Annotated in this window: 93 protein-coding genes, 1 tRNA gene and 4 pseudogenes (2 of these 98 cut by a window edge); 44 read left to right on the top strand and 54 right to left on the bottom strand. The window is 72.7% G+C overall.

Going from position 1 to position 114,676, the window contains the following annotated elements; genetic code table 11:
* Positions 1-218, bottom strand: partial view of a zinc-dependent alcohol dehydrogenase gene (locus tag ACZ3ZD_RS11420; RefSeq protein ID WP_467395540.1) — the 5' end (the start) only. It extends 973 nt beyond the left edge of the window; only the first 218 of its 1,191 coding nucleotides appear in the window; its start codon is at positions 216-218; the stop codon falls past the left edge of the window.
* 182 nt (positions 219-400) lie between these two features.
* Positions 401-3,085 carry an ATP-binding protein gene (locus tag ACZ3ZD_RS11415; RefSeq protein ID WP_467395539.1) on the bottom strand — a complete coding sequence of 895 codons (2,685 nt, stop codon included), beginning with the start codon at positions 3,083-3,085 and terminating at the stop codon, positions 401-403.
* A gap of 300 nt (positions 3,086-3,385) precedes the next feature.
* Between ACZ3ZD_RS11415 and ACZ3ZD_RS11410 the strand changes: the two genes are divergently transcribed.
* Positions 3,386-4,498: a DUF2510 domain-containing protein gene (locus ACZ3ZD_RS11410; protein ID WP_467395538.1), complete on the top strand. Its 1,113-nt coding sequence runs from the start codon at positions 3,386-3,388 to the stop codon at positions 4,496-4,498.
* Between the two features lie 149 nt (positions 4,499-4,647).
* Here ACZ3ZD_RS11410 and ACZ3ZD_RS11405 read toward each other — a convergent pair whose 3' ends face one another.
* Entirely contained in the window at positions 4,648-5,262 is a 615-nt protein-coding gene (locus ACZ3ZD_RS11405) for a TetR/AcrR family transcriptional regulator (protein ID WP_467395537.1), read from the bottom strand.
* Positions 5,263-5,481: 219 nt separating this feature from the next.
* Between ACZ3ZD_RS11405 and ACZ3ZD_RS11400 the strand changes: the two genes are divergently transcribed.
* On the top strand, positions 5,482-6,282 hold the full coding sequence (locus tag ACZ3ZD_RS11400; protein WP_467395536.1) for a phosphatase PAP2 family protein: 801 nt from the start codon (positions 5,482-5,484) through the stop codon (positions 6,280-6,282).
* Entirely contained in the window at positions 6,279-7,262 is a 984-nt protein-coding gene (locus ACZ3ZD_RS11395; RefSeq protein ID WP_467395535.1) for a DMT family protein, read from the top strand. The genes ACZ3ZD_RS11400 and ACZ3ZD_RS11395 overlap by 4 nt, the downstream gene beginning before the upstream one ends.
* Positions 7,263-7,357: 95 nt before the next feature.
* Here the strand turns inward: ACZ3ZD_RS11395 and ACZ3ZD_RS11390 are convergent.
* The 9 genes and pseudogenes from ACZ3ZD_RS11390 to ACZ3ZD_RS11350 form a co-directional block, all read right to left on the bottom strand.
* Positions 7,358-7,514, bottom strand: a pseudogene (locus ACZ3ZD_RS11390) (DUF2510 domain-containing protein); the annotation flags it as partial.
* Positions 7,515-7,570: 56 nt separating this feature from the next.
* A complete protein-coding gene (locus ACZ3ZD_RS11385; RefSeq protein ID WP_467395534.1) occupies positions 7,571-9,619 on the bottom strand; it encodes a phosphocholine-specific phospholipase C in 2,049 nt (682 codons plus the stop codon).
* Between the two features lie 226 nt (positions 9,620-9,845).
* A complete protein-coding gene (locus ACZ3ZD_RS11380; RefSeq protein ID WP_467395533.1) occupies positions 9,846-12,023 on the bottom strand; it encodes a discoidin domain-containing protein in 2,178 nt (725 codons plus the stop codon).
* Between the two features lie 57 nt (positions 12,024-12,080).
* On the bottom strand, positions 12,081-13,688 hold the full coding sequence (locus tag ACZ3ZD_RS11375; protein WP_467395532.1) for a glycoside hydrolase family 13 protein: 1,608 nt from the start codon (positions 13,686-13,688) through the stop codon (positions 12,081-12,083).
* 32 nt (positions 13,689-13,720) lie between these two features.
* Positions 13,721-14,599 carry a carbohydrate ABC transporter permease gene (locus ACZ3ZD_RS11370; protein ID WP_467395531.1) on the bottom strand — a complete coding sequence of 293 codons (879 nt, stop codon included), beginning with the start codon at positions 14,597-14,599 and terminating at the stop codon, positions 13,721-13,723.
* Complete coding sequence (locus ACZ3ZD_RS11365) at positions 14,596-15,585, bottom strand: carbohydrate ABC transporter permease (protein ID WP_467395530.1); 990 nt, start codon at positions 15,583-15,585, stop codon at positions 14,596-14,598. Before ACZ3ZD_RS11365 ends, ACZ3ZD_RS11370 begins: the two co-directional genes overlap by 4 nt.
* A 5-nt stretch (positions 15,586-15,590) precedes the next feature.
* On the bottom strand, positions 15,591-16,943 hold the full coding sequence (locus ACZ3ZD_RS11360; protein WP_467395529.1) for an ABC transporter substrate-binding protein: 1,353 nt from the start codon (positions 16,941-16,943) through the stop codon (positions 15,591-15,593).
* Between the two features lie 129 nt (positions 16,944-17,072).
* Positions 17,073-18,071 (bottom strand): LacI family DNA-binding transcriptional regulator, encoded by a 999-nt coding sequence (locus tag ACZ3ZD_RS11355; protein ID WP_467395528.1) that lies wholly within the window; start codon positions 18,069-18,071, stop codon positions 17,073-17,075.
* Positions 18,072-18,176: 105 nt separating this feature from the next.
* Positions 18,177-18,848, bottom strand: a complete 672-nt coding sequence (locus ACZ3ZD_RS11350) for an MmyB family transcriptional regulator (protein WP_467395527.1) — start codon at positions 18,846-18,848, stop codon at positions 18,177-18,179.
* A gap of 241 nt (positions 18,849-19,089) precedes the next feature.
* On the opposite strand from ACZ3ZD_RS11350, the gene ACZ3ZD_RS11345 reads away from it, so the two are divergent.
* The 3 genes from ACZ3ZD_RS11345 to ACZ3ZD_RS11335 all read left to right on the top strand — a co-directional run bounded on the left by ACZ3ZD_RS11345 (position 19,090) and on the right by ACZ3ZD_RS11335 (position 20,977).
* Positions 19,090-19,746, top strand: a complete 657-nt coding sequence (locus ACZ3ZD_RS11345; RefSeq protein ID WP_358637012.1) for a helix-turn-helix domain-containing protein — start codon at positions 19,090-19,092, stop codon at positions 19,744-19,746.
* A gap of 14 nt (positions 19,747-19,760) precedes the next feature.
* Complete coding sequence (locus ACZ3ZD_RS11340; protein WP_467395526.1) at positions 19,761-20,318, top strand: toxin-antitoxin system, toxin component; 558 nt, start codon at positions 19,761-19,763, stop codon at positions 20,316-20,318.
* Between the two features lie 428 nt (positions 20,319-20,746).
* Positions 20,747-20,977 (top strand): hypothetical protein, encoded by a 231-nt coding sequence (locus tag ACZ3ZD_RS11335; RefSeq protein WP_467395525.1) that lies wholly within the window; start codon positions 20,747-20,749, stop codon positions 20,975-20,977.
* A 61-nt stretch (positions 20,978-21,038) separates the two neighbouring features.
* Here the strand turns inward: ACZ3ZD_RS11335 and ACZ3ZD_RS11330 are convergent, their stop codons facing one another.
* Together ACZ3ZD_RS11330 and ACZ3ZD_RS11325 are read right to left on the bottom strand one after the other, a co-directional pair.
* The gene (locus tag ACZ3ZD_RS11330) at positions 21,039-21,743 is read right to left on the bottom strand and encodes a 4'-phosphopantetheinyl transferase family protein (RefSeq protein ID WP_467395524.1); all 705 of its coding nucleotides are present in this window, start codon (positions 21,741-21,743) and stop codon (positions 21,039-21,041) included.
* The gene (locus ACZ3ZD_RS11325; protein ID WP_467395815.1) at positions 21,691-22,596 is read right to left on the bottom strand and encodes a metallophosphoesterase family protein; all 906 of its coding nucleotides are present in this window, start codon (positions 22,594-22,596) and stop codon (positions 21,691-21,693) included. The genes ACZ3ZD_RS11330 and ACZ3ZD_RS11325 overlap by 53 nt, the downstream gene beginning before the upstream one ends.
* A 303-nt stretch (positions 22,597-22,899) precedes the next feature.
* On the opposite strand from ACZ3ZD_RS11325, the gene ACZ3ZD_RS11320 reads away from it, so the two are divergent.
* Positions 22,900-24,018, top strand: a complete 1,119-nt coding sequence (locus ACZ3ZD_RS11320; protein WP_467395523.1) for an ATP-grasp domain-containing protein — start codon at positions 22,900-22,902, stop codon at positions 24,016-24,018.
* Positions 24,019-24,184: 166 nt separating this feature from the next.
* Positions 24,185-25,873, top strand: a complete 1,689-nt coding sequence (locus ACZ3ZD_RS11315; protein ID WP_467395522.1) for a carbohydrate binding domain-containing protein — start codon at positions 24,185-24,187, stop codon at positions 25,871-25,873.
* 75 nt (positions 25,874-25,948) lie between these two features.
* On the opposite strand, the gene ACZ3ZD_RS11310 is transcribed toward ACZ3ZD_RS11315, so the two are convergent.
* Entirely contained in the window at positions 25,949-27,286 is a 1,338-nt protein-coding gene (locus ACZ3ZD_RS11310) for a 6-phospho-beta-glucosidase (RefSeq protein WP_467395521.1), read from the bottom strand.
* Positions 27,287-27,564: 278 nt separating this feature from the next.
* On the opposite strand from ACZ3ZD_RS11310, the gene ACZ3ZD_RS11305 reads away from it, so the two are divergent.
* Entirely contained in the window at positions 27,565-28,959 is a 1,395-nt protein-coding gene (locus ACZ3ZD_RS11305; protein ID WP_467395520.1) for a glycoside hydrolase family 16 protein, read from the top strand.
* 248 nt (positions 28,960-29,207) lie between these two features.
* Entirely contained in the window at positions 29,208-29,696 is a 489-nt protein-coding gene (locus ACZ3ZD_RS11300) for a hypothetical protein (protein WP_467395519.1), read from the top strand.
* Positions 29,697-29,706: 10 nt separating this feature from the next.
* On the opposite strand, the gene ACZ3ZD_RS11295 is transcribed toward ACZ3ZD_RS11300, so the two are convergent.
* Positions 29,707-30,597 carry a helix-turn-helix domain-containing protein gene (locus tag ACZ3ZD_RS11295; protein ID WP_467395518.1) on the bottom strand — a complete coding sequence of 297 codons (891 nt, stop codon included), beginning with the start codon at positions 30,595-30,597 and terminating at the stop codon, positions 29,707-29,709.
* A 146-nt stretch (positions 30,598-30,743) separates the two neighbouring features.
* Here ACZ3ZD_RS11295 and tkt point away from each other — a divergent pair, with 146 nt between their 5' ends.
* The 8 genes from tkt (at position 30,744) to ACZ3ZD_RS11255 (ending at position 40,650) form a co-directional block, all read left to right on the top strand.
* Positions 30,744-32,819 carry a transketolase gene (gene tkt, locus ACZ3ZD_RS11290; protein WP_467395517.1) on the top strand — a complete coding sequence of 692 codons (2,076 nt, stop codon included), beginning with the start codon at positions 30,744-30,746 and terminating at the stop codon, positions 32,817-32,819.
* A gap of 30 nt (positions 32,820-32,849) precedes the next feature.
* Complete coding sequence (gene tal / locus ACZ3ZD_RS11285) at positions 32,850-33,995, top strand: transaldolase (protein ID WP_467395516.1); 1,146 nt, start codon at positions 32,850-32,852, stop codon at positions 33,993-33,995.
* Positions 33,992-35,587 carry a glucose-6-phosphate dehydrogenase gene (zwf, locus tag ACZ3ZD_RS11280; protein ID WP_467395515.1) on the top strand — a complete coding sequence of 532 codons (1,596 nt, stop codon included), beginning with the start codon at positions 33,992-33,994 and terminating at the stop codon, positions 35,585-35,587. The genes tal and zwf overlap by 4 nt, the downstream gene beginning before the upstream one ends.
* A complete protein-coding gene (gene opcA / locus ACZ3ZD_RS11275) occupies positions 35,584-36,510 on the top strand; it encodes a glucose-6-phosphate dehydrogenase assembly protein OpcA (RefSeq protein ID WP_467395514.1) in 927 nt (308 codons plus the stop codon). Before zwf ends, opcA begins: the two co-directional genes overlap by 4 nt.
* 1 nt (position 36,511) lies before the next feature.
* Positions 36,512-38,164, top strand: coding sequence for a glucose-6-phosphate isomerase (pgi, locus tag ACZ3ZD_RS11270; RefSeq protein ID WP_467395513.1), 1,653 nt, complete (start codon positions 36,512-36,514; stop codon positions 38,162-38,164).
* 2 nt (positions 38,165-38,166) lie between these two features.
* Positions 38,167-39,045, top strand: coding sequence for a phosphogluconate dehydrogenase (NAD(+)-dependent, decarboxylating) (gnd, locus tag ACZ3ZD_RS11265; protein ID WP_467395512.1), 879 nt, complete (start codon positions 38,167-38,169; stop codon positions 39,043-39,045).
* Between the two features lie 6 nt (positions 39,046-39,051).
* Positions 39,052-39,639, top strand: coding sequence for a histidine phosphatase family protein (locus tag ACZ3ZD_RS11260; protein ID WP_467395511.1), 588 nt, complete (start codon positions 39,052-39,054; stop codon positions 39,637-39,639).
* A gap of 345 nt (positions 39,640-39,984) precedes the next feature.
* The gene (locus ACZ3ZD_RS11255) at positions 39,985-40,650 is read left to right on the top strand and encodes a TetR/AcrR family transcriptional regulator (protein ID WP_467395510.1); all 666 of its coding nucleotides are present in this window, start codon (positions 39,985-39,987) and stop codon (positions 40,648-40,650) included.
* A gap of 7 nt (positions 40,651-40,657) precedes the next feature.
* Here ACZ3ZD_RS11255 and ACZ3ZD_RS11250 read toward each other — a convergent pair whose 3' ends face one another.
* The gene (locus tag ACZ3ZD_RS11250) at positions 40,658-41,248 is read right to left on the bottom strand and encodes a TetR/AcrR family transcriptional regulator (protein ID WP_467395509.1); all 591 of its coding nucleotides are present in this window, start codon (positions 41,246-41,248) and stop codon (positions 40,658-40,660) included.
* Between the two features lie 121 nt (positions 41,249-41,369).
* On the opposite strand from ACZ3ZD_RS11250, the gene ACZ3ZD_RS11245 reads away from it, so the two are divergent.
* The gene (locus ACZ3ZD_RS11245) at positions 41,370-42,248 is read left to right on the top strand and encodes an NAD(P)-dependent oxidoreductase (protein ID WP_467395508.1); all 879 of its coding nucleotides are present in this window, start codon (positions 41,370-41,372) and stop codon (positions 42,246-42,248) included.
* Positions 42,249-42,267: 19 nt separating this feature from the next.
* Here ACZ3ZD_RS11245 and ACZ3ZD_RS11240 read toward each other — a convergent pair whose 3' ends face one another.
* The gene (locus ACZ3ZD_RS11240) at positions 42,268-42,723 is read right to left on the bottom strand and encodes a PPOX class F420-dependent oxidoreductase (protein ID WP_467395507.1); all 456 of its coding nucleotides are present in this window, start codon (positions 42,721-42,723) and stop codon (positions 42,268-42,270) included.
* Between the two features lie 331 nt (positions 42,724-43,054).
* On the opposite strand from ACZ3ZD_RS11240, the gene ACZ3ZD_RS11235 reads away from it, so the two are divergent.
* On the top strand, positions 43,055-44,278 hold the full coding sequence (locus ACZ3ZD_RS11235; protein WP_467395506.1) for a serine hydrolase domain-containing protein: 1,224 nt from the start codon (positions 43,055-43,057) through the stop codon (positions 44,276-44,278).
* 33 nt (positions 44,279-44,311) lie between these two features.
* Here the strand turns inward: ACZ3ZD_RS11235 and ribA are convergent, their stop codons facing one another.
* Positions 44,312-44,983: a GTP cyclohydrolase II gene (gene ribA / locus ACZ3ZD_RS11230; RefSeq protein ID WP_467395505.1), complete on the bottom strand. Its 672-nt coding sequence runs from the start codon at positions 44,981-44,983 to the stop codon at positions 44,312-44,314.
* Positions 44,984-45,022: 39 nt separating this feature from the next.
* Here ribA and ACZ3ZD_RS11225 point away from each other — a divergent pair, with 39 nt between their 5' ends.
* On the top strand, positions 45,023-45,796 hold the full coding sequence (locus ACZ3ZD_RS11225; RefSeq protein ID WP_467395504.1) for a creatininase family protein: 774 nt from the start codon (positions 45,023-45,025) through the stop codon (positions 45,794-45,796).
* A 155-nt stretch (positions 45,797-45,951) separates the two neighbouring features.
* Here ACZ3ZD_RS11225 and ACZ3ZD_RS11220 read toward each other — a convergent pair.
* From ACZ3ZD_RS11220 to ACZ3ZD_RS11200, 5 genes and pseudogenes are all read right to left on the bottom strand, one after another.
* Positions 45,952-46,917: pseudogene (locus ACZ3ZD_RS11220) on the bottom strand (lysylphosphatidylglycerol synthase transmembrane domain-containing protein); the annotation flags it as partial.
* Positions 46,914-47,984, bottom strand: a complete 1,071-nt coding sequence (locus ACZ3ZD_RS11215) for a class I SAM-dependent methyltransferase (protein WP_467395503.1) — start codon at positions 47,982-47,984, stop codon at positions 46,914-46,916. The gene ACZ3ZD_RS11215 and the pseudogene ACZ3ZD_RS11220, both read right to left, overlap by 4 nt.
* A complete protein-coding gene (locus ACZ3ZD_RS11210) occupies positions 47,981-49,162 on the bottom strand; it encodes a glycosyltransferase family 4 protein (RefSeq protein ID WP_467395502.1) in 1,182 nt (393 codons plus the stop codon). The genes ACZ3ZD_RS11215 and ACZ3ZD_RS11210 overlap by 4 nt, the downstream gene beginning before the upstream one ends.
* Positions 49,159-49,557: a 6-pyruvoyl trahydropterin synthase family protein gene (locus ACZ3ZD_RS11205; RefSeq protein ID WP_467395501.1), complete on the bottom strand. Its 399-nt coding sequence runs from the start codon at positions 49,555-49,557 to the stop codon at positions 49,159-49,161. Before ACZ3ZD_RS11205 ends, ACZ3ZD_RS11210 begins: the two co-directional genes overlap by 4 nt.
* A 115-nt stretch (positions 49,558-49,672) precedes the next feature.
* Positions 49,673-50,656, bottom strand: a complete 984-nt coding sequence (locus tag ACZ3ZD_RS11200; protein ID WP_467395500.1) for a zinc-dependent alcohol dehydrogenase — start codon at positions 50,654-50,656, stop codon at positions 49,673-49,675.
* A 107-nt stretch (positions 50,657-50,763) separates the two neighbouring features.
* On the opposite strand from ACZ3ZD_RS11200, the gene ACZ3ZD_RS11195 reads away from it, so the two are divergent.
* On the top strand, positions 50,764-51,537 hold the full coding sequence (locus ACZ3ZD_RS11195) for a CDP-alcohol phosphatidyltransferase family protein (RefSeq protein ID WP_467395499.1): 774 nt from the start codon (positions 50,764-50,766) through the stop codon (positions 51,535-51,537).
* 67 nt (positions 51,538-51,604) lie between these two features.
* Here ACZ3ZD_RS11195 and ACZ3ZD_RS11190 read toward each other — a convergent pair whose 3' ends face one another.
* The 13 genes and pseudogenes from ACZ3ZD_RS11190 to ACZ3ZD_RS11130 all read right to left on the bottom strand — a co-directional run bounded on the left by ACZ3ZD_RS11190 (position 51,605) and on the right by ACZ3ZD_RS11130 (position 68,108).
* Positions 51,605-53,227 (bottom strand): alpha/beta fold hydrolase, encoded by a 1,623-nt coding sequence (locus ACZ3ZD_RS11190; protein WP_467395813.1) that lies wholly within the window; start codon positions 53,225-53,227, stop codon positions 51,605-51,607.
* Positions 53,228-53,330: 103 nt separating this feature from the next.
* Positions 53,331-54,050 (bottom strand): YcnI family copper-binding membrane protein, encoded by a 720-nt coding sequence (locus ACZ3ZD_RS11185; protein ID WP_467395811.1) that lies wholly within the window; start codon positions 54,048-54,050, stop codon positions 53,331-53,333.
* A 716-nt stretch (positions 54,051-54,766) separates the two neighbouring features.
* Positions 54,767-55,003: pseudogene (locus ACZ3ZD_RS11180) on the bottom strand (hypothetical protein); the annotation flags it as partial.
* A 124-nt stretch (positions 55,004-55,127) separates the two neighbouring features.
* Positions 55,128-56,381 (bottom strand): MFS transporter, encoded by a 1,254-nt coding sequence (locus ACZ3ZD_RS11175; protein ID WP_467395498.1) that lies wholly within the window; start codon positions 56,379-56,381, stop codon positions 55,128-55,130.
* Positions 56,378-58,123 (bottom strand): ABC transporter permease subunit, encoded by a 1,746-nt coding sequence (locus tag ACZ3ZD_RS11170; protein ID WP_467395497.1) that lies wholly within the window; start codon positions 58,121-58,123, stop codon positions 56,378-56,380. Before ACZ3ZD_RS11170 ends, ACZ3ZD_RS11175 begins: the two co-directional genes overlap by 4 nt.
* Positions 58,124-58,126: 3 nt before the next feature.
* On the bottom strand, positions 58,127-59,623 hold the full coding sequence (locus ACZ3ZD_RS11165) for an ABC transporter substrate-binding protein (RefSeq protein ID WP_467395809.1): 1,497 nt from the start codon (positions 59,621-59,623) through the stop codon (positions 58,127-58,129).
* Between the two features lie 63 nt (positions 59,624-59,686).
* A complete protein-coding gene (locus tag ACZ3ZD_RS11160; RefSeq protein WP_467395496.1) occupies positions 59,687-60,262 on the bottom strand; it encodes a GNAT family N-acetyltransferase in 576 nt (191 codons plus the stop codon).
* Positions 60,263-60,608: 346 nt separating this feature from the next.
* On the bottom strand, positions 60,609-61,247 hold the full coding sequence (locus ACZ3ZD_RS11155; protein ID WP_467395495.1) for a DUF998 domain-containing protein: 639 nt from the start codon (positions 61,245-61,247) through the stop codon (positions 60,609-60,611).
* 204 nt (positions 61,248-61,451) lie between these two features.
* Entirely contained in the window at positions 61,452-63,344 is a 1,893-nt protein-coding gene (locus tag ACZ3ZD_RS11150) for a discoidin domain-containing protein (RefSeq protein WP_467395494.1), read from the bottom strand.
* Positions 63,345-63,546: 202 nt separating this feature from the next.
* Positions 63,547-64,911 (bottom strand): GH1 family beta-glucosidase, encoded by a 1,365-nt coding sequence (locus ACZ3ZD_RS11145; RefSeq protein ID WP_467395493.1) that lies wholly within the window; start codon positions 64,909-64,911, stop codon positions 63,547-63,549.
* A gap of 32 nt (positions 64,912-64,943) precedes the next feature.
* Positions 64,944-65,804, bottom strand: coding sequence for a carbohydrate ABC transporter permease (locus ACZ3ZD_RS11140; protein ID WP_467395492.1), 861 nt, complete (start codon positions 65,802-65,804; stop codon positions 64,944-64,946).
* Positions 65,797-66,786 carry a carbohydrate ABC transporter permease gene (locus tag ACZ3ZD_RS11135; protein ID WP_467395807.1) on the bottom strand — a complete coding sequence of 330 codons (990 nt, stop codon included), beginning with the start codon at positions 66,784-66,786 and terminating at the stop codon, positions 65,797-65,799. Before ACZ3ZD_RS11135 ends, ACZ3ZD_RS11140 begins: the two co-directional genes overlap by 8 nt.
* A 5-nt stretch (positions 66,787-66,791) precedes the next feature.
* The gene (locus ACZ3ZD_RS11130; protein ID WP_467395491.1) at positions 66,792-68,108 is read right to left on the bottom strand and encodes an ABC transporter substrate-binding protein; all 1,317 of its coding nucleotides are present in this window, start codon (positions 68,106-68,108) and stop codon (positions 66,792-66,794) included.
* Between the two features lie 241 nt (positions 68,109-68,349).
* Here ACZ3ZD_RS11130 and ACZ3ZD_RS11125 point away from each other — a divergent pair, with 241 nt between their 5' ends.
* The 6 genes from ACZ3ZD_RS11125 to ACZ3ZD_RS11100 all read left to right on the top strand — a co-directional run bounded on the left by ACZ3ZD_RS11125 (position 68,350) and on the right by ACZ3ZD_RS11100 (position 79,030).
* Positions 68,350-70,605, top strand: coding sequence for an N-6 DNA methylase (locus ACZ3ZD_RS11125; protein WP_467395490.1), 2,256 nt, complete (start codon positions 68,350-68,352; stop codon positions 70,603-70,605).
* Between the two features lie 78 nt (positions 70,606-70,683).
* A complete protein-coding gene (locus ACZ3ZD_RS11120) occupies positions 70,684-72,675 on the top strand; it encodes a type I restriction-modification system subunit M (protein ID WP_467395489.1) in 1,992 nt (663 codons plus the stop codon).
* Positions 72,672-73,910, top strand: a complete 1,239-nt coding sequence (locus ACZ3ZD_RS11115) for a restriction endonuclease subunit S (RefSeq protein WP_467395488.1) — start codon at positions 72,672-72,674, stop codon at positions 73,908-73,910. Before ACZ3ZD_RS11120 ends, ACZ3ZD_RS11115 begins: the two co-directional genes overlap by 4 nt.
* Positions 73,907-77,089 carry a type I restriction endonuclease subunit R gene (locus tag ACZ3ZD_RS11110; RefSeq protein ID WP_467395487.1) on the top strand — a complete coding sequence of 1,061 codons (3,183 nt, stop codon included), beginning with the start codon at positions 73,907-73,909 and terminating at the stop codon, positions 77,087-77,089. Before ACZ3ZD_RS11115 ends, ACZ3ZD_RS11110 begins: the two co-directional genes overlap by 4 nt.
* A 199-nt stretch (positions 77,090-77,288) precedes the next feature.
* Positions 77,289-78,821: a protein kinase domain-containing protein gene (locus ACZ3ZD_RS11105; RefSeq protein WP_467395805.1), complete on the top strand. Its 1,533-nt coding sequence runs from the start codon at positions 77,289-77,291 to the stop codon at positions 78,819-78,821.
* Positions 78,818-79,030, top strand: coding sequence for a hypothetical protein (locus ACZ3ZD_RS11100; protein WP_467395486.1), 213 nt, complete (start codon positions 78,818-78,820; stop codon positions 79,028-79,030). Before ACZ3ZD_RS11105 ends, ACZ3ZD_RS11100 begins: the two co-directional genes overlap by 4 nt.
* 35 nt (positions 79,031-79,065) lie before the next feature.
* Here the strand turns inward: ACZ3ZD_RS11100 and ACZ3ZD_RS11095 are convergent.
* Both ACZ3ZD_RS11095 and ACZ3ZD_RS11090 read right to left on the bottom strand, forming a co-directional pair.
* Positions 79,066-79,150, bottom strand: a tRNA-Leu gene (locus tag ACZ3ZD_RS11095).
* Positions 79,151-79,352: 202 nt separating this feature from the next.
* Positions 79,353-80,300 carry a beta-ketoacyl-ACP synthase III gene (locus ACZ3ZD_RS11090; RefSeq protein ID WP_467395485.1) on the bottom strand — a complete coding sequence of 316 codons (948 nt, stop codon included), beginning with the start codon at positions 80,298-80,300 and terminating at the stop codon, positions 79,353-79,355.
* 258 nt (positions 80,301-80,558) lie between these two features.
* On the opposite strand from ACZ3ZD_RS11090, the gene fdhD reads away from it, so the two are divergent.
* Complete coding sequence (fdhD, locus tag ACZ3ZD_RS11085) at positions 80,559-81,407, top strand: formate dehydrogenase accessory sulfurtransferase FdhD (RefSeq protein WP_467395484.1); 849 nt, start codon at positions 80,559-80,561, stop codon at positions 81,405-81,407.
* 246 nt (positions 81,408-81,653) lie between these two features.
* Positions 81,654-82,596 (top strand): annotated as a pseudogene (locus ACZ3ZD_RS11080) (LamG domain-containing protein); the annotation flags it as partial.
* Here ACZ3ZD_RS11080 and ACZ3ZD_RS11075 read toward each other — a convergent pair.
* Positions 82,546-83,589 carry a bile acid:sodium symporter family protein gene (locus tag ACZ3ZD_RS11075; protein ID WP_467395483.1) on the bottom strand — a complete coding sequence of 348 codons (1,044 nt, stop codon included), beginning with the start codon at positions 83,587-83,589 and terminating at the stop codon, positions 82,546-82,548. The pseudogene ACZ3ZD_RS11080 and the gene ACZ3ZD_RS11075 overlap by 51 nt on opposite strands.
* 143 nt (positions 83,590-83,732) lie before the next feature.
* Between ACZ3ZD_RS11075 and ACZ3ZD_RS11070 the strand changes: the two genes are divergently transcribed.
* The 3 genes from ACZ3ZD_RS11070 (at position 83,733) to ACZ3ZD_RS11060 (ending at position 87,697) form a co-directional block, all read left to right on the top strand.
* Positions 83,733-84,602, top strand: coding sequence for a LysR substrate-binding domain-containing protein (locus ACZ3ZD_RS11070; RefSeq protein ID WP_467395482.1), 870 nt, complete (start codon positions 83,733-83,735; stop codon positions 84,600-84,602).
* 326 nt (positions 84,603-84,928) lie between these two features.
* Complete coding sequence (locus ACZ3ZD_RS11065) at positions 84,929-86,755, top strand: AMP-dependent synthetase/ligase (RefSeq protein WP_467395481.1); 1,827 nt, start codon at positions 84,929-84,931, stop codon at positions 86,753-86,755.
* Between the two features lie 105 nt (positions 86,756-86,860).
* Positions 86,861-87,697, top strand: coding sequence for an aldo/keto reductase (locus ACZ3ZD_RS11060; protein WP_467395480.1), 837 nt, complete (start codon positions 86,861-86,863; stop codon positions 87,695-87,697).
* A gap of 128 nt (positions 87,698-87,825) precedes the next feature.
* On the opposite strand, the gene ACZ3ZD_RS11055 is transcribed toward ACZ3ZD_RS11060, so the two are convergent.
* Positions 87,826-88,437 carry a hypothetical protein gene (locus ACZ3ZD_RS11055; RefSeq protein ID WP_467395479.1) on the bottom strand — a complete coding sequence of 204 codons (612 nt, stop codon included), beginning with the start codon at positions 88,435-88,437 and terminating at the stop codon, positions 87,826-87,828.
* Between the two features lie 205 nt (positions 88,438-88,642).
* Between ACZ3ZD_RS11055 and ACZ3ZD_RS11050 the strand changes: the two genes are divergently transcribed.
* On the top strand, positions 88,643-89,332 hold the full coding sequence (locus tag ACZ3ZD_RS11050; RefSeq protein WP_467395478.1) for a glycoside hydrolase family 75 protein: 690 nt from the start codon (positions 88,643-88,645) through the stop codon (positions 89,330-89,332).
* A 72-nt stretch (positions 89,333-89,404) separates the two neighbouring features.
* Here ACZ3ZD_RS11050 and ACZ3ZD_RS11045 read toward each other — a convergent pair whose 3' ends face one another.
* Both ACZ3ZD_RS11045 and ACZ3ZD_RS11040 read right to left on the bottom strand, forming a co-directional pair.
* Positions 89,405-90,322 (bottom strand): class I SAM-dependent methyltransferase, encoded by a 918-nt coding sequence (locus ACZ3ZD_RS11045; RefSeq protein WP_467395477.1) that lies wholly within the window; start codon positions 90,320-90,322, stop codon positions 89,405-89,407.
* 239 nt (positions 90,323-90,561) lie between these two features.
* The gene (locus tag ACZ3ZD_RS11040; RefSeq protein WP_467395476.1) at positions 90,562-92,037 is read right to left on the bottom strand and encodes a cellulase family glycosylhydrolase; all 1,476 of its coding nucleotides are present in this window, start codon (positions 92,035-92,037) and stop codon (positions 90,562-90,564) included.
* Positions 92,038-92,277: 240 nt separating this feature from the next.
* On the opposite strand from ACZ3ZD_RS11040, the gene ACZ3ZD_RS11035 reads away from it, so the two are divergent.
* Positions 92,278-94,971 (top strand): cellulose binding domain-containing protein, encoded by a 2,694-nt coding sequence (locus tag ACZ3ZD_RS11035; RefSeq protein WP_467395475.1) that lies wholly within the window; start codon positions 92,278-92,280, stop codon positions 94,969-94,971.
* 22 nt (positions 94,972-94,993) lie between these two features.
* Here the strand turns inward: ACZ3ZD_RS11035 and ACZ3ZD_RS11030 are convergent, their stop codons facing one another.
* Together ACZ3ZD_RS11030 and ACZ3ZD_RS11025 are read right to left on the bottom strand one after the other, a co-directional pair.
* The gene (locus ACZ3ZD_RS11030) at positions 94,994-95,770 is read right to left on the bottom strand and encodes a class I SAM-dependent methyltransferase (protein ID WP_467395474.1); all 777 of its coding nucleotides are present in this window, start codon (positions 95,768-95,770) and stop codon (positions 94,994-94,996) included.
* A gap of 5 nt (positions 95,771-95,775) precedes the next feature.
* Positions 95,776-96,081, bottom strand: a complete 306-nt coding sequence (locus ACZ3ZD_RS11025) for a 4a-hydroxytetrahydrobiopterin dehydratase (protein ID WP_467395473.1) — start codon at positions 96,079-96,081, stop codon at positions 95,776-95,778.
* 332 nt (positions 96,082-96,413) lie between these two features.
* Between ACZ3ZD_RS11025 and ACZ3ZD_RS11020 the strand changes: the two genes are divergently transcribed.
* Both ACZ3ZD_RS11020 and ACZ3ZD_RS11015 read left to right on the top strand, forming a co-directional pair.
* Positions 96,414-97,277 (top strand): helix-turn-helix domain-containing protein, encoded by an 864-nt coding sequence (locus tag ACZ3ZD_RS11020; RefSeq protein WP_467395472.1) that lies wholly within the window; start codon positions 96,414-96,416, stop codon positions 97,275-97,277.
* A 158-nt stretch (positions 97,278-97,435) separates the two neighbouring features.
* The gene (locus tag ACZ3ZD_RS11015) at positions 97,436-97,930 is read left to right on the top strand and encodes a nitrate reductase molybdenum cofactor assembly chaperone (protein ID WP_467395471.1); all 495 of its coding nucleotides are present in this window, start codon (positions 97,436-97,438) and stop codon (positions 97,928-97,930) included.
* 91 nt (positions 97,931-98,021) lie between these two features.
* Here the strand turns inward: ACZ3ZD_RS11015 and ACZ3ZD_RS11010 are convergent, their stop codons facing one another.
* The 3 genes from ACZ3ZD_RS11010 to ACZ3ZD_RS11000 form a co-directional block, all read right to left on the bottom strand.
* Positions 98,022-98,447: an OsmC family protein gene (locus ACZ3ZD_RS11010; protein ID WP_467395470.1), complete on the bottom strand. Its 426-nt coding sequence runs from the start codon at positions 98,445-98,447 to the stop codon at positions 98,022-98,024.
* Positions 98,448-98,632: 185 nt separating this feature from the next.
* A complete protein-coding gene (locus ACZ3ZD_RS11005; RefSeq protein ID WP_467395469.1) occupies positions 98,633-100,777 on the bottom strand; it encodes a phage holin family protein in 2,145 nt (714 codons plus the stop codon).
* 118 nt (positions 100,778-100,895) lie between these two features.
* Entirely contained in the window at positions 100,896-101,327 is a 432-nt protein-coding gene (locus tag ACZ3ZD_RS11000) for a hypothetical protein (RefSeq protein ID WP_467395468.1), read from the bottom strand.
* An 84-nt stretch (positions 101,328-101,411) separates the two neighbouring features.
* Here ACZ3ZD_RS11000 and ACZ3ZD_RS10995 point away from each other — a divergent pair, with 84 nt between their 5' ends.
* A complete protein-coding gene (locus ACZ3ZD_RS10995; RefSeq protein WP_467395803.1) occupies positions 101,412-102,185 on the top strand; it encodes an MBL fold metallo-hydrolase in 774 nt (257 codons plus the stop codon).
* Positions 102,182-102,802 carry a DedA family protein gene (locus ACZ3ZD_RS10990; RefSeq protein WP_467395467.1) on the top strand — a complete coding sequence of 207 codons (621 nt, stop codon included), beginning with the start codon at positions 102,182-102,184 and terminating at the stop codon, positions 102,800-102,802. Before ACZ3ZD_RS10995 ends, ACZ3ZD_RS10990 begins: the two co-directional genes overlap by 4 nt.
* 116 nt (positions 102,803-102,918) lie before the next feature.
* Here the strand turns inward: ACZ3ZD_RS10990 and ACZ3ZD_RS10985 are convergent, their stop codons facing one another.
* The 3 genes from ACZ3ZD_RS10985 to ACZ3ZD_RS10975 form a co-directional block, all read right to left on the bottom strand.
* Positions 102,919-104,058, bottom strand: coding sequence for an MBL fold metallo-hydrolase (locus ACZ3ZD_RS10985; RefSeq protein ID WP_467395466.1), 1,140 nt, complete (start codon positions 104,056-104,058; stop codon positions 102,919-102,921).
* A complete protein-coding gene (locus tag ACZ3ZD_RS10980) occupies positions 104,055-105,314 on the bottom strand; it encodes an aminotransferase class I/II-fold pyridoxal phosphate-dependent enzyme (protein ID WP_467395465.1) in 1,260 nt (419 codons plus the stop codon). The genes ACZ3ZD_RS10985 and ACZ3ZD_RS10980 overlap by 4 nt, the downstream gene beginning before the upstream one ends.
* 322 nt (positions 105,315-105,636) lie before the next feature.
* On the bottom strand, positions 105,637-106,497 hold the full coding sequence (locus ACZ3ZD_RS10975) for a hypothetical protein (protein ID WP_467395464.1): 861 nt from the start codon (positions 106,495-106,497) through the stop codon (positions 105,637-105,639).
* Between the two features lie 318 nt (positions 106,498-106,815).
* Between ACZ3ZD_RS10975 and ACZ3ZD_RS10970 the strand changes: the two genes are divergently transcribed.
* The 3 genes from ACZ3ZD_RS10970 to ACZ3ZD_RS10960 all read left to right on the top strand — a co-directional run bounded on the left by ACZ3ZD_RS10970 (position 106,816) and on the right by ACZ3ZD_RS10960 (position 109,771).
* A complete protein-coding gene (locus tag ACZ3ZD_RS10970) occupies positions 106,816-108,612 on the top strand; it encodes a thiamine pyrophosphate-requiring protein (protein WP_467395463.1) in 1,797 nt (598 codons plus the stop codon).
* 124 nt (positions 108,613-108,736) lie between these two features.
* Positions 108,737-109,114: a DUF2795 domain-containing protein gene (locus tag ACZ3ZD_RS10965; protein ID WP_467395462.1), complete on the top strand. Its 378-nt coding sequence runs from the start codon at positions 108,737-108,739 to the stop codon at positions 109,112-109,114.
* Positions 109,115-109,228: 114 nt separating this feature from the next.
* On the top strand, positions 109,229-109,771 hold the full coding sequence (locus ACZ3ZD_RS10960) for a type 1 glutamine amidotransferase domain-containing protein (RefSeq protein WP_467395461.1): 543 nt from the start codon (positions 109,229-109,231) through the stop codon (positions 109,769-109,771).
* Positions 109,772-109,860: 89 nt separating this feature from the next.
* Here ACZ3ZD_RS10960 and ACZ3ZD_RS10955 read toward each other — a convergent pair whose 3' ends face one another.
* Positions 109,861-110,148: a DUF6158 family protein gene (locus ACZ3ZD_RS10955; protein WP_467395460.1), complete on the bottom strand. Its 288-nt coding sequence runs from the start codon at positions 110,146-110,148 to the stop codon at positions 109,861-109,863.
* 130 nt (positions 110,149-110,278) lie between these two features.
* On the bottom strand, positions 110,279-111,898 hold the full coding sequence (locus ACZ3ZD_RS10950) for an ABC-F family ATP-binding cassette domain-containing protein (RefSeq protein ID WP_467395459.1): 1,620 nt from the start codon (positions 111,896-111,898) through the stop codon (positions 110,279-110,281).
* A 128-nt stretch (positions 111,899-112,026) separates the two neighbouring features.
* Between ACZ3ZD_RS10950 and ACZ3ZD_RS10945 the strand changes: the two genes are divergently transcribed.
* Together ACZ3ZD_RS10945 and ACZ3ZD_RS10940 are read left to right on the top strand one after the other, a co-directional pair.
* The gene (locus ACZ3ZD_RS10945; RefSeq protein ID WP_467395458.1) at positions 112,027-113,523 is read left to right on the top strand and encodes a phosphatase PAP2 family protein; all 1,497 of its coding nucleotides are present in this window, start codon (positions 112,027-112,029) and stop codon (positions 113,521-113,523) included.
* Between the two features lie 227 nt (positions 113,524-113,750).
* A complete protein-coding gene (locus ACZ3ZD_RS10940) occupies positions 113,751-114,572 on the top strand; it encodes a class I SAM-dependent methyltransferase (RefSeq protein ID WP_467395457.1) in 822 nt (273 codons plus the stop codon).
* Between the two features lie 73 nt (positions 114,573-114,645).
* On the opposite strand, the gene ACZ3ZD_RS10935 is transcribed toward ACZ3ZD_RS10940, so the two are convergent.
* On the bottom strand, positions 114,646-114,676 hold the 3' end of the coding sequence (locus tag ACZ3ZD_RS10935) for a gas vesicle protein K (protein ID WP_467395456.1). Its footprint extends 260 nt past the window's final position; only the last 31 of its 291 coding nucleotides appear in the window; the start codon falls outside the window, past its right edge; it ends in the stop codon at positions 114,646-114,648.

Genomic DNA, 114,676 nt, shown 5'->3' with positions numbered 1-114,676 from the left:
ACTCCCGGGCCGACCTCCTCCACGATGCCCATGGGTTCGTGACCGAGGACGTCCCCCGGGGTCATGAACGGGGTGAGCACCTCGTACAGGTGCAGGTCGGAGCCGCACAGTCCGGTGGACGTGATGCGGATGACGGCGTCGGTGGGTTCCTCGATCCGCGGGTCGGGCACCTCCTCGACCCGGACGTCCCGTTTGCCCTGCCAGGTGACTGCCTTCATGGGCTCGCACTCCCTTGGTCGCGTACGGCCGCCTCCGGTCGCATACGGCCGTGCGTGGTCGCGTGTCGTCGCGCGCACGTACGGCCGCGTCCCGCGTCCCGGTGCGGTGGCCGCCGGGTACCCGCCCGCCTCTCCGCCGAACCCACGGCCCGCGTCCCGGGGGCGCACAAGGGAGACGCCCTCTACCGCAGCCCCCGTCCCGTCTCCAGTACCTCCCGTGCCCGGGTCACGAGACCCTCCGCGCCGCACGCCCGGGCGAGGTCCAGGCCCCGGCGCAGTTCCGTTGCCGAGCGGGCGGCGATGCCGTACTCGACGCGGGCCGCCGCGTGCTCGTACTGGCAGGGCGAGGCCTCCAGGTAGGTGACGGCGCGAGCGGCGAGCTGAACCGCGCGCCGGCCCGTTTCCAGGGCGGCCGCGCACCGCAGGGCCTCGCCGATGGCGGTGTCCGTGCCGAACCGCTCGGCCTGCCGGCGGGCGTCGGCCGCGAGCCGGGCGGCCCGGGCCGGATCCTGCCCGGCGAGCGCCTTCGCGAGCTCGACGGACCAGGGGGCGAGGACCGGGTTGTGACCGCCGCGGGAGACGGCCGTCTTCTCGGCGGCCTCCAGTTCGTTGATGCCCTCCTCGGTGCGGCCGACGGCAAGGAGCAGCCGGCCGCGCACGGAGCGGATGTCGGGCAGCACGATGGTGGACGGGTACGGCGGCACGAAGCCGTACTGTTCGGCGACCGACCAGGCCTCCTCCACCCGGCCCCGGGCCAGCAGGGTGTCGACCAGTCCGCAGCTGGCCGACCAGTACAGAGGCAGCCGGCGGCCGACGCGTTCGGCGAGGGCCAGGGCCTCGCGGAGGGTGGACTCGGCGTCGCGGAGTCGGCCCTGTCTGCGGTAGGCGAGCCCGAGGAAGGCGTTGGCCAGGGAGAGGTGGCCGCCGCGCCAGCCGGCCGTGGTGTAGACGCGGCGGGCCTCGGCGAACAGGCTCTCGGCGCGGTCGAGCCGGTCGGCGTAGGCGTACGCGCTGCCGAGCATCATCAGCAGCTCCATGCCCCACTCGGGGTCGGTCCAGCCGAGCCCGGGCGCGAGCCGGCCGTTGACCAGGGCGCGGTCGCACAGTTCGATGACCATGTCGGCGCTCTCGCCGTGGGTCATCGCGTCGAAGCCGCGCAGGATCAGCAGGGCGCGTTCGGCGTTGTCCCGGCCGGTGCAGGTGCCGGCCAGTTCGGCGAGGCGCCGGGAGCGGGCCGGGGAGACGGTCTCGCCGTGGATGCCCTCCCACATGAACTGGAACGCCTGCAGCCGCATCCGCACCGGCCCCGCCTCGTGCCGGGCGGCTTCGGCCTCGACCGTGCGGACGGCCTCGTCCAGCTGGTCGTTGTGGAGCAGCGCCTGCGACAGTCGCACGACGGCGTCGACCCGGTCGTCGCCGTCCAGGCCGGGCATGCCGAGCGCGCTCTGCAGCTGGTCGATGGTGACGGCGGGGTTGGTCAGCAGGGTGGCGCAGCCCAGCTCGTAGAGGACGCGCGCGTGCACCTCGGGGCGGGGCGGCTCCTGAAGCGCGCGTTCCAGGCAGCGGCGGGCCGCGTCGGGCGCGCCGACGGCGAGGTGTTCGCGGGCGGCCTCGCGCAGCTGCTCCACGAGTTCCTCGTCGTCGTCCGGGTGCACCTTGAGCAGGTGCCGGGCGGCCTCGGCGGCGCCCCGGTCCAGCTCGGTGATGATCTGCGCGGCGACGCCGTGCATGGCCGTGCACACACCGGGCGGGATCGAGTCGTAGACGGCGGTGGCGATGAGCGGGTGGACGAACTCCAGCTCGCCGACGGCCGGTTCGGCGCCCGCGGCCGGCTCGGGCTGGGTGAGGATGCGGGCGTTGCACAGCAGTTCGGCGCAGTGCTGGGCGAGTTCGTCGCTCATGGTGGCGAGGCGGGCGACCATGTCGACGCTGATGCCGGTGCCGAGGATGGCGGCGGCCCATGCGAACCGGGTGGCCTCCAGGCCGAGCCCCTTGATCCGGTCGACCAACCCGCCGCCGCGGGCCGCCCGATTGAGGGCGCGCAGCTCGGCGGCCCGCGCCTCGACCGGCTGGAGTTCGCTGTCCTGGACCTTGGCGAGGAGTTCGACGGTGTCGTAGGGGTTGCCGCCGGTGACGGCCCAGACCTCGCGGCAGAACGGGTCGTCGGCGTGCCGGCCGAGGGTGGCGCGGGTGAGCCCGGCGGTGGCGTCCGGGGTGAGGGCGCTCAGGTTGTGGACGGGGCGGCCCGCCGCGGCGGCCACGCCGTCCAGCAGGCGGGCGCTGTCGCCGCTGACCTCGCCGGGACGGCGGGCGACCACCACGAGCACGGACACGTCGTCCAGGCGTTCGGCGAACGCGGCGAGCCAGCGCAGGGTCTCCTGGTCGGCCCAGTGCGCGTCGTCGAGGAGGAGGACCAGCGGCCATTCGCGGCGGGCCAGCCGGCGCACCGCGGCGACGAGACCGTCACAGACGTACTGCGGGTCGGCGTTGTCCCCTCGCGGTTCGGCTATGCCGAGGGCGGGGCCGGCGATGTCGTACCAGTCGCCGAGGTACTCGCGGGCCTCCTCGGGGAGTAAGGACAGCAGCGCCGGCTGGAGCAGCTGCCGTACGACGTGGAACGGGACCGATCTGAGCGTCTCGGCGCCGCGGGCGGACCAGACGGCGCAGCCGCGGCGCTCGGCGATGCGGCGGATCTGGGCCAGCAGCGCGGTCTTGCCGAGTCCGGCCTCGCCCCGCAGGACCAGCAGGCTGCCCGCGGACGACTGGTCCGCGCACAGGACGTCGATGGCCTGCGCGACGGTGGCGATCTCGGCGTCCCGCTCCCACAGGGGAGCCGAGCCGGCCGCCGACGGCCGTCCCTCCGTCATTCCGTTACCTCCCCGGGCCCCGTCATCCCGTTACCTCCCCAGGTCGCCCGAATGACGTACAGGGACCGAGCGTAGCCGTCCGGCGGTGCCGGTGGTGGCCGGTCGGGGCAGCTGTTGCCCGGCCGGGTGAAAGAGGGTGCGGGCGGTCGACGCGCGGGCCCGCCCGACCAGCGGGCCGGGTGTCAACAGGGCGGCCGGTGCGACGCGGCCGGGCAGCGAACCGGGCGGAACACCGCGGTCCGCGCACCGGGTCGCCGATCCTCTCATCCCACTTTCACGGTCACCTCATACGGTGGGGGCATGACGCAGGTGACTCCTCCCGGGTGGTACCCCGACCCCGGTCAGACGCACGACGGCCCGCCCACCGAGCGGTGGTGGGACGGCAAGGCCTGGACGGACCAGACCCGCCCCGCCGGCACGGCCGCGGCCTGGGGTCCCCCGGGCCTGCCGGCGGCGGACGGCCCGCAGCCGGTGAACGGCCCGCAGCCGGCCGGCTCGGTGCCCTCGGCGTCCGCGGGGTACGGCGCCCACCCGGGATACCCGCAGTATCCGGGGTATCCCGGATTCCCCGCGCAGCCGCCGGCCGGGCCCCGGCGGGGGCTGCGCACGGGCATAGCCGTCGCGGTGACGGCCGCGGTCCTGGCGTGCGTCGGGGTGGGCGTGTACGTCCTCGCCAAGGACGACGGCACCGGCGGCGACCGGGCCGGCTCGCAGCAGGCGCCGGGCGGCGGGCAGAACGGCGGACCGGGCGGCTCGGGCGGTTCCGGGGGCTCGGGTGGCTCCGGCGGTTCCGGTGGCTCTGGCGGTTCCGGTGGTCCCGGCGGTTCCGGGGGCCCGGGCGGGACCGCGCCGTCCCCGGGGCGGTCCGAGGCGCCGAAGGTGCCGGGCGGCGGCTCGGTACCGGACCGGGTCAACGGGATCAGCCTGCCCGTACCGAAGGGCTGGACGGGACAGGCGATCGACGTCGGCGCGCAGGTGACCTCCGGCGACTCCTACAAGTGCCCGGGCGACACCAGCCAGACCTGCACCGCGGGCGGCGCCTACACGGCTCCGGCGCTGGTGCTGGGCACCAAGGGCGACACGGCCGAGGAGGTCGCCAGGGCGGACATCGCGGCCAACGCCAAGGAGTCGTACGGCGGCACCACCTACGGCAGCATCACCTCGCACCGGCAACTGGCCTCCGAGGCGGTGACGGTGGCCGGGCAGAAGGGCTACCTGGTGCGCTGGAAGGCGGTCACCAGCAAGGGCGCCGACGGCTACGTCGAGTCGGTCGCCTTCCCCTCGCCCAACGACACCCGGCAGATCGTGGTGGTCCGCTTCGGCGTGGACGCCGGGCAGAACCTGTCGGTCATCGACGACGTCCTCAAGGGAATCAAGGTCTCGTCCGGCGGCGGGAACGGCCAGAACGTCTGAGCCCGGCCCCCGGGACACGGATCGGCCGGATGGGGTTCCCCTCCGCTCAAGAGGAACCCCACCCGGCCGGGGGTGCGCGCCGCCCCCGTCCCCACGGTGCGGCGCGGGCAGGTCACCGTCCAGTCATCCCGTGGACGGCGGCCTGGGTCTCACGTCAGTCCGAGCGCGGGCAGCACGGCGGCCTCCACGAACCGGAGCAGGTAGTCGGCGTCGGCGTACTGACCGTTGAGCACCGGCCGCACGCGCAGCACGCCGAACATCATGGCGGGGATGTACTCCAGGGCCGGGTGGCCCGCCCGGACCTCACCCCGGGCGACGCCCCGGGCGAGGATCTCCTCCAGGGCGGCGATCTCCGGGTTCACCAGCGCCTCGCGCAGCGCCTGCGCCAGCTCCTGGTCGGTCGTCCACGCGTGCCCCAGCGCCTGCAGCAGCCGGGTGTCCTTGCCGGACCAGTCGCCCGCGGCCAGCGCGGCCTGACGCAGGTCCTCGGCGAGTGAGCCGGTGTCGATGCCGTCGAACCGCACCCGGCGGTTGGCGCGCAGCGCCGCGGCGACGAACTGCGGCTTGGTCTTCCACTGCCGGTAGAGCGTGGACTTGCTGCACCGGGTGCTGGCGGCGATGCCCTCCATGGTGACGGAGTCGTAGCCGCACTCACGGATCTGTTCCAGCACGGCGTCGAAGAACTCCCGCTCACGCTCCGGCGTGATCTTGGAGCGGCGCGAGGCGACGACCGTGTCCGGTCCCTCCGCGGCCTGCGACGTCATGCGGTGCTTCCCCTCACTCGAGCCCGATACCAGTGTGTCGCACTTCAATCGATACGCCAGTGTACCGGTACTCGATCGTATCGGTACACTGACGTATCGGTACACTGTCGTATCGGTACGTCAACGTATCGATGAAAGCCGGTGCCGACCGGGGCGCACGCGCACCACATGCACCACACGCACGCACCACACGCACCACCGTCAGCGAAGGGGCCGGGGATGAACGCGCGATCCGAGCCTGCGGAGGCGGACACCGAGCCGGAAGCCCCGGCCCGGCCCCCTCTGATACGTGAGTTCCTGCTGGTCGCCGGGCTCTTCCTCGTCTACAAACTCGGCCGGCGACTGGCCATCGGCCACACCGGCGAGGCGTACCGCAACGCCCACCGCGTATGGCACCTGGAACGGGCCGTGCACCTCCCCCACGAGACCGCCGTGCAGTCCGCACTGCTGCACGGCGACACCCTCGTCCGCGTGGCGAACACCTACTACGCCACCGTCCACTTCCCGGCCACCGTCGCCTTCCTCGTCTGGCTCTACCTGCGACGCCCCGCCCACTACGTCTGGGCCCGCCGCGTCCTCGCGGTGGTCACCGGCGCCGCCCTCGTCCTGCCGTTCACCTTCCCCCTGGCCCCGCCCCGGATGCTGACCGGCACCGGCCTCGTCGACACGGCCCGCGTCTACGGCCCCTCCGTGTACGGCCCCCCGGCCGGCGACCACCTCTCCAACCAGTTCGCGGCCATGCCCTCACTGCACTTCGGCTGGGCACTGATGCTCGCGATCGGCCTGATCGCCGCCACCCGCTCCCGGTGGCGCGTGCTCTGGCTGCTGCACCCCCTGATCACCCTCCTGGTGATCGTGGGCACGGCCAACCACTACTGGCTCGACACGATCGTCGCCACGGCCATGCTCGGCGTCGCCCTCGCCGTCATCCACCCGCCGCGGCACACCGCCACCACGGCGGGCCGCGACACCGGCCGGCTGCGCACCCCCGAGCCCGCCCTGGCGGGAGCGAGCCGGTGAACCCCGCCACCCTGGCCGCCCTCGGCCTGTCACTCGTATCGGCCGTCGCCTACGCGCTGGCCGCCGTCGCCCAGGAACGCCTCGCCTCCCACAGCGCCGACACCGGCCTGGTACGGCTGCTGGGCACCGGCGCCTGGTGGTCGGCGGTCGGCCTGAACGCAGCGGCCGCACTGCTGCACGTCATCGCCCTGAAGTACGGCCCGCTGACCGTCGTACAGCCCCTCGGCGCCCTCACCCTCGTCGCCGCCGTGCCGCTGGGCGCACGCGCGGCCGGCCGGCGGGTCAGCACCGCCGAGTGGCGTGGGACCGCACTCACCCTGCTCGGCCTGGCCGCCCTCCTGGTCACCGCCTCCGGCCCGGCGCCCGCCCGGGTGCTGTCCCTGACCGAGGCCCTGGCCGTCGCGGGTACGACGGCCACCACCATCGGCCTGCTGAGCTGGCCCGGCACCCGCCCGGGCCTCCGGCACGCCACCGCGTCCGGCTTCGCCTCCGGTGTCGCCTCCGCCCTCACCCAGACGGTCACCGTGGCGGCCACCGACCGCTCCGGCCCGGTCCTCGGCACCGAGGTGATCGTCGTCGCGGTGCTCGTCGCCGCCTTCGCCGTCGGCGGACTCCTGCTGTCCCAGACCGCCTACCGCGGCGGCCTCGGCGCACCCCTGGCCGTCGTCACCCTCACCAACCCGGTCACCGCCGCGGTCATCGGCCTCACCCTGCTGGGCCAGGGACTGCAGGGCGGCCCCACGGGGATACTGCTGGCCCTGGCGGGTGCGGGACTGGCGGCGTGGGGGGTCGTGCTGCTCACCCGGGCGGCCCCCGCAGGAGACGGCGACTCCGGCGGTGCCGGGCGGCCCGGGGGGTACGGCGGGCAGGATGAGCATCCGGTGGCGGCGGTGCTGGCCCTGGAGCCGGGGTCGGCCACGAGCGAGCCTTCACTGGTGCCGCGTCAGCCGGAGCAGCCGGAGCACCTCACGGCGCTGTGACCGCGCGCGGACGGGACACGGGATACCGCATACGGGTTACGGCACCTTGCATACGGCATACGGCATACGGCATACGGCGGCGGCCGGTGTGCGAGGCCGCCGGAGGCGACGCCGGCCTGCTGCTGCACCTGGCGCTGCACCCTGGCGTCACCGGCCGGCTGCGGCGGTCCACTGCGAGCCGTCCCAGGAGCGGAGCGTCCGCGCCGCCCCGTGCGGATCCGGGTACCAGCCTGCGTGGTCACCGGGGCCCATTGCCCTGATGTGACCGGTACCTGACCAGACCGCACGGAGCGGTGTTCGTCGCCCGTTCAGCCCGTGACGATCGCCGGGTCGCTGACGCCGGGCAGGCCGTTCTCCACGTGTCCGGCGAAGCCGCGCAGGAAGGCGGGGTCGGCGTCGGTGGTGACGGTCAGGTCGTACCAGCGCTTGCTCTGCGCGAGCGCGACGGTGTGCCGCACGGTCGCGCCGGGACGCACGGTCGCGGTGACCTGGCTGCCGCCGTAGCCGTTGGCCAGCTTCAGCTTCACGGTGCCGGAGCCCTTGTTGGTGAAGGCCAGTTCGATGTCGTCCCCGGCCTGCCGGGCGGTGACCTCGGTCCCGGCGACCTTGTTGCGGCCCTTGAAGACGCGCAGGAACCCGTTGGGGCCGTGCACGGCGAGGTCGTAGTCACCGCCGGAGTAGACCGAGTTCCAGGTGTCCGACAGTGTCCTGCCGGCCTGCGTGGTGTACGTCCAGGGGCCGTCGGTACGGCTGTTGGACGTGACGAGGAAGACCGCGCCCGCCTGCGCGCCCGAGGCGAAGGTGAGCGTGAACTTCCCGGCCGCGGTGTCCGCCGAACCGTCCACCACCGGGGCGTACTTCAACGGACGGGTGGGCCGGCTGCCGGGCTCCTGCCGGGGCAGCGACGGGTTGGCGGGCGGCTTGGGCACGTAGTCGGGGTGGCGGTCGTGGTCCTTCGGCAGGTAGCCGGCCGTCGAGGGGAGGACGGTGGGCGCGGTGTCCTTGCAGGAGAAGTCGAAGGCGCTGGTCAGGTCGCCGCAGACGGCGCGCCGCCAGGGGGAGATGTTGGGCTCCCGCACTCCGAAGCGCCGCTCGATGAACCGGATGATCGAGGTGTGGTCGAGGGTCTCGGAGCAGACGAAACCGCCCTTGCTCCACGGGGAGACGACGAGCATCGGCACCCGCTGGCCGAGTCCGTAGGGGCCGGTGACGTGGCCGGCGTCGCCCTTGAACAGGTCCGGCGCCGGGTCGACCGTCGACTTGCCCTGGGCGGCGGAGGCGGGCGGGTAGGGCGGGATGACGTGGTCGAAGAAGCCGTCGTTCTCGTCGTAGGTGAGGAACAGCGCGGTCTTCCCCCACACGTCGGGGTTGGCGGTGAGCGCGTCCAGGACCTGGGAGACGTACCAGGCGCCGTAGTTGGCGGGCCAGTTGGGGTGTTCGGTGAAGGCCTCGGGGGCGACGATCCAGGAGACCTGGGGCAGCCGGTCCGCCTGGACGTCGGCCTTGAGCTGGTCGAAGAAGCCCTCGCCCTTGCGGGCGTCGGTGCCGGTGCGGGCCTTGTCGTACAGGGGGTCGCCGGGAGCCGCGTCACGGTAGCGGTTGAAGTAGAGGAGCGAGTTGTCACCGTAGTTGCCGCGGTAGGCGTCGTTGATCCAGCCCCAGCCGCCGCTCGCGTCGAGGCCGTCGCCGACGTCCTGGTAGATCTTCCAGGAGACCCCGGCCTGCTCCAGGCGTTCGGGGTACGTCGTCCAGCCGTAGCCCTTCTCGTCGTTGCCGAGGACGGGGCCGCCGCCCGTGCCGTCGTTGCCGGTGTACCCCGTCCACATGTAGTAGCGGTTGGGGTCGGTGGAGCCGATGAGCGAGCAGTGGTAGGCGTCGCAGAGGGTGAAGGCGTCCGCGAGCGCGTAGTGGAAGGGGATGTCGTCACGGGTCAGGTACGCCATCGTCGTCGCGGACTTGGCGGGCACCCACTTGTCGTACTTGCCGCCGTTGAACGCGGTGTGGCCGTCGTTCCAGCCGTGCGGGAGGTCCTGGATGAAGGCCAGGCCGAGGTCGTCGGCGTCGGGGTGGAACGGCAGGACGTCCTTCGTGCCGTCGGACTGCTTCCAGACGGACCTGCCGTTCTGGGTGACCGGGCGGGGGTCGCCGAAGCCGCGGACGCCGCGGAGCGAGCCGAAGTAGTGGTCGAAGGAACGGTTCTCCTGCATCAGCACGACGATGTGCTGGACATCGTCCACCGATCCGGTGCGGTAGTGGGCGGGCAGGGCGGCCGCACGCTGGATGCTGCCGGCCAGCGCGGAGAACGCCGTGGTGGCGCCGGCGAGTTGCAGGAAGCGCCGCCGGTTGACTTCGGGCATGGGTGAGGGTCCTCTCGTCCTGACGTCCCAGATGCCGCCAGTTGACGGAATCTGCGCGGAGCGAGTGTTCCAAGAGCAGCAAACGTCAGGGAAGGGTCTGGTGGCGTCCATGTGAAACTCGGCGGTCCGTGCGGTGCCGCACGCCCGGCGCCGGGCGGCCCCGTTCCTCCTCGCCCTCGGCGCCGTGCCCCGGCGCCTGCGCGCCGGGGCACGGTCGTGGGTCGCCTCAGGATGTCAGATACGCCTCCACCTCACTGAACTGACCCGCCGGCCAGCCCGTGTTGCCGCTGACGGTCAGGCGGAGGTAGCGCAGGTTGGTGGCGGCGGGCAGGGACACGGTCGCGGTGTTGCCGGTGGCCGGGTCGAAGCGGTAGCCCTGGGCGCCCACGACGGTCGAGTAGCCGGAGCCGTCGGTGCTGCCGAGCACCGTGACGGTCTGGGTGCGGGCTCCCCAGGCGGTGGACGGCGGCAGCTTCAGCACCAGGCGGCGCACCGCGTAGGACGCGCCGAGGTCGACCGTCCAGGACTGCGGGAAGGCGTTGTTGGCGGACTCCCAGTAGCTGTTCGCGTCGCCGTCGACCGCCTTGCCCGGTGTGTAGACGTCCTGCGAGCCGGTCGCGGTGGCCGGGCGGCCCTTGGCGAGGTTCCGGTTCGGGTCCGGTGCGGGGTTGCCCTGACCGGGCTGGGGCCAGGTGGAGCAGTCCGACCAGGCGCTGGACCAGCCGGTGTTGCCGCCGCCGTCGGTGAGGGTGAAGGCGCCGGAGTTCGCCGGGAAGGGGCAGTTGTACACGCCGGCCGCCCCGACCTGGGTGGCGGTGACGTTCTTGAAGGTGGCCGCGCCCTGCGCCTCGGCCTGGACGACGACCGTACCGGTGTTCCGCACGGTCGCGCCGGAGACGTTGACGTTGCGCACCGGGTAGCCGTGCCCGCCGCCGGAGACGAACTCGAAGGCGCTGTACGGGCTGTCGGTGATCGTCGTGTTGGTGATGTCGACGGTCGCGTCGATGGCGCTGTCGTAGGAGTCGACGCGCAGGGCGCCCATCGCGTGGTTCCAGTTGGGGTTCATCGCGCCGGTGCGCACCAGCGTGTTGCCGTCGACGGTGATGGTGCCGGCGAGGGGGTGGAAGGGGTCGAGGAACTTCTGGTTGGAGATGGCGATGCCGCTGCCGAGGGCGTTGGTGTCGGAGACCAGGTTGTTGCGTACGGCGATGTCGGTGCCGCCGTAGATGGCGATGCCGTTGGCGAGGTTGGGCTGCGAGATGGTGTTGTTCTCGAAGCTGGAGTCGGTGTCCGGGGAGTACAGCGACCACATGGCGAGGGAGTCGTCGCCCTGGTTGCGCAGGAAGTTGTTACGGACCCGGACGCCCTTGGCGGTGCCGTTGAGGTTGATGCCGTCGGCGGTGGTGTCGAGGATGCGGCTGTTCTCCACCACCAGGTTGTCGTTGTCGCCCGTGAGCCACAGGCCGACCTTCAGGTGCTGGATCCACATGCCGGAGACGGACGAGTCGGGTCCGAGGGAGCCGTTGACGAAGTTGTCCGGACTGGAGTCGACGCGTTCGGTGACCTCGCCGATGACCGCGAAGTCCTTGATGTGGACCTTGCCCGCGGAGCTCGACTGGTCGATGAAGCGGGAGGTGTGCACGACCGAGTACCAGCTGCCGGCCCCCTGGAGGGTCACATTCTGTACACCGTTCAGGGAGGACGTGATCCGGTAGTCGCCCGGTGGGATCCACACCGTGCCGCCCTGGGCCGCGGCGATGGCGTCCCGGAACGCCTGGGTGGAGTCGCCGCCGCCGCTGGGGTCGGCGCCCCTGGAGACGACGGACACCGAACCGGCGGGCTGCGTGGCGGCCGGGGCGACCTGTTCGAAGTCGGCGACGTCGACGGTGACCTGGACGCCGGCCGCCTCGACGGCGACCTTGTCGCCGGGCTGGAGGTTCTGCCCGAGCAGCATCCGGGTGTTGTCGAAGAAGTGGTGTGTTCTGGCGCCGGGGATCCAGCCGGTGTCGATGTACGAGTACTTGGAGGTCACCGGGAGGGTCTTGGCGAGCCGGGTGCCGTTGACGTACACGTTGAGCGCCCCGGACTGGCCGTCCGGGACACTGTAGGCGACGTTCAGTGCGTTGGACGCGCGCGGCACGGTGAACTCCACCCGCTGCCCGGCGGCCAGCCGCACGGCCTGCCGGCCGGAGGCCTCCGAGGCGAGGGAGCCCTGCGTGTAGTCCGGGCCGATCCGCGTACCGTTGCCCGCCGCCGACTCGGCCTCCACGGAGGTGAAGGGGAGTGTGGCGCCGGCCGCCGCGTGGGCGGCCGGGGCGACGGCGACGAGCATGCCGGCGGCGAGGGCGACGACCGCCCCCATAGCTGGCATGCGCCTGACATATCTGGCGGTGCTGCTGTGCATGTGCTGATCCCTTCGTGGTGGGGGTGCCTGGGATAGCGAGGGGGGTACGACTGCGGCTCAGGCGCGCAGCCAGGCCGCCGTGTCCTGCGGCAGCCGGCCCGCGGGGTCCAGCGGGCCGCTGGCGAGCAGGAGCCGGGAGTGCGCGGGCAGGTCGGCGGGCGTGGCCGCGAGGTTGACCACGCACAGCACGCCGTCCGCGCGGGAGAAGGCGAGCACGCCGTCGGGGGCGGGCAGCCAGGTGAGGGGGCCGTCGCCGAAGCGGGGGCGGAGGGCGATGGCGCGGCGGTAGAGGGTGAGCATGGAGTCGGGGTCCCCCAGTTGACGGTCGACTGCGTACGAGGGCCAGTCGGCCGGCTGCGGCAGCCACGGCTCCCCGTGGGAACCGAATCCCGTGTACGGCATACCGTCGGCCCATGGCAGCGGTACCCGGCAGCCGTCGCGGCCGGGGTCGACTCCATGCGATCGGAAGTACATCGGATCCTGCATACGGTCGACCGGTATCTCGGCCTCCGGCAGTCCCAGCTCCTCCCCCTGGTAGACGTAGACCGACCCTGGCAGCGCCAGCGACAGCAGCGCCGCGGCCCGCGCCCGGCGTGTCCCCAGCACCAGGTCCGTCGGCGTGCCGAAGGCCTTGGTGGCGAAGTCGAACGCGGTGTCGGCGCGGCCGTACCGGGTGACCGTGCGGGTGACGTCGTGGTTGCACAGGACCCAGGTGGCCGGGGCGCCGACGGGGGCGTGTGCGGCGAGGGTGGCGTCGATCGAGGCGCGGAGCCGGCCGGCGTCCCAGGGGCAGGTGAGGTAAGGGAAGTTGAAGGCGGTGTGGAGTTCGTCGGGGCGGAGGTAGCGGGTGAGGCGTTCGGGGTCGGGCAGCCAGACCTCGCCGACGAACACGGCGCCGTACTCGTCCGCGACGCGCCGCCAGGAGCGGTAGATGGTGTGGAGTTCGTCGCGGTCGAGGAAGGGGTGCGGTCCGGGGTGTGCGGCGAGGTCGGGGAGGTCCGGGTCCTTGGCGAGCAGGGCCGCCGAGTCGATGCGGACGCCGGCGACACCGCGTTCGAACCAGAAGCGCAGGATGTCCTCGTGTTCCCGGCGGACGGCGGGGTGGGCCCAGTTGAGGTCGGGTTGTCCGGGGGTGAACAGGTGCAGGTACCAGTCGCCGTCGGGCAGGCGGGTCCACACCGGTTCGGTGGAGCCGGCGAACTGGGACGGCCAGTCGTTCGGCGGACGTTCGCCGTGCGGGCCGCGTCCGGGCCGGAAGTGGAACAGTGCGCGTTCGGGGCTGCCGGGCCCGGCGGCGAGGGCGGCCCGGAACCAGGGGTGCTGGTCGGAGACGTGGTTGGGCACGATGTCGACGATGGTCCGGATGCCCAGCTCGCGTGCTTCGGCGATGAGTTTCTCGGCCTCGGCGAGGGTGCCGAAGGCGGGGTCGATGGTCCGGTAGTCGGCGACGTCGTAGCCGCCGTCTTCCAGGGGTGACAGGTACCAGGGGGTGAACCACAGCGCGTCGACGCCGAGTTCGGCCAGGTAGGGCAGTCGGGAGCGGACGCCCGCGAGGTCGCCGGTGCCGTCGCCGTCGCCGTCGGCGAAGCTGCGGACGTACACCTGGTAGATGACGGCCGAGCGCCACCAGTCGGGGTCTTTCCGGGCATGGCTGGGCTGTCCCACGGGGCGTGCCTTTCTGTGGAGGGGTGGCGGCGTCAGCCCTTGGTGCTGCCCGCGCTGATCCCGGCGATGATGTGCCGCTGGAAGACGAGGAACAGCGCCACCATCGGGATGCTGGCGATCACCATCGCGGCGATGAGCACGGTGAGCTGGATGTTCTGCGACAGCTGGACCAGGGCGACGCTGATCGGCTGTTCGCCGGTGTCGGAGAAGACCATCAGCGGCCACAGGAAGTCCTGCCAGACGGCGACCAGCGCGAAGATGGAGACCACGCCGAGGACGGGCCGGGACATGGGCAGGACGACGGACCACAGGATCCGCAGCGGGCCGGCGCCGTCGATCGCGGCGGCCTCCAGGACATCGCGGGGCAGCTGGTCGAAGAACCGTTTGAGCAGGTAGAGGTTGAAGGCGTTGGCGGCGGCCGGCAGCCAGATGGCGAGGGGGTCGTTGAGCAGGCTGGTGTGGATCAGCGGCAGGTCGGCGACGGTGAGGTACTTCGGGACGACCAGGGCCTGCGCCGGGACCATCAGGGTGGCGAGGATGCCGCCGAGTACGACCGTGCCGAAGGCGGGTCTGAGTCTGGACAGGGAGTACGCGGCGGCCGTGCAGAACAGGAGTTGGAAGAACCAGGCGCCGGCCGCCTGGACGGCCGTGTTCACCAGGTGTTGCGGGAGCTGCATCAGGTTCCAGGCGTCGGTGTAGCCGGCGAGGTGCCAGTGCTCGGGTACCAGCGTGGGCGGGGTCCGGGCCACCTCGTCCGGGGACTTCAGGGCACCGGTCACCATCCAGTAGACGGGGAAGAGGAAGGCGAGCGCGAAGAGGACGACGACGGCCGTGAACACCGTCCAGTAGGCGGCCCTTCCGCGGGGGCGGGCGAGGGCGGCCGGGGAGACGAGGGTGCGGGTGCTGCTCATGTGTCCCCCTCGGAGCGGGTGAGCCGCAGGTAGCCGGCGGAGAAGGCGCCGAGAAACAGCAGGAGCATGACGCTCAGGGCGCAGGCGCCGCCGAAGTCGTTGTAGAGGAAGGCGTATTTGTAGATGAGGTAGAGGACGGTGACCGTGGCGTTCTCCGGGCCGCCGCCGGTGATGACGAACGGTTCGGTGAACACCTGCATGGTGGCGATGACCTGGAGGAGCATCAGCATCAGGATCACGAACCGGGTCTGCGGGACGGTGACGTGCCGGACGCGCTGGAGGAGGTTCGCGCCGTCGAGTTCGGCCGCCTCGTACAGCTCGCCGGGGATGGACTGCAGGGCGGCCAGGTAGATGAGGACGGTGCCGCCCATGTTGGCCCAGGTGGCCACGATCACCAGGGAGACGAGCGCGGTGCCGGTGCCGTTGGACCAGTTCGAGGTGGGCAGGTGCAGGAAGCGCAGCGTCTCGTTGGCGAGGCCGGTCCCCGGGTCGTAGAACCACTTCCACAGCAGGGCGCTGACCACGGGCGGGATCATCACCGGCAGGTAGACCACGATCCGGAAGAAGGCCTTGGCGTGCCTGAGTTCGTTGAGGACGAGGGCGAGGAGGAAGGGGACGGCGAAGCCGAGGAGGAGGGCCAGCAGGGTGAAGGTGAGGGTGTTGCGCCAGGCGGCCGTGAACTCGGGGTCGTGCAGGACGCGGGTGAAGTTGGCGGTGCCGGCCCAGGTGGGCGGGGAGCCGGGTGTGTACGTCTGGAAGGCGATGACGACGGCGCGGATCGCCGGGTACCAGGAGAACAGGGCGAAGCAGAGCAGTCCGCCGATGAGGAAGGCGTAGGCCCGGAGCTGGTCGGCCAGGCGGCGGCGAACGCCGTGTCGTGACCGGGGTGGCGTCGGGGCCGGTGGGACGGCGGGGCGCGCCGGGGGCCGGCGCTCGGCCGGATTCGCCGGGTTCCCCGCGCTCGCCGTGTGCGCCGTCTTCGTCATGGCGGTCAGCCCCGGGCCAGAATGCTGTCGATCTTGGCGGACGCGTCCTTGAGGAGCTGGTCGATGTCGGCGTCCTTGCGGGTGAGGACGGCGGAGACGGTGGCGTCGAGGACGGAGTAGATCTGCTGGGCGTGCGGCGGTTCCGTCTTCAGCCTGAGCTTGCGGTTGCCGTCGAGGAAGGCCTGGTAGTTGCGGACCGGGACGTTGGCGTTGGCCTTCTTGACCCGCTGGTCGGTGGCGTCGGCGGCGCCGGTGAACAGGCGTGGCTCGGGCAGGCCGACGGGGGCGTCGTTCTTCCTGGCGCGCGCGTAGTCGCCGAGGAAGCCCTTGCCCGGGGTGAGGAACATGTGGTCGAGCCACTTCAGGGCGGCGCGGATCTGGGCGGGCGTGTCCTTCTTGTTGACCATGTAGCCGTCGCCGCCGATGAGGGTGCCCTTGCCGCCGGGCATGGGGGCGAGGGCGAGGTCCTGGTAGCTGCCGCCCTTCTCCTTGACGAGGATCGGGATGTTGTCGGGGGCGGCGAGGTACATGCCGAGCTTGCCCGAACCCATCATCTGCTGCACGTCGTTGATGACGAGGAGCTGCTTGCTGCCCATCGAGTCGTCGGTCCACCGCATGTCGTGCAGGTTCCGCAGGACGGCCCGGCCCTCGGGGGTGTCGATGGTGGCCCTGGTGCCGTCGTGGCTGACGACGTCGCCACCCTGGGAGTACAGCTCGGCGGTGAAGTGCCAGCCGCCCTGGTTCTGGGCGCTGTAGTCGGCGTAGCCGACGGTGCCGTCGCCGAGGGCGGCGATCCGCTTGGCGGCGGCGCGGACCTCGTCCCAGGTCGCCGGGGGCTTGTCGGGATCCAGGCCGGCCTTGCGGAACAGGGCCCGGTTGTAGACCAGTCCCATGGAGTATGCCGTACGCGGTATCCCGTACACCTTCCCGTCCACGGTGTAGATGTCCCGCAGCTGCTTCTGGATGCTGTCGTAGCTCTTCAGTTCCCCGAGGTACGGGGTGAGATCGGCGGCCTGGTGGACGTCGACCACGTGCCGGGCGTCGGTGAAGTACGTGTAGAACACGTCCTCCATCTGGCCGCCGGCGAGTTTGGCGTCGAAGGTCTTCGGGTCCTGGCAGGGGAAGGCGTCGTGGGTGACGACGTCGATGTCCGGATGGTCCTCCTCGAAGGCGGCGACGTCCTCCTCGAAGAAGCGGCGGTCGGTCTTGGCGCTCCTGGGCGGCTCGCAGTTGACGGTGATGCGGGTCTTGCCGCCCGCCGTGCGACCGTCGCCCGAGCCGCAGGCGGTGGCGGCGAGGGCGAGGGAGGAACAGACGCCGATCGCGACGACGGTACGGCGGAACCCGGTGCTTGTCATCGGTGGACCCCTCATGGCACTCATGGCAGGAGCGGTGGGCGCCGCACACTCAAGCACCGCCGACATCGGTCCGCAAGATGTCGCGCGTAATCTGTAATTATTCGACAGCAGACCGGATCTGTTGGGGGATCAGTCGCGCGGGGCTTGCGCGGTGGAGCCGCGTACCACCAGTTCCGGCTCGAACAGCAGCTCCTCGGCGGGTACGGCGGTGCCGCCGATGCGGGCGTTCAGCAGTTCCACGGCCGCGCGCCCCATGGCCTCGATGGGCTGGCGCACGGTGGTCAGCGGGGGCTCGGTGCAGTTCATGAACGCCGAGTCGTCGTAGCCGACGACGGAGACCCGGCCCGGGACGTCGTACCCCTTGCGCCGGGCGGCCCGGACGGCGCCGAGCGCCAGCGGGTCGGAGGCGCAGATGATGCCGGTGATCCCCCGGTCGATCAGCCGGGAGGCGGCGGCGTGCCCGCCCTCCAGGGAGAAGATGGCCCGCGCGACGGCCTCCTCCGGCAGATCGCCGGCGATCGCCCGGGCCGCGGCCAGTTTGCGGGCCGAGGGGACGTGGTCCCGGGGGCCGAGGACCAGGCCGATGCGTTCGTGGCCGAGGGAGGCCAGGTGCCGCCAGGCCTGCTCGACGGCTACGGCGTCGTCGCAGGACACGCCCGGGAAGCCGAGGTCGTCGATGGCCGCGTTGACGAGCACGACGGGGATGTTGCGCTCGGCCAGCAGCCGGTAGTGGTCGTGCGGGGCGTCGGCCTGGGCGTACAGGCCGCCGGCGAACACGACGCCGGAGACCTGCTGCTGGAGGAGCAGTTCGACGTAGTCCGCCTCGGAGACCCCGCCCTTGGTCTGCGTGCACAGCACCGGGGTGAGTCCCAGCTGGGCGAGGGCGCCGCCGATGACCTCGGCGAACGCCGGGAAGATGGGGTTCTGCAGCTCGGGCAGGACGAGGCCGACGAGCCGGGCGCGTTCGCCGCGCAGCTGGGTGGGGCGCTCGTAGCCGAGGACGTCGAGAGCGGTGAGTACCGCCTGCCGGGTGGCGTCGGAGACTCCGGGCTTGCCGTTGAGTACCCGGCTGACCGTGGCCTCGCTGACCCCGACCTTCTTCGCCACTTCCGCAAGTCGTCGCGTCATGACCGCAAGGCTAGCGCAAGCAGCGCAAGCGACTTGCGTAACGGGGTGGGGTCGGGAGTGAACCGACCCGGCGCCGTCGGCGACCTGAACGCCGACGGTGCCGGGTCAGTTCCCGGGGGACGGGACGACGGTCAGGTGGGAGGCGGTGCCGCGCGGCCGGCGCGCCCGCCGGACCGGCGCGACGGCCCGGCGGGGGTCGCGCAGGATCATCGTCAGGCGCCGGTAGCCGAGTTCCAGCAGCGGCTGCGACGCCTCCTCGACGATGCGGCACTCGGTGCGCCCGCGGCGCGGGTCCGGGTGGTGCAGCAGGCGTACCGCGCCGTCGAGGCGGGCCCCGGCCTCGCCGACGGCCCGGATCCAGTGCGGCAGGCCCTGCCGGTAGGCAGCCTCCATGATCGGGTCCTGGGCGATCTCCCGGCGCACCGCCTGGAGTTCGTGGTCGTGACCGTGCGTCTCCAGGGCGGAGCGGACCTGGGCCAGCATGGGCAGGCACCAGCCGGGCTCGTGCTCGCCGAGAACCTCGCCCGCGTCGGGGTGGAACAGCACGAAGCGGAGGAAGTTCTCCCCCGGCATGGCCGTCGGATGGGGGCGCACGCCCCGGAAAAGTGTCTCGAACGCGCTGTTGGCCATGACCACGTTCCAGTGGCGGTCCACGACCAGCGACGGGCAGGACAGGTACTCCAGCAGTGCTCCGTAGTCCTGAAGGTAGGCCTGGGTCTCGCAGCTCTCGGGGACGGGCCGCGGTGCCGGCCGCTGCCCTCCTGCCTGATGTGCCATCGGGAGGTCACCCCTCTTGCCTCTGCGGCCTTTCTCGCGGCGATGCGATCCTGCTGCCCAGGCGAGAGCCGTGTCAACTATCGTGGCATTTCATGCCGGTTGACGGCTGAAATTCGCCACAGTTGTGGCGACACCTGGATGTGAGTTCGAGACACCGGCTACTCTCCGGGAAGTTCACGGCGACCGCTCGTGAGAAGCACGGACGCATCTGAAGCCCTCTAGAGACGTAGGAGTTCTGTCGGTGACGGATGGCTACGAGGATCCGGGCGCCTCGGCGACCGCCCAGCTGCCGGCCGTCGTCGCCCGCGTCACCGCGCTCGCCGACCGCCTCGGGGTGCCGCACGCCGAGGTCTTCGACGTCGGGCGGCTCTCCACCGCCTGCGGGGTGCCGGAGCCGGTGGTCCGGGCCCTGCTGAGCGGCCGGCCCGCGGGCGAGCCGGATGTCCAGGCCCGCTTCCTGCAGCGCCTGGACCTGCTGCGCCGTACCCGGCTGAAGCCGGGCGGACGCCGGTACACCCAGCAGGAGATCGCCGACGGCGCGGGCATGTCCCGGCAGCAGGCAGGCGCCCTCATCAACGGCGACCGGCGGCCCACCATGGAGCACTGCGACGCGTTGCAGCGCTTCTTCCGGGTGCACGCCGGTTTCCTCACGGCGGAGGACCCCGAGGCGCTGGCGGGCGCCCTGCAGCGCACCGAGCAGGAACTGCTGCAGAAACTCGCGGACCGGGAGCGGGCCGCAGCCGAGACCGCGGAGGATCCCCTGGAGCGGCTGCTGCAGGACCACGGCGTACGCGGAATCGCCTGGCGGGCCGCGCAGTTGCCCACCGACCAGCACCGGGACAAGGTCGCCGAGTGGCTCGACATGCTCCTGGAGAGCGTCAAGCGGCCCGAGTCGTGAGCCGGGGGAGGACCGTGGGCATCGGCAGGGACTTGCGCCGGCTGTGCAACGAGCTGGTGGGCGGGCTGACGCTGCCGGCGCCCGCGCCGCCGGAGGAGTTGTACCGGGCGCTGTGCGAGGCGATGAGCCGCCGCCGCGGCCGTCCGGTGCACTTCCGTACGGCCGCCTTCCCGCCCGGCACGGCCAGCGGGCTGTGGCTGGACCTGGCCGACCGGGACGTCGTGGTGGTGGAGGAACGCACCGCCCCCGACCACCAGTTGGTGATCCTGGGCCATGAGCTGTGGCACATGCAGGCCGACCACTGCGGGTTCCATGTGGAGGGGGTCGGCGCGGCGACGCGGCTGCTGGGCGACGACACCGACCAGGAGGCGCTGCGGGCGGCGGTGCAACGGGTCGCGGCCCGGACCCGGTTCGACCTCGCCGAGGAACGCGACGCCGAGACCTTCGGGCTGCTCCTGGCGAGCAAGTGCCGGACGTGGCTGGCGGGTTCTGCCCTGCGGGTGCCGGTGCAGCGGGACGGCGTGGCGGGCCGCATCGAGGCGTCGCTGGGCTATCCGGGCCAGCACGGCTGACGGGCGGCACGGCGACCGGGCGGACGCGGCCGGCGGATGCGGTACGGCGACCCGGTCGGCGCGGCTGAGCGGGGCGGTACGGCAGCGGCAACTCGGCCGGCGCGGCCGGTCCGGTACGGCGACGGGGCCGGCCGTTCAAGGCCGCGGGCCGCGATTCCGTGCGCCGCAGCGGCGCCGCCCCTCCGCCATCCCTGCGCCGTCCCTCCGGGTCCTCCCACTGCAGTCCTCCCTCTGCAGTCCTCCCCGCGGGTACGACGCCGACGGTGAACCGTTTCCCCTGTGCCGGGACGCCGGTTGGCGGGCGGTTCCGCCTCGGCTGAGCGGGCTAACCGGCGCGGGACCGGACGGCGTTGTCAGTGGTGGGCGGCAAGCTGGGGAGTGCGCCGCAGAGCGCGTGACCGTGACGCCTACTCGGGGAGAGCCGACCGATGCCCACCGCCGTACTGACCGACCGTGAGCGAACCGCCGTACAGGCCTACCTGCGGCTGCTGCACACGGTGCGCGCCGCCTTCGACGGGCCACCGGACACGGACCGGCCCACCGTCGTCCCGCCCGCCGTGCTCGCCGAGGCGGAGCAGGCGCTGGCCCGGGCGGGACTGGCGGGCAACGAGGAGGCGTTCTTCCGGCTGCTGCGCGAGTGGTGCCCGCCACCGGCCTGAGCCCCGGGCCGGCACCGCAGGAGGTGTGCGTACCGGCGCGGCGGCCGGCCTGGGCCGGGTGTCAGGGCCGCGTCGGCTCGGCCGCGTCGGCGTGCGGTATGACCACGGACGTGGCCACCACGCCCTCCCGTACCGTCCACCGGCCCTCGAAGACCTGGAGCCGTCGGCCGTCGATCAGGGGGCCGGGGACGAGGAGTACGGCGCGCAGGGTGCCGTACGGTGCGCCGCCGGCGTCCGGCCGGACGGTGATGTCGGCCTCGGAGAAGTCCAGCCACTTACGGGTGAGGGGGAACCATGCCTTGTAGACGGACTCCTTGGCGCTGAACAGGAGGCGGTCCCAGTGCACGGCGGGCCACCGCGCGGCCAGCCCGTCGAGCCGCGTGGCCTCGGCGGGCAGGAAGACGGTGGGGCCGATGCCCTCCGGGAGCGGCCCGTGGGGTTCGGCGTCGATGCCGAGGGAGGCGAGGTCGGTGGCGCGGACCAGGGCGGCGGCGCAGTAGCGGTCGCAGTGGGTCATGCTGCCGATCAGCCCGTCCGGCCAGAGCGGGGCGCCGCGGTCGCCGATGAGCACCGGCTGCGGCCGCACGCCGAGCTTCTCCATGGCACGCCGGGCGCAGCCGCGGACGGCGGCGAACTCACGCCGCCGCTTGGCCACCGAGTTGGCTACGAGCGCTTCCTCCGCCGGGTACAGCGGGGCGTCCCACAGCGGGTCGTCAGCGCGTGCCTCCACGGCCACGACCGACTCCGGGAGCAGCTCCTCGATCACCTGCGTCGACCTCCATCGGCAGGACACGGCGCAGCCTTCCCGGCGGGTCCGGGCGCTTGCGCCACTCGCGGGGATAGCCGACGGAGACCTCAAGGAAGCGGACTCCGTCGTGCCAGGTGGTGCGGGGGATGTGCAGATGGCCGTAGACCATGGTGGCGACGCGGAAGCGGCGGTGCCAGTCGGCGGTCAGTGTGGTGCCGCACCACATGGCGAACTCGGGGTGCCACAGCACCTCGGTGGGGTGCCGGTCCAGCGGCCAGTGGCCGGCCAGCACGGTCGGCAGGTCCGCGGGCAGCTCCGCGAGCCTGCGCTCGGTCTCGGCGACCCGGGCCCGGCACCAGTCCTCCCGGGTCGGGTAGGGGTCGGGGTGCAGCAGGAACTCGTCGTTGCAGATGATGCCGGTGCTCTCGGCGTAGGCCAGGCCCTCCGCCTTGGTGGTGCTGCCGGCGGGGAGGTACGAGTAGTCGTACAGCAGGAAGAGGGGGGCGACGGCGACCGGGCCGCCGGGGCCGCGCCACACCGGGTAGGGGTCCTCGGGTGTGACGACGCCCAGTTCCCGGCACACCTCGACCAGGTGGTCGTAGCGGGCGGCGCCACGCAGGGTGACCGGGTCGCTCGGATGGGTCCACAGCTCGTGGTTGCCGGGTGCCCACAGCACCTTGCGGAAGCGGCCGGCGAGGGTGCCGAGGGCCCACCGGATGTCGGCGACGGTCTCCGCGACGTCACCGGCCACGATCAGCCAGTCCTCGTCGCTGTGCGGACGCATCTCCTCGACCAGGGCACGGTTGTCCGGGTAGCTGATGTGCAGGTCGCTGATGGCCAGTAGCTGTCCGGCCCCGGCCGTCGACTCCACCCGCGCGCCCCTTCCGATCATCCGATGACACAACAAGAACACATCGACCGGTCCCTGGACAAGAGCAACCTGTCCGCGTGTCAGCTTCCCGCCGGGCCGGCGCCGGATGCCGCCGAGCGGGCCGGAGCCCCGGAAATCCGTAACCCACGCGTTGCACGAGGCGGCCCGCGAAGGCCGTATGATCGCCCCGACACCGACGCCCCCAACTCCCCCTTTCCACGGGGCCGTTTGGTGACCCTTCCTCCCTCCTGCCCGGGCACGGGCCGCTCCGCCCTGCCCGCACACCCCCGAAAGGCGGCCTGCATGCTCTCTCGCGTACGCGTCTGGCTCAACCGCACGTACGCGGAGAACGTGTTCTTCATGGATCAGCTGCGGAGAAATCCCGTCGACCGCGCGGTGGAGATCCACGCGACGCACGGCGACCCCGACTCCCCCGTGCTGGCCGCCGCCGACACCGCCGACCTGGAGCCGGAGGGCCTGTCCCCGGCCGCGTACGTGGAGTACGCCCTCGACCAGTGCGCCCGGCGCGGTATCGACGTGTTCGTGCCCCGGCTGCACCAGGCCGCGATCGTGGCGCACCGCGCCGACTTCGCGGCGGCCGGTACGGCCCTGCTGGCGCCGACACCGGAGGCGGTCGCCGTCTTCGAGGACAAGGCGACCGCGTACGAGGCGGTGCGCTCGGTGGGCATCGCGGTTCCGCCGTGGTACCGGGTCCGGACCGCGGACGAGCTCGTCGCGGCCGTGCGGGAGTTGGAGGCGTCCGGGCACCGGCCCTGCTTCAAGCCGGCCGCCGGCGCGGGCGGGACCGGCTTCCGGATGATCACCCGGACGCCCTTCTCGCTGGCTTGCCTGAACGGCTTCCCGGGCCCCTACGTGCAGCTGGACCTGGTCGTCGACGCACTGCGGCGGGCCGAGGAACCCGTGGACTGGCTGGTCATGCCGCGTCTGGAGCAGCCCGAGGTGTCCGTCGACTGCCTGACCGGCCCGGACAACCTGGTGCGGCTCGCCGTGGGACGCACCAAGAACGGCCGCCGCCGGGGCTTCACCCTGGACGAGCGGTGGCTGGCGCCGGCCCGCCTGATCGCGGAGGGCTTCGGGCTGCACCACCTGTCCAACATCCAGTTCCGGATGCTCGGCGACCGGCCGGTGCTGCTGGACGTCAACACGAGGCCCGCCGGAGGCCTGCACCAGCTCTCCCTCTGTGGGGTGAACGCGCCGTGGGCGGCGGTGCAGCTGGCGCTGGGCGAGGACCCGGGGGTGATCGAGCCGCCGTTCCTCGGGCAGGACTACACGGTGGTGTCGGGGCCACGCCCGCTGGCGCCCGCGGCGCTTCCGCGGCAGCGGGTGGACTCCGAGGTCCTGCTGCCCGCCGTACCGGCGCCGGTGCGGGCCGCCGCGGCGGGGGAGGTCCTGCCGCTGTAGGCCCGGCCGCTGCGGCGGACCCGCCCTCACCGGTCCCGCCCTCACCGGTATGGACCAATTCTGTCCGTCTCCTTGACAGGCCGATTGGTCCATACCAAATTCGTTGGCGCACCAGGTTCCGCACTCCCCTGCACTCCCGAACACCCCATCCCCACAGGGAGATAGCGTGCGCCAAAAACTCGGGCGTCCCAGACGCCGGCTCCTCGCCCTGCTCGGAACCGCCGCCCTCGCGCTCGGCGGGGCCGTCGCCCTCCCCGGCACCGCCCAGGCGGCGAACATCCTCACCAACCCCGGCTTCGAGTCGGGCGGCCTCTCCCCCTGGACCTGCACCGGAAACCTCGGCTCGGTCGTCTCCTCCCCCGTGCACGGTGGCGCCAAGGCGCTGCAGGGCGCGGTGACGTCCAGCGACAACGCCCAGTGCAGCCAGACCGTCGCCGTACAGCCGAACACGACGTACAGCCTCAGCGGCTGGGTGCGCGGCAGCTACGTGTACCTCGGCGTCAACGGCGGCCCCTCCACCTGGACCACGTCCCCGTCGGCGTACGGGCAGCTGAGCCTCGGCTTCACCACCGGGGCCACGCAGACCAGCGCCACCCTGTACGTCCACGGCTGGTACGGACAGGGCACCTACTACGCCGACGACATCAGCCTGGACGGCCCGGGCGGCGGCGGTGGCGGCGGGGACACCCAGGCACCGACCGCGCCGAGCGGCCTCACCTCCACCGGCAAGACGTCGTCGAGCGTGTCCCTGAAGTGGAACGCGGCCACGGACAACGTGGGCGTGACGGCGTACGACGTCTACAGCGGCGCCAACCAGCTCCTGAGCGTCTCCGGCACGTCCGCCACGGTCGGCGGGCTGTCGCCCAGCACGGGTTACACCTTCACCGTGAAGGCGCGCGACGCGGCCGGCAACACCTCGCCCGCCTCCAACGCGGTGACCGTGACGACCGACGCGGGAAGCGGCGGCGGCACCACCTTCAAGCAGGCGGCGCCCTACCTGTACGAGGGCTGGGGAGATCCGCCGAACCCGACGACGGTGATGAACGCGACCGGCGCCAAGTGGTTCACCATGGCGTTCGTGCTGGACTCCGGCGGCTGCACCCCGGCCTGGGACGGCAGCCGGGCGCTGACCGGCGGCGTGGACCAGACCGCGATCAACCAGATCCGGTCCGCCGGCGGTGACGTCGTCCCCTCGTTCGGCGGCTGGCAGGGCAGCAAGCTCGGCGCCAACTGCTCCTCCCCGAGCGCCCTCGCCGGGGCGATCCAGAAGGTGGTCGACGCCTACGGCCTGAAGGCGATCGACTTCGACATCGAGAACACCGACGAGTTCGAGAACGAGGCGGTCCAGGCGAGGATCCTCACCGCGCTGAAGACGGTCAAGGCGGCCAACCCCGGCCTGAAGACCATCGTCACCTTCGGCACGTCCACCACCGGGCCGACGTACTACGGCAACCGGCTCATCGAGCAGGCGCAGTCGCTGGGGGCGAACATCGACGTGTTCACCATCATGCCGTTCGACTTCGGCGGCGGCTCGGACATGTACGGCAACACCGTGGCCGCGGCGGAGGGGCTGAAGAACAAGCTGAAGTCCACCTTCGGCTGGGACGACGCGACCGCCTACGCGCACATCGGGATCTCCGGCATGAACGGCCTGTCCGACCAGCAGGAGACGACGACCCCCGCGATCTGGACCCAGATCCGGGACTGGGCGAACACGCACCACATCGCGCGGCTCGCCTTCTGGTCGGTCAACCGCGACCGCCCCTGCCCGGGCGGCGGCGTCGCCGAGAACTGCTCCGGGATCAGCCAGGACAACTGGCAGTTCACCTCGATCACGGCCGGCTTCATCGGCTGACCGGCCGACCGGCCGACCGGCCGGCGGACACGGGGGTACGGCGGAGGGCCGCTCGGCGGAGCGGCCCTCCGCGCCCTACGTCAGGTAGGCCAGGCCCGGATGGACCTCGGTGTAGCGCTCGACCAGCCTGCGGGCCACGGTGACCGAGTCGACGAGCGGATGCAGCGCGAAGGCCTTCACGGCGGTCGCCCGGGAACCCGACGCGGCCGCGGCGAGCACCTCGCGCTCGACGGCCTTGACCGAGCACACCAGCCCGGTGGCGTGCCCGGGCAGCGGATCGACGGCGAGCGGGTGCGCGCCGCTCGCGTCGACCAGGCACGGGACCTCGACGACCGCTTCGGCGTCGAGGACCGACAGGGTCGAACGGTTGCGGACGTTGAGGATCAGGGTGGCGCGCTCGTCGCGGGCGATGGCCCGCATCAGGGCCAGGGCGACCTGCTCGTACCCGCCGGACAGGTCCTCGGCCTCGCGCTCGCCCGCACCGGCGCTCTCCCGGTTCTCGGCCATGTACGTCGCCTCGCGCTCGGCCCGGGTACGGTTCCAGGCGCGCAACGCCGGGACACCGGGGTCGGCCGCCTCCTCGTAGAAGCCGGCCTGCTGCTCGCGCAGGAAGGCACCGCGGGTCCGGTCGGCCTCCTGGTAGGCGCGGACGGTCTCCCGGTTGAAGTAGTAGTAGTGCAGGTACTCGTTGGGGACCGCGCCGAGCGAGCGCAGCCAGTCGGCGCCGAACAGCCGGCCCTCCTCGAAGGAGCCGAGCAGCGCGGGATCGCCGAGCAGACGCGGCAGTTCGTCCCGCCCGGCGACCCGCAGGGCGCGCACCCAGCCGAGGTGGTTGAGGCCGACGTAGTCGACGAAGGCCTCCTTCGGGTCGGCGCCGAGGACGCGGGCGATGCGACGTCCGAGGCCGACCGGTGAGTCGCAGATGCCGATGACGCGGTCGCCGAGGTGGCGGGACATGGCCTCGGTGACCAGGCCGGCCGGGTTGGTGAAGTTGATGACCCAGGCGTCCGGGGCGAGCCGGGCCACGCGCCGGGCGATCTCGACGGCGACGGGCACCGTGCGCAGACCGTAGGCGATCCCGCCCGCGCCGACGGTCTCCTGTCCCAGCACGCCCTCCGCGAGCGCGACGCGTTCGTCGTCCGCCCGGCCCTCCAGACCGCCGACGCGGATCGCGGAGAAGACGAAGTCGGCGCCGCGCAGGGCGTCGTCCAGGTCGGTGGTGGCGGTCACCGTGGGGGCGTCGGGGACACCTGCGGCCTGCTCCGCCAGCACCCGGGACACCGCATGCAGTCGACGGTCGTCGGGATCCTGCAGAACGACGTCGGTGACCCGCCCCTCGCCCCGGTCGGTCAGCAGTGCGCCGTACACCAGGGGCACGCGGAACCCTCCGCCACCCAGAATCGTCAGCTTCACACCCACACCTTTCGTCACGCCTGCACCCTTCTAGCAGACCTCCGCGGCGCGGGAAGCGCCAGCATGGTGCCCACGGTGCGCCGGCGGCTGCCGGTCAGCGCCCCACCCCCGACCGCTTCACCCACTGAACTCCCCCACACCGCAACGACTTTCTTTGTTTCAAGCCTTGACGGTCACGAGCCCGGAGAGCACATTGGCGGCACCGTGAGAGCGCTCTCAGCCCCACATGGGAGCGCTCTCACACCCCCCGCACCCTTCCCGTACCCGAGAGGCTCCCCATGAGCGCATCCTCCGGCATCCCCAGACCCCGCCCGCTGCGACGCGCGCTGGTCGCCGTCGCCGCCGCACTCGGCCTGGCCGCGGCCGTGGCCACCGCCGCCTCCGCGCCCGCCAGCGCCTCCGCGCCGGCTCCGCCCTCCGGCTGGACGCAGGTCTTCGTGGACGACTTCAACGGCGCGGCGGGCTCCGGCGTCAACACCGCCAACTGGCAGTACGACACCGGGACCTCCTACCCGGGCGGTGCCGCCAACTGGGGCACCGGTGAGGTCGAGACGATGACGTCGAGCACCGGCAACGTCGCCCTGGACGGGAACGGCAACCTGCTCATCACCCCGCGCCGCGACGCCTCCGGCCACTGGACCTCCGGCCGGATCGAGACCAACCGCACCGACTTCCAGCCCCCGGCCGGCGGGAAGCTGCGGGTGCAGGCCCGGATCCAGATGCCGAACGTCACCGGCGCGGCCGCCAAGGGCTACTGGCCGGCGTTCTGGATGCTCGGCGCGCCGTTCCGCGGCAACTACTGGAACTGGCCGGGCATCGGCGAGCTGGACATTATGGAGAACGTCCAGGGTCTGAACACCGACTGGGCCACGATGCACTGCGGCACCAACCCGGGCGGCCCGTGCAACGAGACCTCCGGCATCGGCAACTCCACCGCCTGCACCGGCGCCACCTGTCAGGCCGGCTTTCACACCTACGCGATGGAGTGGGACCGCTCGACCAGCCCCGAGGAGATCCGCTTCTACCTCGACGGCGTCAACTTCCACACGGTGCGGGCGAACCAGGTCGACGCGGCGACCTGGGCGAACGCCACCAACCACGGCTACTTTTTGATCCTCAACGTCGCCATGGGCGGCGGCTTCCCGGACGCGTTCGGCGGCGGCCCGGACAGCGGCACCGAGCCCGGCCACCCGATGGCCGTCGACTACGTGCAGGTCCTGCAGTCCTCGGGCGGCACCACCCCTCCCCCGCCGACCGGCAACCGGGACGCCTACAGCGCCATCCAGGCCGAGTCCTACGACGGCCAGTCCGGCGTCGTCCCGGAGGCCACCACGGACACCGGCGGAGGCCAGGACATCGGGTCCCTCGCGAACGGCGACTGGGCGCTGTACAAGGGCGTCGACTTCGGGTCCACGGCGGCCAGGCAGTTCTACGCGCGGGTGGCGAGCGGCGCGGCGGGCGGAGTCAGCGGGCTGGTCGAGGTGCGCCTGGACAGCCGCGGCAACGCGCCCGTCGGCAGCTTCTCGGTGGCCGGCACCGGGGGCTGGCAGTCCTGGCGGACGGTGCCGGCCAACATCGGCGCCGTGACCGGCACGCACGACGTGTACCTCACCTTCACCAGCGGCCAGCCGGCCGACTTCGTGAACGTGAACTGGTTCGACTTCGGGCACTGACCCGGAAGGGGGCGGCGGCGCCCGGGGGTTGACCTTCACGTGTACGCCAACCCCTGGCGTCGCCGCCATGACGACCACACCGCGCTTCGCCCGCAGGGGACTTCAGGCCCGCCTCGCCGCCCGCCCGCACGGACTCCCCGCCCCCGGCGACATGGAGATCACCGAGGTGGCCGTACCGGATCCGGCGCCCGGCCAGGTCCTCGTCCCGCAACCTGTTCCTCTCCCTCGACCCCGGCATGGTGCTGCTGATGTCGGAAGGTGACCGACTGCCGCTGTCCCGCTACGAGATCGGCGCGCCGATGCACGGTGACGCGGTCGGCGAGGTCCTCCTCTCCGCTCATCCCTCGCTGTCCCCGGGCGACCTGGTGGTGCGCCGGTTCGGCTGGCGGGAGTACGCGGTGGCCGGCGCGGAGGCGTTCCGGCGGGTCGACCGGGACGCCTACGCGAGCCCGTCGATGCGCTTCGGCTTCGGGCTCGTCGCCTATGCCGGCCTCATGGAGGTGGCCCGGCCGGGGCCCGGCGACACGGTGTTCGTGTCGTTCGTCCGGTACCTCGACAACGACCTGCCGGAGGTGTTCGCGTACGCCGAGTCCTGCGCGGGTCACTACGAGGTGGGCGCGCGCCGGGTGGCCGAACTCCAGGAGCGGATCGAGGCGCTGACCCGGATGCGGGACACCCTCGTCCACCGGATGCCGTGGCTGGCCGGCGTGCCGCCGGGGCGGGCCGGGACCGTCTGACGCGGTTCCGTCAGCGCAGTTCGGCCCGGAACGCCACCGGTGTCTGCCCGGTGTGCAGGTGGAAGAACTTGGAGAAGTTCGCCGCGTCGGGGAAGCCGACGGCCGCCCCGACGCGGCCGATGGGCAGGTCGGTGTGGGCGAGGAGGCGTTTGGCCTCCAGGACGACGCGTTTGTCGATGAAGCCCTTCGGGGTCTCGCCGGTGGCCGCGCGGACGGCGCGGACCAGGGTGCGGCGGGAGTAGCCGAGGGCGTCGGCGTAGGCGCTGACGCTGTGGTTGGTGGCGAAGTCCTGCTCGACGGCGTCCCGGAAGCGGGTGAAGGTGCTGTCGGCCTGCCGGTCGGTGGTCTTCGCCGAGCTGGCGGCGAGGTGGGCGAGGCGCAGCAGACAGGCGGTCAGGGTGTGCCGCAGGACGGCCGTGTGCAGGCTGAGCGGGAGTGTGGCGGTGTCCTCGTACTCGCGGCGCAGCTGGTCGAGGGCCGAGCGGAGCGCGGCGAGCTGCGCGGGTTCGGGGTGCAGCAGCGGCGGCAGGTCGTAGCGGTACAGGCCGGTGGCCTCGACGGTGGCGCGGGGCAGAAAGCCGGGCTGCATGGTCAGCACGGTTCCGCGGTACACGGATTCGCGGGAGAACCGGTGGACCTGTCCGGGGCGGATCCAGAGCAGGTCGCCGGCGTCGGCCTCGTACTCGGCGAAGTCGACCATGTGTCGTACGGGGCCGTCGGTGAAGAGCATGACCACGTGGAAGTCGATGCGGTGGACGCGGTGCAGGGGGGCGTCGGCGTGCCAGCGGCGTTCGGCGCCCATGGGGCCGATCTGCATGCCCACGCCGCCGACGGCCAGCTCGGCCGGGAAGGGGAAGGTTCTGATCCCGTCAGCCCCAGCTTCGTCTCTTATGGCTGTCATGTCCTTTTCGTGCCGTCCCTGTCGCGCGATCACTGTCCCAGATTCACCACAGGCTGACACACCCCGACCTTCCGTCGAAAAAGTCAGACTTTTAAGTTTGAACGCGTCCGGCCAGCCATTTCGCACTGAACGAGGACTTCTTGAAGATGACGACGCAGACTTCCGACGGCTTCGAGTGGACCGACCTCGACCGGCGTGCCGTGGACACCGCCCGACTTCTGGCGGCCGATGCGGTGCAGAAGGTGGGCAACGGGCACCCGGGCACCGCGATGGCCCTGGCCCCTGCCGCGTACACGATCTTTCAGAAGGTGATGCGACACGACCCGGCCGACCCCGAGTGGACCGGCCGTGACCGGTTCGTCCTCTCCCCCGGCCACACCTCGCTGACCCTCTACACGCAGCTGTACCTCGCCGGGTACGAGCTGGAGCTGGACGACCTGAAGGCCTTCCGCACCCACGGCTCCAAGACGCCGGGCCACCCCGAGTACGGGCACACCGCCGGTGTGGAGACCACCACCGGCCCGCTCGGCCAGGGCGCCGCCAACGCCGTCGGCATGGCGATGGCCGCCCGCTACGAGCGCGGCCTGTTCGACCCGGACGCCCCCGCGGGCACCTCCCCGTTCGACCACACCATCTGGGCGATCGTCTCCGACGGCGACCTGGAGGAGGGCGTCTCCGCCGAGGCCTCCTCCCTCGCCGGCCACCAGAGGCTCGGCAACCTGGTCTTCCTCTACGACGACAACCACATCTCCATCGAGGGCGACACCGCGACCGCGTTCTCCGAGGACGTGCTGAAGCGGTACGAGGCCTACGGCTGGCACGTCCAGCGCGTCGAGCCCACCGCCGACGGTGACGTCGACGCCCCCGCCCTCTACCGGGCGCTGCGGGCGGCGCAGGCCGAGACCGGGCGGCCGTCGATCATCGCGATGCGCACGATCATCGCCTGGCCCGCTCCGAACGCCCGCGACACCGAGGCCTCCCACGGCTCCGCGCTCGGCGAGGAGGAGATCGCCGCCACCAAGCGCCTGCTCGGATTCGACCCGGAGCGGACCTTCGAGGTCTCCGACGAGGTCCTGGACCACACCCGGCGGGCCCTGGACCGGGGCGCCGAGGCGCACGCGGCCTGGGACAAGCGGATCGCCGAGTGGCGCGCCGCCCAGCCGGAGCGGGCCGAGCTGTTCGACCGCGTGAGCAAGGGCGAGCTGCCCGAGGGCTGGGAGGACGCCCTGCCCGTCTTCGAGGAGGGCAAGCCGGTCGCCACCCGCGCCGCCTCCGGCAAGGTGCTCCAGGCGCTCGGCCCGGTCCTGCCCGAGCTGTGGGGCGGCTCCGCCGACCTCGCCGGATCGAACAACACCACCATCGACAAGACCAGCTCCTTCCTGCCCGAGGGCAACGCACTGCCGGAGGCCGACCCGTACGGCCGTACCGTGCACTTCGGCATCCGCGAGTTCTCCATGGCCGCGGAGATGAACGGCATCGCCCTGCACGGCAACACCCGGATCTACGGCGGCACCTTCCTGGTGTTCTCCGACTACATGCGCAACGCCGTCCGTATGTCGGCGCTGATGCAGCTGCCGGTGACGTACGTGTGGACGCACGACTCCGTCGGGCTCGGCGAGGACGGCCCCACCCACCAGCCGGTCGAGCACCTGGCCTCGCTGCGCGCCATTCCCGGTCTGAACGTCGTCCGCCCGGCGGACGCCAACGAGACCGCGATCGCCTGGGCCGAGATCCTGAAGAGGCACGCCACGCACCCCGCCCCGCACGGGCTCGCGCTCACCCGCCAGGGCGTGCCGGTGTACGCGCCGAACGAGGACGCGGCCAAGGGCGGCTACGTGATGTGCGAGTCCTCGACCGAGGTCCCGGAGGTGATCATCATCGCGACGGGCTCCGAGGTGCACCTGGCCGTGGCCGCGCGGGAGCGGCTGGAGACCGAGGGGATCGGCACCCGGGTGGTGTCCATGCCGTCCGTGGAGTGGTTCGAGGAGCAGCCGCGCGCCTACCGCGAGCGGGTGCTGCCGCCGGCCGTGCGGGCCCGGGTCGCCGTGGAGGCCGGGATCGGCCTGACCTGGTACCGGTTCGTGGGCGACGCGGGACGCATCGTCTCGCTGGAGCACTTCGGCGCCTCCGCGGACGCCGGGACCCTCTTCGCCGAGTTCGGCTTCACCCCCGAGAACGTCGCCGCGGCGGCCCGCGAGTCGCTCGCCGCCGCGCGCGCCTGACACCGACGTCCCCATCGACGCGAAAGAAAGATGATCACAGTGACCGAAGCAACCGCGATTCCGGGGGCCCTCAAGCGCCTCGCCGACGAGGGCGTGTCGATATGGCTGGACGACCTGTCCCGCAAGCGCCTCACCTCGGGCAGCCTCGCCGACCTGGTGGCGAGCGGAAGCGCCGTCGGTGTCACCACCAACCCGTCCATCTTCCAGGCCGCCATCGGCTCCGGAGAGGGCTACGAGGAGCAGCTGGCCGACCTCGCGGTGCGGGGGGTGACGGTCGACGAGGCGGTGCGGATGATGACGACCGCCGACGTGCGGACCGCCGCCGACATCCTGGATCCTGTGTACACCGCCACCGGCGGCCGTGACGGCCGGGTCTCCATCGAGGTCGACCCCCGTCTCGCCCACGACACGGAGGCGACCGTCGCCGAGGCCAAGCAGCTGGCCTGGCTGGTCGACCGCCCCAACGTGATGATCAAGATCCCGGCGACCGAGGCGGGTCTGCCGGCGATCACCGAGGTCATCGGGCTCGGCATCAGCGTCAACGTGACCCTGATCTTCTCCCTGGACCGCTACCGCGAGGTCATGGCCGCCTACCTGGCCGGCCTGGAGAAGGCCCGCGAACGGGGCATCGACCTGTCCACGATCCACTCGGTGGCGTCCTTCTTCGTCTCCCGCGTGGACTCCGAGGTCGACAAGCGGCTGACCGCCCTCGGCACCGACGAGGCGCTCGCCCTCAAGGGCCGCGCGGCCCTCGCCAACGCCCGTCTGGCCTACGAGGCGTACGAGGAGGTGTTCTCCTCCGACCGCTGGCTGGCGCTCGCCGGCGACCGGGCGAACAGGCAGCGTCCGCTGTGGGCGTCCACCGGGGTGAAGGATCCCGCGTACAAGGACACCCTGTACGTGGACGAACTGGTCGCACCGGGCACCGTCAACACGATGCCCGAGGCCACGCTGAACGCGGTCGCCGACCACGGCGAGATCACCGGTGACACGGTGACCGGCGGTTACGCGCGGGCCTGCGCCGACCTGGCCGCCGTCGAACGGCTCGGCATCGCCTACGACGAGGTCGTCCGGCAGCTGGAGAACGAGGGTGTCGCCAAGTTCGAGGTGGCCTGGCAGGACCTTCTGGACGCCGTAGCGAAGTCCCTGGAGAGCAAGGGAGTTGACGCCCGATGACCGACAACGCACCCGACCGGGCCCCCGCACCCGCACCCGAGGCGGTGCGGGTCCCGGTGGCACCGGCCGCCGACTGGGAGAACCCGCTGCGGGACGCCCGCGACCGCCGGCTGCCCCGGATCGCCGGCCCCTCGGGCCTGGTCATCTTCGGGGTCACCGGTGACCTGTCCCGCAAGAAGCTGATGCCGGCCGTCTACGACCTGGCCAACCGCGGTCTGCTGCCGCCGGGCTTCTCCCTCGTCGGGTTCGCCCGCCGGGACTGGGAGAACCAGGACTTCGCGCAGGTCGTGCACGACGCGGTCCGCGAGCACTCCCGGACCCCGTTCCGCGAGGAGGTGTGGCAGCAGCTCGCCGAGGGCATGCGGTTCATCCCCGGTGACTTCGACGACGACACCGCGTTCAAGCAGCTCAAGGACGCCGTCGAGGAGCTGGACGCCTCCCGCGGCACCGGCGGCAACTTCGCCTTCTACCTCTCGGTGCCGCCGAAGTTCTTCCCGAAGGTCGTCCAGCAGCTGAAGAAGCACGGCCTGGCGAGCCCGCCCGAGGGTTCCTGGCGGCGCGCGGTCATCGAGAAGCCGTTCGGGCACGACCTGGCCAGCGCGCGCGAGCTGAACGCGATCGTGCACGAGGTGTTCGAGCCGGACCAGGTGTTCCGCATCGACCACTACCTGGGCAAGGAAACCGTCCAGAACATGCTGGCGCTGCGCTTCGCCAACCAGATGTACGAGCCGATCTGGAACCGGTCGTACGTCGACCACGTGCAGATCACGATGGCCGAGGACATCGGCATCGGCGGCCGGGCCGGCTACTACGACGGCATCGGGGCCGCCCGGGACGTCATCCAGAACCACCTGCTGCAGCTGATGGCGCTCACCGCCATGGAGGAGCCGATCGCGTTCGACGCGGAGGCGCTGCTCACCGAGAAGCTGAAGGTGCTGAAGTCGGTGCGCCTTCCGGAGGACCTGGGCCGGCACACCGTGCGCGGCCAGTACGCCACCGGCTGGCAGGGCGGCGAGAAGGTCGTCGGCTACCTCCAGGAGGACGGCATCGACCCCAAGTCGAAGACCGACACCTTCGCCGCGATCAAGCTGGGCATCGACAACCGCCGCTGGGCGGGTGTCCCCTTCTACCTGCGCACCGGCAAGCGGCTGGGCCGCCGGGTCACCGAGATCGCGGTCGTCTTCAAGCGGGCCCCGCACTCCCCGTTCGACTCCACCGCCACCGAGGAACTCGGCCAGAACGCGATCGTCGTCCGCGTCCAGCCCGACGAGGGCATGACCGTGCGGTTCGGCTCCAAGGTGCCGGGCACCTCGATGGAGATCCGGGACGTCTCCATGGACTTCGCCTACGGCGAGTCGTTCACCGAGTCGAGCCCGGAGGCGTACGAGCGGCTCATCCTGGACGTACTCCTCGGCGACGCGAACCTGTTCCCCCGCCACCAGGAAGTGGAAGAGTCCTGGAAGATCCTCGACCCGATCGAGGAGTACTGGACGGCGCACGGCAGGCCGGCGCAGTACGCGTCGGGCAGCTGGGGCCCGAGGGAAGCCGACGAGATGCTCGCACGAGACGGACGGAGCTGGCGCAGGCCATGAAGATCGACCTGACCGACACCACGGCAAGCAAGATCAACAAGGCGTTGGTGCAGGGCCGCCGCGCCATCGGCACGCCCGCCGTGGGCATGGTCCTGACGATGGTGATCGTCACGGACGAGGAGAACGCCTACGACTCGATCAAGGCGGCCGAGGAGGCCTCGCACGAGCACCCCTCGCGCACCCTGGTCGTCATCCGGCGCCAGGCCCGCACCCTGCGCGACCGCACCCACTCCCGGCTCGACGCCGAGGTCCGGGTCGGCTCCGAGGCCGGCACCGGCGAGACGGTCGTGCTGCGCACCTACGGCGAGGTGTCCGACCACGCCGACTCGGTGGTGCTGCCGCTGCTGCTGCCGGACGCCCCGGTGGTCGTGTGGTGGCCGGGCGACGCCCCCGAGGCCCCCGCCAAGGACCCGCTGGGCGTGCTCGCCCAGCGCCGGATCACCGACCTGTACGCGGTCGAGCGGCCGCTGGAGGTGCTCAACGCCCGGGCCCGTACCTACGCCCCCGGCGACACCGACCTGGCCTGGACCCGGCTGACCCTGTGGCGGTCGATGCTGGCCGCGGCCCTGGACCAGGCCCGGGTGCGGGTGACCTCGGCGGCCGTCGAGGCCGAGGCCGACAACCCCAGCGCCGAACTGCTCGCCCGCTGGCTCGAGGCCCGCCTGGGCGTCCCGGTGGAGCGGGTGCACAGCGCCGGCCCGTTCGTGACGGCCGTCCGCCTCGGCACCGCGAACGGCGAGATCCTCGTCGACCGCCCCGAGGGACCGCTGGCCACGCTGACCCTGCCGGGCCAGCCGCCGCGCACCCTCGCGCTGAAGGTCCGCCCCACCTCCGAACTGATCGCCGAGGAGCTGCGCCGCCTCGACGCCGACGAGATGTACGCCATCGCCCTGCAGGGCGAGGCCGCCAAGGAGATCGCCTGACATGGCAGAGTTCCCGAAGCTCACCAACCGGCCCGAGTGGACCGCGCTGTCCGACCACCGCTCCCAGGGCCAGCCGCGGCTGCGCGAGCTGTTCGCGACGGACCCCGGCCGCGCCGAGCGGTACGTCGTGCGGGTCGGCGACCTGCACATCGACTACAGCAAGCACCTCATCACCGACGAGACCCTGGCCCTGCTCCAGGAACTCGCCACCGCCACCGGCGTGTTCGCGCTGCGGGACGCCATGTTCAGCGGTGAGAGGATCAACGTCACCGAGAACCGGGCCGTGCTGCACACCGCCCTGCGCGCCCCGCGGGACGCGGTGATCGAGGTCGACGGCGAGAACGTGGTGCCGAAGGTGCACGCCGTGCTCGACAAGATGGCCGGCTTCGCCGAGCGGGTCCGCTCCGGCGAGTGGACCGGCCACACCGGCAAGCGCATCCGGAACGTCGTCAACATCGGCATCGGCGGCTCCGACCTCGGCCCCGCGATGGCCTACGAGGCGCTGCGTGCGTACACCGCACGGGAGTTGACGTTCCGGTTCGTGTCCAACGTGGACGGCGCCGACCTGCACGAGGCGACCCGCGACCTGGACCCGGCGGAGACGCTGTTCATCGTGGCGTCCAAGACGTTCACCACGATCGAGACGATCACGAACGCCACCTCGGCGCGCACCTGGCTGCTGAAGGCCTTCGACGGTGACGAGAAGGCCGTCGCCCGGCACTTCGTGGCGCTGTCCACGAACGGCACGAAGGTCACCGAGTTCGGCATCGACCCGGACAACATGTTCGAGTTCTGGGACTGGGTCGGCGGACGGTACTCGTACGACTCCGCGATCGGCCTGTCCCTGATGATCGCCATCGGCCCGGACCGCTTCCGCGAGATGCTCGACGGTTTCCGGATCGTCGACGACCACTTCCGCACCGCGCCCGCCGAAGCCAACGCGCCGCTGCTGCTGGGCCTGCTGGGCATCTGGTACGGCAACTTCCACGATGCCCAGACCCACGCGGTGCTGCCGTACAGCCACTACCTGTCGAAGTTCACCGCCTACCTCCAGCAGCTGGACATGGAGTCCAACGGCAAGTCGGTGCAGCGCGACGGCACCCCGGTGGAGTGGCAGACCGGACCGGTCGTCTGGGGCACGCCCGGCACCAACGGGCAGCACGCCTACTACCAGTTGATCCACCAGGGCACCAAGCTGATCCCGGCGGACTTCATCGGCTTCGCCGAGCCGGTCGGCGAACTGAGCGCCGAACTCAAGGCCCAGCACGACCTGCTGATGGCCAACTTCTTCGCCCAGACCCAGGCGCTCGCCTTCGGCAAGACCGCCGAGGAGGTCCGCGCGGAGGGCGTGGCCGAGGAGCAGGTCGCGCACCGCACCTTCCGCGGCGACCACCCCACCACCACGATCCTCGCCCGTGAGCTGACCCCGTCCGTGCTCGGCCAGCTGATCGCCCTCTACGAGCACAAGGTGTTCGTGCAGGGCGCGGTGTGGAACATCGACTCCTTCGACCAGTGGGGCGTGGAGCTGGGCAAGGTCCTCGCCAAGCGCGTCGAACCCGCCCTCACCGAGGGCGCGGACGTGCCGGGTCTCGACCCGTCCACCACGGCCCTCGTCGCCGCCTACCGCACTCTCAAGAACGCATCGGAGAACTGATCATGCAGCTCGGTCTCATCGGTCTCGGCAAGATGGGCGGCAACATGCGCGAGCGAATCCGCCGCGCCGGCCACACCGTCCTCGGCTACGACCGCAACCCGGAGGTCTCGGACGTCAAGAGCCTGGCCGAACTGGTGGAGAAGCTCGACGCGCCCCGCCACGTCTGGGTGATGGTCCCGGCCGGCACGGCCACCCAGACCGTCATCGACGAACTCGGCGACCTGCTCTCCCCCGGCGACACGGTCATCGACGGCGGCAACTCCCGCTGGACGGACGACGAGAAGCACGCCGCCGCCCTCGGCATCAAGGGCATCGGCTTCGTCGACGCCGGTGTCTCCGGCGGTGTGTGGGGCCTGGAGAACGGTTACGCGCTGATGGTCGGCGGCGACAAGCAGCACGTGGAGCCGCTCCAGCCGATCTTCGACGCGCTCAAGCCGGAGGGCCCGTACGGCTACGTCCACGCCGGGCGGGTCGGCGCCGGGCACTTCTCCAAGATGGTCCACAACGGCATCGAGTACGCCATGATGCAGGCCTACGCCGAGGGCTGGGAGCTGCTGGAGAAGGTCCACTCGGTGGACAACGTCCGCGAGGTGTACCGCTCCTGGCAGGAGGGCACCGTCATCCGGTCCTGGCTGCTGGACCTCGCGGTCAACGCCCTGGACGAGGACGAGCACCTGGAGAAGCTGCGCGGCTACGCGGAGGACTCCGGCGAGGGCCGCTGGACGGTGGAGGCGGCCATCGACAACGCCGTACCGCTGCCCGCGATCACGGCGTCCCTGTTCGCCCGGTTCGCCTCCCGGCAGGACGACTCCCCGCAGATGAAGATGATCGCCGCGCTGCGCAACCAGTTCGGTGGCCACGCGGTCGAGAAGAAGGACTGACCCGCCGTGGGGGACCTCCTGCTGGTCCGCCACGGTGAGACGGAGTGGAGCGTGTCGGGCCAGCACACCAGCTGGACCGACCTGCCCCTCACGGAGCACGGCGAGGAACAGGCCAAGTCCCTCGCCCCGCTCCTCACCGGCCGGACCTACGCCCGCGCGCTCGCCAGCCCGTACGACCGCGCGCTGCGCACCGCCGAACTGGCGGGCATCCCCGGGGTCGTCACCGACCCCGACCTGCACGAGTGGGACTACGGCGGCTACGAGGGCGTCACCACCGCCGAGATCCACCGCACCCGGCCCGGCTGGGACCTGTGGACCGACGGCGTCCCGCCGGGCCCCGAGGGGCATCCCGGCGAGTCGCCGGCCCAGATCGGTGCCCGCGCCGACCGGGTGCTGGCCCGGCTCGCGCCGGCCCTGACCGACGGGGACGTGGTCCTGGTGGCGCACGCGCACTTCCTGCGCGTGCTCACCGCCCGCCGTCTGGGCCTGCCTCCCGCCGAAGGCCGCCTGTTCCAGCTGGCCACCGGCACGGTCAGCCGTCTGTCGACGGAACACGACCGTCCGGTGATCGCCGCCTGGAACGTCCAGCCGTAACCGACCCGGGTGCGCGCCATGGGCGCCGCTCGCGGAGGCGGCCCCGTGCCCCCGGCCCGCCATCCCGGCGGGCCGGGGGCACCTTGGGTCAACGGCTCGCGGAGGGGGCCGAGTCGCCCTCCGCGTCCGGCCCGGCCGGCAGCCTGCCGGCGGGAACCGGGCGCGGCCGCCGGGTGCGGCACACGACCGGCGCCCCGCGCGAGCCACCGACCGCCCCGCCGCGGCGCCGCCGGCGCCCGGAAACCACGGCGGCGCAGCCCGTCCCGGGCGCCCCGGCCCGGCTTCTACAATCACCCGCACGCGAGCGAGCGTGTCGCTTGGCGGTTCATGGGCCGGAGGGCTGTGATGACCAGCGTCGAGGAACCGGTGCGGTCCGGTGGGCGGGTGCGGGACGCGGTGCGGACCCGGGGCGAGATACTCGACGTGGCCACGCAGGAGTTCGCGCGGGCCGGTTACGACGGGGCCCGGGTCGACGAGATAGCGGCCCGTACCCGCACCACCAAGCGGATGATCTACTACTACTTCGGTGGCAAGGAGCAGCTGTTCACGGCCGTGCTGGAGCGGGCCTACGGGGTGGTCCGGGACGCCGAACGGCAGCTGGACGTCGAGGACCCGGACCCGGTGGCCGCGATCCGGCGGCTGGCGGAGCTGACGTTCGACCAGCACGAGCGGTACCCGGACTTCATCCGGCTCGTCGGTATCGAGAACATGCACGGTGCCGAGCACATCGCGGCCTCCGGGGAACCGGGGCGGTCCGAGTCCCCGGTACTGGACGTGATCCGTCGTATCCTCGCCTCCGGGCAGGCGTCCGGGCTGTTCACGGCCGACGTGGACGCGGTCGACCTGTACGCGGTGATCAGCTCGTTCTGCTTCTTCCGGGTCGCCAACCGGCCCACGTTCGGCGCCCTGTTCGGCCGGGACCTGCTGGACCCGGGGCGGCGCGAGCACTACCGGACCATGCTCGGCGACATGGTGATCGCCTACCTCACGGCGGAGCGCGCCGCGGGCTGACGCGGGGTCAGGAGTCCACGGCCGCGTCGAGCAGGGGGCCCAGTTCGCGTACGGCCGTGGTGAGGGGGCGTACGTCGTGTTCGGCGCGGGCCATCAGGATCGCGCCCTCCAGGGTGGCGATCATGAGGGTGGCCAGGGAGTCGGCGCGGGCGGCGGGGACGCCCAGGCCGGCCAGGGCCTCGGCGACCGGCCCCCGCCAGGTGGCGAACGCGGTGGCCGCCGCCTGACGGGTCGAGGCGCCGGAGGCCGCGCAGTCGACCGTGGCGGCGGCGACCGGGCACCCGGCCGCGAAGCCGTCCGCCGCGTACTCGTCCGTCCACTGCGCGGCCATCGCCGCGAACAGGCCGCTGGGCGTGGGCCGTTCGAGCCCCGCGAGGAAGCGGGCGACGCGCTTGCCGGCGTACCGCCCGGCCCACTCGACGGCCTCGTTGACCAGCTGTTCCTTGCCGCCCGGGAAGTAGTGCTGGAGGGAGCCGCGCGGTGCGTCCGCGTGCGCGGCGACCTCGCGCATGCCGGTCGCGGTGACCCCGCCCCGCCGGATGAGCTGGGCCGCGCTGAACACCATCCGCTCCCGCGGCCCGCGCCGTGCCTGCGTCATCGTGCCCTCCGTTCCCCGGTCCGTCCTCGCCGTCGCCCTCGCCCTCACCCTATGACCGACGTCATAACGGCGGCTACTATGACCACTGTCATAGTCGGCCCGTGTCAGCGGAGGGCGTCCCGTGCAGGTCGGATTCATCGGTCTCGGAGTGATGGGCCGCCCCATGGCCCTGCGCCTGGCGTCGGCCGGCACCCCCCTGGTGGTGTGGAACCGGACCCCGCACCGCGCGGAGCCGTTGCGCGCGGCCGGCGCCGAGGTCGCCGCTGACCCCGCCGAGGTGTTCGCGCGAGCGGAGGTGGTGCTGCTGATGCTGGCCGACGAGACGGCGGTGGACGCGGTTCTCGGCCGGGGCACGCCCGACCTGGCCGCACGGGTCGCCGGCCGGACCGTCGTCCACATGGGCACGACCTCACCGGAGTACTCCCGCGCTCTGGAGGCCGACATCCGCGCGGCCGGCGGCCGGTACGTCGAGGCGCCGGTCTCCGGCTCCCGGGTGCCGGCGGAGCAGGGCCGGCTGGTGGCCATGCTCGCCGGGGAGGAGGCCGCCGTGGCGGCCGTACGGCCGCTGCTGGCGCCGGTGTGCGGGGAGGCGTTCGCCTGCGGGCCGGTGCCGGGCGCGCTGCTGATGAAGCTGGCGGTGAACATCTTCCTGATCACCCAGGTGACCGGGCTGACCGAGGCCTTCCACTTCGCCGAGCGGCAGGGCCTGGACCGCGAGCTGTTCCTGGACGTCCTGGACGCGGGCCCGATGGCCAGCGCGGTGTCCCGGATGAAGGCGCCCAAGCTGCGCGAGCGGGACTTCGCGGTGCAGGCGGCGGCGCTGGACGTGCTGAAGAACAACCGGCTGATCGCGGAGGCGGCCCGCAAGGCGGGCCTGGCCTCGCCGCTCCTCGACGTCTGCCACGCCCTGTTCGAGGAGACGGTGGCGCGGGGGCACGGCGGCGAGGACATGGTCGCCGTGCTGCGGGCGATCGAGGCGCGGACCGCCGAGGCGCCGTGAGCGGCGCCCCGGCCGCGGCTCAGCCCTTCGGGATGCCGTACGCCCGCTCGACGCGCAGCCGCACCACCAGGCGGCGGTCGCGGACCATCGCGGCCCGGTAGTCGTCCCAGTCCGGGTGTTCGCCGAGGACGTCCCGGTAGAGCCGGACCAGCTCCTCCACGGTGTCGTCGTGCGGGTCGGCGGCGACCGGGGTCAGTTCGGCGGTGCCCTCGGCGACGGTGTACGCCCAGCGGTCGCCGCTGGTGACGTGGTAGGAGGCGCGCGGGTCCCGGCGCAGGTTGCGGGTCTTGGCGCGGTCGTCGGTGACCGAGACGCGGATGATCCGCTCGTCGGGGTAGTAGGCGTGGCTGACGTTCGACAGCTGGGGGCGGCCGTCGCGCCGGAGGGTGACGAGCACGCCGGCGTGGCCGGCGGAGAGCAGGCCGAGCAGCGCGTCCTGCGAGGAGTCCTTGGTCGTATCCCGGTCAGCAGTCATACCCCGCTCAACCCGCCCGGGCGGCCCTCGCATTCCCGGGCCTCCGAAGATCGCGGCCGCCCCACCACCCGCGCACTACCGGGACCGGCGGCGACGAAGGCCACCGTGTGCGGGTCGCCCGTCTTCGCGTGGCGCGCGGGCCGCCGTAGCGCCGGCACCCGCCCGGACGCACCCGTCCCGGTGCGACGCCGAAGCCCCCTCGGCGTCGGATCGATCACACCCGTCCCGGATGAACCACCGCCACCGGGCAGCCCTGCGTCACCATGGGACGCGGTACCCGGCGGGGCGGCCGGGGGACGCATCGCGGACGACGTGCGACCGGAGGAGAGCGATGGCACAGCTGCGACAGGACGTGGAGCCGGGACAGGTGGGGCTGGACGCCGGGGCGCTGGACCGGCTGGACCGGTGCTTCGCCGGGCACGTCGACGCGGGGCGGCTGCCCGGCTACCTGGTGTCCGTGGCCCGCGGTGGCCAGGTCGCGCACCTGACCACCTACGGTCTGCGGGACGTGTCGGCCGCGCTGCCGGTCGAGGCGGACACGCTGTGGCGGATCTACTCGATGACCAAGCCGGTCACCGCGGTCGCGGTGCTGCTGCTGGTCGAGGAGGGCCGGCTGTCCCTGGACGACCCGCTGGAGCGCCATCTGCCCGCCTTCGCCGACCCCCGGGTGTACGTGGCGGGTTCGGGCACCGCCGTCCGCACCCGCCCGGCCGCCGGCCCGATCCTTCTCCGGCACCTGCTGACCCACACCGCGGGCCTCACCTTCGGCTTCTACCACCGCCATCCGGTGGACGCGCTGTACCGCGAGGCGGGCCTGGAGTACTCGGTGCCGCCGGGCAAGGACCTCGCGGAGACCGTCGAGTTGTACGCGCGGATGCCGTTGCAGTCCGACCCGGGCACCCAGTGGAACTACTCGGTCGCCTCCAACGTGCTGGGCCGGGTCGTCGAGGTGGTCTCCGGGCAGCCCCTGGACGTCTTCTTCGCCGAGCGGATCCTGCGCCCGCTCGGCATGACCGACACCGGCTTCCACCTCACGCCCGAACAGGCGTCCCGGCTGGCCGAGTTGTACGGTGAGACCGACGCGGGCGGGATCGAGCCGGTGCCGGGGCTGCCGGTGCGCGGCCGGCCGCGGTTCCTGTCCGGCAGCGGCGGCCTGGTCAGCTCGGCCCACGACTTCCACCGGTTCATGGAACTGCTGCGCCGGGGCGGCGAACTGGACGGCGTCCGGCTGCTGGCCCCGGGAACGCTCGCCCTGATGACCCGCAACCAGCTGCCGGGCGGCGCCACCATCGGCTCCCTCGGCGCGCCGGTCCACCGGGAACCGGGGAACGACGGCCTCGGCTTCGGTTTCAACGTCTCCGTCGTCACCGACCCGGCGCGCACCCTCGCCCCGACCCACCTCGGCACCTACGGCTGGACCGGCGTGGCGACCACCGCGTTCTGGGTCGACCCGGCCCACGACCTGACCGTGCAGTTCATGACCCAGGTGCGCCCGAAGAAGCTGAAGGTCTTCCCCGAGCTGCGGCGGCTGGTGCACGAGGCGGTGACGGACTGACCCGCCGGCGGCCGCCGCGTCCGCGGCCGGGCGTCAGGAGCCGTGGGCGACGGCGTCCAGATGCGGCAGGTGGTGGTCCATCCGCTCCCGCTTGGTCCGCAGGTAGGTGATGTTGCTCTCGCACGGCTCGATCAGTAGCGGCACCTGCTCGGCGACCTGGACGCCGTGCCGCACCAGCGCCTCCCGCTTGCGCGGGTTGTTGGACATCAGCCGCACCGACCGCACCCCGAGGTCGCGCAGGATCTCGGCGGCCACGCGGTAGTCGCGGGCGTCGACCGGCAGGCCCAGCGCGAGGTTCGCCTCCACCGTGTCCAGGCCCTCCGCCTGCAGGGCCATCGCGCGCAGCTTGGCCAGCAGGCCGATACCGCGGCCCTCGTGTCCCCTCAAGTAGACGACGATGCCGCTGCCTTCGGCGACCACGGCGCGCATCGCGGCCTCCAGCTGGTCCCCGCACTCGCAGTGCCGGGAGCCGAACGCGTCCCCGGTCAGGCACTCCGAGTGCAGCCGGACCAGCACGTCGTCGGCGCCGATCTCGCCGTACACCAGGGCCACTTGCTCGTCACCGCGGTCGTGGTCCAGGTAGCCGACCGCCTGGAACTTTCCGTACACGGTGGGCAGTGGCGCATTCACCACCCGTTCGGCGCCCGATCGCCGCGGGGACTTCGTGCCGAGTACGCCGATGTTGACGCCGGTGTTTTCTGTCATGATCTGATTCCTATAGCAGAGACGAAAGGCCGTGGGAAGATGAGTGGTTCGGGTGCGCGTGCGGCGTACGGGGCGGGGAACGGCGTTCTGCCGGCGGACACCACGCAGGACGTACGCAGCCGGGGGGCGGGCGTTTCAGCACAGGTCGCCGTCCTTCCCGTGGGGAGCTTCGAACAGCACGGCCCGTACCTTCCGCTGGCCACCGACACGCTGGTGGCCTGCGCCGTCGCGCGGGAGATCGCCGCCGCGTACCCGGTGCACCTCCTTCCGCCGGTGACGGTCTCCTGCTCGCACGAGCACGCGGCCTGGCCGGGGACCGTCAGCATCTCCGCCGTGACCCTGCACGCGGTGGTCACGGACATCGCGGCGTCGCTGCGCCGCTCGGGCGTGGACGCGCTGGTCGTGGTCAACGGGCACGGCGGGAACTACGTACTGGGCAACGTCGTCCAGGAGGCCTCCGCGCGCGGCGAGCGGATGGCGCTGTTCCCGGCCGCCGAGGACTGGGAGGCCGCGCGGGAGCGGGCCGGGGTGGTCACCTCGCTGCTCACCGACATGCACGCCGGAGAAATCGAGACCTCGATTCTGCTGCACGCTCACCCCGAATTCGTCCGTCCTGGTCACGAGTCCGCCGATTTCACCGCCGACGACCGCCGGCATCTGCTCACCCTGGGAATGTCCGCCTATACCGAATCGGGCGTCATCGGCCGTCCTTCCCTCGGTTCGGCGGAAAAGGGAAAGGAACTGCTGGCGAGCCTCACGGAATCCTTCGCGCCGTATCTCGCGCTGCTCACCTCGCCGACGGGACGGAAATAGCGCCGGGCGGACCCGCGGCCGGGACCCGTGGGGGCGGCCCCGGACGACGGGCCGGCACCGACCGCGCCGGCGCGCTCGGCGGCGGGGGCCGGCGTTGCGCCGCGTACCGTCTCGTACCAGCGCCAGGCCAGGACCGCGGCACCGGGCAGGCTCGCCACGAGGCTCAGCACGCCGTAGACGACGGCGACCGCGACCCCGGTGTCCGCGCCGAGCCCGGCCGCGCCGAACGCCCAGGCGGTGACGCCCTCACGGGGGCCGAAACCGCCGACGTTCAGCGGCAGTCCCATGGCCAGCAGGGCGAGTACCGCGAGCGGCAGCAGCACCGCGACGGGGGCGGCCGAGCCGGCGTCACGGGCCGCCACGACGAACATCAGCAGGTGTCCGGCCAGGACGATCACGGAGGACAGGGCGACGCCCGGCCCGGCGTGCCGTGAGGCCAGGCCCCGGCGGGCCTCGCCGAGGGTCCGGCGCAGCGCCCCACCGCCCGGTCGGCCCTGCGGCCGGTTCATGCGGACGGCGACGACGACGGCGAGCGCGCCGACGGCGGCGAGGGCCGCCAGGGGGGCGAAGCCGCGGACCTCGGCGCGCACCGGGGACGGCAGGGTCAGCAGCACCGCCGTACCGGCCACGGCCAGCGCGATCTGCCCGGCGACGCGTTCGAGTACGACCGCCTGCACGCCGCGCCGGACGTCGCCCGCGCTGCGTCCGTGCCGGACCGCCCGGTGCACGTCGCCCAGGATCCCCCCGGGCAGGGCCGCGTTCAGGAACAGCGCCCGGTAGTAGTCGGCGACGGCGGGGCCCAGCGGCAGTCGCAGCCGCAGGCCCCGCGCCACCAGCTGCCACCGCCACGCGCTGCACACGGTGGTGACGCCGCCGATCGCCAGCGCGACCAGCACCGTCCCGGTGTCGATCCTCCGCAGCCCGTCGACCAGCGCACCGGTACCGAGCCGCCACAGCAGGAACCCGAGGATGCCGAGCCCGGCGCAGGTGCCGAGCCGGGTGCGCAGCGCGCGGGGGCGCCGGGCGCCGGGGAGTCCGGCCGTCTCGGCCGCGTCCGCGTGTACGGCGTCCGGCGCGAGCGCGTGCGGCAGTTGCGTCCCCGCTGCCGTGGCGCCGGTCATGGCGTGCCGCCCGTGGGCCGGGGCAGGGCCAGCAGGTCGCTGTGGTGGAGGGTGACCCGCAGGGTGCCCGCCGCGCAGGCGGTGAGCCGGTCGCGCAGATAGCGTTCGGCGCGCTCGCGCAGCTCCGGGCGCTGTTCGACGGCCGCGCCCACCCAGCCGCGCAGCCACTGCTCGGTGAGCGCCCGCTGCTCGGGGCCGAGCCGCCACGGGCTCGGGTGCAGCCGGACCGTCGCCCCGCGCTCGGCGAACGCCTCGCAGGCCGCGGTGGCCGCGTCCGGGCCGAGCAGTCCGTCGCGCCGCTGGTGGGCGTTGAACGCCTCGGCGATCTCGGCGTCGAGGGGGTCGGCCGGGGTGAGGTCGACGCGGCCGGCGACGGAGAGGGTGAGCAGGGCCGGGCAGCCGGCGCCCGCGCAGGCGTCCGCCAGGGTCTCGACGTCGTCCGGGGTGAGGACGTCGAGCAGCGCGGACGCGGTCACCAGCGAGGCACCGGCCAGCGCGTCCTGGGTGAGCCGGGCGACGTCACCGCGCCGGGTCTCCACCGTGACGCGGCTGCCGTCGGCGGCGGAGCGCGGGGAGGCGACCGCGGCGAAGTGCAGCAGATAGGGGTCCCGGTCGTGCAGGATCCAGTGCTGGGCGCCGTCCAGGCGGGGGGCGAGCCAGCGGCCCATGGAGCCGGTGCCGCAGCCCAGGTCGTGCACGACCAGCCCGCCGGACCGGCCGGGCAGGTTGGCCAGCCGGATCCGCAACGGGTCGAGCAGTTCCGCGGAGCGGGCCGCCGCGTCGGCGTCCTCGCGCAGCTGGAGCCATTCGGGCGCGTACCGCGGCGGCTCCTGCGCGTCCTCGTCCCGCAGCCGTACGGTGGCCCGCTCGCCGGGGCGGCCCACGGGCCCGGCACCGGCGATGACGCCGGCGGCGTCCTCACCGCCGTCCGTCGGCGGGACGTCCTCGCCCGGGCCCCTCGCGGTGTCCCGCACGGACTCCCCCTCCGCCGGCCCGGGCTGAGCCGGGATCAACCCCTGCGGGCCGGACCGGACCGGCACCGCCTCGTCCTTGCGCACCGTGCTCATGCCACCCTCCTCGGGGGTTCCGGGAGCCGCCCGAGGACTCCCGCCAGGCTGCGGGCGGTGGTCGCCCAGCCGTCGAGCGCGGCGCGCCGCGCGCGGGCCGCGGCCTTGAGGCGGCGGCGTACGTCGGGTTCGCCGAACCAGCCGCGCAGTTCGGCGGCGAGCGCGGCCGGGTCCTCCGGCGGGACGAGGATGCCGGGCACCCCGCCGTCCGGTGCGCGGCCGACCGCCTCGGGCAGGCCGCCGACGTCGGTGGCGAGGACCGGGATGCCCCGGGCGAGGGCCTCGGTGACCGCCATGCCGTAGGTCTCCGCGTAGGAGGTGAGGACCATGAGGTCGGCCGCGGCGTAGGAGGCGTCGAGGTCGGCGCCGGAGCGGGGGCCGGTCAGGTGCAGGCGGTCGGCGAGGCCGTGCCGGGCGATCAGCTCCCGCAGGTGGGCGACGTACTCCGGGTCGTGGCCGAGGCCGCCGACGCACTCGCAGGTCCACGGCAGGTCCCGGACCGCGGCGAGCGCCTCGACCAGCCGGTGCTGGCCCTTGCGCGGGGTCACGGCGGCCACGCACAGCAGTCGGGAGACGCCGTCGGTGCCGGGCGCGAGGGGCGCGATGTCGGCGCCGGGCGCGGCCGTGTGCACCCGGTCGGGGGCGAGGCCGTGGTGGGCGACGAGCCGGCGGACCGCCCAGTCGCTGGTGGCGATCACCGCGCCGGCCGCCCGCAGCACCGCCCGTTCGCGGCTGTCCAGGTCGGCGGCGACGGCCGGGTCCAGGCCGGTCTCGTCGCCGAGCGGCAGGTGGACGAGGACGGCGAGCCGCAGCCGTGCCGACTCGGGGACGACGATCTCCGGGACGCCGCAGGCGACGAGGCCGTCGAGGAGGACGACCGTGTCGTCCGGCAGGTTCCGCAGGGTGCGGGCGAGCCGATCGCGGGCGGCGCCGTCCGGGCGCGGCCAGCCGCCGGGCACGGGGTGCCGGACGGCCTGCCAGCCGAAGCCGGGCAGGTCGAGGCAGACCCGGCGGTCGTAGGCGTTGCCGCCGCTGGGCGCGGCCGGGTCGTCGACGCCGCCCGGCATCACGAAGTGCACGGTGCGCAGGGACATGGGGATGATTCCGGCGTTCTCGGCGGCGACGGGCTGCGCGGGCACGTAGCCGAGGCGGGCCCGCTCCACGGTCAGGTCGGTCACAGGCCACGCTCGTAACTCGCCCAGGCGATGTGCGACTCGTGCAGGGTGACGGCGATCCCGTCGAGGCCCTTGGCGCCCTCGCCGAGGAGGCCCTTCCCGATCCGCTCGGCGAGCCGGTCGGCGATGACCTTGGCGAGAAACTCGGTGGACGTGTTGACGCCCCGGAAGTCGGGCTCCTCGTCCAGGTTGCGGTAGTTCAGTTCGGCGGTGACGGCGGCCAGTTCCCGGGTGGCCAGGCCGATGTCGACCACGATGTCGTCCTCGTCCAGCTGCCGGCGGCGGAACGTCGCGTCCACGAGGAACGTGGCGCCGTGCAGTCGCTGCGCGGGGCCGAAAACCTCGCCGCGGAAGCTGTGGGCGATCATGATGTGATCGCGGACGGTGATGCTGAACAACGGACGACCCTCCAGGTGCGGCGCGTCTGGTCCCCCGGCCTTGCCCGCCGGGGGATGCCGTGTAGTACGGCTCTTCGCTTCCCCGTGTTCAGCCGTTCCTCACTCTTTTCTCAGGTCAGGCCGTCTCCGGGTACCGCACCCGGTGGCACAGCGCGGGGATGTCACCGGACGCCAGCCGGGGCATGACGGCCGGGAGTTCCTCGAAAGCGCTCTCCCCGGTGATGAGCGCGTCCAGCGCCGGGTCGGCGAGCAGGTCCAGGGCGAGCGCCATCCGGTCGGCGTAGGTACGGCCGGCCCGGGCGGCCGGTGAGACCGTGCCGACCTGGCTGCCGCGCACGGTGAGCCGGCGGGAGTGGAAGGCCTCGCCGAGCGGCAGGGCCACGCTGCGGTCGCCGTACCAGCTCAGCTCGATCACGGTGCCCTCGGGAGCGAGGAGTTGCAGGGCGCGGGTGAGGCCCGCCTCGGTGGCGCTCGCGTGGACGACGAGGTCGCGGTCGCCGAGGGCGTCGGCGGGCGGGGCGAAGTCCACGCCGAGCGCCTCGGCGGTCTTCGCGCGGGCCGGGTCGGCGTCGACCAGTTGAAGGCGGACGCCGGGGAAGCGGGCGAGCAGCGCGGTGACCGCGCAGCCGACCATGCCGCCGCCGACCACCGTGATCCGGTCGCCGATCAGGGGCCTGGCGTCCCACAGGGCGTTGACGGCGGTCTCGACGGTGCCGGCGAGGACGGCCCTGGCGGCGGGCACCCGCTCGGGCACCACGGTGACGGCGCTCACCGGAACGACGTACCGGCTCTGGTGCGGATACAGGCAGAAGACCGTGCGGCCGACCAGCGCGGCCGGGCCCTCCTCGACCACGCCGACGTTCAGGTAGCCGTACTTCACCGGGCCCGGGAAGTCGCCCTCCTGGAACGGCGCCCGCATCACGGTGTGCTGGCTGTGCGGCACCCCGCCGCGGAAGACGAGGGTCTCGGTGCCCCGGCTCACCCCGGAGTACAGGGCGCGGACCAGCACCTCGTCCTCGGCGGGGGCCGCGAGGGTGACCTCGCGCAGCTCTCCGTGGCCGGGCGAGCGGAGCCAGAACGCGCGGGCCGACCGGTTCATCGGCATCCTCCTGAACGATCGGGAAGTTGTTCACGTACCGAGTTGTGCACAGGCCGCGCACAGTACGCGGCGTTGATCGTCTCTGTCACTCGGCCGGAGGATGTTCGGTGGCCCTGAACAACACGTATGACGCGAGGCTCCAGCAGGAGACCGCTGTGGGAGCGGGCGTGCAGGTCCTGCTGCTGGCCCTGCTCGGCTCGGCGATCGGCATGGGGCCGGCCGGCTGGCTGACGGGACTCGTGTTCGCGTTCGCCACCTGGGCCGTCCTCTCCCGCGCCGTGCACCGCTCCCGGCTGCGCTCCTTCGGCCCCGCGAACCGAGTCACGCTCGGCCGGTCCGTCCTGGTCGGCGGGGTGACCGCGCTGGTCGCGGACTCCTTCGAGAGCGCGCCGCCGGTGACGCTGCTGGTCGCCCTGACCGCGGTGGCGCTGCTGCTGGACGGCGTGGACGGCAAGGTCGCCCGCCGCACCGGCACCTCCTCGGCGCTCGGCGCGCGCTTCGACATGGAGGTCGACGCGTTCCTGATCCTGGTGCTGAGCGTGTACGTGTCGACGCGGCTCGGGCCGTGGGTGCTGCTGATCGGCGGCATGCGGTACGCGTTCGTCGCCGCGGCCCGGTTCGCGCCGTGGCTGACCGCCCCGCTGCCGCCGTCGTTCGCCCGCAAGACCGTCGCCGCCGTCCAGGGTGTGTGCCTGCTCGTGGCGGGCGCGCAGGTGCTGCCCCGCTCGGCCGACCTCACGATCGTGCTGCTGGCGCTGGGTTCGCTGCTGTGGTCCTTCGGCCGGGACATCGCCTGGCTGTGGCGCAACGCGCGCAACACGGCGGTGGGGGTACCGGCGGAGCAGCCGGGGCCTCAGCTGCTGGAGCTGGCGGCGCACTGAGCCGCGGGTGGCCGGCTGTGGCGCACGGGACCGCCCGCACGTACCCCTCGGTGTCCGCCCGTCGGTGTCAACCGTGGCGTCGCAGCAGTCCGTCCACGTACGCCTCCAGCCGTTCACCCAGCACCTCCGGCGTGAGGTCGTCCCGGCCCAGCTCACGCCAGGGCCCGGCGAGCTTCGCCGCGTCGGGGCAGTAGTGCAGGGCGTCGAGCAGGCGCCAGTACAGGTGACGGGGGCCGTCGGCGAGGCCCCGGCCGCCGTGTGCCTCGTACCGGTCGCGGAACTCCAGCCCGTACGCCGGCCCGTGCAGCAGCGCGAGCGCGGTCGAGCAGTGGGCGACGTCCAGGTCGACGGGCCCCCACGAGGTCTCGACCCAGTCCACGACACCGCTGATCCGCAGCGTGGGCCCGGCCCCCGTGAAGAGCACGTTCCCCGGGTGGAAGTCGCGGTGCAGGAAGCGGCCCTCGTACGGCGGCGGGTCGCGGCGGATCACGTCGACGGCCCGCTCCCACAGACGGCCGCCCGGGGTACGGACGCGCTCCGGGGACGTCCACGCCTGGTACGTGCGCGGGGTTTCGGCGGGTACGACGCCGTGGACCCGGACGAGTTGGGCCGCGAGGAGGTCCAGGCGCCGGTCGAGGTCCTCCTCGTCCACGCGGACCCGGCCCGGCAGCGCGGACATCAACAGGGTGGGGTGGTCGCAGTGTTCGGCCGTGGGGTCGGCGGCGACGAGCCGGGGAGCGGGGATGCCCTCCTGCCCGGCGAGCAGGGTCAGGACGGACGCCTCGCGGGCCAGCAGACCGGGCCCGTGGCGGCGGAAGAACGGCTTCACGAAGGTCCGTTGCACCAGGTCCGTGCCGTCGTCCAGGGTGAGCCGGCGCATCTGGGAGCTCCACCCCCCGGACAGGATGCGGGCGTCGGTGACCGACCGGCCGTGGCCGAGCCGCCGGGACACCCACGCGCGCGTGGCCGTCCAGCCGCGGTCGTCCAGGCCGGTCAGCACCGCCGCCGCGAACGCCCGCCGGTCGTCGGCGTGGTCACGGAACCACCCGGCCAACCGGTGCCCCGCGTCGGGGAGATCGAAGCGCGTGTACTGGGCACGCGCGGTCAGCGCATCCTGTACGGCCTCGGTCACCGCCGGCGGGATCACCGCGTCCGTGCCCGGTACGGCGAGCACCGCCCGGCCCTCGTACGCCCGGAGCACGTCCAGACCGGGTGCGTCCCGCCAGCTGTCCGGCCGCCTGATCAGGGCGCTGAACCGGCCGTCCCCGTCCCCGAAGGGCACGTCCCACGCCTCGGCGGTGTAGACGGCGGGCGCGCACAGCCCCAGCGCCGCCACGCGGTCCCCGTAGTGCCGGACGAGATCGGTCACCGTCTGGCCGCCCATGCTGAACCCCACCAGGACCAGCGGCCCGTCGGCCCCCGCGTACGCGTCGATCACGGCGACGGCCTGCTCCAGCCGTCGCCGCAGACTCGACTCACGGAGCTTTCCCGTGCTGTCGCCGTGCCCGGAGAAGTCGAAGGCGAGCCCGCGACAGCCGTGGGCCACGAACTCCCGTACCAGCGGAACCAGGTGGCGCGCGCTGCTCGTGCCGGCGCCATGGAGCACCACCGCGGTGGCTCCGGACGGGTCCCCGCCGTACACACCGCTGAGCCGTTCACCGTCGTGGTCGTGCGTGAAGTGGTAGAGCATGCCCCCCATTCACTCACTTCTCCCTTGTACTCGATCCGCGCGGGCACTCCGCCCCACTGGACGGGATCCAGCGGGGCGGAGTGAACCGACAGCGCGGGTGTCGTTACGGCCGTGCGGCGCGGCTGCGGACGAGCGCGAAGGCTGCCGCGGCCAGGCCGAGCACGCCGACGACCAGTCCGGCGACGCCCAGACCGCGGGCGGTGGAGTCGCTGGTGTCCGACGCCTTGGTGGTGGCGGAGGAGCGGGTGGTGGGGGCGCTGGTGGTGGGCGCGTTGTCCGCGGCGGCCGTCAGCTTCAGCGCCGGCGCCGGGTTCTCCGGCTCGTCGTCGCCGTCCGCCGGCTGCTCGATCCAGCGGACGACCTTGCCGTCGGAGTAGGTCTGCAGGGTCTTGAACACCAACTGATCGGTGTCCTCCGGAAGCTGCCCGAAGGCCACGGTGAAGTCCTCGTACTGCCCGGCGCCGATGCGGCCTCCGGTGAAGGTGATCTGGGAGGCCGCCTCGGTGATCGTGCCGTCGTCGGTCTTCACCGGTGTCTTCAGCTTGCTGTTGGTGACCTTGGCGGTCCAGCCGTCCTGCGGGTGGACCAGGACGCCGAGGACGGGGTGGTCGGTGGGCAGGAACACCTGGACCTTCGTGGTGGACGCCGAGTCCTCCTCGTTCGGGACGCGGAAGGTCAGCACGCCGTCGGTGGCGCCCTTGGCGTAGCTCTCGGGGTGGACGGTGACGTGCGCGGAGGCGGCGGAGGCCGCGAGCAGGACGGAGGCGGCGGCGAGCGTGGTGACGGCTCCGGCGCGGCGCAGGATGGTGCGTGTCGTGGACATGGGTGAGTGGATCTCCGTACGGGTGACGTGTGCCGGTGGTCGGTTCGAGTACGGGATCCGGGGCGGCGGCCCGCGCCGGTGCACCGCGTGCCGCAGCGGGGTCCGGCGGGGCGGGTCGGGGACGGCCGGCGCGAGCGGCGTCCGCCCGGCGGACACGGGCAGCGGGCCCCCTCGCCACCAGGCGGCCAGGGCCGGCACCAGCGCGGCGGCCCGGCGCAGCAGCGCCCACACCGCGGCCTCCCCCTGCCGCAACCACCAGGAGGCGACCAGGGCGGCGAACAGATGGGCGGCGGTGGCGTGGGCGGCGAGCAGATGCGTGCCGGTGACGTGGCCGGCGAGGTACGGGTGGGCCGCCATCGCGGGGTGCGGGTGGGTCATCGTCCGGTGTGCCGGACCGCCGCCGGTGCGGTGGGCCGCGTCGAAGCCCAGGTGCAGGGCCGCCTGCGTGACCAGCATGCCCGCACCGATGCCGGGCAACGACCGCTCCCGCCCGCCGAGGGCCCACCCGAGCCCGAACACGCCGAGGAACCCGGCCGCGTCCGCCCACAGCGGCGGCATGTCCCCCATGGCGGCGCCGTGCGCGGCGGCGGCGAGCAGCACACAGACCGCCGCGAACACCCCGGCTCGCACACCTCGCACCGCAGCGGACGCACCCATGACCAGCGATCCTCCCACGGCCCGGGGATACGGACACCGGGGACGGCGCGTTCAGCCGAGGGGGAGCCGTACCGGTCCAGGATCCCCTCGACGGTCCTCATCAGCCGCTCCCCCACCTGCTCGACGCTTCCGTTCTGCGCGCTGACCTGCGCGCCTTCCAGGACGAAGGTGATCTCGGCCGCGGCCTGCCCGGGATCGGACGGACCGGCCCGCGCGGCGGCCTTCCCGGCGATCGCCTGGGCACCGACCCGGCGGATCCCCTCGCTCTGGAAGAGATCTTCCGCCGCGTCGAGGATGCGTTCCCGGGGCGGCCGCGCGGACGGTGAATCCGCGGATCAACGCCCTCGTGGAGACGTGGCCGGCCGACGACGCGCCCGCCCCTGGGCGGGGCACCCAACCGGCAGGCGCCGAGCCGACGTGTCAGGCCCCCGCCGTCTTCGCCCCGTCGCCCGGCCGGGTCCGGTCCGCCGGCAGGGTCAGGACCGCTGCCAGCGGAATCGCCGCGAGAGCCGCCCAGGGTGCGGCCGGGGGGAGGCCCAGATCGAGGAGGGCACCGGAGGCGGTGCTGCCGAGGAGGACGAGGAGGCCGGAGACGGAGGAGAGGGCGCCGGTGTAGAGGCCGAGGCGGCCCGGCTCGGCGAGGTCGGGGAGCCAGGCCCGGGCGACGGGCGCGACCAGCATCTGGCCGAGGGTGAGCAGGACGACCAGCGTGACGAGCGGCGCCAGTCCGGCCGTACCGGTGAGGCGGGGGGCCACGGCGACGGCGGCGAACCCGGCGCCGGTCAGCAGCAGCCCGGCGGTCAGGGAGCGGCGCGGGCCGAGCCTGCGGCCGGCCCACCGGGTGACGGGCAGTTGGGTGGTGACCACCAGCAGGGAGGACAGTGCGAACAGCCAGGCGACCGGCGCCTGGGAGCCGGCCGCGCGTTCCACTTCGGCGGGCAGGGCGAGGTAGAGCTGGTTGTAGGCGACGAGTTGGGCGCCGTAGCCGCAGCACAGGGCTAGGAAGCGGCGGTTGCGCACCAGCGGTCCGAGGCCGCCGCGCACCCGGACGGGTTCCCGGCCGGGGATGTGCCGGGGCAGCAGGACGGCGTGCCCGGCGAGGACCGCGGTGAAGATGCCCGCTCCGGCCAGGCAGACCGTGCGGAAGTCGGCCGTCAGCAGCAGGCCGCCCAGCAGCGGGCCGGTGAAGGCGCCCGCCTGCCCGGCGACGGTGAACAGGGCCAGCACCCGGGCGCGCGGCCCGTCACCCGCCTCCTCCCGCAGGACCGCCTGCCGGGCGACCTCCGACTCCACGGCGGGCGAGAACAGCGCGGCGGCGAACCCGATCAGCAGGACGGACCCGATCACCGCCCAGGTCCGCGCGGCGTACCCGAGCCAGACGAACCCGGCGACGCGCAGCGCGCACCCGGTGAGGACGACGGGCCGGATGCCGTACCGGTCGGCGAGGGCCCCGCCCACCACGAACAGCCCCTGCTGGCTGAAGGTGCGCAGCCCGAGGACGACGCCGACCAGCCAGCCCGCCATGCCGATCGCCGTGCCGAGGTGCTCGGCGAGGAACGGCAACACGGCGAAGAAGCCGACATTGAAGGCGAGTTGGGTGAGTATCAGCAGCCGCAGCAGCGGGGAGAGGGGTGCCTCCCGGGTGCGGGCGGCGGCCCGCAGGGTGTCGCTCATCGGGGCATCGGCTCCGCTGCCACGGGCGCCGTCCCGGCCGTACGACGGTACGGGCGACGGCGGCGCACGGCGCCCGCGGACTCCACCGCCAGCGCGCCGAGGACGGCGAGGACGGCGGCGGGGGCGAGGACCGCCCAGGGGGCGCGTTCGGCGTAGGGCTGGTTCTCGGCGAGGAGGTGGCCCCACTCGGGGGACGGCGGCTGGGCGCCGAGGCCGAGGAAGCCGAGGGAGGCGAGGGCGAGCGCGGTGCCGGGCAGGCGCAGCAGGGCGTGCCGGGTGACGGACGGGACGACGGCGGGCAGCAGTTCGTGGCGCAGCAGGTACCAGCGGCCGGCGCCGAGGGCCCGGGTGGCGGTGAGGTGGAGGGCGGCGCGTTCCTGCCGGAGCAGGGCGGAGGTGTGCGCGGCGAGCGGTGCCCAGGCGACGGCGGCGACGGCGAGCGCGGGGGTGGCCGGGCCGCCGCCGGCGACGGCGGTGACGAGCAGCGCGGCGAGCACGGGCGGTACGGCGTTGACGGTGTCGACGAGCGGCCCGGACAGCCGGGGCAGCAGGCCGAGCAGCAGCCCGGCCAGGAGCGTGCCGACGCTGATCGCGAGGGCGAGCAGCAGCGTGTCGAGGGCGCCGTGGGCGACCCGGGCGAGCAGGTCGCGGCCGAGCGCGTCGGTGCCGAACGGACGGGCCCAGGACGGGGGTTGGAGGCGCGCGGTGGTGTCGAGGGCGAGCGGGTCGCGGGGCAGGCCGGCGGCCAGGACCACGAGCAGCACCCCGAGGAGGAGCAGCGGTACGGTCCCGCGCGCGGCCGGCGCGGGCCGGTGCAGGGCGGGCAGGGCGCCGTCGCGCAGGGCCGGCCCGATGAGCAGACGGACGGCGATCCGGGCGGTGCCGGCGGCGGTCGCGGCGAGCAGCAGCAGCGCGAGGGTGCCGGCCTGGAGGACGGGCAGGTCCTGGGCGAGGGCGGCCTGGAGGGTGGTGCGGCCCAGGCCGGGAATGTCGAAGAGCTGTTCCACGGCGACGGCGCCGCCGGTCATGCCGACGACGAACAGCGCGGTGTTGGGCAGCAGTCCGGGCAGGCAGCGCCGTACCGCCTGCCGGGCGATGCGAGCCCGTGACAGCCCGCGCGCGGCGGCGGCCCGCACCCAGGGTTCGGTGAGGGCGCCGGGCAGCTGGTCGTCGAGGAGCCGGCCGAGCACGGCCCCGGCGGGCAGGCCGAGGGCGAGCGCGGGCAGCACGGTGTACCGGGGCCCGTACCAGCCGAGGGCGGGCAGCCAGCCCAGTTGCACGCCGACGACGGTGGCGAGGACGGAGGCGGTGAGGAACTCCGGCAACGCGGCGAGCATCGCGGACCCTGTGCCGCCGGCCCGGCTCCGGCCGCCCCGGTACAGGGTGCGGGCGCAGACGGCGGCCGCGGTGCAGCAGGCCACGGCGAGCGCGGCCGCCATGAGCAGCAGGGAGGCGCCGAGCGCCTGGAGCACGGCCGGTCCGGCCTGCTCGCCGGAGATCCAGGACCGGCCGGCGTCCCCGCGCGCCAGCCCGCCGAGCCAGCGTCCGAGCAGGATGAACGGGCCGTCATGCAGCCCGAGTTGGTCGCGGATGGCGTCGAGCACCGCGGGGTCCGGGTCACGCTCCTGGGTCCGGGCCCTGAGGACGGTGAGCGCGGGATCGGTGCGGCTGAGCCAGGGCAGCAGCCCGATCCCGCACACCAGGGCGCCGGCCAGCCAGGCCCGCCACAGCACGGTCCGCACGGGTCAGCGCCGGGTGCCGGCGCCGATGAGGGTGCGCTCGTACGGGTCGAGCAGTACACCCTTGACCGGGCGGGCGACGCCGGTGATCACGCGCTGGTGGACCAGCGGTACGACGGCGTCGGTGGCGAGGATCCGCGCCTCGGCGCGCAGTGCCGCGTCCTGCCGCTTCGCGGTGTCGGCGGTGCCTTCGGCCGCGGCCACGGCCCGGTCGATGTCCTTGTCGCACAGCTGGGCGATGTTGTAGCCGCCGTCGCAGGTGTAGTCGCCGGCGAGGACGGCGACCGGGTCGCCGGTGTCGACCAGGCTGTTGCGGGCGAGCACGAACGCGTCGAACCTGCCGGCGAGCGCGTCGCTCTCCAGCCGTGAGTACGCGCGTACGACGAGCCGGACGTCGAATCCGGCCCGCTCCAGCTGCTGCTTCAGCACCTGGGCTGCTTCAGGGAGTTCGGGCCGGTTGTCGTAGGTGGCGAGGGTGATCGCGGTCCCGTCGGGCCGCTTGGGTGCGGGCCGGCCCGCGGGCGTGCGGTGCCGGTCGGCGGCCCAGGTGACGGCGGGGCCGTAGATGCCGGTGCCGCGGTCGGCGTGTCCCTCGTACACGCCCTTGGCGAGGGCGGAGGTGTCGACGGCGGCGCGGGCGGCGGCGCGCAGCCCGGCGTCCCTGAAGGGCCCGGAGCGGGAGTTGAGCAGCAGGCTGGTGGTGCGGGTGGTGGCGGTCTCCCGCCGGGTGCCCTGGGGGAGGGTGGCGGCCTGGGCGACGGGTACGGCTTCGGCGATGTCGGCGTCGCCGCCGCGCAGGGCGTTGGTGCGGGCGGTGCCGTCGGCGACGAAGCGGACGTCGATGCCGGCCGCCCGGGCGCGTCCGCCCCAGTAGCCCTCGTACCGGTCGAGGGACGCGGAGGTGGTGCCGGTGACCTTGGTCAGCCGGAACGGGCCGGTGGCGGTGCCGACCGGGTCGACGCGGTCCTTGTCCCGGTACGCCTTCGCGGACAGCACGGCGAGGCTCGGGCTGGACAGCCGGAGCGGCAGAATCGGGTCGGGCCGGCCGGTGGTGACGCGTATCCGGTGCGCGTCCAGGGCCTGGGCGCGGAGGGTCACGCCGGACAGGGCCGCCGGGGCGGGCTTGGCGTGGGTGGCCCGGGCGAGGGAGGCGGCGACGGCCTGGGCGGTGACCTCGGAGCCGTCCTGGAAGGTGGCCTCACGCAGGGTGAACTCCCAGCCGTTCTCGCCGTGTTGGCGCCAGGAGGAGGCGAGGGCCGGGGCCGCGGAGCCGTTGCCGTCGAGGGCGGTCAGGCCCTCGGTGACGCCGAGCCGGCTGAGGATGGTGGCGTCGTCGCCGTACGGGGAGAGCCGCTCGACCGGCGGGAAGGCGAGGGCGACCCGCAGCCGCGAGCCGTCGGCGGCGGCGCCGGACGCCGTACCGGATTCGGTGGCGAAACAGCCCGCGAGGAGGGGCGTGGCGAGAAGGGCGGCCAGCAGTCGGGTGGGGCGCGGGGCAGGCATGGTCCTCAGCTCGGGTCGGCGCGGGTGGCTCACGGGTGGATCGGACAGCAGCTTACATGACAATCATTTCCAGTAAGCCGCCTGTTGGTGCCGCTCCCCCTCCCCCACCCCCTCCAGGGGCAGTTCGAAGTGGACGACGCGCTGCCCACCGCCGGCGTCCTGCCGCTCGTCGTGCACGACCGTGCCGAGGGACCGCCAGAACGGTTCGGCACCGGGCACGGCCGGGTCGGTGTGCAGGTAGACGGACCGGTATCCGCCGTCTACCGCAGCGAACTCCAAAAGCCTCGCCACCAGTTGGCGCGCGACGCCCCGGCGCCGGTGCCCGGGGCGGACGTAGATCCGGCGCAGCTGCGCGGTCTCGCCGGACGGGTACCGCTCGGCAAGCCACCGCGGGTTCGGCGGGTGCTGCGGCCCGCGGGCGTCGAGGGCGCCGGTGCCGATGACCGTCCCGTCCGCGTCGACGGCCACGAGCAACGTGTGCCGCCCGCAGGCCAGATAGGCGCCGGCCGGATCCACGATGTCCGTGTGCCACCGGGGCACGTATCCGGTACCGAAGTCCCGGTAGACGGTGTCGAGCATGACGGACCTGGCCTGGTCGAGGTCGTCGTGGGTCGCGGGCCTGATGCTGTATTCGTGCACCTGCGCATCCTATGCAACAAGCCCTGCACCCCACCCGCCGAGGGCCCCCCGGCCACCCCCCGTGACCAGCTCAGGAACACCGTGGTCCGCTCCAGGAAGGAGTCGGCCACGGCGGCCGTCGGCCCGCCTGGGGTGACCGGCACCTGCGTGAGGCGAACGAGCGTGTCACGCCCTGTCACAGGCGACGGGCACCCAGGCCTGACAGGAGTCAGGGCCGGGCGCCCCTGCCGACACTGATGAACTCCAGCGCCGAACAACCCGGTTGGAACAGCAGAACGTCGATCTACTGGCGCGCTTGACGAAACCCGGGCCGATCTCGAAGCCGACCGGGATCTGACCAGAGCGCTCAACCAGCGCGGCTGAGACGCTCTGCTGTCATCGCTTCTCGCACACGACCCGACCGACGAATGAGCCCACGAACGCCGACAATCAGCGCCCAGAACAGAAGCGGAAGAGCGGCGACCCGTTCCATACCTCCCATGCCGAGACCGAGGTAGTGGCCGGAGAGGAACAGTCCGAAGGCCGTGATCGCTGTGGCTCCCAGCAGGCCGGTGCCCCACCGCAGGGGTGCCGGTACGTGTTCTGCCAGGCCGAGTCCCGCCACGACGAGACCAATGTTGCCCGCTGCCATGATGAACAGGGCGCCCAGGGCATGCTGGTTCTCGTTCACGTCCGCAGGAGCCAGCCCGGCCAACACGAATCCCACCCCGGCACCGGCGAGCAGCAGACGGGCCACGGCAGCGGCCCGTCCCCTGCGCCAAAGGGCACCACCGGTCAGGGCGGCACCGACAACGAACAGCAGCCCCAGGACGACGAACGAAACATTCATCAAACCGTGCTCGGGGGAACAGATATACCGCGGTTGAGGATCTGGCTGCAGAGCGCAGTGAGCGTTGCCCAGGTCGCTGATGTTGTTCCCTGCCCAGCTGTACGGTCTGACCCAAGCCGACTCGGCGATCCCATGGATGACGAAGAACTGCACCACGCCCACGATCCATGCCACGCACCCGATCCGGACCCTCACCTGTCCACCTTCCGCCACGCGAACTACGTGCGGACAGCCGATCATGCGGCGCCGGACTCAGGCACTCCGACCAGCCCCCTGGAGCAGGTGGGGCAGACCCTACTGCGGCCGGGCGCAGGAGTTCGCGGAACGAGTGCCATCACTACGCCCGGCCGGTCGGCGGAGTCAGCTCTTCTGTTCCACCCGCACCCAGTCGATCTCGGCCTGGACCGCGCCGGAGGCGATCTTGTCGACGCTGGGCTGAGGCAGGCCCCAGTAGGGGGTGGTGGCCTTGTTCCAGCCGGCCGGGTAGGCGCCGCCGAGGGCGAGGTTGAGGATCACGTACTGGTCGTGGTCGTAGACCCACTGGCCCCGGGTGGACTCCACCTTGTTGCGGGTCGTCTCCTGCACCATGCGGTCGTCCACGAAGAAGCGCAGCGCCGTCGGGGTCCACTCGACCGCGTAGGTGTGCCACTGGTCGGCCGTGCCGCCGTTCGGATACGTCTGGCGGGCACCGATGTTGCCGTCGGCCGAGTAGCCGGGGCCGTGCAGGGCGGTGCTGGTCCAGTCCGGGTAGCCGATGTTCTCCATGATGTCGGTCTCGCCGGAGGCCGGCCAGGAGACGGAGGGGTCGTCGACGTTGCTGCCGAGCAGCCAGAAGGCCGGCCAGAACCCGTCGCCGACCGGCAGCCTCATCCGGGCGCTGACCCTGCCGTAGGTGAAGTCGACGTGGGTGTGGGTGTCGACGCGGCCGGAGGTGAAGTCGTAGGTGGCGCCGCCCGCCTGGGTGCAGCCCTTGCAGTATGCCGCCTTCAGCACCAGGCTGCCGTCGCGGGTGGCGACGGTGCCGGCGGAGTCGACGTACGCCTGCGACTCGCCGTTGACCGGTCCCATCTCCGTACCGGTGCGCACGACGCGCCACTTGGAGCGGTCGAGAGCCGCGCCGGTGAAGTCGTCGAAGAAGGTGGTGCGGTACGTGCCCGGCTGGTCGGCGGGCAGCGCCGGATAGGCGGCGGTGGCGCTGCCGCCCGTACCCCACACCTGGAACTCGTAGAGGGAGTAGCCGAACTGGGCGGTGGCGGGCGCCGGGTTGAAGAAGGAGCGGCGCTCCTTGCCGAGCATGCGGACGTAGCGGCCGGTCGCGGGCGAGGCAAGCCTCACGCTGTCGTGCACGCCGGCCGCGTCGGACGGTGAGGTGACGTTCGCGCGGCGGGCGGCGATGTCGGCGGGCGACGGCTCGTAGACCGTGCGCCAGGTGCGGTTGTCGTCGGAGACCTGGAGGAGGTAGTCGACGGCGTACGCGGACTCCCAGTACAGGTCCACCGTGTCGATGGTCGACCGCGCGCCCAGGTCGACCGACACCCAGCGGTCGGTGTTCCAGTCGCTCGACCAGCGGCTGGTGTCGCCCCTGAGGTCCGCGGGCCAGCCGCCGTCGGTGACGAAGGCCGGGGAGTGGCTCGCGTCCTGGTAGTAGTCGGAGTACGCCGGGTGGTTCAGCGCGAGGTTGGCGCGGGTGGTCGAGGCGGGGGCCGGTTCGCCGCCGTAGACCCGGAAGCTCCACAGCGAGTAGCCGTAGGGCGTGGCGCGTTGCAGGCCGCGCAGGCGGACGTAGCGGCCGGTGACCTCCTGGGGGTGGGTGTACGCCGTGACCGAGCCGCCGGTGCCGTCGGTCTCCGTGTAGAAGGGCGTCCAGTCGGTGCCGTTCTTCGACGCCTCCAGGACGTAGCGCTTGCCGTAGGCGGCCTCCCAGTCGAGGACCACGCGGTCGACGCGGATGACGGAGCCGAGGTCGACGCGGATCCAGGCGTCGTCGGCGAAGTCGCTGGACCAGCGGGTGGCGCCGTTGCCGTCGAAGGCGAGGCCGGGGGCGGTGCCGGCGTTCTCGCTGCCGGAGGCGGTGACGGCGGCCGGGTTCACCGCGTAGGCGGCGGCCGCCCGGTCGGTGTCCCAGCCGACGGCGGCGGGGGCGGCGGAGGCGGGCGCGGTCAGGACCGGTCCGGCGGCCAGCAGGGCGGTGGTGGCCAGGGCGGCGAGCAGGGTGCGGGGGATGCGGGAGACACGGGGGGCACGGGATGGCATGCGGCTCTCCTGGTGGGTGGGGGTGCACTTCCTGTTCTGTGTCGCGGACATGGGAGCAGGCGGGGTGGTGCGGGGTCGGCGGGCACGGGCTCCCCACCCGTGCCCGCCGGCCCCGCTTGCCGGCCGGGCCAGGCTCAGGCGGCCCGGCAGGTCTGGCTCAAGCGGACCGGCGGGGTGGCTCAAGCGGCCCGGCGGCCCTGGCTCAGGCGGCCCGGCTGTTCTGGCCGCGGTGGACGCGGATGATGTCCGCGTACCGGTGGCCGCTGGCCTTGATGGTGCGGGCCTGGGTGCGGTAGTCGACGTGGACCAGGCCGAAGCGCTTGTCGTAGCCGTACGCCCACTCGAAGTTGTCCAGCAGCGACCAGGCGAAGTAGCCGGCCAGGGGAGCACCCCTGCGGGCGGCGGAGGCGCAGGCGGCCAGGTGGCGTTCGAGGTAGTCGCGGCGCTCGGGGTCGTCGACGCTGCCGTCGGGGCGCACCACGTCGGGGAAGGCGGAGCCGTTCTCGGTGACGTGGATCCGCCGGGCGCCGTACTCGTCGGTGAGCCGCAGCAGCAGCGTCTCGATGCCGGAGGCGTCGATCTCCCAGTCCATGCCGGTGCGCGGGACGCCCTCGCGGCGGACGGAACGGGCGTACGGCGCGGGCCCGTCGGGGTCGTCGGTGACGTACGCCGGGAAGTAGTAGTTCAGGCCGAGCCAGTCGAGCGGGGCCGCGATGGTCGCCGCATCGGCCTCGGACAGCGGGAGTTCGACGCCGTAGGTCTCCACCATGTCGGCGGGGAAGCCGCGGCCGTGCACCGGGTCGAGCCACCAGCGGTTGACATGGCCGTCGTGCCGGCGGGCCGCCGCCCGGTCCTCGGGGCGGTCGGTGGCCGGGTGCACGGTGGACAGGTTGTTGACGATGCCGATCCGTGCGCCGGGTGCTGCCGCTCGGACCGCCTGGGTGGCGAGGCCGTGACCGAGGAGCAGATGGCAGGAGGCACGGACGGCGGCGGTGAGGTCGGTCGAGCCGGGGGCCATCGTGCCCTCCAGGTGCCCGATCCAGGCCGAGCAGGAGGGCTCGTTGAGGGTGGCCCAGAGGGTGACGCGGTCGCCCAGGCGTTCGGCGACGACGGAGGCGTAGTCGGCGAACGCGAGGGCGGTGTCCCGCTCGGGCCAGCCGCCGCGGTCCTGGAGCGCCTGCGGCAGGTCCCAGTGGTAGAGGGTGACGGACGGGGTGATGCCCGCCTCCAGCAGGGCGTCCACCACCTCGTCGTAGAAGGCGAGGCCCTTGGGGTTCACCGGGCCGGTCCCGCCGGGGACCACCCGGGGCCAGGCGACGGACATCCGGTAGGCGTTGACGCCGAGTCGCCGCATCAGGCCGATGTCCTCGCGCCAGCGGTGGTAGTGGTCGCAGGCGACGTCGCCGTGGTCGCCGTTCGCGGTCTTCCCCGGGGTGTGGGAGAAGGTGTCCCAGATCGAGGGCGCGCGACCGTCCTCGGCGACGGCTCCCTCGATCTGGTACGCCGCTGTGGCCGTGCCCCACAGGAAGTCGGGGGGGAAGGCGGCGAGGTCGATGGGTTCGGACACGGAAGTCCCTTCGGGATCAGGGGTGGTGGCGGTCACTTGACGGCACCCGCCGTCAGACCCGCGACGAGATAGCGCTGCAGCAGCAGGAAACCGGCCACCACGGGAACGCTGACGACCAGCGAGGCGGCCATGATCTGGTTCCAGTAGACGTCGTTGAGGGTGGAGTAGCCCTGGAGGCCGACGGCGAGGGTGCGGGTGGTGTCGTTGGTCATGACCGACGCGAACAGCACCTCTCCCCAGGCCGTCATGAACGCGTAGACGGCGACCGCGACGATGCCGGGGACCGCGGCCGGTACGACGATCCGGAACAGGGCGCCCAGCGGGCCGCAGCCGTCCACCAGCGCCGCCTCGTCCAGGTCGCGCGGGACCGAGTCGAAGTAGCCGATCAGCATCCAGATGGAGAACGGCAGCGAGAAGGTGAGGTACGTCAGGATCAGCCCGCCGCGGGAGCCGAACAGGGCGATGCCGGTGGCGTTGCCGATGTTGACGTAGATCAGGAACAGCGGGAGGAGGAACAGGATGCCCGGGAGCATCTGCGTCGACAGCACGGTGACCGTGAAGACGCGCTTGCCGCGGAAGGTGTAGCGGCTGACGGCGTAGGCGGCGAACACGGCGACGACCACCGAGCAGACGGTCGCCGCGCTCGCCACGATCAGCGAGTTGACGAAGTACTTCGCGAGCGGCACGGTCGACCAGATGTCGATGTACGGGCGGATCGTCAGCTTGCTGGGCAGCCAGCGGAACCGGCCCGTGACGTCGGCGAGCGGCTTCAGCGAGCTGGACACCATCACGTACACCGGGGTGAGCACGAACCCGGCCAGCAGGGTGAGGAACACGCGCCGCGCCCACCGGAACGAACGGGGCGGCGCCAGCGGGGAGTCGGGACTAGACATCGGCGGTCCTCCTGCGTCCGCGTGAGGTCAGCAGCAGGTATCCGCCCGTCACGACCAGCAGGAAGAGCAGCAGCAGGACGGACATGGCCGAGCCGGTGCCGAAGTTCCAGGTGACGAAGGACGCCTGGTAGATGTGCACCGAGATCAGGTCGGCGGCCTCGGGAGCGGCCTTGCCGAACAGCACGTACGGCGTGTTGAAGTCGTTGAACGTCCACAGGAAGAGCACCAGCAGCAGGACCTGGTTGACCGGACGCAGCGACGGCAGGGTGATGCGGCGGATCTGTTGCCACGTCCCGGCGCCGTCCAGCGCGGCGGCCTCGTACAGCTCCCGCGGGATGTTCTGCAGCCCGGCCGTCACGATGAGGAACGCGAACGGCCAGCCCTTCCACACCGACACGGTCAACAGGGCGTAGAAGCTGTTGTCGCCGATGAGCCAGAACGACGGCTTGCCGGTGAGGTGCAGCTGGTCGTGCAGCACGTGGTTCACCAGGCCGTTGTCGTGCTGGAACATGAACACCCAGGTGATGACGGCCGCGTAGACGGGCAGCGCGTACGGCACCAGGAACAGCGCGCGCAGCAGGCCGCGGCCGCGGAAGGTGTCCTGCATGAAGACCGCGGCGGCCGTGCCGATCAGCCAGCACAGGCCGACCGACAGCAGGGTGAAGCCGACGGTGACACCGAACGACTGCAGCAGCGCCCTGCCCACCGGGGCGTCGAAGTCCACCGACACCCGGAAGTTGTCCAGGCCGCTCCAGGGGGCGGTGGTCCAGTCGCGGATGTAGAACTGCGTGAGTTCCTTGAAGCTCATCACGATGCCGATCGCCATCGGCACCAGGTGGACGAGGAGTTCGAGCAGGAGCGCGGGCAGGAGCAGCAGGTACGGCAGCACGGCGCGGCGGATCCGCCCGGGGCGGCGGCGTGCCGCGCGCGCCGCGCCGGGGGACGTCTCGCGCACCGGTTCCCTCAGTGCGGTGGTCGTCATCGTGGTCACGCCGCCGGCATCTGCTGCTGGGCCTTCTCCAGCTTCGCCCTGACCGCGTCGGTGGTCACGGTGCGGCCGGCCGCGGCGTCGGCGAACAGCTCCTTGACGGCCGTACCGACCGTCGTCTCGAACTGCGACTCCGACGGCACCTGCGGCAGCGCGGCGGCGCTCGTGGCGAGGGTGTTCTTCAGCACCGCGGTGTCGGGGGACGCGAACGCCGGGTCGTCCTGGGCGGACCTGACCGGCGGGACGGTGCTGTAGGCGGTGTTGAGGATCTTCTGCTCGGTGTCGGAGGTCATGAACTTCACGAACTTCGTGGCGCCGTCGAGGTTGTGGGTGTTCTTGAAGACGGCGATGTTGATGCCGGCGACCATCGAGTTGACCTGGGTACCCTGGCCGGGGGTGCCGGAGCGGACCGGTACGGGGGCGATGCCGTAGGTGTCCTCGCTCATGCCCTGGGACTTGAGGTTGGCGGCGGCGGACTGCCACAGCAGCATCGCCTGCTTGCCCTTGGCGAAGTCGCTGACGGACTGGTTCTGCGCGTACTCGGCGTCGCCGGCCGGGATGACCTTGTCCTTGGCCATCAGGTCGACGTAACTCTTCACGGCCTCCACCACCTTGGGGTCGGTGAAGGCGGGCTTGCCGTCGGCGGTGAAGAAGTCGGCGCCGTGCTGCTTGGCGAAGACGAAGACGTGGTGGATGTTCTCGGAGAGGTTCGCGCCCTCGGCGCCGAGCACCGACTTCCCCTTCGCCTTGATCTTCTTGCCGTCGGCGATCAACTCGTCCCAGGTGGCCGGCGGTTTGGCGATACCGGCGTCGGCGAAGATCTTCTTGTTGTAGTAGAGGGCGTACGCCATCGAGTACAGCGGCACCGCCGCCGGGTCCCTGCCCTGCACACCGGTCGAACCGAGCGCGGAGCTCACGAAGCGGTCCTTGCCGCCTATCTTCGCGAGGTTCTGCCGGTCCCACGGCAGCAGCGCGCCGGTCGCCTGCAGGGAGGCGCTCCAGGTGTTGCCGATGTTCAGCACGTCCGGGCCCTGGCCCGAGGTGGTCGCGGTCAGGATCCGGTTGAGCAGATCCGACCAGGGCACGACCTCCAGTTTCACCTTTATGCCGGTCTGCTTCTCGAACTTGTCGAGTTCGGGCTGGAGGACCTGCTTGTCCACGGCGACACTGGCACCCTGGTTGGACGCCCAGTAGGTCAGCGTCTTCGGCGAGTCGCCGGACCCGCCCCCGGTGGACGACCCCCCTCCGCAGGCCGTGGCCGCAAGGGCGAGAGACAAGGTGACGGCGCCTACGGCCGCGGCTCGGATCCTGCGCATGGCTCCCGGTGTCCCTTCAGGGATTGCACTCATGGCTTAATTTAGGACGTGAGTTAACCGGGGCCGGGGGTTGCCGTCAAGGGATTCGACGGGGGGATCAGGGGTGGGGGCGGACGGGAGCCGGCCGGACAGGGGCGAAGGGGCACGGGAGCCCTACCGTGAAAGCATTGTCCAACCGTTTCGCGCGGTTGACGCGCGTTGTAGGGTGTGACCACGCCTCCCCCAGACCAGGACCACATCCATGTCGCAGCCACCCGCGCCGTCCGCCCAGGTGACCGCCGCCGAGATCTCCCGCATCGCGGGCGTCACGCGCGCCACCGTCAGCAACTGGCGCCGTCGGCACGAGGACTTCCCCGCGCCCTCCGGCGGCACGGACAGCAGCCCGCTGTACGACCTGGAGGAGGTCCGCGCCTGGCTCGCCTCGCGGGGACAGCGCACCGCGGCCACGCCCAGCGGGGAGCTGCGCACCACCCTGCGCCTGCGCGAACCCGCCGGCGCCGGCACCTCCGACCTGCTCCTGCTGGTGTTGGCGGCGGCCCGCCGCCCCGGCGACGGCCTCACCGGCCTGCTCGCGCTGTCCGACACCGATCTGGTGAAGCAGGCCGACGACGCGGCCGCCGAGGTCGCCGACGTGGTGCCGGACACGGAACCGGTCCGGTTCACCGACGCCGACATCCCCGTGCTGCGCGCCCTGCTGCTCTGCGTCCGCGACGAGGGCGCGCAGTCGGCGCTGAGCGTGCTGGCGGAACGGGAGCTGGAGGACAGTGCCGCCAGCGGCGCCTACCGCACCCCGGCCCCGCTCGCCGACCTGCTGGCCCGCCTGGTCCCGGGCTCCCCGGCCCGCGTCCTCGACCCGGCCTGCGGCAGCGGCACCCTGCTGGCGGCCGCCGCCGCGCGCGGCGCCCGCGAGCTGTACGGGCAGGACAGCGTCCCCGTCCAGGCCCGGCGTTCCGCCGTCGGCCTCACCCTGACGGCCGAGGCGGCCGCCAACGTCACCGTGCGCACGGGCGACAGCCTGCGCGCCGACGCCTTCCCCGACCTCACCGTCGACGCCGTACTGTGCAACCCGCCCTACGGCGACCGGGACTGGGGCCACGACGAACTCGCCTACGACCCGCGCTGGGCGTACGGCTTCCCGCCTCGCGCCGAGTCCGAACTGGCCTGGGTTCAGCACGCGTTGGCGCACCTCGAACCCGGCGGCCACGCGGTGCTGCTCCTCCCGCCGGCCACGGCGTCCCGCTCCTCCGGCCGCCGTATCCGCGCCGAGCTGATCCGCAGCGGCGCGCTGCGGGCGGTGGCCGCACTGCCGCCGGGGGCGGCGATCCCGTTGCACATCGGCCTGCAGGTGTGGGTGCTGCAACGCCCGGAGCCGGCCTGGCCGGCGCCCCAGACGGTGCTCTTCGTCGACACCGCCGGCGAGCCCACGGCCGCGGTGCGCGCCGGGGGCCGTGCGGTGGACTGGGCGCGGGTGACCGAGCACATCGTGTCGGCGTGGACTGCGTACGCCGGGGACCCGGACGGGTTCGAGGCGCGGGCCGGTGTGGCGCGGGCGGTGAGCGTGGTCGACCTGCTCGACGAGGTGGTCGACGTGACGCCCGCCCGGCAGGTGCGCGCCTCGCAGGCCGACGTGGACCCGCGGCAGCTGGCCGGCCGGGCCGTGGCCGTCCGGGAGGCGCTGACGGGTGCCGCGGGGTCGGTCGCGTCGCTGGCCGGCACGCAGTGGTGGACGGCCGCGGGCGCCGAGCCCCGCCAGTGGCGTTCGGCCACGGTGTCCGACCTGGCCCGGGGCGGCGCCCTGAAGGTCCTGCGGGCGGCCCCCGGAACGCCGAGGCAGGCGGACGGCGGGAGCGGGTCCCAGGCGGGCGGCGGGACGGCCCGGCCGGCCCTCACCGGCGCCGACATCGCCCACGGGAGCGGACCGACGGGACGGATCGAGGACGCGCAGGCCGCCGAGCAGGTGCCGGAGATCGCCGTCGGCGACGTGCTGGTACGGGGCCTGACCGGCGGCCGGGGCCCCGTCGCACGGGTCGCGGGCGAGGACGAGGCGGGGGTGCTGCTCGGCCCGGGCGTGCACCTCTTCCGGCCCGACCCGGCGCGGCTCGACTCCTGGTTCCTGTACGGCTTCCTCGGCTCGGAGGCCAACCTCACCGGCGCCTCCACCGGCAGCTCCACCCTGCACCTCAGCCCCGGCCGGCTGCGCGTCCCCCTGCTGCCGCTGGCGGAACAGCGACGCTACGGGGAGGCGTTCCGGCACGTGGCCGCCCTGCGTGAACAGGTCCGCCGCGCCGAGGAGTTGGCCGAGGAGACGGCGCGGCTCGTGGCCGACGGCCTCACCGGCGGGCAGCTCGTCCCGCCGACCGACGGCCTCACCGGCGGGCAACTCGTCCCGCCGACCGACGGCCTCACGGACGGGCAACTCGTCCCGCCGACCGAGGGCCTCACGGCCGGGCAGCTGGTCCCGCACGCACCCGGAACGCGCGACCTCCCCCACTCATGACGCGGACGGACGAGGCCCCACCCTCCCGCCGCGCTCCACGTCATCCGTACCGGCCCTGGAAGGGAAGCGGAAGAAGTCTTGAACAGCAGTAAGCACACGGAGTTGGCGAACCACGCGTGGTCCGTCGCCGACCTCCTGCGGGGAGACTACAAGCAGTCCGACTACGGCAAGGTCATCCTGCCGTTCACGGTGCTGCGGCGACTGGAGTGCGTGCTGGAGCCGACCCGCGAGGAGGTCACCCGGATCGCGGAGCGGTACCAGGACGGTGACATCGACCCGGACCGCTTCCTGCGCCGGGCCGCGGGCCACGCCTTCTACAACCGGTCGGGCCTGACCCTGAAGAAGATCGCCGCGGACCCGCAGAGCGCGGCCGCGAACCTCGCCGTGTACGTGGGCGCGTTCTCCGACAACGCCCGCGGTGTGCTGGACCGCTTCGAGTTCGCCCAGCAGATCAAGCGGCTGGACGGCGCCGGACTGCTCTACCAGGTCATCGGCAGGTTCACCGGCCTGGACCTGCGTCCCGAGGTCGTGCCCAACCACAACATGGGTTACATCTTCGAGGAGTTGATCCGCCGCTTCTCCGAGCAGTCCAACGAGACGGCCGGTGAGCACTTCACGCCGCGCGAGGTCATCCAGTTGATGGTGCGGCTGCTGGTCGCCCCGGACGGCGACGCGCTCCAGCTCCCGGGCGCGGTGCGCACGGTCCTCGACCCGGCCTGCGGCACGGGCGGCATGCTCTCCGCGATGGACGACCTGATCACCGAGCTGAACCCGGACGCCACGGTGGAGGTGTACGGGCAGGAGCTGAACCCGGAGTCCTGGGCGATCTGCCGGTCCGACCTGATGATCAAGGGCCAGGACCCGGAGAACATCGCCTTCGGCAACTCCTTCTCCGACGACGGCCACGCCGGCAAGGGCTTCGACTACATGCTGGCCAACCCGCCGTTCGGCGTGGAGTGGAAGAAGGTCAAGGACGAGGTCGAGGCCGAGCACAGGACGCTCGGCGAGGCCGGCCGCTTCGGCGCGGGCCTGCCGCGCATCAACGACGGCTCGCTGCTGTTCCTCCAGCACATGATCTCGAAGATGAAGCCGGTCGAAGTCGACGGCGGGGGCGGCTCGCGCATCGCGATCGTCTTCAACGGCTCGCCCCTCTTCTCGGGCGGCGCCGGCTCGGGCGAGTCGGAGATCCGCCGCTGGATCCTGGAGAACGACTGGCTGGAGGGCATCGTCGCCCTGCCGGACCAGCTCTTCTACAACACCGGTATCTCCACCTACTTCTGGATCCTCACCAACCGCAAGAGCCCGGACCACCGGGGCAGGGTCGTCCTGCTGGACGCCCGCGACCAGTGGGAGAAGATGCGCAAGTCGCTGGGCGACAAGCGCAAGCAGCTCGGCACGGACCACATCGCCACGGTGGTCAGGCTGTACGGCGAGGCGCTGACCGTGGCGGACGACCCGGAGCACCCGCTGCACGGCCGGGTGAAGGTCTTCCGCAACGAGGACTTCGGCTACCGGCGGATCACCGTGGAGCGCCCGCTGAGGCTGCGCTTCGAGATCACCCCGGAGACGGCGACCGAGCTGGAGGCGTCCAAGCCGATCCGCAGACTCCCCCAGGCCGCCGCGTTGACGGACGCCTTCGCGTCCCTGACGGGCACGAGCTGGGCGACGAAACAGGAGGCCTGGCTGGCACTGAAGGACGCGGTGGTGCAGGCCGGCGGGACGTGGCCCACGGGGGCGCCGTTCAACAAGGCGCTGCGCGAGGTGATCGGCGTCCGGGACCCGGAGGGCGAGGTTCAGCTCGTCAAGGGCGAGCCGGAGCCGGACCCGGAGCTGCGGGACTACGAGAACGTGCCGTTGGGCGAGGACGTCGAGGAGTACCTGGCCCGGGAGGTCCACCCGTACGTGCCGGACGCGTGGATCGACCACGCCAAGACGAAGATCGGGTACGAGATCCCGCTCACGCGGCACTTCTCGGTGTACGAGCCGCCCCGGCCGCTGGAGGAGATCGACACCGAACTGCGCGCGCTGGAGGCCGAAATCCGGGAGCTGCTGGGGGAGGTCACGGAATGACCACCACCCTGCGTCTGCGGCACCTCGCCCGGATCAACCCCGCGACGCCCGCCTTCGACAGGCTCGCGGACGACGACGAGGTGACCTTCCTGCCGATGGAAGCGGTCTGGCCGGGCAGCCGCCTCGACCTGTCCCGGCGGCGCACCAAGAAGGCGGTCGCCACCGGGTACACCCGCTTCCAGGACGGTGACATCCTCGTCCCGAAGATCACCCCGACCTTCGAGGCCGGTCGCGCGGTCCTCGTCCAGGGGCTGCTCGGCGGTGTGGGCGCCGGGACCACCGAACTCCACGTGGTCCGGCCGGGCGAGCACATCGACCCGGGATTCCTGCTCTACGTCCTCAACACCCACGGCTTCCTGAAACTCGGCGAAGCGGAGATGTACGGGGTCGCCGGCCAGCAGCGGGTCCCGGACGCCTTCCTGCGCGACTGGCCGGTGTTCCTTCCGTCGCCGGCGGAGCAGCGCCGCATCGCCGACTTCCTCGACGTCGAGACCGGCCGGATCGACCGACTGGCCGACTCCCAGCTCCGGCTGACGCGGCTGCTGAGAGAACGCGAGGACACCGTCATCGATGTGACGCTGCGTCAGGCGTCGGCGGGCACGATCCGGCTCAAGCACCTGCTCGTCGCGCCGCCTTCCTACGGCGCCAACGAGCCCGCCGAGCACCGGCGACGGGACTGGCCGCGGTACATCCGGACGACCGACATCGCCGAGGACGGCACGCTGCGGGAGGAGACGTTCGCCTCCCTGCCGCCGGACGTCTCACGGCCGTACCTCCTCGGCGACGGTGACCTCCTGTTCGTCCGCAGCGGGGCCACGGCGGGGAAGTCCTTCCTGTACGAGAGCCGGTTCGGTCCGGCCGCCCACGCCGGCTACCTGATCCGGGCGCGCGTGAACCACCGGGCGGTAATCCCCCGGCTCCTCTGGTACTTCACGCGGACCCCCTCGTACTGGCAGCAGATCGGCGAGGGGACCGTCCAGGCGACCATCCAGAACGTCAACGCCGAGAAGTACGGCAATCTCCTGGTCCCCTCCATCGAACCCGGCGACCAGGCGTCGACGCTGCACCGGCTCGACGCGCTCGCCCGGCACTCGCTCGCGGTCAGGCAGCGCGCGAACCGGTTGCTGAACCTGCTGGCCGAGCGCCGCCGGGCCCTCATCACCGCCGCGGTGACAGGGCAGTTCGACGTCTCCACCGCCGACGGGCGCCGTATGACCGAAGGAGCCGCCGCATGAGCCCCGTGCACGACGAGTCGGCCTTCGGCTCCGCGATCGTCGCCGCCCTCGGTGAGCGCGGCTGGCGGGAGGCGGACCCCGGGGGCTACCGACCCGACCTGGGCCTGGACACCGGTGAGTTGTTCTCCTTCATCGACGCCTCCCAGCCCGACGAGTGGAAGGAACTGCTCACCGTCTACGGCGGCAACCCCCACGAGGCGCGGCGCGGATTCGTGCAGCGCCTCGACCGGGCCATCGCCGACGACGGGCTGCTCCACGTTCTGCGGGGCGGCGTCAAGGACCGCGGAGTCCGTCTCCGGGTCGCCTTCTTCCAGCCCAACCTCATCTCCTCGGAGTCGGTCCTCGACGGCTACCGGGCCAACCGGCTCACCGTCGTCCGCGAACTGCCCTACGCCACCCGGCAGACCGACCGGGGCCGCCGCCTCGATCTGGCCCTGTTCCTCAACGGCATCCCCGTCGCCACCGCCGAACTGAAGAACCCGCTGACCGGCCAGGGTGTCGAGCAGGCCAAGGAGCAGTACCGCACCGACCGCGACCCCACCGAGCTGCTCTTCACGCGCCGCGCGCTCGTCCACTTCGCGGTAGACCCGGACCTGGTGTTCGTCACCACCCGGCTGCGCGGCAGGAGCACCCGGTTCCTGCCGTTCAACACCGGCTCCAACGGCCCCGGCCGGCCCGGCGGCGCCGGCAACCCGGCGCCCACCGCGCACGGCACGTACGCCACGTCCTACCTGTGGGAAGAGGTCTGGCAGCGGGACAACTGGCTCGACCTCCTCCAGCGTTTCGTGCACCAGCACCGGCACCGGACGCCCGGCGGCGGCACCACCACGTCGACCATCTTCCCCCGCTTCCACCAGTGGGACGTGGTCCGCAGGCTCACCGCGCACGCGTCCGTGCACGGCGCCGGCCAGAACTACCTGGTCATGGCCTCCGCCGGCTCCGGCAAGTCGAACACCATCGGCTGGCTGGCCCACCGCCTGAGCGACCTGCACGCCCCCACCGATCCGCACGTGCTGCGCCCCGACGCCCTCGCCGAGGGCCGTATCAGGCCCGGTGAGCCCGTCTTCGACAAGGTCATCGTCATCACCGACCGCCGCGCGCTGGACGCCCAGCTGTCGGCGACCGTCGGCAGCTTCTCCCAGACCGAGGGCCTGGTCGTGAAGGTGGACGGGAAACACGGGGCGAAGAGCGAGCAGTTGGCCCGTGCCCTGTCCCGGGACACCGGGAAGATCGTCACGGTGACCCTGCACTCGTTCCCGGCGCTGCTGGACCACATCAAGCGCAACCCGACCGAGATCAAGGGCACCCGCTTCGCGATCATCGTGGACGAGGCGCACTCCTCCCAGTCCGGTGACGCGGCCACCGCCGTGAAGTCGGCCCTGCGCGACCTCGGTCTGGACGCCGACTCGGACGATCCGGGCGCGACCCGGGTCACCGTGGAGGACAGGCTGAAGGCGAGGGCGGTCGAGCGCTCCCGCGCCGCCAACCTGTCCTACTTCGCGTTCACGGCCACCCCCAAGGCGAAGACCCTCGAACTCTTCGGCACGGAAGGGGTGGAGAACGGCAGGACCGTCTACCGGCCCTTCCACACCTACTCCATGCGGCAGGCCATCGAAGAGGGCTTCATCCTCGACCCCCTGCGCAACTACGTCACGTACGACACCTACTGGAAGCTGGCGAACCTCAACCACGACGAGAAGGAGGTCGACCCGGCCAAGGGGAACAGCCTGCTGGCCCGGTTCGCGCTCCTGCACGAGCACACGGTGTCCCAGCACGCCCAGGTGATCGTGGAGCACTTCGTCGCCCACACCCGCGGCCGGCTCGGCGGCCGGGCCAAGGCCATGGTGGTCACGGCGTCCCGCCACTCGGCCGTACAGATGGCCCGCGCCCTCCGCAGCTATGTCGCCGACCGTGGGTACGACACGAAGTACCCGGACCTCGGCGTCCTGGTCGCCTTCTCCGGTTCCCTCGCCGTCGACGGGGAGGAGACCACCGAGAGCAAGGAGAACGGCGGTCTGCCGGAGAGCGCGCTGCCCAAGGCGTTCGCCTACACCCGCGCCGACGACAGGACCGCGAAGTCCGGCGGCAGGGGGCAGCGGGAGTACCGGATCCTCGTCGTCGCCGAGAAGTACCAGACCGGCTTCGACCAGCCGCTCCTCACGACGATGTACGTCAACAAGACGCTGACCGGCATCGCCGCGGTGCAGACGCTCTCGCGCCTCAACCGCACCGCCGACCGCAAGTCGCAGGCGGACCTGGCCGTTCTGGACCTCGTCAACGAGGCGGAGGACATCCAGGACGCCTTCCGGCCGTACTTCGAGGAGGCGCACACCCTGCCCTCCGACCCGAACCTCCTGTACACGGCCCAGAGCCGGGTCATGTCCGCGCCGATCGTCTCCGAGCGGGACATGGACGAGTTCGTCGCCGCGTACTTCGACGCGCAGGAGAAGGCCGGCGGCTCCCAGGCCGCGTGGGAGAAGCTGCACGCCGAGTTGTACCGGCTCCTCTCCCCCGCCGTCGCCCGCTTCGCCGCCCTTCTGGAGAGCGGGGAGGAGGACGACGTGGAAACCGCCGAGGAGTTCCGGGCCCACCTCAACGACTACGTCCGCAAGTACGGCTTCCTCGCGCAGATCGTCCCCTACCAGGACGCCGACCTGGAGCGGCTGTACCTGTACGGGCGCCACCTGCTCAACCGGCTGCCCCGCTCCGCGGACGGCGGCGTCGACATAGGCGAGGTCGACCTCAGCCACCTGCGCGTCGAGAAGACCGGCGAGTTCGACAAGTCGCTGCTGCCCGAAGGCCCCGCCGAACTCCGGGGGTTCGCCGACGGGGCCGGTGGCGGGAACGACGCCGGGAAGTCGCTGCTGTCGGAGCTGATCGAGCGGTTCAACGCGAGGTTCGGCACGGAGTTCACCGAGCAGGACGTCCTCCCCGCCTTCAACGCGACGAAGAGGGACCCGAAGGTGCGGGCCGCCGCCCTCGTCAACGACGAGGAGAACTTCGGCGTCGTCTTCGACCGGAAGTTCGAGGAGAACATGATGGACCACGTCTCCACGATCGACACGCTCGGCAAGCGGTACTTCGGCACGGACCGGGGCTTCAAGTCGGACCTCGACCGCAGTGCGCGCCGCGCGGCCTGGCGGATGATCCGCCGGGAGGAGGGTCTGGACGACTTCTGACGACGTCCGGGGGCGTGGCACCCGCCTCGCCCTCGCAGACCCGGCTGGACGCGGTGATCCCTTTCCGGGGAAACTGGCCGCGGACCAAGGGGACTCGGGGGCGGGGTGGGTGCCCGTGCGGGACGCGGGGCGGGGACAGGTGCCGGACAGACCGGTCGCGGGCCGCTACGAGCTGCTGGATCGGCTCGGCAGCGGTGGCATGGGCGATGTGTGGCGGGGCTACGACGCGGTGCTGGACCGGCCCGTCGCCGTGAAGCGGATCCGGCCGCAGGCCGTCGCCGCCACACCCCGGCTGGCCGGGGAGCTCGAACGGCGCTTCCGCCGCGAGGCCAGGATCACCGCCCGCGTGCGGCACCCGGGCGTGCCGCAGGTGTACGACGCCGTCCTCGACAGCACCCACGAGCACCTGTTCCTCGTCATGGAGCTGGTGGAGGGCGTCCCCCTCACCCGGTACGTGCGCGAGGAGCGGCCGCTGCCGGTCGGCTGGGCGGTGGCGGTCGTCGCCCAGGTCGCCACCGTGCTGTCGTACGCGCACGACGTGCCCGTGGTGCACCGCGACCTCAAGCCGTCCAACATCCTGGTCGCGCGGGACGGCACGGTGAAGGTCCTCGACTTCGGCGTCGCCGCGATCCTCCGGACCGACGCCACCAGGCTGACGTCCTCCGGCCGGCCCGTCGGCACCCACCAGTACATGTCGCCCGAGCAGGTACACGGCACCCGCGTCACCCCGCGCACCGACCTCTACGCACTCGGCTGTGTCCTCCACGAACTCCTCGCCGGCACACCGCTGTTCAGCGGGCGCAGCGACTTCGAGCTGATGGACCGGCACGTGCGGGCCGTACCCGTCCCGCTGCGGCGGCTGCGGGCCGACGTGCCCGAGGAGCTGGAGGCGCTGACGCTGCACCTGCTCCACAAGTCCCCGGAGCGCCGGCCGGCGGACGTACAGGAGGTGTACGAGCGGCTGACACCCTTCCTGCCGGCCCCCGGAGAGCCCCCCGCCCTCGAAGAGGCCGGGCCGCCCGGGGCACCGGACCCGACCGGCCTCTACCGCCGCCCTTACGCTCCCCGCGCCCGGGCCGCGAACCGTCCCCCTGCGCCCGCCGCCCCGGAGGCGCCCCACCACGCCGCCGAGTACGTCGTCTCCCCGCCCGAGCGGGAGCTGCTGCGGGCCCGGCTGCGGGAGGTCGACGCGCACTACGTCGCCCTCATGGAGGAGGAGCGCTACGCGCAGGCCGCCGAGGTCGCGGGCGAGATGATCGAGCCGCTGGCCCGGGCCCTGGGCGCCGAGAACAAGGCCGTCCTGCGGCTGCGGCGCCGCCGGGCGGTCAGCCGGCAACTGGCCGGCGACCACCGGGCGGCCCTGCCCGAGTTCGAGGCGCTGGCCGAGGTGTACGGCCGCACCGACGGGCCGACCGGCGAGGCCGCCCGCGACTGCCGCGCCCAGGCCGCCCGCTGCCGCGGCGAACTCGGCCGGGTGACCGAGGCGTTGGCGGAACTGCGGGCCGTCCTCGCCATGGAACGGGCCGCCGAGAGCGACGTCAGCGACGCGGCCGTGGAACTGCGCCGGGACATCGGCATGCTGCTCCTCGGCCAGGGCGACCCGGAGGCGGCCCGAGCCTGCCTGGAGGCCCTGCACGAGGACGTACTGCTCGTACACGGCCCACACCACGAAGTGGCCACCGAGACCGCGGAACTCCTGGCCGCGCTCCACCGGCAACGCGAGGACGGATGACCGGCACGGAGCCCGAAGTGATGTCATTTGACAAGGCCGGGCAGTGGATCGCCGACCTCGCGGAAAAGGTCATGGTGAACGGGGTGGGGCCGATCACGGGATCGGCCACCTGGGCTGCGATCCCGGCGAACGTCGCCGCGTCCTCATCCCGGGCGGCCTCGTCGGGGGAGCCGAAGAACACGCACACGCAACGAGGGCCCCGACCGTAAGGTCGAGGCCCTCGCTACCGCATTGTCCATCGTTGTGTCCGAGGGGGGACTTGAACCCCCACGCCCGATAAAGGGCACTAGCACCTCAAGCTAGCGCGTCTGCCATTCCGCCACCCGGACCAGGTGTCTGCCGCGTTGCGGGGCGCGTTCCCCGCGGCGACATGGACAACAATACCAAGGTTTCGGAGTGCGTTTCACCTGCGTATCCGCCTGCGGAGCCGTCGCCGGGCGGCCGATTGTCGGCGGTATACATGCTGCAAGATCCCGCATACCGTACGTGAAAAGTCTCCGTAGGCGGCAGACGGTGCACGGGATCCCGGGCTCAGGGGCAGCGTACGACCTGCCCGGCGTACGACAGATTGCCGCCGAAACCGAACAGCAGCACCGGATCGCCGGTGCTGAGCGCTCCTCGCTCGACCAGTTTGGAGAAGGCGAGCGGAATACTGGCGGCCGAGGTGTTGCCGGATTCGGTGACATCGCGGGCGATCACCGCGTTGACGGCCCCGAGCTTCTCGGCCAGCGGTTCGATGATCCGCAGGTTGGCCTGGTGCAGGACGACCCCCGCGAGGTCCTCGGGCGCCGCGCCCGCCTTCTCGCATGCCTGACGAGCGATGGCCGGCAACCGGGTGGTGGCCCAGCGGTAGACGCTCTGCCCCTCCTGCGCGAACCGCGGCGGTGTCCCCTCGATCCGCACGGCGTGCCCCATCTCCGGCACCGACCCCCACAGCACCGGCCCGACCCCGGGCTCCTCCCCCGGCGCGCATGCCGTCAGGACGGCGGCCCCGGCGCCGTCGCCGACGAGCACGCAGGTGGAACGGTCGGTCCAGTCGGCGACCTCCGACATCTTGTCGGCACCGACGACCAGGGCGCGGGTGGCCGCGCCGGCCCGGAGCGCGTGGTCGGCGGTGGCCAGCGCGTGGGTGAAGCCGGCGCACACCACGTTGACGTCCATGGCGGCGGGCCGCGGGATACCCAGCCGGGCCGCGACCCGGGCGGCGGTGTTCGGGGAGCGGTCGATCGCGGTGGAGGTGGCGACGAGGACCAGGTCGATGTCGCCCGGAGCGAGGCCGGCCGCGGCGAGGGCCTTGGCGGCGGCGTGCGCGGCCAGCTCGTCGACGGGTTCGTCGGGGCCGGCGATATGCCGGGTCCGGATGCCGACCCGGGTGCGGATCCACTCGTCACTGGTGTCGACCATGTCCGCCAGGTCGCCGTTGGTGAGCACCTTGGCGGGCTGGTAGTGACCGATGGCGGCGATGCGTGAGCCGTTCATGCCGGGATCCCCTCGTGCCGTGGGTAGCGGGATGCACCAGTCTGATCAGTGACTCACGGGTACGAGGGCAGGTGAACCCACAGCAATCGGGCGCCGTGATTGTCGGCTCCCCTCAGACCGTCGCGTGACTCCCCATGCGCAGGACAATGGACCGTGGAGGTCGCCCTCGGCCGCAGGACAACCCGTGGCCCACGGCAACCTCCGCACGAACGGCCGTTTCCGCTACCAGTACAGACAGAAACCGGGGCTGATCAGACCATGGGACGAGTCACGGAACGACGCAGGGTCCTCCGCATCCGGGACGGCGCGGTCTCCACCCGCCCGGACACGCTCGTCGCCGAGGAACCCCTGGAGATCCGGCTGAACGGCAAGCCGCTCGCGATCACCATGCGCACCCCCGGCGACGACTTCGCACTGGCGGCCGGTTTCCTGGTGAGCGAAGGTGTCCTGGCTGCCGCGTCCGATCTGCAGAACATCGTCTACTGCGCCGGGGCGACCGCAGACGGTTCGAACACCTACAACGTGGTGGACGTGAAGACGACGCCCGGTGTCACGCTCCCCCAGTTCGGTCTGGAGCGGAACGTCTACACCTCCTCCTCGTGCGGACTGTGCGGCAAGGCCAGCCTGGACGCCGTCCGTACGACCGCGCGCTGGCCGATCGCCGACACACCGCCGCTCCGGGTCACCCCGGAGTTGCTGGCCGGCCTTCCGGACCGGCTGCGGTCGGCCCAGCGCGTGTTCGACCGGACCGGCGGCCTGCACGCGGCGGCCCTGTTCAGCGAGGACGGAGAACTGCTGGACACCCGCGAGGACGTGGGCCGGCACAACGCGGTCGACAAGCTGATCGGACGGGCGCTGCAGAACGACGGACTGCCGCTGTCCCGGACGATACTCATGGTCTCCGGCCGGGCCTCCTTCGAGCTGGCGCAGAAGGCGGTCATGGCGGGCATCCCGGTTCTCGCGGCCGTGTCGGCACCCTCGTCGCTCGCGGTGGACCTGGCCGCGGAGACCGGTCTGACCCTGGTGGGCTTCCTGCGGGGCAGCTCGATGAACGTGTACGCGGGCGAGGACAGGATCGCCCTGCAGCAGCCGGCCGCCCAGAGCTGACCGGTACGCCTTTCGACCGCGTTTGCATGGCCGACCGGCGCGTAGGGCGCACCGGGCGCCGGCGATGGAAGGCGGATCGCACGTGCCGTCAGGCCTGCGCCCGACTCGCATCCGCACTCGCCACGGCCACCGCCGCGGCCGGCCTGCTCGCACCGCTCCTCCCCGCCCATCCGGCCCACGCCCAACCGACCGCGGTGCGAGCGGGGTTTGAGCAGCAGGTGCTGTTCAAGGCCGCCCAGGACCCACGGCGGCACCAGGTTCACCGCCTCGCTCAGCGGCCTGCCCGATCTGTACGCCCCGCAGGTGCAGGGCTCGCTGCTGCGCCTGGGCGACCGTCTCCTGCTCGCCTGCCCCGGCGACCCCGACCGGCGCCGCACGATGATGATCTGGTCCTCCTACGACGGCGGCCGCATCTGGGACAGCGTCGACCGCGGCACGGGCGTCACCACGGACTGGTCCGGCCACTCCGACCTGGTGCGCGTCGGCTCCGGCACGGTCGGCCCGCTGTACGAGGGCGGCGCGGTGGACGCCCGCGACGAGATCCGCTTCGCCCGCTTCACCGAGGACTGGCTCGCCCCGCGCCGCGGCCCCGACCCGGTCACCGCCGACCTCGCCCCGCACGCCCGCCCGGCGGCGGTAGTCGGGCGCCCCGGGGCGACGGAAGGGGTGTCCGGGCGCTGGAGTTCGACGGCACGGACGACGCCGTACGTCTGCCGTACCGCGCCGGCCTCCCCCTGGGCACGAAGGACTTCACGGCGTCGCTCTGGTTCCGGTACACGGCGACGGCCGGGGAGCAGCCGCTGCTCTGGATGGGCGGGGTGGGCACCAGCCAGCCGCAGGTGTGGCTGCGCGTACACCGCAGACCGCATACGTCCGCTCGGATAGCGCATACAACGACGGCCTCTGGCATCACGCCGTACTGCGCCGCGGCGGCGGGCGGCTGTCGCCGGCGGTCGACCGTGCGCGGTATGCCGTGGACGATGTACCGGGTTCCGTCAGCCGCACCTCCCCCCCCTTCGGCGTCCATCTGGGCCAGCGCATGGACGGCCGGGCCTTCTTCACCGGCGCCCTGGACGAGGTACGTGTCCGGGACCGGGCGCTCACCGACGAGGAGCCGGCCGACCCGGACGTCCTGCGGTCACCGCAGGACACGGTCCTCCGGCTGCCCCTCGACCGGGTGCGGGGCTGACCCCTCGGGCGCGTCCGCGGTCGCCTCGGGATCGTGGGCGCGCCGCTTGGCGATGACCGCGCACACCATCAGCTGCATCTGGTGGAAGAGCATCAGCGGCAGGACGGCCAGGGAGGCGTGGCTGCCGAAGAGGACGCTCGCCATGGGCAGCCCGGAAGCGAGGGACTTCTTGGACCCGGCGAACTGGATGGCGATCCGGTCCTCCCGGTGGAAGCCGAGGGCCCGGGTGCCGTACCAGGTCAGGAGCAGCATCGCGGCCAGCAGGACGGCCTCGACGCCGAGCAGGCCGGCCAGGCGTACGGGGCTGACCTGGTGCCAGATGCCCTGGTTCATGCCCTCGCTGAAGGCGCTGTAGACGACCAGCAGGATGGAGCCGCGGTCGACGAGCCCGAGGACCTTCTTGTGCCGGGTGACGAAGCCGCCGATCCAGCGCCGCAGCAGTTGTCCCGCGAGGAACGGCACCAGCAGCTGGAGCACGATCTTCAGCAGTGAGTCGGTGGAGAACCCGGCCCCGTCGCCCCCGAGCAGTCCCGCCGCGAGCAGCGGGGTGAGGACGATGCCGGCGAGGGAGGAGAAGGACCCGGCGCAGATCGCGGCGGGCACGTTGCCGCGCGCGATCGAGGTGAAGGCGATGGAGGACTGGATCGTGGAGGGCACCAGCGTCAGGAAGAGCAGGCCCTGGTAGAGGGGCTGGGTCAGCAGGTACGGGACCAGTCCGCGCGCGGCGAGACCGAACACCGGGAAGACGACGAAGGTGCAGATCAGGACGGTGACATGGAGTCGCCAGTGCCGGAGGCCGTCCACCGCCTCACGGGTGGACAGCCGGGCGCCGTAGAGGAAGAAGAGGAAGGCGATCGCGGCCGTCGAGGCGCCGGAGGTGATGCCGGCGGCGGTGCCCCGGGCGGGGAGGAGCGCGGCGAGCCCCACCGTCCCGAGCAGCAGCAGGATGTACGGGTCGATCGGCATCCGGCTCGGCCGGCGCAGGCGTTTCACAGTGCTCCGATTCCGTTGGTGACGGGCGTTCCCCGGGGCCACGGCGCCCCTCTCCATGGTCCTCTCCCGAACGCCGATCGGGAATCCCGCACACCGCTCTCACTGTCATCACGTATGACGATGAGCAGTCTAGGCTTTCAGGCGTGTACGACCCGACGCAGTTGCGCACCTTCCTGGCGGTCGCCCAGACGCTGAACTTTACGCAGGCGGCCCGGCGGCTGGGGCTGCGCCAGTCCACGGTCAGCCAGCATGTGCGCCGGCTGGAGGACGCGGCCGGCCGGCAGCTGTTCTCCCGGGACACCCACTCGGTGGAGCTGACCGAGGACGGTGAGGTGATGCTGGGGTTCGCCCGCCGGATCCTGGAGGTGCACGAGCAGGCCACGGCGTTCTTCACCGGCACGCGTGTGCGTGGCCGGCTGCGCTTCGGCGCCTCGGAGGACTTCGTGCTGACCCGGCTGCCGGAGATCCTGGAGAGCTTCCGCCACGACCATCCGGAGGTCGACCTGGAACTGACGGTGGAGCTGTCGGGGACGCTGCACGAGCAGCTGGCCGCCGGGAAGCTCGACCTGGTCCTGGCCAAGCGGCGGCCGGAGGACCCGCGCGGCGAGCTGGTCTGGCGGGACGACCTGGTGTGGATCGGCGCGGAGGGGCTGCGTCTGGAAGCCGACCGGCCTGTTCCGCTGATCGTGTATCCGCCGCCGGGCATCACCCGGGCCCGGGCGCTGGAGGTGCTGGAGCGGCAGGGCCGTCCATGGCGGATCGCGTGTACGAGCGGCAGCCTCAACGGGCTGATCGCGGCGGCCCGCGCCGGCCTCGGGGTGATGGCCCACTCCCGCCGGCTGATCCCGCCGGACCTGTTCCGGCTGCCCGACCGTGCGGGCCTGCCGGACCTGGGCAGGATCGACTTCGTTCTCGTCCACGGCCACCGCCGGACACCGGCCGAGGGCGCCGCGAAAGCGCTGGCCGCGGCGATCCTGGCGGGCGGCGAGCGGCTGCGCCGCAGCGGCGGCTGACCTCGCCGGGCCCGGGCCCGGGTCCCGGCGGCTGACCTCGTCGGGCCCGGACCTGGGCCCCTCCCCCCGGCCCTTCGTCCGCGCGCGGGCCGCCGTAATCGGCACGTACAGATTCGGTGGAGATTACGGAACCGAAACTTACTGACCCGTCAGTACTGTGTCCGGCCCTTCCCCATGTGCGCGCATTTCACGACCGTCTTCAGGGTGGAACGTGAGGTTTGCTCGGTTTCCGTACCCCTCCCGGATACCGACCGGGTGGGGTAGCTTTCACCGCGCTGTGCGGTACAGGGACGAAGTCACCGAGGCGCGAGACACGGGGAGTGAGGTTGCGCGAGTTCACCAACCCTCCGCTGGCGTCTGCGCCGCCGGTGGGCGGTCTGGCAGACGTCGTCTTCGACCATGCCCTGACCGACCCGCTGCACATCGCGCTCGGCCGCAAGGACCCCGACGGCCAGTGGCGGGACGTGACCTCCGCCGAGTTCCGCGACGAGGTCATGGCCCTCGCCAAGGGCCTCCTCGCCGACGGTGTCCGGTTCGGCGACCGGGTCGCGATCATGTGCCGCACCCGCTACGAGTGGACCCTCTTCGACTTCGCCCTGTGGACCATCGGCGCCCAGGTGGTGCCCATCTACCCCACCTCCTCGGCCGAGCAGTGCTTCTGGACGCTCTACGACGCCGAGGTGTCCGCGGCGATCGTGGAGCACGAGGACCACGCGATGACCATCGCCACCGTCATCGACCGGCTGCCGCGACTGCGCCGGCTGTGGCAGCTCGACGCCGGCTGTGTGCAGGAGCTGTACGACGCCGGGGCCCACGTGGACGACGAGGTGGTGCACCGGCACCGGCAGGCGGTCGGCCCCGACTCGGTCGCCACCGTCATCTACACCTCCGGTACCACCGGCCGTCCCAAGGGCTGTGTGATCTCCCACCGCAACTTCATGTTCGAGGCGGACACCATGATCCAGCGGTGGGAGCCGGTGTTCCGCTCGAAGAAGGGCGACGAGGCGTCCACGCTGCTGTTCCTGCCGCTGGCGCACGTCTTCGGGCGGATGGTGGAGATCGCCGCGGTCCGCGGCCGGGTCCGCTTCGGGCACCAGCCGCAGATGCACGCCGCCGCCCTGCTGCCCGACCTGGCCGCGTTCCGGCCGACGTTCATGCTCGCGGTGCCGTACGTCTTCGAGAAGGTGTTCAACGCCGCCCGCCGCAAGGCCGAGCTGGAGGGCAGGGCCGGGCCGTTCGAGAAGGCCGTCGACATCGCCGTGAAGTACGCGGAGGCGGTGGAGGCGAAGGCGTGGGGCATCGGGCCGGGGCCGTCGGCGGGGCTGCGGATGCAGCACCAGCTGTTCGACAAGCTCGTGTACGCGAGGGTCCGCGCGGCGATGGGCGGCCGTATCCGGAACGCGATGTCCGGAGGATCGGCCATGGACCGCCGCCTGGGCCTGTTCTTCGCGGGTGCCGGCGTGCAGATCTACGAGGGTTACGGCCTGACCGAGTCGACGGCCGCGGCGACCGCGAACCCGCCCGAGCGCACCCGGTACGGCACGGTGGGCCAGCCCGTCCCGGGAGTGACCGTGCACATCGCCGACGACGGGGAGATCTGGCTGCGCGGTGACAACGTCTTCCAGGGCTACCTGAACAACCCCAAGGCCACCGACCAGACCCTGCACGACGGCTGGCTCGCCACCGGTGACCTCGGCTCCCTCGACGAGGACGGCTATCTGACCATCACCGGCCGCAAGAAGGAGATCCTGGTGACCTCCGGCGGCAAGAGCGTCTCGCCGGGCGTGCTGGAGGAACGGGTCCGCGAACATCCGCTGGTCAACCAGTGCATCGTGGTGGGCAACGACCGCCCGTACATCGCCGCCCTGGTCACGCTGGAGCAGGAGGCGGTCGAACACTGGCTCCAGATGCGGGGCAAGCCCCGGCTCACCCCGGCCGAGCTGGTCCGCGACCCGGACCTGGAGACGGAGGTACGGCGGGCGGTGGTCGCCGCGAACACCCTCGTCTCGCAGGCCGAGTCGATCCGTACCTTCCGCATCCTGGCCCAGCCGTTCACCGAGGAACACGGGCTGCTGACGCCGTCGCTGAAGCTGAAGCGGAAGGCGATCGAGAAGGCGTACGCGAACGAGGTCGACGCTCTCTACCGGGCCTGACGCCAACCCGACACCAAGCGGATCGCGCGGTCAGGAATGCGCGGCGGCCCCTGATCGTTGACGATGTGAGTACCACCTGTCGACAACCGAAGGATCAAGAGGCTCGTGAGCAGCAAGGTCCCCCCGATCATCCTCAACAACGGCGTCGAGATGCCCCAGCTGGGCTTCGGCGTCTGGCAGGTGCCGGACGACGAGGCCGAGCGGGCCGTCGCCACGGCGCTGGAGGCCGGGTACCGCAGCATCGACACCGCTGCGATCTACGGCAACGAAGAGGGCACCGGCAAGGCCATCGCCGCCTCCGGCCTGGCCCGCGAGGACGTCTTCGTCACCACCAAGCTCTGGAACAGCGACCAGGGGTACGACGCCACGCTGCGCGCGTTCGACGCGTCGCTGGAGAAGCTGGGTCTCGACTACGTCGACCTGTACCTGATCCACTGGCCGCTGCCGTCCCGGGGCGCGTACACCGACACCTACAAGGCGTTCGAGAAGCTGTACGCGGACGGCCGGGCCCGTGCCATCGGCGTCTCCAACTTCCTTCCCGAGCACCTGCGGCGGCTGCTCTCGGAGACCTCGGTCACCCCGGCGGTCAACCAGATCGAGCTGCACCCGCACCTGCAGCAGCACGAGGCGCGCGAGCTGCACGCCGAGCACGGCATCGCCACCGAGGCCTGGTCGCCGCTCGGCCAGGGCAAGGGCCTGCTGGAGGTGCCGGCGATCGTCGCGATCGCGCGGAAGCACGACCGCACCCCCGCCCAGGTCGTGCTGCGCTGGCACCTCCAGCTCGGCAACATCGTGATCCCGAAGTCCGTGACCCCGTCGCGGATCAAGGAGAACATCGAGGTGTTCGACTTCAGCCTGGACGACGAGGACCTGGCCGCGATCAGCGCCCTCAACGAGGACCGGCGCCTGGGTCCCGACCCCGCCACCTTCGACGTGGACTGAGCACCGCCGCGTACCGCTGAGCACCTCCGAAGGACGGCTCCGTCCTTCGTCGGCCCCGGCCGTGCGCCCCGCCGTCGCGCGGGCGCACGGCCGGGCGCGGTGTGGCGTGCGGGACGTACCGGTTCGGCTCACTCGTAGCGCACGTCCGCGTACACCACCTCCAGTTCCTCCAGGCCGACGACGTCCACGTGCGCTTTCGCGGACGCCTGGTGGCGCACGGCCACCACGGCCGCGCGCGAGGCGGCCAGGGAGGAACGGTCGACGAACAGGGTGCCGCTCATGGCCCGCCCCCGTTCACGGTCGATCAGCAGGGTGACCCCTGCCAGTCCGTGCAGCGCCTCGGCCCGCGGTACCACCGTGGCCCGGAAGGTGTCCACGACGAGATCCGCGTCCCTGGGGTCGAACTCCATCCGTGTCAGGCGCAGTCCGCCGCCCTGCCGCGGGTGGGTGATCTGGTGGAACACCGCCGCCTCGTAGTGGGCGACCGCCAGGGTGCCGGCGAACGGCTCCAGAAGTCCCGCGCGCCGCTCCCGCATCACCTCGTCGCTGTTGTGCTGCGCCTGCTCGGACTCCCACCAGCTCACCGTGAGGAGCGTGCCGAGTTCCCGGTTCGCGAACACGCCCGCCCCGCGGTACCCGGGGCGTTCCTCCAGCAGGTCCCGCCCCTCGCTGTTCAGCGACCGGACGGCCGTGTCGAGCAGAGCCGGATCCCCGGTCGCGTACACCGCGCGTACGAACATGAGCCCTCACCTCCGGGTAAGGGGAGCACCGACAAAGCCGGACGAAGAGTGATGTATCCGGCCTGTCCAGTCTCTACGTCCCGGTAAGTCACCGCAATACGCACAGGTTTCGCCGGTTCGCAACCCGAGGGTTGACGAGGGCATGCCGAGAGGGCCACCGTAGGGAGGCATCCGTAAGGAAACTTTCCTAACAGAAGGGGTTCCCATGCGCCTGCGCACACTGACCCTCGCCGCGGCCTCCGGCACCGCACTGCTCGCCGCCGGACTCCTCCCCGCGCACGCCTCCGCGTCCCCCCGCTCCGCGCAGGAGGGCACCGTCAGCGCCGCCGACCTGCTCGCCAAGGTGACGTCCTGTTCGCAGATATCCAACGGCAAGTACAAGACCGACGACGAGACGTCGGCCACCGTGCCCGTGTGCGGCAAGAACGGCGCGGTGTTCTGGAAGGCCGACATGGACATCGACTGCGACGGCCAGCGCACCGCCAACTGCAACGAGGACCGCGACCCCTGGTACCAGGACGACACCGCCTTCCACCAGTCCGACGGCAAGCCGTTGAAGGCGGAGACCCTGCCGTACGTCGTCGTGCCCAGCACCAGCGGCATCTGGAACTACTCCGGCGCCGGCATCAAGGGCGGTGGCGTGGTCGCCGTCGTCTACAACAACAAGGTCGAGTACGCCGTCGTCGGCGACACCGGCCCCACGAAGATCATCGGCGAGGCGTCGTACGCCACCGCCAAGGCGCTCGGCATCGACCCCGACCCGGCCACCGGCGGCGCCGACTCGGGCGTGACCTACATCCTGTTCAAGAACTCCCAGGTCTCCCCCATCGAGAGCCACAGCGCCGCGGTCTCCCTCGGCGACAAGCTGGCCAAGCAGTTCCTCGCCGACAACTGACGGCTTCCCACGTGCGGGGGCGGCCGGGGGACAGACTCGGTTGCCGACGCCGCGCCGGTCCGCGCGCCCGGACTACCCCCGGCGGACCGCCGTGTACACGGTGTACGCCCCCAGCACGAACACGTCCGGCCGTACGTGCACGCTCGCCGCATCGGACGGGTCGAGCAGCCGGTCGAGGGTGGCGCGGTCCTCGGCGTCCAGGGCGTCACCGAGGCCCTCGCGCAGGCGGGACAGGTGCGCGACGACGTAGGCGCGGGCCCGGTCGGAGACGGGGGCGGGCAGGTCGAGCAGGAATGTGCGGGTCCGTGTGTGCTTGAGGCCGGCGGCGGCCAGCAGGGCGGGCCAGTCCTCGGTCTCGGCGACGGAACCGGGTAGGTCGGCGCGCATACGGGCGAACCAGTCCTCCTCCAGGGCGTCCAGCCGGGCCTGCAGGCCGGGGCGGCCGATGCCGATGTCGCGGGGCAGGAAACGGGAGGGCAGACCGCCTTCCAGGAGGGCGAGGGTGCCCCCGGGGGCGAGCCGTTCGGTGAACGCGGCGAGCGCGGCCCGCTGGTCGCCGAGGTGGTGCAGGCTGCGGCTGGCCCACAGCACGTCCGCCGGATAGTCCAACCCGTCCAGTACGTAGGGCAGTTCACCGGCGAGGGTGTCGAAGCGGTCGGCGACGCCCTGGCGGGCCGCCCGCGCACGGGCGCGTTCCAGCAGCGGCGCCGTGGCGTCGACGGCGACGACCCGGGCCCCGGGGAACGCCTCGGCGAACAGGCAGGAGACCACACCGGGACCACTGCCCGCGTCCACGATCAGCCCCGGCTCGGTCACCTCCTGCCCGAGCCACGCCATGGCCCGCTCGTAGACGGGGGTGAACAGCTCCGCCTGCGACTCCAGCAGGGGGCCCAGTTCGTTCCAGTCGATGTCCGTACCGTGTACGTGTCCGTGCTGGTGTCCGTGCTGGTGTCCCTGCCGGTGCCGGGTCTCGTGGTGGTCGTGCGCCATGGTGGTCAGCCTTTCTTCCGGGTGCCGTCAGAGTGCGACGGCATGCCGTGCGAAGGCCAGCGGTGTTGCTGAAGCGGCAAACACGGGACGCGTCACGGCAAAGCCACCGGCGGCGACGAGCCCGTGGACGGCGACTTGGGGGCGGCCCTGCGGTGTGGGTCGTCGCCATGGCACCGCGTCGGGCACGTGGCCGGGGCCGGACCGGCATGGTCCGGCCCCGGCTGAGGCCCACCCGGCACCTAGGGGTTCAGGGCGCGCAGGTGATCGCGCAGGCCGGTGCCGTAGGCGGTGGGTGTGCCGTCGTAGGCGCTGATGAGGGACGGGCCGGAGGAGCAGTCCCAGGTGTTCCAGGTCCAGCCGAGGTAGGACAGGCCGTGCTCGTCGAACCACTTCATGACCTGGTCGACGAACCCGTGCGAGCAGGTGTTCTCGCCGATCTCGCCGGCGATCAGGGGGACCTGGGCGGCGACCGGGGCGATGGTGGAGTTCCAGCAGCTCTCGCTGGAGCAGGTGTTGAAGTTGTAGACGTGGAAGGCGGCGGCGAGATTGCCGGCCGGGTCGGTGGGCCTGTACGCGGTCCACTGGCTGAGGTCGTTGGAGTACGCCAGCCCGCCGGCCATGATGACGTTCGTGGCACCGGTCGCCCGGATGCTGTCCACGAGATCCTGCATACCGGCGACCTCGTACGGGATCCCGGGGCAGCTGCCCCCGTCCCGCCAGCACTTCCACGCATCGGTGACACTGGAGGTCGCCCGGTCCGGGTACGGCTCGTTGAACAGATCGAACACCGCAGCCCGATCACCCTTGAAGGTGCTCGCCACCGAGGACCAGAAGGACGGGCTGTACTGCATGTCGGGCATCGGCTTCTGGCAGGTGGCGTGCACGTCCGAGCAGCCGGCCGAGTTCCCGGTGTACTGGCCGTAGGTCCAGTGCAGTTCGATGATCGGGGTCATGCCGTGCGCCTCGACGCGGTTCACCAGCTCCTTGACGGCGCTGATGTAGTTCGCTCCGGCGTAGTCGGGTTTGACGTTGGACAGGCCGAGCCAGCACTCCTCGTTGAGCGGGATGCGGACCGCGTTGGCCTTCCAGTCGGCGATCGCCTTGATCGCCGCGTCGTCCACCGGGCCGTCCCAGATGCCGCGCCCCTGCACGCACATGAACTCGCCGCCGGAACGGTTGACGCCGAGCAGACGGCGGGCGGTGCCGCCGGCGTCCACGAGCTTGTTGCCGGCGACGTGCAGGGCGGGCGCGGTGCCGCCGGACGGGGGCGGTGTCGTCGGCGGCGGGGTGGTCGGGTCGGGGTCGGCGTTGCAGGTGGTGCCGTTGAGCTTGAACACGGTCGGCGCGGTGTTGCTCCCCGACCAGGAGGCGAGGAACCCGGCGCTGACACTCGCGCCGGTGGCCAGGGAACCGTTGTAGCTCTCGTTCGCGGCGGTCACGGTGGTGCCGGACTGGGACCACTTGGCGTTCCAGCCCTGGGTGACCTTCTGCCCGCCGGCGAAGTCGAAGGTGAGCTTCCAACTGCTGAGGGAGGCCTGGTTGTTGGTGATCTTCACAGAGCCCTGGAAGCCGTCGCCCCACTGGCCGGTGACGGAATACTCCACCGTGCAGGCGGGCGTGGCTCCCTGGGCGGAGACCACCGGCACGACCACGCCCGAGACGAGCGCGACCGCACCGACGGCGGCTATGAGTACTGAACGGGGGATTTGTCTCATGAGCGAGTCCTTGCAGCTGGGCGCGCCGTGACGGACGCGTCGACCGAACGGAACCGCTCCCACTGGTGCGAGGAAAGGTAGCGCCAACCGGTCGCGCTGCCCAGGGAGTCGGCTGACCTTTCCGCAACCGGACGGGTCGAATCTTTTCGGCTCTTCAAGCATCTTGACCACCCCTGGCCCGATCCCCACTATGGGAGCGCTCCCACTGGTTCACACCTTGACGTCCCGGAGACCCCCACCGTGCGTAGAACCCGCATCCTCGCGGCCGTGTTCACCCTCGCCGCGGGCCTGCTCGCCGGCACCCCGCCCGCACTGGCCGCGTCCGCGCCGGCCGCGTCCGCATCGCACCCCTCCCTCGCCGCGGACACGTACACCTGGAAGAACGCGCGGATCGACGGCGGCGGTTTCGTCCCCGGAATCGTCTTCAACCGCTCCGAGAAGAACCTGGTCTACGCCCGTACCGACATCGGCGGCGCCTACCGCTGGCAGGAGGCGACGAAGACCTGGACCCCGCTGCTGGACTCGGTCGGCTGGAACGACTGGGGTCACTCCGGCGTGGTCAGCCTGGCGTCCGACCCGGTCGACCCGGACAAGGTGTACGCGGCCGTCGGCACGTACACCAACAGCTGGGATCCGACGAACGGCGCGGTGCTGCGCTCCGCCGACCGGGGCGCGAGCTGGCGGAAGGCGGACCTGCCGTTCAAGCTGGGCGGCAACATGCCGGGCCGGGGCATGGGCGAGCGGCTGGCGATCGACCCGGACAAGGACAGCGTGCTGTACCTGGGCGCGCCCAGCGGCAGGGGTCTGTGGCGGTCGACGGACTCGGGGGCGACCTGGTCGCAGGTGACGAGCTTCCCGAATCCCGGCAACTACCAGCAGGATCCCAGCGACTCGACCGGTTACGCGAGCGACAACCAGGGCATCGTCTGGGTCACCTTCGACGAGTCGACAGGGTCGCCCGGGAGTGCGACGAAGACGATATACGTGGGCGTCGCCGACAAGGACAACGCGGTGTACCGCTCGACGGACGCGGGAGCCACCTGGTCCCGGCTGGCGGGCCAGCCGACGGGATACCTTCCGCACAAGGGCGTACTGGATACGGTGAACGGCTTTCTGTACGTCGCGTACAGCGACAAGGGCGGCCCGTACGACGGCGGCAAGGGCCGGCTGTGGCGGTACGCGACGGCGACCGGTACCTGGACGGACGTCAGCCCCGTCGCGGAGGCCGACACGTCCTACGGATTCAGCGGGTTGACGGTCGACCGTCTCCACCCGTCCACCATCATGGCGACCGCGTACAGCTCCTGGTGGCCGGACACCCAGATGTTCCGTTCCACCGACAGCGGCGCCACCTGGACGAAGGCCTGGGACTACACGTCGTACCCGAACCGCTCGAACCGGTACACGATCGACGTGTCCTCCTCTCCCTGGCTGACCTTCGGCGCGAACCCGTCGCCGCCCGAACAGACGCCGAAACTGGGCTGGATGACGGAGGCGCTGGAGATCGACCCGTTCGACTCCTCCCGCATGATGTACGGGACGGGCGCCACGCTCTACGGCACCGAGAACCTGGCGGAGTGGGACAGCGGCGGCCGGTTCACGGTGAAGCCGATGGTGCGGGGCCTGGAGGAGACCGCGGTGAACGACCTCGCGGCACCGCCCTCCGGTGACGCCCGGTTGTTCAGCGCGCTCGGTGACATCGGCGGCTTCCGGCACACGGACCTGACCGAGGTGCCGTCGATGATGTACACCTCCCCCACCTTCACCACGACCACCAGCCTGGACTTCGCCGAGTCGGACCCGGGCAGGGTGGTCCGCGTCGGCGATGCGGACTCCGGTCCGCACATCGCGTTCTCGACCGACAACGGCGCCAACTGGTTCGCGGGCACCGACCCGTCGGGGGTGTCGGGTGGCGGCACGGTGGCGGCGGCCGCGGACGGCAGCCGGTTCGTCTGGAGCCCGGCCGGTACGGGTGTGCGGTACACGACGGGCTTCGGCACGTCCTGGTCGGCGTCGAGCGGTATCCCGTCCGGCGCGACCGTCGAGTCGGACCGGGTCGACCCGAAGACCTTCTACGGCTTCAAGTCCGGTACGTTCTACGTCAGTTCGGACGGCGGCGCGAGCTTCACCGCCTCCTTGGCAGCGGGCCTGCCGAGCGGTGACAGCGTGCGCTTCAAGGCACTGCCCGGCACGAAGGGCGACATCTGGCTGGCGGGCGGGGCGGCGGACGGCGCGTACGGCCTGTGGCACTCCACGGACGGCGGCGCGAGCTTCGCCAGGTTGCCGAACGTCGAGCAGGCCGACACGATCGGTTTCGGCAAGGCCGCGGCGGGGGCGTCGTACCAGACGCTGTTCACCAGCGCGAAGATCGGCGGGGTGCGCGGCATCTACCGTTCCACGGACAAGGGCGCGACCTGGACGCGTATCAACGACGACGCCCACCAGTGGGGTTGGACGGGTGCGGCGATCACGGGCGATCCCCGGGTGTACGGCCGCGTGTACGTCTCGACCAACGGCCGGGGCGTCATCTACGGCGACACCTCCGACCCGGGCGGCGGCGGTGACGGCGGGGGCGGTGGAGGCGGGGACGGCGGTACGACGCCTGCGCCGTCCGGTGCGTGCACCGTGACCTACCGGATCACCCACCAGTGGTCGGACGGTTTCCAGGCGGACGTCCAGCTCACCAACACCGGCCCGGCGGCCTGGAACGGCTGGTCCCTCGGCTGGAGCTTCCCCGATGGCCAGAAGATCACGCAACTGTGGAACGCCGGCTACACGCAGTCGGGTCCGGCGGTGACGGCGAGCAACGTGACCTGGAACGGCGGGGTGGCGGCGGGCTCGTCGGTGGCCTTCGGGTTCACGGGGAGCTGGTCGGGCACGAACGCGAAACCGGCGGTTTTCAGGCTGGGCGACCAGACCTGTACAACAGGCTGACCTGTGGGTCGTAGGGCCCCTGCTAGTCGGTGGGCACGGTGCCCGGTTCCTCGTCGGCTGCCGGTTTGCGGAAGGCGCGGACGCTGAACCGGGGGTCGGGGCGCCGGCGGTCCTGGTCGGGGAGCGCGGCCAGGCGTGCGGCGAACTCCTCGGTGCGCGGCTCGCCCGGCGGCAGCATGGTGAACCAGCCGCGGCGCAGGTCGGCGATGGTGGTGCGGGGGCTGCGGCCCTGTCCGGTGCCGCGGAAGGTGCCGTGGCCGGCGGGCCGGAGTCCGTACCGGACGGCGTGCGCGGTGACGGTGGCGGGGGCGTCGGCGGCCGGGCGGCGCGGGCGGCCCGCGAGGACGGCGTCGATGTCGCTGCCGACGTCGTGGGCGGCGGCCTTGTCGACCGTGGTGACGTACGTCCCGCCGGGCCGCAGCACCCGGGCGCACTCGGCGACGGCGGCGCGGACGTCGTCGGGGTCTGCGAGCAGGTGCAGCAGCCAGATGCTGGTGACCGCGTCGAAGGTGGCGGAGGGGAAGGGCAGCCGGCGGCTGTCGGCCCGGACGATCGCGCCGGGCAGCCGGGCCGAGGCCATGCGGACCATGGCCGGGGTGAGGTCCGCGCCGGTGACCCGCAGCCCGGGGCTCGCGGCGGCGAGCCGCCGGGTGACGATCCCGGTGCCGCAGGCGATGTCGAGGAGGCGGTCCGGCCGCCCGGGTATCAGGCCGAGGACGGCGTGTGCGGCCTCCTGCGCGCGGGCCTCGCCGCCGCGTAAGGCGTCGTAGTCGCCGGCTTCCTTCTCGTAGTCGAGCACATCGCTCAGTGTGCACCGTGGCCTGGGGCGATGTCCTCCACCCTGCGGGCGAGCGCGAAGTCCTTCGCGGTGACGGCGCCGCCCGCGCTGTGGGTGGTGACGCTCAGGGAGACGGTGTGGTAGCCGAGGGTGAGGTCGGAGTGGTGGTCCAGCTCGTCCTGGACACCGGCGATGTGCACGACCAGCGCGGCCGCCGCGAAGTGCGAGCCGAGCCGGTAGGAGCGGGTGAGGCGGTCGCCGTCGACCGACCAGCCGGGCAGTTCGGCCAGCCGGTCCTCGATCTCCTTCTGCGACAGCGGTTCGACGGCCATGGCCGGGCTCCCTTCGGTGTGTCCCCGCGCGGGGCGGTACGGGTACGGTTCAGCCTGCCACGTCGGCGGTGCGGGCGAGACGGGGACGCGTACGCGGGAGGCAACCGCCCGCTGCCGGCGGCCGGTTGCACCCCCGTGCGGCCGGGGAGCCGGCGGGTGCCGGACTCGCCGTCGAGTGGTTCCGGCCGGCGGGTCCGGCGGCCGCCGAGCGTGCGCGCCCGGGGCTGGTCGGGCCGGTCCGGAACCGATTCGTTGCCTCGGGCACGTGTGCGAGACGGCGACACGTGACACACTGCTGCCCGCTGCGGTCGGCGCACAGGGGAGGGCGGGGCGTGAGTGAGCGGCGGGCTGCGCCCACGGTGGGCCAGGTGGTGCTCGGCAAGCGGTTGCAGGAGCTGCGGGAGGCGGCGGGGCTCAGCCGCGACGGGGCCGCCCGGGTCCTGAGGGTGGCGTCGGCGACCGTACGGCGGATGGAGATGGCCGAGGTCGCGCTGAAGATCCCCTACGTGCAGGTGCTGCTGTCCACCTACGGGGTGGCCGAGGAGGAGGCCGAGGCGTTCGTCCGGCTGGCCGAGGAGGCGAACCAGCCGGGCTGGTGGCAGCGGTATCACGACGTGCTGCCGGACTGGTTCAGCCTGTACGTCAGCCTGGAGGGCGCCGCCCGGATCATCCGCTCCTACGAGCCGCACTTCGTGCCCGGCCTGCTGCAGACCGAGGAGTACGCGCGGGCGGTGATGGAGGCCGGGACGATCGGGCAGACCTCGCCCGCGGCGGTCGAGCGGCATGTGTCGCTGCGCATGGAGCGGCAGCGGCTGCTGGAGCGCGACGACCCGCCCCACCTGTGGGTGATCATGGACGAGACGGTGCTCAGACGCCCGGTGAGCACGCGGCCCGAGGTGCTGCGGGACCAGCTGGACCGGCTGCTGGAGTACGCCGAACGGGACCGGGTCACCCTGCAGATCGCGGAGTTCGCGGCGGGCCCGCATCCGGGGACGTACGCGCCGTTCACGCTGTTCCGGTTCGCCGAGCCGGAGCTGCCGGACATGGTGTTCACCGAGTACCTGACCGGCGCGCTGTACCTGGACTCGCGCCGGGAGGTGTCCGCGCACCTGGAGGTGCTGGACCACATGACGACCCGGGCCGCGTCCGCGCAGCGCACGCTGAAGCTGCTGCGGGAACACCGCGAGGGGCTCTGAGCACGCCCGTGGCACGGCCCGCGTCGGGCCGGGGGTGACCCGTACGGGTCTGCGGACGGGTGGGTTCCCGGGGGCGCCCCTAGCTTCTGAGTACGGGGTGAACCGAGGGGAGCGTGCGTGACCGGCACGCGCCCACCGCCCGACGCGAAGGACGCCTGATGCCCTCGGACTCGGTGCTCTACCAGGCGGCGGCCCTCTGCCTGACCTACCCGGACGGCGACCTCGTCGCCCGGCTGCCGCTGCTGCGCCAGGCCGCCCCGCAGCTGCGCGCGTTCACCGACCACGCGGCCGTCACCCCGCGAGAGGAACTGGCCGCACACTATGTGCGGGTCTTCGGCGCCGGGGGCCGGCACGGCCTGTACCTGAGCCGGTGGCACGACGGCGACTCCGGACGGCGCGGGATGTCGCCGGCCGGTTTCGAGGAGGTCTACCGCCGGCACGGGCTGGAGTGCAGCGGCGCGGAGCTGCCGGACTTCCTGCCGGCGGTGCTGGAGTTCACGGCGCGCACCGGCGACAGCGGTCTGCTGACCGGTCACCGTGACGGGCTGGAGCGGCTGCGTATGCGATTGACCGTGTACGGGACACCGTATGCGGGCGTGCTGGATGCCGTGTGCGCCATAGTGCCGACGGTGTGCGGTCGCCGGTCCCCGTGACCGCTCCGCTCCCCCTGTTCCCCCGCCGTCCCGGGTAGGGCGATGCCGCGCCCCACGGCGCGGGGGCGCGGCATCCGGGGACGGACGAGCGTCAGGCCAGCTCGGCCGTCAGGGTGATCGTCGTGCCGGTCAGGGCCTGGCTGACCGGGCAGTTCTTCTTGGCGTCCTCGGCGGCCGAACGGAAGCCGTCCGCGTCCAGGCCGGGCACCTCGCCGCGCACGGTGAGGTGGATGCCGGTGATGCCCTCGCCCGGCTGGAAGGTGACGTCGGCCTTGGTCTCCAGCCGGGTGGGCGGAGTGCCGGCGCCGGCCAGGCCGTGCGAGAGGGCCATGGAGAAGCAGCTGGAGTGGGCTGCGGCGATCAGCTCCTCGGGGCTGGTCTTGCCGTTCGCCTGCTCGGCGCGCGAGGGCCACGACACCGGCTGCTCGCCGATGCCGGAGGAGTCGAAGGTGACGACTCCGTTGCCTTCGAGCAGGTTGCCTTCCCAGACGGTGTGCGCGGTGCGCGTGGTTGCCACGATGCTTCCTTTCGCGAGTGTCGCGGTTCCGGGTTCCCGGATGGTCCTATCCGATCACATCCGGGCTCATCGCACTCTGAAGACCGGCCCGCGCGCGGGATGTGGGGGGGTGCAGGCCTGGCGGCGGGCGGAGCGGGCCGCCGAGGACGTCACCGGCGCCCTTGCCGTGCGGGTGCAGCCGAATTTCAGGCGGCCTGCTCCTCCTCGGCGTCCGTGGTCAGCGGCACCTGGGGGCCGTCCAGTTCACGCAGCCAGCGGCGCAGCAGGCGGTGGATGCGCTCGGCGCCGACCGGTTCCGTCCCGTCCTCGGCCGGCGCGGACAGCTCCCGCGGGTAGAGCAGGAAGGGGCGTGACTGGGCGCCGCCGAGCCCGCCGTGGGAGCCGATCTGTTCCTCGAAGGCGAGGACTTCGCCATCGGCGGGGTCGTAGGCGGAGTTCACCATGATGTCGGCGGTGTGCGGGAAGGTGTGGGTGCGGCGGACGGCGTCGGCGGCGCCGGGGCCGAAGCGGGCCAGCGGGCCGGGCTCGTCGTCGAGGTCGGCGAGCGGGATCTCGGCTCCTTGGGCGCCGAGCACCACGCCGCCGTGTTCCTCGCTGCGCACCAGCAGGAAGCCGATGCCGGGGTGGTTGGCGAGGGTGGTGAGCAGGGCGGGGTGGCGGGCGTCGATCTCCTCCTTGGTCATGCGGTGCGCGACGTCCGGGAAGGAGACCAGGCCCAGGTTGCCGGAGGCGAGCACCAGCGGCTCGGGACCGCGGGCGGTGCGGTACCGCTCCTCCCGCTCCTCCACCGGCCGGCGCAGGGCGGCGCGGACGGCGGCGCGGGCCTCGGCGCCGCTGCGGGTGCGTTCCGCGCGGCGCGGTACGGGCAGTCCGCAGCCGGCCCGGACCAGGTCGCCGAGGGTGAGGCCGTAGCGGGAGCGGAAGGTCTCGCCGGGGCTCTGTCCGTGGTCGGAGAGAACGACGATGCGGTAGGGGCGCGGGGCGTGTTCGGCGACGCGTTCGAGGAGGGCGAGGGACCGGTCGAGGCGCTGCAGGACCTTCCCGGCGTCGCGGCTGTGCGGGCCGGAGTGGTGGGCGACCTCGTCGTAGGCGACGAGGTCGGCGTAGACGCAGGTGCGGCCGGCGAGCATGTCGCCCATGACCGCGGCGACGACGACGTCCCGTTCGACCACGGTCGCGAAGGCGCGCACGAGCGGGTAGAGGCCGCCCCGGGATACGCGCGGGCGCTGCTTGCGCAGGCGGGCGCGGGTGGACTGGCCGATCTCGCGGGCCACCTCGGCGGCGAAGGACAGGGCGGTGCGTACGGCGTTGGCGGGATCGGAGAAGTACGCGAAGTAGCCGGCGCGGGAACGGTTGGCCCGGCCGCGGCGGCGGGTGGCGATGGACAGGACCAGGGCCTGTTCGCCGGCGCCGCCGCTGAAGAGGTTGCCGCGGCTGGCGCCGTCGGCGGTGAGCAGTCCACCGTCCGCGGTGTGCAGTACGGCGCGGCTTTGCAGTTCGGCGGCGCTCGTCGGCCGGTTGCAGACCATCACCTCGCCGCGGTCCTTCTCGTACCAGCGGAAGGCCGGGACGTCGAAGGTGGTGCCGTGCAGGATGCCGAGCTGACTGGCGCCGGTCTGGCTGGACCAGTCGGTGCGCCAGGGGGTGAGGCGGTGGGTGGGGCCGGAGGCGGGGTCGGGGGTCTGGTCAGGGCGGTGGACCGGCGGCCGCGTACCGCCACCCGTCGGCTGTGTGCCGTCGGCGGTGGACAGCCAACGCCCCACCGTGGGCATCAGACCCTTGCGCACCGCCTCCACCAGCACGTCGTGGCCCACCCCGTCGAGCTGGACGCAGACCAGCCCGGGCGTGGCGGGGCACGGCGGGTGGGCCCGGCGGCCGCGGGTGGCGAGGCGGTGCAGGCGGCGCCGGTAGGCCTCGTCGTCGCTCACGGTGAGGGCCGCCCCCGTGGCGGAGGCCACGGCGGACATCACGGCGGCCACGATGACGGCGGTCTCCGGGGCGGCCTCGGCGGCCCCGGAGGGGTTGATGCGCAGGGCGAGCAGCAGCAGCGAGCCGTTGAGGAAGAAGACGAGCAGACCGAGGACGAGCGCGGGGACGAGGAGGAGCAGGCGGACCAGGAGGGGCCAGACGACGACGGAGAGGACGCCGAAGGCACCGGCGCCGCAGGCCGCGGTGACGGCGATGCGGGTGGCGCTGTCGCCGTCGGCGGACTGGAGCCGGAAGTCGGGCAGGAGGGCGGCGAGGGCCAGCATGGTGCCGGTGGAGACCGCCCATACGGTGACGCTCCGTCCGATCCGACCGGCGATCCGTCGCCACCGTACGCCGCGCACGTCCCGTACACCTCATGTCCCGGCCGTCCGCCCCGGGTGGGCGGGTGGGCCCCTCTCGCCTCGCGGGCCGCGGTCGGGCCCCGCTTCACCTTGTCACACGAGGTCGCACCGGTCGGAGTCACCGTCCGTCGTAGCCGGCGGTCGGCATGGACAGCCGCCGGTGCACGCGTGCCTTCATCTGTGCGTCGTACGACGGTTCGGCCCGGCCCACGGTCTCCACGCGTACGCCCCGGCGGGCGCACTCGGCGGTGAACTCCTCCACGGACGACAGGGCCCGGCGCAGTACCCGGTGGCTGGGGGCGACGAACACGTCCACGCCGGGGCGGACGCCGTCCCAGAGGGCGCAGTGGTCGTAGCGCAGGCCGCCGACGAGGAGTTCGCGGGCGACGACGTAGCCGCGTTCGGCGGCCCAGCGGGCGCACATGGCGTGCTGGCTGCGCGAGTCCACCAGGAAGGGGTCGGCTTCCAGTTCTTCCAGGGGTGTGAGGCTCGCGATGGCGGTGACCCGCACGGTCGTGAAGGCGCCGTAGGCACCCCGCGGCTGTCCCATGGCGTCCCCCTCACCCCCGGGTTTCGCCGCCGACCCTACTCCTGCCCGTAGGCTTCGGGGAGTCACGTGAAGGAGGCGAAGAAGGTGCCGGTGGAGATCACCTGGTGGGGGCATGCCACCTGCGCGGTGGAGGATGCGAACGTCCGGGTGCTGACCGATCCCCTGTTCGCTCGCCGGCTGGCGCATCTGCGGCGGCGCCGGGGTGTGCTGCCGCCCGCCGGGGCCCGGCGCGCGGACCTGGTACTGGTGTCCCATCTGCACGCCGATCACCTGCACCTGCCGTCGCTGGCCTGTTTCGGCCCGGGTACGCGGCTGCTCGTGCCCCGGGGCGCGCCGCGGGCGGTGCCGGGGCTGCGCCGGCTGCGGCACCTGCGGGTCACCGAGGTGGTGCCGGGGGACGAGGTGCGGATGGGGGAGCTGCTGGTCCGGGTGGTGCCGGCGCTGCACGACGGGCGGCGGCTGCCGGTGGGGCCGCGGCGTTCTCCCGCGCTGGGGTATGTCGTGGAGGGTGAGGCGCGCACGTACTTCGCCGGGGACACGGGGCTGTTCGACGCGATGGCCGAGCGGGTGGGGCCGGTGGACGTGGCGTTGTTGCCGGTGGGCGGCTGGGGGCCGTATCTCGGGGAGGGGCACCTGGACGCGGGGCGGGCGGCGCGGGCGCTGGCCGAGCTGGCGCCGCGGGTGGCGGTGCCGGTGCACTACGGGACGTACTGGCCGGTCGGCATGGACGCGGTGCGTCCGCACGAGTTCCACGCGCCGGGTGACGAGTTCGTGCGGCTGGCGGGGGTGGCGGCGCCGCAGGTGGCGGTGCACCGGCTGGGGCACGGGGAGAGTGTGCGGCTGGAGGCCGCACGGTGACGTGGCTCGTCGACGCGTCGCGTGCCGTGACGGCCGGGTCCGCGCAGCAGGCGGTGGGCTATCCGTCGTTGTTCCTGCTGGTGCTGATCGGGGCGTTGGTGCCGGTCGTGCCGACGGGGGCGCTGGTGAGTTCGGCGGCGGTGGTCGCGTTCCACCGGACGGCGCCGTTCTCGCTGGCGTCGGTGTTCGTGACGGCGTCGCTGGCCGCGTTCCTGGGGGACGCGGCGCTGTACTGGCTGGGGCGGCGCGGGATGCGGTCGAAGAACGGGTCGCGGTGGCTGGAGGCGATCCGGGACCGGGCGCCGGAGGAGCGGCTGGCGCAGGCGCGGGGGAAGCTGGCGGAGCACGGGATCGCCGTGCTGGTGCTGTCGCGGCTCGTGCCCGCGGGGCGGATACCGGTGATGCTGGCGTGTCTGCTGGCGGAGTGGCCGTTGCGGCGGTTCGCGCGGGGGAACCTGCTCGCATGCCTCGCGTGGGCGGCCACGTACCAGGTGATCGGGATTCTCGGGGGTTCGCTGTTCCAGGAGCCGTGGGAGGGCGTGCTGGTGGCGGTGGTGCTGACCGTCCTCGTCAGCGCGGCACCCGGGGTGTGGCGGCGGGTGCGGGCCGCCGGCTGAGGTGGGACCGGCCGCGCCCACGGGCGGAGACCGCAGGCGCACGGAGCCGAGCCGCAGGCGCACGACTCGGTGCCGCGCATCCCGCGCACGGTCCCCACGCCGGAGCGCGGCCCGGCTCAGTCCAGGACTCGCGAAGCGCCGACCGGCATGTCCCACAGGTCCTCGCGGTCCCGTCCCGCCTTCTCCCAGGCCGCCCGCGCGCGGGTGAGCGGTTCGAGGACGGGTTCGGCCGAGAGGACGAAGGTGCCCCAGTGCATGGGGGCCATGCGGCGGGCGCCGAGGTCGAGGGTGGCCTGGACGGCCTCCTCGGGGTCGCAGTGGACGTCGCTCAGCCACCAGCGGGGGTCGTAGGCGCCGATGGGCATGAGGGCGAGGTCGATACCGGGGTAGCGGCGGCCGATGCGGGAGAACCAGTGGCCGTAGCCGGTGTCGCCGGCGAAGTAGAGGCGCTGTCCGTCGGGTGCGGTGAGGACCCAGCCGCCCCACAGGCTGTGGCAGGTGTCGGTGAGGGTGCGCTTGGACCAGTGGTGCGCGGGGACGAAGTCGAAGCGGACGCCGGAGAGTTCGGCGCCCTCCCACCAGTCCAGCTCGGTGACGACGGTGAACCGGCGGCGGCGGAACCAGCCGCCGAGGCCGGCGGGCACGAACACCGGCGTGTCGCGCGGGAGTCGGCGCAGCGTGGGGGCGTCCAGGTGGTCGTAGTGGTTGTGGCTGATGACGACGGCGTCGACGCGGGGCAGGGTGTCCCAGGGCACGCCCACGGGGGTGATGCGGGCCGGGGTGCCGAGGATGCGGCGCGACCAGACGGGGTCGGTGAGGACGGTGAGCCCGCCGACGCGGACGATCCAGCTGGCGTGGCCCGCCCAGGTGACGGCCAGGGTGCGGGTGTCGACGCGGGGCAGCGGGGCCGGTTCGTAGGGCAGGCGGGGGATGTCCGCCAGGCCGTCGGGGTCGGGGCGTACGGCGCCTTCGCGGGCGAAGCGGGCGAGGGCCTTCAGACCGGGCAGCGGCGCGGTGAGCCGGTCGTGGAAGGTACGGGGCCACACCCGGCGTTCGCCGAGCGGGCGGGGCTCGGCCAGCGACGGGGCCGGGGACGCGAGGGGAGCCGGGGCGCCGGCCTCGCCGGTCACCGTGTCCGTCGTGGCCGTCCCCGCCGCGTCCGTCGTGGCCGTGGCCGCCGTGACCGCCGTAGCCGCAGCCACCGTGGAGGCCGTGGCCGGTCCCGGCTCGTGCGTCTGCTGCGTCTGCTGCGTCATCGAGGAGGCTCCCATCGCTGAGCGTCGTCGCGGAGATCGTCGAAGACCGACCGCAGGGATTCCAACGCGCGTCGCACGTGCGGCAGTTCCAACGGCACGGGTGAGGTGAGGCATTCCGTGCGCTCCTCGTCCGTGCCACCCAGCAGGGGCCCGGTGGAGAGCCGTACGCGCAGCGCGCCGAGGTCGTCGCCGAAGCGGTGGCCGCCGGGCGCGGGCATGCCGAGCCGGGCGGTGAGCAGGTCCTCCAGGTCCTGGGCGTCGCCCACGCCCTGGGCGGCGAGGGGTTCGCGCAGCGGGCCGAGGTCGGCGTACAGGTGGCGGCCGGCCTGCGGGAGCCGGGCGAGCGCGCCGGCGGTGACGACCGCGGTGTGCGCGGCGGCGGCCACGCGCGCGTGCAGCCGTACGGTGGCCTCTCGGCGTTCGGTGACGGGCGGGGGTTCGTCGAGGGCGTAGCCGGCGGCCGCGGCGACCGGTGCGGCGACGCGCGCGCCGAGGGCGGTGAGGATGTCGAGCACGCGCGCGTGCAGGTGCCGTCCGCCGTCGGTGGCCGGGAAGCGGGCGACCGCGGCGGGCCAGCCGGGGGGCAGCAGGGAGCCGGCCAGGTCGGTGACGACGGTGACCTGGTCGGGCCACATCTCGGCGGGGCTGAGCAGGACGGTCCCGCGCGGGTCGTGCAGGGTGTCGCGCCAGGTCTCGTCGCTGACCAGGTGGAGGCCCTCGGCGGTGGCGGCCTCGACGGCCTCGTGCAGCAGTTCGGGCGGGGCGACGGTGGCGGTGGGGTCGTCGGCGACGGACAGCACCAGCAGCCGGGGGTCGCCGCCCTCGGAGCGGACCCGGCGGACGGTCTCCAGCAGGGCGTAGGGGTCGGGGACGCCACCGCTCTCGGCGGCGGTCGGCACGTGGTAGGCGGGCCGGCCGAGCAGCCGGGCGTACGGCGCCCACCAGGCCGCACAGGGGCGGGGTACGAGGACGTCGGCGCCGTCGCCGGCGAGTGCGGCGGTCAGGGCGAGCAGCAGGGCGGGGGCGCCGGGTCCGGCGACCACCTGGTCGGGGACGGTGGGCAGGCCGCGCCGGGTCCAGTAGCCGCAGGCGGCTTCCAGCAGGGCGGGGGCGCCGCCGACGGGCTGGGCGTCGGAGCGGGCCGCGGCGGCGGCGAGTACGGCGGAGAGTTCGGGGAGTACGGGCAGGCCGTCGGCGGGGAGGGGCGGACCGTAGCGGACGGGGCCGTGGTCCTCCCCTGGGTCCGTCCGCCGCATGTCCGCCTCCGCGCAGTCCGTGGTGCCGTCGCGCCCTGTACGGGCCGTGCCGTCGCGCCCTGTACGGGCCGTGCCGCCGTGCCCTGTAGGGGCCGTGCCGTCCGCTGTCCTCGTGGGCCGTGGGTCCTGTCCTCGCGGGTCGCGGTGCGCGGGACCCGTGGGGCGTCCGGACCGTGCCGTGGTCGGTGATCTCCTGCCGCGGAGCCTTCCCCCGAACCGTCACCTTGAACGTTGAACGTGTTCCGTGATCGGTTCCCGGCGTCCCCGGGAGGGTGGTACCCGTCGGGCGGCCCTCCATGGGCGGTGTCCGCGGTCGCCCGGGTCACATCCCGGCCACCCGGCCTCCCCGTGAGCGCCTGCGGCCGTGGAGCCGGTAGCCGGCACCCGCGAAGGCGGCGGCGATGCAGGCCGCGCCGGCGGCGAGGGCCGGGACGGAGTCGTTGAAGGCGCCGCCCTGCCCGCCGTCCACGCCGTGCTGTACGGCGGCCGAGGCGCAGCCCGTGTCGTCGTGGGAGCCGCGGCAGGACTGGCCGTCACCGTCCGGGCAGCGCGCCCCGCCCGACTCCCCGCACGCGTGGCCGGCCTGACCGCAGTCACCGGCCCCCGCGTCCGCGCACTCCCGGCCGGCCCCCTGCTCCCACTCACCGTCCCGCCCGCCGCCGTCCTGGCCCGCCGCGTCCCGCCCGGCGCTCTCCCGGCCGCCCCCGTCCTGCCCGGCACCGGTCCTCCCGGCGCCGTCCCGCCCGGCACCGGTCTTCCCGGCCCCCTCTCCCCCGGCGTCCTCGTGCCCTACCCCTGCGGGGCCGCCCCCATCGGCCCCGGCCCCGTCCGGACCGAGACCCACCCGGCCGGCACCACCGGCGCCCGCGCCCGCACCCGCCTGCCCGGTCCCGTCGGCACCGGCACCGGTCCCCGCCGGCCCGCCCCCGACGGGCACCGCCCCCTCCGGCCCGCAGGACGCGCCCTCCGGGCCGGCCGCCGGTGCACCCGCGTCGGCCGGCGGTACGGACACCGACCCGAGGACGGGATCGCAGACCACGGAGTCGCCCCCCGCGCCGGGGCCCGCCTCGGCGAAGACGGCGGAACCGGCGGACACAGCCGGCGAGGCACCCGCCACACCCGTGAGGGCAAGCACGGCACCGGTGGCGAAGGCGGTGGACAGGGCGCGAGCGGTGCGGCGCATGGGAGGGGCTCCTCGGCGGACGGCGACGGCCGGGCGGTACGCCGGCGCACCGGTACGACGGCAACGCCGTGCGGCGTCCGGGTAGAGGACACAGGGCGTGCCCTCGCTGCCATGACAGCCCGCGGCCGGTCGTACCGCGCGCGGCCGGAGCCCATTCGCGGGACAGGCGGGGCCGGTCGGGTGACCGTGCGCGCGTGGTGCCGCCGTACGGGTCACCGGTGCGGGTACCGGAGGTTTTCCGTCCCCCGCGCAGGTGACTCGGTACCCACTGACCGCATCGTCCGCCAGGTAACAGGTAACCCACCGGGAGGTCTCTCCATGAGCACCAAGGTCTCGGACCACATCCTCGAGCGGTTGCGCGCTTGGGGTGTGGAACAGGTTTTCGGCTATCCGGGCGACGGCATCAACGGGCTGCTCGCCGCCTGGGGCCGCGCCGAGGACCAGCCGCGGTTCATCCAGTCCCGGCACGAGGAGATGTCCGCCTTCGAGGCGGTCGGGTACGCGAAGTTCAGCGGCCGGCTCGGGGTGTGCGTGGCGACGTCGGGGCCGGGTGCCATCCATCTGCTGAACGGCCTGTACGACGCGAAGCTGGACCACGTGCCGGTGCTGGCGATCGTCGGCCAGACCAACCGGACCGCGATGGGCGGCTCCTACCAGCAGGAAGTCGACCTGCACACGTTGTACAAGGACGTCGCCTCGGAGTTCGTGGAGACGGTGACGGTCCCCGAGCAGCTGCCGAACGTGCTGGACCGGGCGATCCGTACGGCGTACGCGCGGCGCTGCCCGACGGCGCTGATCATCCCGGCCGACGTGCAGGAGCTGGACTACTCCCCGCCGACGCACGAGTTCAAGATGGTGCCGTCGAGTCTGGGGATGAGCGACTTCACGGCGACGCCGACCGACGAGGCGCTGCGCCGGGCCGCCGACGTGCTGAACGCGGGCGACAAGGTGGCCGTGCTGATCGGGCAGGGCGCCGCGGGCGCGGTCGCGGAGGTGCGGGAGGTCGCGGAGCTGCTCGGCGCCGGGGTGGCGAAGGCGCTGCTCGGCAAGGACGTGCTCAGTGACGAGCTGCCCTACGTGACGGGGCCGATCGGACTGCTCGGGAGCCGGCCGTCGTACGAGCTGATGCGGGACTGCGACACGCTGCTGACGATCGGTTCGTCGTTCCCGTACACGCAGTTCATGCCGGACTTCGGCAAGGCGCGCGGGGTGCAGATCGACATCGACGCGCACATGATCGGTATGCGGTATCCGTACGAGGTGAACCTGGTCGGTGACGCCCGGGCGACGCTGCGGCGGCTGATCCCCCTGCTGAAGGCGGAGGGCCGCGGGCGCGAGTGGTACGACACCGTGTGCGCGAACGTGAAGCGCTGGCACGAGACGATGGACCGGCGGGCCGGGCTGGCGGCGGATCCGATCAACCCGGAGTACGTGGCGCGGGCGCTGGACCCGCTGCTGCCGGACAACGCGATCCTGACCTCGGACTCGGGTTCGGTCGCGAACTGGTACGCGCGGCACATCACGATGCGGCCGGGCATGCGGGGTTCGCTGTCCGGGACGCTGGCGACGATGGGCCCGGGGGTGCCGTACGCGATCGGCGCGAAGTTCGCGCATCCGGACCGGCCGGTGGTGGCGCTGGTCGGGGACGGCGCGATGCAGATGAACGGCCTGGCGGAGATGATCACGGCGGCGAAGTACCGGGACCGCTGGTCGGATCCGCGCCTGGTGGTTGCCGTGTGGAACAACCAGGACCTGAACCAGGTGACGTGGGAGATGCGGGCGATGGAGGGTGCTCCGTCGTTCCTGCCGTCGCAGTCGATCCCGGACGTGCAGTACGCGGCGTTCGCCCGCTCGCTGGGGCTGACCGGGATCCGGGTGGAGAAGCCGGAGGACGTGGAGAAGGGCTGGCGGGCCGCGCTGGACGCGGACGGGCCGGCGCTGATCGAGTTCCTGACCGATCCCGCGGTGCCGCCGATCCCGCCGCACGCCACCTGGGAGCAGATGGAGGCGACGGCGTCGTCGATCCTGAAGGGGGACGCCGACCGGGGCTCGATGATCAAGCAGGGGCTGAAGGCGAAGGTGCAGGAGTTCCTGCCGGGCCGGGACAAGCAGTGACCGCCGTGCGGCCCGGAATCCGCGCCGGGCACCTCCGTGCCGGACGCTTTCGTGCCGGGCACTTCGGTGTCGGACGCGTGGCACCGGGTACGCGGTCCGGACCTTCGACCCTCTGGAGGGAGACATGCAGCGAGGCAGTGACCGGCTGAGCGTCCACCGGGACGACGAGATGAAGCACGAACTGCAGGGTCTGCTGCGGTCCGGCCACCCCACGCGCGTGGAGGAGTGGCACGACCCGGAGCCGGCCGCGGACGACGACCCCGACGTCTGGGCCGGCCCGGTGGGCGGTCTGGGTGCCGCGGCGTCGTTGGAGCGGACCAGGATGGAGCTGGCCCGGCACCTGAGCCGGCACGCGTTCCCCGCGAAGCCGGGCGAGCTGGCCCGGGCGCTGCGCCGCGGCAACGCGCCGGGCGGGCTGATCGACGCGGTGGCCGGGCTCCGGCACGGGGACCGGTACGAGAACGTGCAGCAACTGGCCGAAGCGCTGGTGGGCGGCGCCTGAGCGGGAGCCGGGCGGCGAGGAACCGGTGCGGCGCCGGCGGGCGGCGCGGGCGCGGAAGTGGTGCGCCCGGGCCCACCGTGCGGCGCCGCGGAAGACGAAGGGAAGTTGAGGAACATGCGTATCGCGTTTCTGGTGGCACCCGAGGGCGTCGAGCAGGTCGAGCTGACCGAGCCGTGGAAGGCGGCATCGGACGCCGGGCACCAGCCGGTGCTGGTGTCGACCGAGCGCGGAGAGATCCAGGCGTTCAACCACCTGGACAAGGCGGACACGTTCCCGGTGGACGAGGTGGTGGGTGAGACGTCGGCGGCCTCGTTCGGTGGCCTGGTCCTGCCGGGCGGGGTCGCGAACCCGGACTTCCTGCGGATGGACGAGAAGGCCGTCGCTTTCGTGCGGGACTTCTTCGAGCAGGGCCTTCCGGTGGCCGCGATCTGCCACGCGCCGTGGACGCTGGTGGAGGCGGACGTCGTACGCGGCCGGGTGCTGACGTCGTGGCCGAGCCTGCAGACGGACATCCGCAACGCCGGCGGGACATGGGTGGACGAGCAGGTGAAGATCTGCGACCACGGCTCCAACCAGCTGGTGACCAGCCGCAAGCCGGACGACCTGAAGGCGTTCTGCGACGCGTTCGTGCACGTGTTCGCCGGCGAGACCGGCTGACGTCCGACCCCTGACCCCTGACGGGGTGTGCCGGGCCGGCCCGTCGAGGGCCGGCCCTTCCCGTGTGCGCTGTGCCCCGGGGGCGCCGGTCAGGTGCCGGAGGTGCCCGGAGTCGCCGCCTCGCCGGAGCCGCGTTCGCGGGCGCCCTCACGGGTCCGGGCCGCGCTGACCAGGCGGCGGGGGTTGCGGCGCAGGTACTCGCCCTCCAGCTGGGCCATGCGCTCGTTGTGGGCCCGCAGCGCGTCGTTGGAGCCGTACAGCAGTGTGTCGTGGCGCGTGCGGTGGATGGTCTCCAGCTCCTTCATGAGCTGCTGATCGTCCAGCCGGCTGGGGTCGACTCCGGTCATCGTGGTGCCCCGCTCGTCGTGTTCGTTCATGGGCTTCGAGTACCCGCCCGGCACGCACTGCCCCAGGGTGTCTCCCGGGAGGGAAGGCCACGGGGCGCGCGTTCCTGCATCCACTGTACGAACATACGGGGCCCCGGGCGCGCGCGAGCGGGTGCCCGCGCTACCGGGCCCGCTCCACCCGCCGCTCGTCCCACACCGGCTCCGGCGTCTCGCGGACCCGGCCGTCGGAGCCGAAGACCAGGAAGCGGTCGAAGGAGCGGGCGAACCAGCGGTCGTGGGTGACGGCGAGGACCGTGCCGTCGAAGGCCTCCAGGCCCTCTTGGAGAGCCTCGGCGGACTCCAGGTCGAGGTTGTCGGTGGGCTCGTCCAACAGCAGCGCCGTGGCACCGGCCAGTTCCAGCAGCAGGATCTGGAAGCGGGCCTGCTGCCCGCCGGACAGCCGGTCGAAGGCCTGCTCGGCCTGCTGGGTGAGCTCGTAGCGGCGCAGCCGGGACATGGCGGCGCCCCGGTCCTGGGCGTGCTCCTTCCAGAGGATGTCGAGGAGGGTGCGACCCTGGAGTTCGGGGTGGGCGTGGGTCTGCGCGAAGTGCCCGGGCACCACCCGGGCGCCCAGCCTCCACTCCCCGGTGTGCGCGACGTCCTCGCCGGCGAGCAGCCGCAGGAAGTGCGACTTGCCGGAACCGTTGGAGCCGAGGACGGCGACCCGTTCGCCGTAGAAGACCTCCAGGTCGAACGGCCGCATCAGGCCGGTCAGTTCGAGGCCCTCGCAGGTGACGGCCCGTACGCCGGTACGGCCGCCCTTCAGGCGCATGGTGATGTCCTGTTCCCGGGGCGGCTCCGGCGGCGGGCCGGCCTCCTCGAACTTGCGCAGGCGGGTCTGCGCCGCCTGGTAGCGGGAGGCCATCTCGTGGCTGACGGCGGCGGCCTGACGCAGGTTCAGGACGAGCTTCTTCAGCTGGGCGTGCTTCTCGTCCCAGCGGCGGCGCAACTCCTCGAAGCGGGCGAAGCGTTCACGGCGGGCCTCGTGGTACGTGGCGAAGCCGCCGCCGTGCACCCAGGCGTCGGCGCCGGCCGGTCCCGGTTCGACGGAGACGATCTTCTCGGCGGCGCGGGCGAGGAGTTCACGGTCGTGGGAGACGAACAGGACGGTCTTGCGGGTCTCCCCGAGCTGCTGCTCCAGCCACCGCTTGCCGGGCACGTCGAGGTAGTTGTCGGGCTCGTCCAGCAGCAGCACCTCGTCGGTGCCGCGCAGCAGCGCCTCCAGCACGAGCCGTTTCTGCTCACCGCCGGAGAGGGTGCGCACCTGCCGCCACTGGGCGCGCTCGTAGGGGACGCCGAGCGCGGCGGTGGTGCACATGTCCCACAGCGTCTCGGCCTCGTAGCCCCGGACCTCCGCCCAGTCCGCGAGGGCCTGCGCGTAGGCGAGCTGGGCGGCCTCGTCGTCGACGGTCATGAGGGCGTGCTCGGCCCGGTCGACGGCCTGCGCGGCCTCCCGGATCCGGGGCGGGGCGACGGACACGAGCAGGTCCCGTACGGTCGTCTCGTCCCGTACGGACCCGACGAACTGGCGCATCACCCCGAGGCCGCCGCTGACGGTGACGCTGCCGCCGTGCGGCTTCAGCTCGCCGGAGATCAGCCGCAGCAGCGTCGTCTTGCCCGCGCCGTTCGGCCCGACCAGGGCGACGGCGGCGCCCTCGCCGACCCGGAAGGACACGTCGCCGAGGAGCGCCCTCCCGTCGGGGAGGTAGTACTCCAGGTGCGCGGCTTCCAGATGTCCCATGGGGACGCATTCTGCGAGGTGACAGGGGTCGGGAGCAAACGCTTATCGTGCGGAGGGGCGGCTGCGGCGCTCGGGTGGCCGGCGCGGCGGCGGCACAAGAAACGGGCACTTCAGGGTAAGCGCACCCCATGAGCCCAGACCTGGACCTGACCGCGCCCGCGACCGCCGCCCGGGCCCCGATGCGCAAGCTGCTCGAACTCGACGGCCGGCTCTTCGAGGCCGCCGCCGCCTGGAACTGGCCCGGCGCCGAACGCGTCCTGCCCCGCCTGAGCCGCAGCGCCAACCACGGAGTGCTGTGGTTCGCCACCGCCGCCGCAGTGGCCGCCAGCCGCACCCCCCGGGCCCGCCGGGCGGCAGCCCGGGGCCTGGCCTCGCTCGGCCTGGCCTCGCTGACCATCAACACCCTCGGCAAGCGCTCGGTGCGCCGGGCCCGGCCGGTACTGGACCCGGTGCCGCTGGTCCGGCGGCTGAAGCAGCAGCCGATCACCACGTCCTTCCCGTCCGGGCACGCGGCGTCCGCGGCGGCCTTCGCGACCGGGGTGGCGCTGGAGTCGCCGGCGTGGGGTGCGGCGGTGGCACCGGTGGCGTTCTCGGTGGCGGCGTCCCGGGTGTACACGGGCGTGCACTTCCCGAGCGACGTGCTGGCCGGGGCGGCGCTCGGCGCGGGCGCCGCGTTCCTGGTACGGCGCCTGGTGCCGACGCGCGCCCAGCTGCTCAGGCCCGCCCGGCCCCGGGCGCAGGCACCCTCGCTGCCCGAGGGCGACGGCCTGGTGGTGGTCGCCAACCGGGCCTCGGGTACCGCGGAGCGGGTGCGGGCACTGCAGGACGCGCTGCCGGGGGCGGAGATCGTGGAGTGCGCGCCGGAGGAGGTCGGCGACGAGCTGGCGAAGGCGGCGACCCGGGCGCGGGTGCTCGGGGTGTGCGGCGGCGACGGCACGGTGAACGCGGCGGCCCAGGTCGCCCTGCGGCACGACCTGCCGCTGGCGGTGCTGCCGGGCGGCACCCTCAACCACTTCGCCTACGACCTGGGTGTCGAGGACGAACGCCAGCTGGCCCGGGCCGTCCGGCACGGCGAGGCGGTCCGGGTGGACGTCGGCCGGTTCGCCGACCGGGACACCGAGGGCGTGTTCCTCAACACGCTCAGCCTGGGCGTGTACCCGGAGCTGGTCCGCGCCCGGGACCGCTGGTCGCACCGGATCGGCGGCTGGCCGGCCGGGCTGGTCGGCGCGCTGCGCGTGCTGCGCGCCGACCAGCATCCGCTGGAGGTGGAGATGAGCGGCGAGCGGCGCCCGCTGTGGCTGCTGTTCGTGGGCAACGGCGTCTACCACCGCATGGGCCTCGCCCCCGGCCGTCGCACCGATCTCGCGGACGGCCTGCTGGACGTGCGGGTGGTACACGGCAGCCGCAGGCCCGCGCTGCGGCTGCTCGCGGCGGCCGCGGCGGGCCCCCTCACCCGGTCGCCCGCGCACGCGGCGGTACAGGTGAACCGGCTGCGGCTGACCGGCATCGCCCCGGGCACCCCGTTGGCGTACGACGGCGAGGTCACGGCGGTGTCGGGCGAGGTGACACTGGAGAAGCTGCCGGAGGCGCTGACGGTCTACCGTCCGCTGCCCGCGGGATCCTGACGACCGGTCGACGGGATCCCGCAGGCACTCGACGGTCGACGGGATCCCGTGGACAGCCGACCGTCCACCGGATCCCGCAGCCCGCAGCCCGCAGCCCGCAGTGACGCACCCCGCCTGTCCACATAGCGAAACACCGGTCTCACCATGCGGCACGCCCGCGTACCGTGAAGGCACACCGGCGGGCGGACAGCCCGCCGGGTGCCTGACCAGGGTGAAGGGGTACAGCCATGCCGAAAGCGCAGGAGACCGCCGTCTACACGCACGGGCACCACGAGTCGGTGCTGCGTTCGCACACCTGGCGGACCGCCGCCAACTCCGCGGCCTATCTGCTCGGCGCGCTCAAGCCCCACATGCGGATCCTGGACATCGGATGCGGCCCCGGCACCATCACCGCGGACCTGGCGGAACTGGTCCCCGACGGCCGGGTCACCGGCGTCGACCGGGCGGCCGGTGTCCTGGAGCAGGCCCGGGCCACCGCCGTCGGCCGCGGTCTGACGAACGTGGACTTCGCGGTGGCCGACGTGCACGCCCTGGACTACCCGGACGACACCTTCTGTGTGGTCCACGCCCATCAGGTGCTCCAGCACGTGGGCGACCCCGTGCGGGCGCTGCGCGAGATGCGCCGGGTGACCAAGCCGGGCGGGTTCATCGCGGTGCGGGACGCGGACTACGCGGCGATGACCTGGTATCCGGCGGTAGCCGGCCTGGACGACTGGCTGGACCTGTACGAGCGGGTGGCCCGCGCCAACGGCGGCGAACCGGACGCCGGGCGCCGGCTGACGGCGTGGGCGCGGGCGGCCGGCCTCAGGGACATCACGGCCACCTCCAGCACCTGGACGTTCGCCACCGCCGAGGAGCGGGCCTGGTGGAGCGGCCTGTGGGCGGACCGTACGGTCGCCTCCGCGTACGCCGACCGGGCCACGCAGGGCGGCCACGCCACGGCCGAGCAGCTGCGGGCGGTGGCGGACGCCTGGCGGGAGTGGGGACGGCGGGAGGACGGCTGGTTCGCGGTCCTGCACGGGGAGATCCTGTGCCGGAAGGAGGCCTGACCGGCGGTCCACGGGACCCCGTGGGGCCTGTGGGGCTAGTGAGGCCCCTGAGTGCCAGGGGCCGGTGGCTGTGTCACTCGCGGGGCAGCAGCGGGCCCAGCGGC

The sequence above is a fragment of the Streptomyces sp. NPDC023481 genome, assembly GCF_055560195.1.
Note: the sequence above shows the minus strand (reverse complement) of the source record. Positions and strands in the feature narration are given on the sequence as shown.

Bases quoted from the DNA above. Each gene is read 5' to 3' on its own strand.
- ACZ3ZD_RS11240 (WP_467395507.1), bottom strand. From the start codon at position 42,723: ATGACTGCTGACCGGGATACGACCAAGGACTCCTCGCAGGACGCGCTG.
- ACZ3ZD_RS11215 (WP_467395503.1), bottom strand. From the start codon at position 47,984: ATGAGCACGGTGCGCAAGGACGAGGCGGTGCCGGTCCGGTCCGGCCCG.
- ACZ3ZD_RS11365 (WP_467395530.1), bottom strand. From the start codon at position 15,585: ATGACGAAGACGGCGCACACGGCGAGCGCGGGGAACCCGGCGAATCCG.
- ACZ3ZD_RS11040 (WP_467395476.1), bottom strand. From the start codon at position 92,037: ATGAGACAAATCCCCCGTTCAGTACTCATAGCCGCCGTCGGTGCGGTC.
- ACZ3ZD_RS11090 (WP_467395485.1), bottom strand. From the start codon at position 80,300: ATGAACGGCTCACGCATCGCCGCCATCGGTCACTACCAGCCCGCCAAG.
- ACZ3ZD_RS11130 (WP_467395491.1), bottom strand. From the start codon at position 68,108: ATGCGCAGGATCCGAGCCGCGGCCGTAGGCGCCGTCACCTTGTCTCTC.
- tkt (WP_467395517.1), top strand. From the start codon at position 30,744: ATGACGACGCAGACTTCCGACGGCTTCGAGTGGACCGACCTCGACCGG.
- ACZ3ZD_RS11350 (WP_467395527.1), bottom strand. From the start codon at position 18,848: ATGGCACATCAGGCAGGAGGGCAGCGGCCGGCACCGCGGCCCGTCCCC.
- ACZ3ZD_RS10965 (WP_467395462.1), top strand. From the start codon at position 108,737: ATGCAGCGAGGCAGTGACCGGCTGAGCGTCCACCGGGACGACGAGATG.
- fdhD (WP_467395484.1), top strand. From the start codon at position 80,559: ATGGGACGAGTCACGGAACGACGCAGGGTCCTCCGCATCCGGGACGGC.
- ACZ3ZD_RS11150 (WP_467395494.1), bottom strand. From the start codon at position 63,344: ATGCCATCCCGTGCCCCCCGTGTCTCCCGCATCCCCCGCACCCTGCTC.
- ACZ3ZD_RS11405 (WP_467395537.1), bottom strand. From the start codon at position 5,262: ATGACGTCGCAGGCCGCGGAGGGACCGGACACGGTCGTCGCCTCGCGC.
- ACZ3ZD_RS11000 (WP_467395468.1), bottom strand. From the start codon at position 101,327: ATGGGACAGCCGCGGGGTGCCTACGGCGCCTTCACGACCGTGCGGGTC.
- ACZ3ZD_RS11015 (WP_467395471.1), top strand. From the start codon at position 97,436: ATGCCCTCGGACTCGGTGCTCTACCAGGCGGCGGCCCTCTGCCTGACC.
- ACZ3ZD_RS11415 (WP_467395539.1), bottom strand. From the start codon at position 3,085: ATGACGGAGGGACGGCCGTCGGCGGCCGGCTCGGCTCCCCTGTGGGAG.
- ACZ3ZD_RS10960 (WP_467395461.1), top strand. From the start codon at position 109,229: ATGCGTATCGCGTTTCTGGTGGCACCCGAGGGCGTCGAGCAGGTCGAG.
- ACZ3ZD_RS11110 (WP_467395487.1), top strand. From the start codon at position 73,907: ATGAGCCCCGTGCACGACGAGTCGGCCTTCGGCTCCGCGATCGTCGCC.
- ACZ3ZD_RS11045 (WP_467395477.1), bottom strand. From the start codon at position 90,322: ATGGCGCACGACCACCACGAGACCCGGCACCGGCAGGGACACCAGCAC.
- pgi (WP_467395513.1), top strand. From the start codon at position 36,512: ATGGCAGAGTTCCCGAAGCTCACCAACCGGCCCGAGTGGACCGCGCTG.
- ACZ3ZD_RS11320 (WP_467395523.1), top strand. From the start codon at position 22,900: ATGCTCTCTCGCGTACGCGTCTGGCTCAACCGCACGTACGCGGAGAAC.
- ACZ3ZD_RS11335 (WP_467395525.1), top strand. From the start codon at position 20,747: ATGCCCACCGCCGTACTGACCGACCGTGAGCGAACCGCCGTACAGGCC.
- ACZ3ZD_RS11300 (WP_467395519.1), top strand. From the start codon at position 29,208: ATGTCGGAAGGTGACCGACTGCCGCTGTCCCGCTACGAGATCGGCGCG.
- ACZ3ZD_RS11305 (WP_467395520.1), top strand. From the start codon at position 27,565: ATGAGCGCATCCTCCGGCATCCCCAGACCCCGCCCGCTGCGACGCGCG.
- ACZ3ZD_RS11380 (WP_467395533.1), bottom strand. From the start codon at position 12,023: ATGCACAGCAGCACCGCCAGATATGTCAGGCGCATGCCAGCTATGGGG.
- ACZ3ZD_RS11355 (WP_467395528.1), bottom strand. From the start codon at position 18,071: ATGACGCGACGACTTGCGGAAGTGGCGAAGAAGGTCGGGGTCAGCGAG.
- ACZ3ZD_RS11225 (WP_467395504.1), top strand. From the start codon at position 45,023: ATGAGTGGTTCGGGTGCGCGTGCGGCGTACGGGGCGGGGAACGGCGTT.
- ACZ3ZD_RS11185 (WP_467395811.1), bottom strand. From the start codon at position 54,050: ATGTCCACGACACGCACCATCCTGCGCCGCGCCGGAGCCGTCACCACG.
- ACZ3ZD_RS11055 (WP_467395479.1), bottom strand. From the start codon at position 88,437: ATGTTCGTACGCGCGGTGTACGCGACCGGGGATCCGGCTCTGCTCGAC.
- ACZ3ZD_RS11250 (WP_467395509.1), bottom strand. From the start codon at position 41,248: ATGACGCAGGCACGGCGCGGGCCGCGGGAGCGGATGGTGTTCAGCGCG.
- opcA (WP_467395514.1), top strand. From the start codon at position 35,584: ATGAAGATCGACCTGACCGACACCACGGCAAGCAAGATCAACAAGGCG.
- ACZ3ZD_RS11400 (WP_467395536.1), top strand. From the start codon at position 5,482: ATGAACGCGCGATCCGAGCCTGCGGAGGCGGACACCGAGCCGGAAGCC.
- ACZ3ZD_RS11125 (WP_467395490.1), top strand. From the start codon at position 68,350: ATGTCGCAGCCACCCGCGCCGTCCGCCCAGGTGACCGCCGCCGAGATC.
- ACZ3ZD_RS11295 (WP_467395518.1), bottom strand. From the start codon at position 30,597: ATGACAGCCATAAGAGACGAAGCTGGGGCTGACGGGATCAGAACCTTC.
- ACZ3ZD_RS10980 (WP_467395465.1), bottom strand. From the start codon at position 105,314: ATGCGGCGGACGGACCCAGGGGAGGACCACGGCCCCGTCCGCTACGGT.
- ACZ3ZD_RS10955 (WP_467395460.1), bottom strand. From the start codon at position 110,148: ATGAACGAACACGACGAGCGGGGCACCACGATGACCGGAGTCGACCCC.
- tal (WP_467395516.1), top strand. From the start codon at position 32,850: ATGATCACAGTGACCGAAGCAACCGCGATTCCGGGGGCCCTCAAGCGC.
- ACZ3ZD_RS10945 (WP_467395458.1), top strand. From the start codon at position 112,027: ATGAGCCCAGACCTGGACCTGACCGCGCCCGCGACCGCCGCCCGGGCC.
- ACZ3ZD_RS11385 (WP_467395534.1), bottom strand. From the start codon at position 9,619: ATGCCCGAAGTCAACCGGCGGCGCTTCCTGCAACTCGCCGGCGCCACC.
- ACZ3ZD_RS11360 (WP_467395529.1), bottom strand. From the start codon at position 16,943: ATGACAAGCACCGGGTTCCGCCGTACCGTCGTCGCGATCGGCGTCTGT.
- ACZ3ZD_RS11370 (WP_467395531.1), bottom strand. From the start codon at position 14,599: ATGAGCAGCACCCGCACCCTCGTCTCCCCGGCCGCCCTCGCCCGCCCC.
- zwf (WP_467395515.1), top strand. From the start codon at position 33,992: ATGACCGACAACGCACCCGACCGGGCCCCCGCACCCGCACCCGAGGCG.
- ACZ3ZD_RS11025 (WP_467395473.1), bottom strand. From the start codon at position 96,081: ATGGCCGTCGAACCGCTGTCGCAGAAGGAGATCGAGGACCGGCTGGCC.
- ACZ3ZD_RS11115 (WP_467395488.1), top strand. From the start codon at position 72,672: ATGACCACCACCCTGCGTCTGCGGCACCTCGCCCGGATCAACCCCGCG.
- ACZ3ZD_RS11105 (WP_467395805.1), top strand. From the start codon at position 77,289: ATGGGCGATGTGTGGCGGGGCTACGACGCGGTGCTGGACCGGCCCGTC.
- ACZ3ZD_RS11100 (WP_467395486.1), top strand. From the start codon at position 78,818: ATGACCGGCACGGAGCCCGAAGTGATGTCATTTGACAAGGCCGGGCAG.
- ACZ3ZD_RS10950 (WP_467395459.1), bottom strand. From the start codon at position 111,898: ATGGGACATCTGGAAGCCGCGCACCTGGAGTACTACCTCCCCGACGGG.
- ACZ3ZD_RS11135 (WP_467395807.1), bottom strand. From the start codon at position 66,786: ATGACGACCACCGCACTGAGGGAACCGGTGCGCGAGACGTCCCCCGGC.
- ACZ3ZD_RS11410 (WP_467395538.1), top strand. From the start codon at position 3,386: ATGACGCAGGTGACTCCTCCCGGGTGGTACCCCGACCCCGGTCAGACG.
- ACZ3ZD_RS11050 (WP_467395478.1), top strand. From the start codon at position 88,643: ATGCGCCTGCGCACACTGACCCTCGCCGCGGCCTCCGGCACCGCACTG.
- ACZ3ZD_RS11255 (WP_467395510.1), top strand. From the start codon at position 39,985: ATGACCAGCGTCGAGGAACCGGTGCGGTCCGGTGGGCGGGTGCGGGAC.
- ribA (WP_467395505.1), bottom strand. From the start codon at position 44,983: ATGACAGAAAACACCGGCGTCAACATCGGCGTACTCGGCACGAAGTCC.
- ACZ3ZD_RS10975 (WP_467395464.1), bottom strand. From the start codon at position 106,497: ATGCGCCGCACCGCTCGCGCCCTGTCCACCGCCTTCGCCACCGGTGCC.
- ACZ3ZD_RS11200 (WP_467395500.1), bottom strand. From the start codon at position 50,656: ATGAACCGGTCGGCCCGCGCGTTCTGGCTCCGCTCGCCCGGCCACGGA.
- ACZ3ZD_RS11165 (WP_467395809.1), bottom strand. From the start codon at position 59,623: ATGCCTGCCCCGCGCCCCACCCGACTGCTGGCCGCCCTTCTCGCCACG.
- ACZ3ZD_RS10985 (WP_467395466.1), bottom strand. From the start codon at position 104,058: ATGACGCAGCAGACGCAGCAGACGCACGAGCCGGGACCGGCCACGGCC.
- ACZ3ZD_RS10940 (WP_467395457.1), top strand. From the start codon at position 113,751: ATGCCGAAAGCGCAGGAGACCGCCGTCTACACGCACGGGCACCACGAG.
- ACZ3ZD_RS10970 (WP_467395463.1), top strand. From the start codon at position 106,816: ATGAGCACCAAGGTCTCGGACCACATCCTCGAGCGGTTGCGCGCTTGG.
- ACZ3ZD_RS11235 (WP_467395506.1), top strand. From the start codon at position 43,055: ATGGCACAGCTGCGACAGGACGTGGAGCCGGGACAGGTGGGGCTGGAC.
- ACZ3ZD_RS11140 (WP_467395492.1), bottom strand. From the start codon at position 65,804: ATGTCTAGTCCCGACTCCCCGCTGGCGCCGCCCCGTTCGTTCCGGTGG.
- gnd (WP_467395512.1), top strand. From the start codon at position 38,167: ATGCAGCTCGGTCTCATCGGTCTCGGCAAGATGGGCGGCAACATGCGC.
- ACZ3ZD_RS11190 (WP_467395813.1), bottom strand. From the start codon at position 53,227: ATGCTCTACCACTTCACGCACGACCACGACGGTGAACGGCTCAGCGGT.
- ACZ3ZD_RS11175 (WP_467395498.1), bottom strand. From the start codon at position 56,381: ATGAGCGACACCCTGCGGGCCGCCGCCCGCACCCGGGAGGCACCCCTC.